The sequence below is a fragment of the Nocardia sp. CY15 genome, from assembly GCF_009829295.1.
In the GTDB taxonomy this organism is placed as follows: domain Bacteria; phylum Actinomycetota; class Actinomycetes; order Mycobacteriales; family Mycobacteriaceae; genus Nocardia; species Nocardia sputi.
Window position 1 is genome coordinate 1 of sequence record NZ_VUOT01000016.1, and the last position, 113479, is coordinate 113479.

The following is a 113479-nucleotide window of genomic DNA, read 5'->3' on the forward strand; positions in this document are numbered from 1 at the left end:
CCGGAGCGTCCAGCACGGTGGGGCAGCCATTCCTTCGCAGCCACAACAACAGCAACCAACCATCAGCTACACCCCACCGCCCTGGGCATCCAGGGCACCAACCCCAGACACCCACAAACTTAGGGAGGCAACCATGAATCGTTCGGTCACCGTCGTCACCCTTGTGGCAGCGGCATCGATGCTGGGTATCGGGATCTGGTGCCGCATCGACCCGGCTGGTTTCGCCGAATGGGCCAACTGGCCGGAGCACGAGCATTTCCTGCACGACGCGGGCGTCTTCCAGATCGGGATCGGGCTGATGATGATCGCGCCTCGTCATCCGCCTGCGGGAACTGCGCACGCGGAATTCAGCCGCCACGGTCTCGAGGTGAAACCGTGAGGATCCTGCTCGCCGGCGCGACCGGCACGATCAGCTCCGCTTTGATCCCTCTGTTGCGGTCGGCCGGCCATACCGTGCTCGGCCTCACCCGAACAGCCGCCGGCGGCCATCGCCTCGCCGAGTCCGGTGTTCGTCCGGTGGTCGCGGACATCCTGGACGCCGCTGCGCTACGCAACGCCGTCGCGGGTCTGCGTGCGGACGCGGTGGTCCACCAGGCCACCGCGCTCACCAGGACACCGACCCGGCATCGGGACCTGTACGCCACCGACGAACTGCGTGACAAGGGCACCCGCAATCTGCTGCGGGCGGCGGAAACCGTCGGCGCCCGGCAATTCGTGACACAGTCGTTCTTCCTCGGCTACGGCTGGTGCAACCACGGCCCGGCTCCGCTCAGCGAGGATCATCCTTTCGCGCCCCTCGGTCACGGCCCATTCGAGACCCATATGCGCTCACTGCGCTCCAACGAGGAACAGGTGCTCGGATACGGCGGTATCGCACTGCGCTACGGCTTGTTCTACGGGCCGGAACCGGCCACCTTCGGGATGATGGACAGCCTCCGCCGCCGCAGGCTGCCGGTGCCGCGCGAACCCGGGACCCTGCACCCGATACACATCGCCGACGCCGCTTCCGCGACCCTCGCGGCCTTGGCACGTGGCCGGCCAGGCGAGGCCTACAACATCGCCGACCGGGAGCCGGTCGATATGGGCGACTACCTCGATGCTCTCGCGGCCGTGGCCGATGCCCCGCCGCCACGCCGCATCCCCGGGTGGCTGCTACGGGCGACACCTTATCTGCACGCCCTGCTGGTGAGCAGTCACATCCGACTGGACACCGCCAAAGCCGAACGCGAACTCGGCTGGTCCCCCGCCTACCCGACGTATCGGGAGGGCCTGCCCCCTCTCGGTGCCGCGCACGCGCCGAACGAACGCTGAATCCAGCATCCCGCGTCACTGCTCGACGATTGCCCGACCGAATCGAACGAGCGATCGATTTGCATTGCTAAGTTAGCATGCTAAGTTATGGAGGTGGAACCGACTCTGAGCTTCGACCTGCACGTGCTCACCGCCCGTCTGGATCGAGCGGCGGACCGCATTCTGCGAGCCGAGCACGGCGTGTCCTACAGCCGCTTTCTGGCATTGACGTTCGTGGGCGAGTTGGGAGCCTCGACGCAGCGGACTCTTGCCGACCGGCTCGGTGTGACGGAACCGTCGGTCAGTCGCATGGCGGCGGTCCTCTCCGCCGACGGGCTGCTCGACGTGCGCCCCGACCCGGGAGGCGGACGAAGCCGCCGGCTCAGTCTCACCGGCAAAGGGCAGGAGCTGGTAGCCGCGGCCCAGCGCGGCCTCGAAGAGCGGTTGGCGGCAGTCGTCGCCGAAAGCGGCGTGCCCTACGACGAATACGCGCGGCACACCGCGCGATTGCTGGCCACCTTCGAGCGCTTGGAGTCCCTCACATGAATGCCGACGTACCGGTCACACCGGCCATGCAGCGCTCGGTCGTCTCGACAGACGGCACACCGATCGGCTACCGAACCATGGGCAGCGGGCCGGGAGTGATCGTGATCGGCGGCTCACTGTTCACCGCGCAGGACTATCTACCGTTGGCATCGGCACTGGCCGAGTCCTGCACTGTGCATCTCCTCGAACGACGCGGGCGCGGCGCGAGCGGCCCACTCGGGGAGGACTACCTCTTGCGAAAGGAAGTGGACGACGTGCTCGCCGTGCAAGCTGAAACCGGCGCGCGGCTGGCGTTCGGACACAGCTATGGCGGACTCGTCGTTCTCGAGACGGAACGGTCGTCACCGGTGTTCGACCGCGTCGTGCTCTACGAGCCGGGGGTACCCGGCGGCCAGGTAGCCACCGGATGGATGGCCCCCTACCGTGAGCGGCTGGCCGCGGGCGACCCCTACGCCGCCTTCGCCTATTTCATCCAGGGATCCGGTGGCGCGCCGGGATTCGTTGCCAGGCTGCCCCACTGGTATCTGCGCACCGCGTTACGCATCGGATTCCGCGGGCGGCGATGGCAGCGAATGCGGCCGCTGCTCGCAGCCAACCTGGCCGAACACGAGCAATTGGCCGCGCAGCACGACCGGCTGCACGAGTTCGCCGACCTCACCACCGCGACCTTGATCCTTCGCGGAACTCGCACGCCGTCGACAACGCGTACAGAACTCGACGTCCTTGCCCGCACACTCCCCCACGCCACCCTCGACACCATCGACGGACTCGACCACTTCGGACCGGAGGGCAAGTCGGGATCAATCGTTGCGGAACGGGCGGCGGGCTTCCTCCTCGAACGTTGAGAGACGTCCGAGCGAATCTGTGAACTCGATTTCGGGCGGTCTCGAGCGCAGAATCGCGGACGCGGTCGCCGCGATCGTCCGGTCGTCGTCGGCAGTCAGCGCTATGAGGGCTTCCCGTGCCGCGGTGCCCGCAAGCTCGGCGAGCGCCTGCGTGATCCGCAGACGTGTCGGGGCGTCGACAGTGTTGTCGAGCCGGTCCCGCATCGCCCGGACGATGTCGTCGGCACAGGCCGCGTCCTGCGCCAACAATCCCAGCATCTCGGCGGCCTCGACATCGGACCGCCCTTCGACGACCATCTCGAGCAGGGCAGGCATCGCCTCGGCGACACGCCGGGAGCCCAGAGCCAGGGCAGCGCGGTCTCGCACCGTCGCGTCGCGGTCGTCCAGAGCCCTCCTCAGCAGCATCGTCGCCTCCGCGGCGGGCACTGCCGCTATCGCGACAGTCGCCCGCCGCCGGACCTCGACCGCCCCCGAATCCAGACCGACGGCCAGGTCCTTCAACCCCTCACCGGCCGCCCTCGCCAACGACCACCGCAGCGCTCCGGCGACATTCGGGTCGTTCTCCGACAGCGCCGCCTCGACCAGGGCTTCGACCGGCAGCGACGTGCGCTCGTTCTGCGACAGCACCGCTTGCTGACGGCGGGCTCCGGACTCCGATTCCAGCGCGTGCAACAACGTGACGATGCCGAGGACGTCCCCCCACTGCGCGGGCGCGGCCGCGTCGACGCGCTCGAGCTTCCTGAGCAGTTCCTCCTCGGACGCGATCCGCGCTCGCGTGTGCCGGATGAGCTCTCCCACCAATTCGGCCGGAGCGAAACCGGGTTCGTCCAGCGCCCGCTTGGCTTCGTTCAGCGACAGCCCGAGAGTCCTGAGGCACTCGACGTGGAAGAGGCGACGGATGTCGTCGGCGGAGTATTCACGGTAACCACCGGATGTGCGGAGCGTCGGTTTCACCAGACCGAACGCGTCGTAGTGGCGCAGCATGCGGGTGCTGACGCCGGAACGCCGCGAAACCTCACCGATCAACATCCATCGTCTCCTTTTATGCGTCCGGACCGGTCGCGGCGACGCGCTTGGCCATTTCCACCGAGAGGGTGAACCCGCTGTCGGGGTCACGACGCAGCCCCTCGGTGGCCTCCGCATGCGCGCGAACGCGTGGATCCGGATTCGCCATCGCGGCAACCAGAACCGGCGCGGCGGCCTCTCCGAGCGCCGCCAGTGCGCGGCTCAGACTGAGCTGCACATGGTGGTCACCCCGTCCGAGCGCGGTCGCCATATCGGCGGCGAGTTCGCCCTCCGCGCCGGGCGGAACGAGCACCACGGCGGCCCGCCACGCGCTTTGCGCGACCTCGTCGTGTTCGTCGTGCAGCAGTGTCGACACCGCGGGCCAGGCACTCCGGTCGCCGATCTTCGACAGCGTGTGCAGCGCCTGACTGCGGGCCTGGGCGATGTCGGACCGGAGTTCGGCGAGCAGCCTCGGTACCGTGATCTCGGGTGGCAACCGGCACAACGCCCAGGTCAGCATGTCCCGGACGAAGAAATCCGGTTCGACGGCACACCGGGCGGCGAGGATCTCCGCGAGACGGGGATCGCCCAGCGTGCCTGCCGATAGCGCCGCCCGCTGCCGAGCCGACGAATCAGTGTCGGCGAGAGCGTCGACAAGGCGAGCATCCGGCTCGCCGTGGTTGGTTGTGTTCACGACAACCACCTCCTTCGTCGACCACTCAAGTCCTTGTCACAGTGTCAGGGTCAAGCCGTGGAGTCACGCCGAGCCGCGCCGATCCGTCGCGCCGCGCCGATCCGGTTCCGAACGGGCGCGCGGCTCGGTGCGCTCGCGCGGGGATGGACGACGTTTCGGATGCGAGAGCATCCCTCGGGGAACTCGGTGTCATGGGGCCACGCCGAGTGCGTCGGGACAATTCGAGCGCGGCCCGGCAGAGCTATCGGCGGGCGTTGAGTCGGGCGGCCTGGCGCGGCAGGTCATCTCGGAGGTCACTCCGTGATGGGCGGCGCGGTCAGGAACGGCCGCGCCTCGAGTCACTCACCATCCAGCCGCCGACGAGGTCCTCGGTCTCGGCGAAAGGGCCGTCGGTGACCGGCGGTCGGCCCTCGCCTTCGCACCGGACTGACATGCCCTCGGGGGCGAGCGTCTGACTGTCGACGTACTCGCGGTCTCCTCGAGCCGGGCCGCGAAGTCGCGCATGTATTGCATGTGAGCCGAGAACTCCTGCGGCGTCCACTGGTCCATGGGCACGTCGTCGACCGGGGCACCCGTAGTGCTCGAGCAGCAAGTACTTCGTCATTGTGGTCGTATTCGTATCGGTCCCCGAGTTCTACACCACCATCCAGATTTCTCGGTTCTCATCGACGAATCGGGCGGAGTCGACTGTGGTGACCGGCTGCGCGATTCATCTTCTGATGGAAGCGTTCGAGAATTCCGTGCTTGCTCGTCTGTCGGCGGCACCGGACACAATGATCACCGCACTGCTCGAGTACTGCGATCGGGCCGTCGACCGAACGACCATTTCGCATGGCGAAGCCGAGCGGGTTCGTGGCCCGCTCGGCCGTGTCGACTATCTTGATTCGGTTCTTCCCGATATCGATCAGAACGGGGTGAAGAAGAAGCCGAACCAGGCACCTACCGCAGCACCGACCGCGCAGCCGATGACGGCGCCGACGACGAAGAACCAGATTCCGATGGCGATGCCGATCGCGCAGCCGATCGCCGCACCCAGCAAGGCGCCACCGAGCAGGGCATCGTGCATCAGGCCCTGCACCTCGGGTGTGACCGCGGCGGGTGACGGTGTGCCACCTGCCGGCGTCATCGTCAGCGTCCTACCCGACGGGTCGAGCGACGGTGTGACGCTGAAGTTCTGGCCGGTCTCCATACGCAGTGTCGTCGGGATCGTTCCGACAATCGCACCGTCGTCCGCGACCACGTTGACCGCGTCCGGCGTTACTTCGAATCTGCCGGAAGCGAGATCGACGACTGCGCTGCGGTGATCAGCCGCCAGAGTTGTCGTGTAGGCGATAGGCCCATCCACCCCGTTCATCGTGAGGTTTGCCAGGGTGCCCTCACCGTGTGCCGTTGCCATGGCAATGCCCGTTGACGCGATGGCCATCAGGGCGGTCGCCACTAATTTCTTGAATATCATCGGGAGTCCAATCATCGGGACCGATATGTGTTGGATTCCCCCCGGGCGGGCGACGTTGACCGTCAGGTATGATATTTACTCCTCAACTTGTTCTATGTCGATAGGTATCCGGTAGGGAGAATTTTTCGTACTTCAGGTCGAATATTCTCTCCACCTTTCCCCCTTCTTCTATAACAAGTCAGAACGCTCCGAAGCATTCTGTTATCCATCCGAAGCAGCATTCTGTTATCTATCCGCAGCGTCCGGGGACCGTCTTCACCGGTCCGTGGTCGCGGCAGTCGCAGCGGCCGTGCGGTCGCAAACCGGCAGCAGGTCGGGGCGTTTGGCGGTACGGCCGTCGCCGGAAGACCGCCCGGTCAGCCGTCGCCCGAGCCAAGGGCCGAGGAAAGTCGCCGCCCAGCGCAGCTCGTTCGCCGCCACGGCCAACACACCGCGCTCGGGCAGCGCCGGTTGCAACGGGCTGGTCCAACGGTCGTCGGCGCCGGGCAGCCGCAGCGCGTGGGCGAGAGCGTCGGCGATGCGTTGATGGCCGATCGGGCTCGCGTGCAGCCGATCGGGGCTCCACAGGCGGGGATCGGTGACGACGGCGTGGGGGTCGTTTCGGCGACGATGACGCCGTGCCGTTGGGCGCATGCGCGGATGCGATGGTTGAGTGCGATGACCCGGCCGCCGATCGGACGCGCCAGCGGGGTGATGCGCGTGACCTCGGGGAAGGTCAGCGTGGCCACCACGGCGCCGTGGGCGGTGAGCGCCGCGAACATGGCATCGAGGTGTCCGGCGACCTCGTCGGCGTCGAATCCCGGGCGCAACAGGTCGTTGAATCCGGTGACCACGGTGACCAGGTCCGGCCGTAATGCGAGGGCGGCGCCGAGCTGTTCGGCGTGCACCTGGCGAGCGAGTTTGCCGCGAAGGGCGAGGTTGGCGTAGCGCAAATCTGGATTGATCGCGGCGAGCAGTTCGGCGAAGCGATCGGCCAGACCACGTAAGCCGCCTTGGTCGCCGCGATCGCCGACGCCTTCGGTCTGGCTGTCGCCCATGGCGACGTATCGCGAGTAGGTCGCGGCAGTGCTCGAGCCGGCGATGTCCGCGCCGATGACCGTCGCGTCGAAGTCGCTCACGCCTGCGCCGCCGGACGCCCGAGCTGCGCGGCGGCCTCGGCCTCGATGCGCTCGAACTGCTCCCCCATCCGCGCGGCCAGGGCGTGCGCGGCCGACAGCGGCCGCACCATGACCATGAAGTCGTCGATCTTCCCGTCCGCGTCGAAGTGCAGAAAGTCGCAGCCGGTCAGCTGCTTGCCGTCCACTCTCGCCTCGAACACGAACGCGTGGTCGCGACCGTTCGCGTCGGCGATCTCACGCACATAACGAAAGTCCTCGAAAACGCGGATCACCGCGCGCAGGATCGCCGCGGTCACGGCCTTGCCCGGATACGGCTTGAACGCCACCGGACTGGTGAACACCACATTGTCGGCCAGCAGCGCCTCGATCGCCGCTTCGTCCCGTGCCTCCACGGCTGCCCGGAAGGGATGCACGCCCACCTCCATAGTAAATTAGTTGAATAGTTACTCCCAACGCTAGTGCGCATCATCAGCGGTGTCCAGGAGTCAGCGCGCAAATATTTGAATAGTCGCATGCGTGGTAATTTGACTGGATGGCGCTACGTAACGCGGTACTGGCCGCCCTGCTGGAGGGCGAAGCGTCCGGCTACGACCTCGCCAAGGGCTTCGACGCTTCGGTGGCCAATTTCTGGATGGCCACGCCTCAGCAGCTCTACAAGGAACTGGAGCGCATGGCTGCCGATGGCCTCATCGAGACCAGGGTCGTGCAGCAGGAGCGCCGCCCCAACAAGCGCCTGCATGCCATCACCGCCGCCGGGCGAGCGGCGCTGCACGAGTTCGTCCGAGCACCCGCCAAGCCCACCGCCATCCGCGACGAGATGATGGTGAAGGTGCAAGGCATGGACGTCGAGGACGCCCCGGCCGTGCGCGCCGCGGTGGCCGACAAGCTGGAGTGGTCGAAGGCGAAACTGGCCCGCTACGAACGCCTTCGCTCGCGGCTGCTGAACGGCCGCAGCGAGCAGGCGTATCTGGTCGAGGCCGAACGCGTCGGCCCCTACCTCACGCTGCTGCGCGGAATCTCGTTCGAGCAGGAGAACATTCGCTGGGCGGAGTTCGCGCTGGCGGTGATCGATCGGCGGATCGCCGCGCACGTATAGCGACTTGTTCCCCGCCCGTTCCACCCTGCCGGTCTCCAGGTCCGCGCAACCGTGGTCCGCGTGTGGCCGATGCGGTGCGTGACCACAGCGACAGTGCGTCGTGAGAACGTCACACATCGGTGCGGTATCTCGTCGAACCAGTGAAGACGGACGCGACCAGAGGAGCCGGTACACCATGACCACCAGATCCGAGCAGGCAGGCGGCTCGGCGGATCCGAGCCTGGGCGCGATCATGGACGAGCGGCGCCGGCTGATCAATCTCGCGTACCGGCTGCTCGGGTCCCTGGCCGAGGCAGAGGATGTCGTTCAGGAGACCTACGCCCGCTGGTACGCCATGCCCCGCCGACGGCAGGACGCCATCGAATCCCCCGGCGCCTGGCTGACGACGGTCGCCGGCCGCATCTGCCTCGACCTGCTCGGCTCGGCACGCGCCCGGCGAGAGCGCTATGTCGGCGAATGGATCCCCGAGCCGCTGCCGGAGCGTACGGAGTGGATCACCGGATGGTCCAGTGGCGGCATGGACGACCCCGCCGACCGAGTCACCCTCGACGAGTCTGTCAACATGGCATTCCTGGTCGTCCTCGAATCGATGACCCCGGCCGAGCGCGTCGCGTTCGTCCTGCATGACGTCTTCGGTTACTCGTTCGCGGAAGTGGCCGAGATCGTCGGCCGCAGCCCGGCTGCCTGTCGCCAGCTGGCTTCCTCGGCGCGTCGGCGCGTTCGCGCGTCGCAGGGCATCGCGGTTCCGCCGCTCCAACGCGCCGACATCGTCCGGGACTTCAAACGGGCGTGGGAAGCCAAGGACATCGACGCCCTTGTCGCCCTGCTCGACCCCGATGCCACGGCGATCGGCGACGGTGGCGGCCTGGTCAGCGCCGAACTCCACCCGATCGACGGAAGCGAGCGGATCGCGCGGGCCGTTGTCGCCATCGCGGCGAAGGCGCCGGATATGGCGATCCTGGAACGTACTGTGAACGGACAGCCCGGACTCGTGATTCAGCAGGCCGGTGCCACCGTGACGGTGATCGCGTTCGATATTTCCGGTGACCGGATCACCCGCCTCTGGGCGATACGCAATCCCGACAAGCTCCGACCCTGGACAAACGGCTGAGGCATACCCCCAACGCAGCGGTGAGCTCACGTCCGCGTCCTGCCGCATCGAGTAAGTCGTCCGTCACGCCACCGCGCCCGAATGACAGCAACTAACCGAACTTACTCGGACACGGTGATCAGGTGTACGCGGCATAGTCTCGTGACGAGGTCGACCCACACGTCAGGATCGGTCGACCACAGGTTGTGGGCCATGCCGGGTAGTTCCTCGAACCTGCCGTGCGGTACCAATGTGGCGAGCTGCCGCAGCGGCCACGACGGACGGATATCGTGCTGCGGGGCGACGAAAGTCATGACCACATCGGAGTCCGCCAGTCGGCGGAGCAGATCCGGTTCGTGGATCCACTCCACGAACGACGCACTCAGTGCGGCGTGGACGCCTGGGTCCCAGTCGATGTCGATGTCGGCTTCCAGATGCCGCGAGGACTCGTACGCCTGCGACCAGGTGCGGTCCTTGTGCAGGCCGTGCCCGGCGACGCCGACAACGGCCCCGACTCGGTCGGGGTGGTCCAGCGCGTAACGCACCGCCAGGTCCGAGCCCCAGGAATGGCCGAGCACTACCCAGCTGTCGACACCTCCGGCTCGCCGCACCGCTTCGATATCGGCGACTGCCTGGCGGAAGTCGTGCGGCCCACCCTGGGAGCGGCCGACGCCCCTGGGCTCCGGGTACCACGCCCGCATCCCGTGTGGCGCGAGCCCGTCATCCTCGAGGTAATGGCCGCCGCCCGGTCCACCGGACAGGACTACGACATCCGGACCGTGTCCCGTGACGCCGACGTGCAGCAAGGCACCGTCGTCGGCGGGCACCATCATCGATCGCACATCGCCCCCTGCCGCCACGAGATCGGAGCACCGATTCGCCGTCTCCACCTTACCTATTGCCCCGCAGGCGACCTCCTGCGCGGACGTCGCTGCGCATCCGTCGCTTCCCCTGCGGCCGGTTCCCCGTCCTCGGCGCCATGGCCGTCAGCAGGCGGACGTTCCCGCCTCTAGTCCGGTGAGGATGATGCGCATCCCGGCTCGGAACTCGGCTTCGGGGGTGCTCGTGACCGCCGCGTGGGCGATTTCGATCAGTTTGGGAAACCGCTCGGATGACAGGGCAGCGACCCGGTCGGTGATCGTGGTGGCATCCTCGCCGCGTGCGAGGGACAAGGGCCCAGCGAGTTCGGCCTGGGCGAATCCGGTGACGAATCCGGACACCGCACGAAATGCCACCAGCAGTTCGGCCCCGGACCTGCCGCTGCGCGCGAGCGCCCGCAGAAGGGCTTCGGCGGGCAGCAGTGCCGCCAGATCGACGCTGCGCCGGGTGAGAATCAGCGGGATGGCGTGCGGGTGGGCGCGCACGGCACGCCACATTCCCTCGGCGACCGCGAGGACCTCCGCACGCCAGTCCTCGGAGGGTGCGTGATCCCAGCGCGTTTCGTTCATCACGGCCTCCGTGACGAGCTGCTCGAGCCCCTCACGGCCGTCGACGTAGTTGTAGATCGTCATCGCGCCGGTGCCCAATGTCGCCGCGAGGCTGCGCATGGTCAAGCCGGCGAGCCCTTGGTCGTCGACGAGGGCGAGCGCGGCGATCTGTAACTGCTCCCGAGTGAATTTCCGGGGGGCGGGCATACTCCTCCTTGTTTACGTACGAAGTACGTGTTTAACTCTGCATGTTCACGTACAACGTACCTAAATCGAGGTGTCATGACCATGATCATCCGCACCACCTTCCCCTCCGGCGACGACCAGTGCGCCGCCTGGCTGACCCTGCCGGAGGGCCCCGGGCCGCATCCGGTCGTCGTGCTCGTCCACGGCGGGGGCGCGACCCACGAGATGACGCTCGGCCAGTACGAGAAGTGGTTCTCCGAAGCGGGCCTTGCCGTGGTGGCCTTCGACTTCCGCCACCTCGGTGAATCGGGTGGCCTGCCCCGCCAGCTGGTCAGCCATCGCCGGTATGCCACCGACGTCGACTCGGCGCTGGCGTTCGTCGGAACCCACCCCGAACTCGATGCCGGCCGAATCGCGCTGTGGGGAACATCGTTCGGCGCGAGCCATGTACTCGCCGCAGCGGCCCGTCACCCCGAACTCGCCGCGGCGGTCGTGCAGTGCCCGGTGTTCAGCGGGCGCGCGGTGGTCGCCAAAGCGGGAGTGCGGCACCTGGCCCGGTTCACTGTGCCGATCATCTCCGACCTGGTGCGCGCCGCGTTGCGGCTCCCCCGGCGATACGTGCCGCTGGTCGGTCTGCCAGGCGAGGCGGCCTTCGTCACCCAGCCCGGCGCTCTGGAAGGGTGGCAGTCAGTTACTCCCCCTGGCTACCGGTTCGACAACCGCATCACAGCCAGTTCCGGGCTGGGTATGTTGTTCTACAACGCCGCGGCTCTCGCCCCACGCGTGCGATGCCCACTGCTGGTGTGCGCTTGCGACCGCGAGAATCTCATCGATCCCGCCATCGCGGCGAAGGTGGCCGCCACAGCACCGCGCGCCGTCGTCGAGCACTACGACGCCGACCATTTCACCGTCTACCACCCACCGATCGTCGAGCGGGTCGTCGCCGATCAGCTCGACTTCCTCACCACACACCTCGAGTCGAAACAGCGCTGAGCAGAACAGCTTTCAACGCGGCCGCGCGAAGGGCTGCCACCACTGCCGAGGCCGCGACGTGGGCCGAGAGCCCAGCGAGTGCGATCGGGATACCCGCCGATCGCGAGGGCGTTGCTGCCAGCGCTTCGTCGCGCCTCTTCCAAATCCACCGCCGGGGCGATCCCGCGCGAAGGGGGATCGCTCCCGAGTCCTTGACCTCGAGCAAAGTTGAGCTTCTAGCGTCGACGGCGACGAGAGGAGTTCGAATGACAACACTGGTCACCGGCGCCACCGGGAACACCGGCCGCCACGTCGTGACAGAGCTGGTTCGCCGCGGCGAGCACGTCCGGGCGCTGACACGCGACCCCGTTGCCGCTGCGAGGCTTTTCGCACCGGAGGTCGAGGTGGTGGCGGGCACGCACACTGCCCCGAATACGCTGGGCGCGGCCCTCGACGGCGTCGACCGGCTGCACATCACCGTGACGGCGGGGCTCGCCGAGACCGGCCCCGAGCTGGTGCGGCGAGCGGTGGACGCGGGCGTGCGACGAATCACCGTGGTGTGGGGCGGCGGGGTCGGGCCGGTCGAGCAGGCAGTGGCGGACTCCGGTGTGGAGTGGACGCGCCTGGAACCGCAGGAGTTCATGTCCAACACGCTGACCTGGATCGACTCCGTGCGGACCGAGGGCGTAGTGCGCGAACCGTACGACTCGCCCAGCGCACTGGTGCACGAAGCCGACATCGGAGCCGTGGCCGCGGTCGCGCTGCTGCACGACGGCCACGCGGGGCGGGCCTACAACCTCACCGGCCCGGAATCGCTGACGCCGCGGCAACGGATCGCGATCCTGGCCGAGGCCCTGGACAGAGAGACCACCTTCGTCCCGATCACGCACGAACAGGCCGTCGACAGATTGATCGCCACCGGCGTGTCCCGAGCGGACGCCGAGTACGTCATCGGCTGGTACGCCGCGGCCGATGCGGCCGCCACCACGGTCGTCGACACCGTCGAACGGGTGACCGGCCGACCGGCACGCACCTTCGCGCACTGGGTGGCCGAACACGCCGACCGATTCCGGAGCCCGCGGTCGCCGGGAGCCTGAGGATCGCCGAAGAACATTCGGCGAGTTAGGGCACCGGGCATCCCGTGACAGCCCGATGCCCACCGAGCGGAGGGTGCGAAGATCCGCTCGGTGGGCATACCGCCACGTGTCGGGGACGTGCGCGCCGGGCCAGGGGCGGGGTTGAGGGATCCTGTCCGGCGGGCGAAACGCGTGGCGGGCGGTGCTTCCGTCGAGCGAGCGCGCGGAGTCAGGGGCACAGGTCACGCCGCTCGACGCAAGCAAGTCATCCGGCGGTCACAGCGAGCCTCCGCCGCCGAGCAACCACGGGTTGAAGGTGCACTCCAGATTCGGATGCCCGGCCGGGTCCAGCGCACGCAACGCGATGGACAGTGCCCGTGGCGAGTACATGATCGTGAGGTGATCGGAGACGTCCTGCTCGCATCCTTCCTGCAGGGTGATGTTGTGCACCGTCACGCCGGGCGCCGCCTTCAAGAAAGTCAGATCGTAGGGATTGGTGATTTCGTCGTAGCGGGTGCCGACGATGGTGTAGTCCACGCCGGGGATGGTGTCGCCGTTCTCGTTGAGCTTGTTGACGAAGTCCGAGCCGATCGTCTGCTGGATGCCGGCGTGCCCGACGAAGATCTCGATGAAGCCCAGGATGTCGATGCCGAAGTTGTTGATCGCCCGGCCCAGCGCGCCGATGCCGATCAGGCTGGTGCCGTGGTGGGTGGCGCCGTAGGTGACCAGATTCTTGACCTTGGCCGCGCCGCCCTCGAACTTGGTGTACCAGTTCGACATCGAACCGCCCTGCGAATGCGCGACGATGTCCACCTCCGAGGCTCCGGTCGCGGCCAGCACCCGGTCGACGAACGTAGCCAGCTGCTCGGCCGAGTCCTGGATGTACCCGGTGCCCATCACGCCGGGCAGCACCGATCCGAGACCGCCGCCCTCGAGCAGGTTGGACCGCCCGTAATTGAAGGTGAATGTGCAGAAGCCCGCGTCCTTGATGGGCTGACCCATGAAGGCGAAGCCGTTGTAGGCGTTCATCCAGGTGCCGTGCACCATGACGACCGGGCGCGGGCGTTCGGCGGCCGGCTTGCAGTTCCAGTCGTTGGACCCGGGTGGCGCGGCGTCGGGATGGGTCAACCCGTAGCCGAACGCGGCCAGCCACGAGGTCATCGGCGGACCGTAACCCACGGTGTCGCTGGCGTAGCCGCCGGAGGACCCGGAGCTGCTGCCCGAACCGCCGTAGCAGTCACCGGACCCGTTGCCCGACCCCGCGCCACTGCCCGAGGTACACGCCGAGCCGGTACCCGCGCTGCCGGAGTCGGCTACCGGCGCCACTTTCCGTCCCGCCGCGATGTAGTCGGCCAGTTGCTGCTCGGTCGGTTGCGCCTCCGGCACCGCGTTCGCGCCGGTCGCACCGGCAGCGAGCACCGATACGCTCAGCAGCACCGCCGCCAGGGACGAGCGTCCGTAGGTACTTCGTTTCATTGGTTGCCTTCCTGCAGAACAACGGTGTTCGACGGCCGGCGCCGTTCTTGCCGATCGACGGCGCCGAAGCTGCGCCAACGCTAGAACCGGGGAACGCGACCGCCTACGCGGAACGGCTGGCTCTGGAGACCTCACGAATGCGTTTGTCGCGACTAGGGATTCGGCACAAAGGAGCGCGGGAAGCGCAATTCCGGGAATTCGACGAGTAGGTCGAGACGCACAAGCGGTCAGCCCGAAAACGGTGAATTATCCAAATCACCAGACGGTTACGGTTCCGAAACGGCCGATGGGCTCATCATGGACGAAGCTTCACACCAGCCATCGGTGGCCATCCGATGGCTAACCGCTTGGAGATCCCATGTCCGTCACCATGGTTCCCACCGCCCGCACCGCGGCTCGCGTCTTGCTGGGCGCGCTCGCGGTCACCGCCGCGCTGACCCACCTCCCGTACGCCTCGGCGGAGGGCTCGGGCTCCTCCGCCGCCCCTTCGGCTCTCGGCCCGCTCGGCCCGTTCGGCACGGCGCCGTCGCCTCCGCCGACAGTGCGCGGGCCCGTGACCGCCATCGTCGTGCTCGGCTACGGACTGCTGCCCGACGGCGGCATGCGCCCGGAGTTGGTCGACCGTCTGCACGCCGGCTACCTGCAGGCCCTGCTGGCGCCCTTCTCGCCGATCATCGTGACCGGCGGCAACGCGCGCAACGGCGTCACCGAGGCACGGGCCATGGCCGACTGGCTGATCGCCCGCGCCATCCCGGCCGCCCGGATCCATCTCGAAGCGGAGGCGGGCACGACCGTGCAGAACGCCGCGCACTCGGCCACGATCATGCGCGCGATCGGCGCACGCGACGCCGTGGTGATCACCTCCGCCGACCACGTCGACCGGGCGGTGGACACCTTCCACGACGCCGGAGTCGACGTCGTCGGCACCGTCACTCCCGAGCAGATGCCTGTCCGGATCTGGCGGTTCGGCCCGCTCGCCTGACGCGGGCAGGCCGTGATCCCCCGTTTCGCAACACAGGAGCAATTATGAACGACACCGCGGTGAACCCGGCCGATCAAGCCAGATCCCTGGTCGACCATCGTTACCGTTCCACCCTGCGCTACGAGGTCGAACGGGAAAAGATTCGCGAATTCGCCCGAGCCGTCCAGGATTCGCACCCCGCGCATCGCAGCGAGGCCGCCGCTGCCGAGCTCGGATTTCCCGGACTCGTCGCGCCCGCGACGTTCAGTTCGATAATTCTCACAAGGGTGCAGCGCGAAATTCTGGACACGCTGATCACCGGCTACGATCCGACCCGGATTCTGCACGCGGACCAGGTTTTCGACTTCGGCAGGCCGCTGGTGGCAGGCGACCGCCTGACCTGTGACATCTATTTCGAATCGTTCCGGCACTTCGGCGACTACGACGTCCTCGCGATCAAGAGCGTGCTCATCGACCAGCACGGCGCCGTCGTGCAGACCGGCTCGAGCGCGCTGCTCGCACGCGTCGGCGCACGTCATCCGGGATTGGCCGACGCCGTGCGCAAAATCGCCATGGGACAGGGAGATCCGGGCACACCGCGACCGGCGCGAGGCAACGCCGTCGTTCCGGCAGCCGCCGACTATCTCTCGCCGACGCCCACGCGCCGGGAACCGCGGTCACGCGTCGATTTCGCAGACCTCTCGGTGGGCTCCGAATTGCCCGTCCGCACCATGCGCCTGTCCCGTGGAGACCTGGTCAACTATGCCGGAGTGACCGGCGAAGCCAATCCCGTGCTGTTCGACGAGCGAATCGCCGTCGCCAGCGGCCTGCCGACCGTGGTCGCGCCGGGCATGCTGAAACTCGGCCTGGCCACCTCGTTCCTGAGTTCCTGGCTCGGCGACCCCGCGGCGATCACCCGTTTCCGCGCGCAGTTCGCGCACAACACGCACTATCTGCGCATACCACCGTTGGGAACCGGGACGATCCACTTCCGCGGCCGGGTCACCTCGATCGATCCGCGCAGGCGACGGGCCACCCTCGCGGTCGACGCGCGCGCCGACGGGCGCAAGCTGTTCGGCTACGCCGCCGCCGAAGTGCTCTTCGCGTGAGCGGTCGCGGTCACGCGCCGATCAGGCAGCGGTGCCGGATCGCGCATCAGCTCGATCGGGGGCGCCCGCCCGACGACGCGACAGGCCGGTGAGCAGCGCCAGGCGGCGATGGGACGCCAGCCGGGCAGCGCGATCGTAAGTACTGGTGTGTACGAGGATTTCGTCGGCGCCGGTCCTGCTCACCAACTGTTCCAGTTGGTCGGCGACCGAGTCTTCGGTGCCGTACAGATGGCCGCGCAGCCCGTCCTCGAAGAGGCAGCGTTCGCGATCGGTCATGGTGCGTGCCTCGATCTCCGAGGGCGGTGTCAGAGGCGGGAACTCACCGCGGGTGCGCGCGTACGCGGCCGACCACGCCTCCGGCAGCAACAACCGACGCGCCTGCGCGGTGGTGTCGGCGATGACGATCGATCCGGAGACCATCACGTACGGTCGCGCGCCCGGTAAGGCGGGGCGGAACTCGGCGCGATAGCGCTCGATGGCCTCGACCATGTGATCTTCGCCGCCGACCGCGGCGATCACCAGCGGCAACCCGAATCGCGCCGCGCGCTCGGCGCCGGACCCGGTCGCCAGCAGGAAGGCCGGGACCCGCAGCCCCTCGGCGGGCCAGGCGTGCACGCCCTGCCTGCCCTCGGTGAAATACGCCAGCAGTTCGGCCAGCCGGGTGTCGAGGTCTTCCGCGTCACCCTTGTCGTGCCCGAGCGCACGCCGCACGCCGTCGGTGAACCCGACCGAGCGGCCCAAGCCCATGTCGATGCGCCCCGGATAGAGCGATTCGAGCACGCCGAACTGTTCGGCGACCACCAGTGGCTGATGGTTGGGCAGCATCACCCCGCCGGTGCCGATCCGGATACGGGAGGTCGCGGCCGCGGTCGCGGCCGCGAGCACGGTCGGCGCCGAACCTGCCACGCCCGGCACGCTGTGGTGCTCGGAGACCCAGAATCGGTGATAACCCCACTCCTCGGCGAGCCGCGCGAACTCGACGGTCTCGCGTAGCGCGTCCGGATGGCTCTGGCCGCGCCGGACGCGCGAGCGATCGAGAACGGAGAACCGGACGGAGGACAGCACCGAGGTCATATCGATGTCAACGCGGGCGCGCCGCGCTGATTCCGCCCCCGGCTCAGGAGGTGCCCGCCACTCCGAGCGCCTGCGCCAGCGCCTGCCACGCCTTCGGCAATTGCGCCTGGAAATCCGGCCAGGTGTGCATGCCCTCGGCGGTGTACTCCACGGTGGCGGGGATGTTCAGCTCGGACAGGCGGGCGGCGAACCGTTCGGTGCACGAACGGGCGCCCGCCTCCAGCGCGGCGCCGCCGCCCGCCGTCCGCAGCGCGTCCGCGATCGTCGGAGAGTTCGCGACCGCCACCAGATCGGCGCCGGTCGGCAGCCCGGTGGCCGCCGAGAGGTAGATGGCGGTGCCGCGCAGCGATTCCGCGTGCAGCAAGCTGTCGTGCGCGGCCCATTCCGGTGAGGTCGGCGGGCCCCAGAGGTTGTCGACGTTGCCGCCGCGCGAAGCGACCGTGATCGTGGTCACCGCGTGACCGAGCGGGTCGGCCGTGGAATAGCACCCGCTCATCCCGGCCACGGCGCGATACCAGCCGGGATGGCGCTGGGCGAGCATCATCGCGGCCTGCGCTCCCATCGACACTCCGGCGATGGCCCGGCGCCCGTCGGAGCGCAGCAGCGACTCCACGATGGGCGGAAGCTCGGTGGTGAGGAACGTCTCCCAGCGGTTGAGTCCCAGCGCGGTGTCGTGCCGGACCCAGTCGCTGTACATGCTGCCGGTGCCGCCGCCGGTCAGCACCACGTCGACCGGTTTGCCCGCGAAGAATTCCGCGGCCTTGCCCTTCGACAGCCAGGCCGACGTGGCGTCGCCGTCGACGCCGTCGAGCAGATACAACACCGGACGCGGTCCCTCGCCACCGCCGCGCAGCACATCGACCGTGATGATCCTGCGCATCGCCGAGGAGGCGATCGACAGCCGTTCCCGCCCAGCGGCGACCTTCTCGATCGAGAGCAACCCGGTGCGAGTCATGCCGGGATCGACCGCGGGCGGCGCAGTGGGCGGCGCCGGATCGGCGAACACGGGCGCAGCGGCGACCGCGGCGATGAGGACCATCGCCGCCGCGGTAATCGGCACGCGCGACTTCATCCTGCCAAGGGAGCCCGTTCCGCTCGTCTGGCCGCCGCGCGTTCGCGCTGCTCCTCGAACCGCCGCGCCCGGATCTCGAAGTCGTCGAGGTAGGCGTGCAGTTCCTCGCGCGCACGTTCGCCGTCGCCGGTCAGATCGGTCCGTTCGAACACGTGCCAGGCACGCAGCACGGGACGGACCAGCACATCCAGATGCCGGCGCAGGTCGTAGATACCGTGCTCGGCCGGCAGCACGGCGTTGCGCCGAAAGTTCGGCTGGGTCAGCCCGGGCATCTGGAAGCGCGTGACCACGTCGGTGATCGCGCGCAGCGCCTCGTTCGGCAACAGGTCGAGGGCCGCGGCGCTGATGTTGCGGTAGAAGATCATATGCAGGTTCTCATCGGCGGCGACACGCTGAAGCATACGCTCGGCGATGGTTCCTCGCACGCCGCGCTGGTGTTCCGGTGGCTGATCCTGGTCGCCGACTCCTGCACGGTGACATAAGCGACCGAACACAGGAACTGTTGTCCTTTCTCGGGTTTCACGACTCCGGCGGTCATGTGCGCCATCCTGGTCTGCTCCAGTAGCACCGGATCGACCGCGCGGGTGACCACCAGATAGTCGCGTCACGATGGCGTGCCGGTTCTCCTCGGCCGTCCACCGTCCCACCCAGGTACCCCAGACGCCGTCCAGGGAGAACGACTCCGAGATCTTCCGGTGATACGAGGGAAGATTGTCCTCGGTGAGCAGATTCGTGATCATCGCGGTCTGCGCCACTTCGGAAAGCCGGGATTCCCCCGGCTTCCAATCGATTCCGCCGAGGGCAGCGAAATTGCGCCCCTCGTCCCATGGCACGTAATCGTGCGGATTCCAGGATTTTGCTTTGCGCAGATGATGGTTGAGCAGGCGTTCGGCGGTGGGCTCGGGTTCCCGCAGAATTTCGCGATCGGACAACGCGGTGGTCACTCGCACTCCTCAGCTCACCCCCGACAGCAGGGCACACTTCGACGATAGCGGCGAAAGTTCAAGCTGTTCGCCCTATCACGCGATCGTTGGGCGAGTCGACGATGGTCATGTGGCCCGGCTGGGGCGGTTCACAACCCGACGGCTCGCCGGCCTCGCCTACCGGGTACAGCCCCGGTGGCCTGCCCGCCGCCCGCAAGCGGTCCAGCAGATCGTGGGCGCGGCCGGCCAGCTCGGGAATGCGCGCGGTGCGCCCGGTGGTCACCGCGGCGGTCAACGGCACCTCGGCGGCCTCGCCGAGGATGGCCAGCACGTCGTCGGTCATGCTGAACGTTCCGGTTCGGGCAGGCACGTCGTCGATCGGCACCAGCACCGTGCCGCCCGCGGCCGACAGCACCGACAATGCGCGTGAGCCGAGCGGATCGGCCAGCGCAGCCTGGACGCGACGGAGTTTGCGCCGGGCCGCGTCCGCGCCGGTGCCCGGTCTTCGCTCGTCCGGGTGCGCCGGAATGCCCAGCGCCACGACCTGGTACGACCGTGCGATCGGAATACCGGTCTCCCTGGCGAGCTCGCCCACCGCGTGTCCGCCCAGCAGCGCCGAAACCAGCGTCTGGGCCGCGGTCTGATGTTCCCGCGCGACCGCGCGGTGCTCGTCCACATAAGCGGTCGAGGCCGCCACGGTCACCATCTCCAATAGGTGGACCGCCAGCCGCGCACCCGCGAGAAAATGATCGGCCTGGTCATCGGCGACCTCGTCGGCGAGGAATTCCAGTCCGTTGCGGATTTCGTCGTGGTACGCGCCGAGCACCGTTTCCAGCGCTATACCCTCCCGCGCCCAGCGCGAGGCGAAACCGGCGATCTCCGGTGGCCGCACCGCCGCCGGCGCCGGAGGCGGAGCCAGCAGTTCGACGGCGGCCGCCAAACAGTTCCGCGCGGTGGTCGTGACATCGCCGGACACGCCGTGGCCAGGGTGCTCGGCCAGGTGTTCGACGAGTTTCGATGTCAACGTCTCGGTACTCGGTCTCGGCTGCCTGCCCATCATGCCTCCCGAAGGTTAGCGACGGATCGTGATGGAATCGAGATGTGTTCGGCCGAATCAGGTAAGTCATCAGCGGCCGTCCTACCCGTTGGGCGGAATCACAAGCGTTTCGAGGCGATTTCGAGACGGAGGCGAGTCCTGCGCGAACAGCACTACCGGGGCACCGTACTATTCGGATCCAGCCCCTGACCGGGGGGAGGGGCGGACTCACCGATTTCCGGAGTATGCGACCCGGAGTAAGTGACGCAGCGCCGTCCGCGCATTTTCCGGCGCTGCGTCGAGATCACCCTAGATCCGTCCGCCCGCCCTGAGAAGGGCTCGCCGACGCCCTCGGGATGGTTCATCGGCGCCCGTGCCCGGGATTGGGACCTCGCACAACCGTGTCGCCGCGGCGGGCCGAACCCACGCCGTGCTATTAACCGTGAGGCGCACGGGCAAACCTGTGAGCTGTCCCATGACATCCTCCGAACGCCTGTGCGGCAGATCGCACCGCCGATAACATCGAGCGCCGCGCTGCCGTACGGCGTCGCGACGAGTTCGAAGGGCTACACCACATATGAGCGGTACGCGAGAAAAGCTGGATGAGCTGCGGGGGATCCTGGAGCTGGCCGAGGAACCCGCCGGCGAGACCGGCATCGCGAAACGCAAGAACAAGGGCATTCCGAGCGCGCGGGAACGAGTGCGCGCACTACTCGATCCCGGGAGTTTCGTGGAGATGGGCGCTCTGGTGCGCCAGCCCGGCACTCCCGGAGCCATGTACGGCGACGGCGTGGTCACCGGACGCGGCCGGATCGACGGCAGGCCTGTGGTGGTGATCGCGCACGATCAGACCGTCTTCGGCGGCTCGGTCGGTGAGATGTTCGGTCGCAAAGTCGCCCAAGCGCTGGACTTCGCCACCGCCAACGCCTGCCCGGTGGTCGCGATCAACGACTCCGGCGGCGCCCGCATCCAGGACGCGGTCACCTCGCTGGCCTGGTACGCGCTGATGAGCCGCCGTCAGGAAAGGCTGTCGGGTTTCGTACCGCAAGTATCGATCATGCTGGGCAAATGCGCGGCGGGGTCGGTCTACGCCCCGGTGAACACCGACATCCTGATCGCGACCGAGAAGTCGTACATGTTCGTCACCGGCCCCGAGGTGATCAAGGAGGTCACCGGCGAGGAGGTGACCATGGAGGAACTCGGCGGCGCGCAGGTGCAGGCGGCCAACGGCACCATCCACCACGTCGCCGCCACCGAGCAGGACGCGTTCGACTGGGCCAGGACCTATCTGAGCTATCTGCCCTCCAGCTGCCTGGAACAGGGACCGATCGTCAACCCGGGCCTGGAGCCGCAGGTCACGCCGCAGGATCTGGAGCTGGACTCGATCATTCCCGATTCCGATCGGGAGGGTTACGACATGCACGAGATCTTGCTGCGGCTGTTCGACGACGGCGACTTCCACGAGATCAGCGCCGCCACCGCGCAGAACCTGATCACCGGCTTCGCCAGGGTGGACGGACGCAGCGTCGGGGTGATCGCGAATCAGCCCTTGGTGCTCGGCGGCGCCATCGACGCCAGATGCTCGGACAAGGCGACGCACTTCATTCGTCTGTGCAATGTCTTCGGGTTGCCGCTGATCTTCGTCGTGGACACTCCCGGCGTGCTGCCCGGCGTGGAAGAGGAGCGCAGCGGGGTGATCAAGCGCGGCGGGCGGTTCTTCCGCGCGGTGATCGAGGCGACCGTACCTATCGTGACCGTCGTGGTCCGCAAAGCCTACGGCGGCGGCTACGCGGTGATGGGCTGCAAGCAGCTCGGCGCAGACATCAGCCTGGCCTGGCCCACCGCGCGCATCGCCGTGATGGGAGCGGAGAGCGCGGTGAGCATCGTCGGCAAGCGCCAGCTGGCCCAAGTAGCCCCGGAGCAACGCGCGGCCGTGCGGGACTACATGATCGACCAGTACAACGCGACGGTCGCCACGCCGTGGATCGCCGCCGAGCGCGGCTACATCGACGCCGTGATCGAGCCCTCGCAAACCCGGCTGGAGATCCGCAGGGCGCTGCGCCTGCTGCGCGAGAAAGAGGCGAGCGCCGAGCCCAACCCGCGCAAGCACAGCCTCTACCCGGTCTGAGACGACCTCGCGCCTCTGGTTATGTTGCCTCACAACGTAACCGGCCATTCGATGGATTCTTCGGTGATCCGCGCCGAATCGGACCACCCGGCACGCCGATGCCTTACTCTCATCAGCAGTGCCGGGTCCCTTCGTTCGCCGCGTCGTGGCTCGGCACGCGACGTGCCCGCTGCGCCTGTTCCCTACCCTCGCCCGGCGGGCACGCCGCACTAATACTGCAGCCGGTGCGCATGGACCCCGCGACTACGACTGGGCGCGGGTGCCGATCCGTATCGGGTGGGAACCCGGGCGCGGGCACTAGCTGGTCGACGTCATCGGCACGGCCCGCGACGGCCAGTGCGCGGTCCGGCCCGCCCAGTGTTTCCACCGGCACAACGGTCAACCGGTGGCCGAAACAGGGCTGCACCCCTCGAAACCCCGTCCAGCCCTGTTCGTGCGCGAAGGGCATCACGAAGCCCCGGCCTATCCGCGCGATGCCCGGCCAACTGCATGGTCATGTCGGTGCTCCTCGGAGCCGACGGCGACGTGGACAACGACGCCACGCTGCGCGCATACACCCGACGCGCGGTGGTACAGGCCGAAACCGGAGCTGCGTCGTGGCCCCTGGTCGAGGCCCGTGACCCGAGGGAAACGGTTCTCGATCCGACGGATGGCACGCCTGCTCGGTGTGTCGGCGTGGGGCTGCTACCAGTATGTGAAGCGCAGGGCGGCAACGGTTTCCACGTGCGTCAGCAGCGGCGTGCCGATCTGACAGTGAAGATCGAGCGCGGGGGAGGGTTCACCGCGGGATTGACAGTGCAAGTCCGCCACCGTCACGGGTTGAAAAGATCAATGGGCGATACCGGAATCTATTGGGACAACAGCCCTGCCGAATCATTCTGGCCGACCTGCAACACGAATCGTACTACCGACACGTCTACGCCACCAAAGCCGAACTCGCTGCCGCCGGTTGACAATTGGAACCGAAGATACAACCATGACCGGCGGCACTCCGTCCTCGGGATGCTCAGCCCCATACGCTACGAGCAATCCCTGACAGACGCAGCCAAGGCCGCTTGGAACCCTCTCCACCATTCGGGGTGAACCTCAGCCGAGGCGTTCGCGCGTCCAGATGGCATGCTCGATCGCATCGAGCGGGGATTCAGCGCACTACGTCTTCTTCCCCAGGTGGGCATACTGCCGATCTACCGATGCGCGCCGTATACCTATCCCACGAGGATTCTCACATCACCCCTGCCGGGGGGTAGAAAGTGTCGAGGTTGGCCATGTTCGATGAATGGCATGAGGAATGCGTCAGGAGCCCGCAGTATCCGGCTCCCGAGCCCGGCCAGGACCTTTGGCTACGGCGAACCTGTCAGATTGCCCGGTGCCTGAATCTGGGTTGGCTGTTCTCGACGTGGAGCCTGTCTAAGCTGCGGGATATGCTTGCCCGCAAGGAGAGAGTCGATATCGGCCGGGAAACTCCGCGGCAGATCCTGAAAACCAGAGGGGTGTCGTGGCACGCTAGCAAGACTGGGGATGCCGGTAACGTCCCAGATTTCGCAGCGAAGATGGCACACGTACTCGATCGCCACAATAATCCACCCACTGACGGGCGAGTGGTGTGTGTCGATGAGTTCGGACCGCTGAACTTGCAGCCGCTTGGCAGCTGGTTTCCGCGGCGCCACCTGAATCGATTGTGCGCCACCCACAATCGCACGCAGGGAGTGCGGCACACGTTCGATGCGGTGGACCCGGCGACCGGCCAGCTCTACTTCCGAATTCGTGACCGGAACCGCTGGATCGAGTTCCTGGCTTTCCCTGAGTTCCCGCGAGCGCGCCGGCCGCAGGAAGATCCCTATCTGATTCTGGACAACGACGCGGCGCACAAGCACCTCGAGGTACGGGAATGGCACCGGCGACGCGGTCGAGTCGGTGTTCGCGCTTATCTGTCCTTTCCGGTCAACCCGGATCGAGTCCGAGTTCGCCGCAATCGGCGACCACATCCGCCGGAGCGACCAGCACGCCGGGCCGATCCGCAACTTCGCCACCGGTTCAAAGGTCCGGCGCCCGGGTTACCTGACCTGTATTTCTCGACGATGTGACCGACCCCAGAATTCACCGACTAATGATGCCGGAATCAGCTGGCGCAACCAAGAAGATCGAAGCCATGGTGTCGATCGGCGATACGGTACAGCAAAATCCAATGCTGTGAGACCAAAAATCGCGCGGCTTCGCCAAGGGAGAATGCGTCGTCACCTGCCCTCTGGCGTTTTCCGATGCCTCCAGTCACCGGGAAGTCGAGGAATTGTTTTTGTAGTAGTTAAAAGCTTGACAATGTCGCTTGACTGCGTATATTCAGTATCGTCCTCGACGATGAACACACGGTCGGCAAGTTCGAGGGCGAATAAGGATCGGAAAGGAACTGATCATGCTCACCATAACCTCCACTAAGACAAGAAAAGTCGTTGCCTCGGTGGCCGTGGCGCTAGCCGCCTTCGGCACCCTTGGGTTCAGCGCGTCTGCAAATTCCACCACTCACCATCAGCCCGTCGGCAACTACTCCGGCGGCCTTTACGCCGGCTGTTGTTGACAATCCGCTGGCCAGCGGCATGTCCGCTGGCCAGCGGACATCCGCTTCTGTCGCGCCACACTCGGCTCTCTACTCGGTTTCCGCATGTTCGGGCCGAACTGCGCGTTGTTCTACAAATCTCGGTCACCGACGGCGACCTGGGCAGGCACGACCTGAAAACCGCGAAAGTCGAGTCCGTCGGTGCATGTCAGAAATCCTCGCCGAGTCACGCAGGGGATCACCGAGCCCGAGCCCATGCCTTTTAGATCGGAGTATCGGCGATGTACTGGTCTGTCGTCGACGCATTGTGGAGTGCCGCAATCCAGCCATTTCGGCTGCTACTCAGCACGAACGTCGATGTCGGTATCTTGTTCTACCCATTTCTACTGGTCGCCATGATATGGACATTCCGGCGTCAACCACGGGAGGAGAGCCTGACCAGCTATGTGACCTTCCAGCGTGCACTGCTCAGCCGGTCAGGAAGACTGGATATCAGATTCTATTTCACCAACATCATCCTGATGACATTGCTGTACACCTACAGCGATCCTTGGTATCGGCAGGTGCCCCATGTGGTGGAATCGGGCTGGGCGTGGCTGCTCCAGGAACCTCGTCTGTACCTGCTCAACGGTGGATTTCTCGCCAGTACGGTGGTGACCGTCCTTGTCTTCATGGCCGCCGATCTCTCCTTTTTTCTTTTCCATATGCTGATGCATCGGGTGTCGTGGTTGTGGGAGTTCCACAAGATCCATCATTCGGCAACCGAGTTGAATCCACTGACGAGCTTTCGCGCCCACCCGGTGCAGCTCTATCTGACCACCACGGCCGGGGTCGTCTTCTCGGGCGTTGTCCTCGGCAGCGCCGGGTACTTCTCCTCGGGCACGGTACAGGTGCTGTCCTGGCTAGGCTCCAATGTCCTGTTCATTGGCAGCGGAGCATTCCTGCTCGCCGCGCTCCGGCACTCCCACGTGTGGATACATTTCGGTCCCCGGCTCAACCGAATCCTCTACAGCCCGGCCCATCATCAGATACACCACAGCGGCGACAGCGCCGACTACAACACGAACTACGGCGGCCTGCTCGCGCTGTGGGACTGGATGGCGGGAACTCTCATCATTCCCGGACGTGAACGCCCGATCTACTACGGGCTGGGCAGTACCGAGCAGAACAACCAGTACACCAGCATCGCAATGCTCTACACGCGGCCGTTCGTCAATCTGTGGCACCGGGTGGTCAGCCGGCGAGACTTCAACAAGAACGAGTCTGGACGACATCGCCCACGTCTTGGCGACCCGCCGCAACGACACCCTGATCACCGGCCTGTTCACCGAGGCCCGCGCTGACGAGCTCGTTGCCGCGCTCGTTGTTCGAGCCATACCCGCAGGTGCAGTTCGCGACCAAGCCACGGCTGGTGATGGCGATGCTGGAACGGGCAGTGTCGGCGAAGGTGCCGTTTCGGTGGTTCACCGCCGACGAAGCCTACGGTCAGGTCAAGTAGGGGAAACAGCGCCAGCGATCAAGACATGATCGCACTCACGCTACCGGAGATCCGACGCCTCACCATCGCCCTGCTCCTCCCCACCATCCGCTGCACCCACTGCGTCTGGGCATGGTCGACCTGGCGCCGCCGACGACAACATCAAGCCCGCCTATCCCACTACCGACGACGAGGACACCCACTCACCTGACTGCCGTTGCAGCACTAAGCCCCCCACCGAGCCCTCGCAGCGAGACTCAGCCGTGGCCCCAGTTGAGGTCGGCAGCCATCCACTCGGATTCCCACTGTTGCAGCCGCCGCCGATCGAGTCCCCGGCGCACCAGCAGGTAGCTGCCCGCGAGCACGATCGAGACCCCGAGCAGCGCACCCGCGGTGAGCATCACCGCTTTGCTCGCGGGCTGGGACGGCGACGGCGGCTCCACGATCGCGCCGCCGTCGTTCAGCCAAATCGACACGGTGGATCCCGGCTCCACCACCGTCGTCGACTGATAGTCGCCGGTATGGATCACGCCTTCGGCGTCCTTCCAGGACACCCGCGCGGGTACCACCGGTGCGTACAGCGGCGCCTTGCCGGTCTCGATCACGGTGGCCTCCACTTGACGCAAGCGCGCCGTCTCGGCTCGCACAGCAGCCGTCTCCACCTTGTACACCCGGCCGCCGACAGTCACGACGAGCACGGGCACGATGATCAGGAACACCAGGGCGAGCAGGACCGCGCACGCGGTCTGCCAGCGGTCCTCCCTGCGACGCAGCGGATTTCGGTCCAGACCGACGCGCCGGCACGTCCGGCGGTACATGTTCACCGATCCGGTAGACATGACGGTGACTCCTCGTGACGGGATTCGGCGGTGAGGGTGACGAGGGTGTCGAAGAACTCTTCGACGAGGCCGGGCAGGCCCATCGGATCCGGGCCCGCCGCCCAACTCTGTAGCGCCGCGAGCAGCATGCCCGCACCGGCGGCGACGGCGACGGCGGGACGTGGATCCGTCAGCGGGTCCACCCCCAGCCGGGCCGCTGTGATCCGGACCGATTCGCGCTGCCCTTCGATACGGATGCGCTGATAACCGGCGAACAGTTCGGGTTCGTCCTCGAAGCGCTGGAACAGAGCCCAGCGGCGTGCCAGCAGGACGGCACGGGCGCCGCCATACTCGGTGGCCAGCCAATCGCGCACGGCGTTGCGATAGGCGAGCAACGGCGGCTCGTCGGGAGGGCGGCGGCACAGCGCCTCGTTGAACAGATGGACGTCCTGATCGACATCGCCGAGAATCGCCTCCTCGATGGAGGCGAAATGTCTGCTGAAAGTACGCCGGGTGACGCCGGCCCGCATCGCGATGTCCTCGACGGCCACCGCGTGCAGGCCCCGCTCGGTGAGCAGGTCGAACGCCGCGCGCGACAGTGCCTCGCGGCTACGCCGAGTGCGCAGCCGACGACCGTCCAGACCGACACCGTCGTCGCCCATGAGCACATGATACCGCTTATTGTCCCAATGGGACAATAATTCGCCCATCCCCGGCATCCGCATCACCTCATCACAGGAGATGCCCTGTTCAAGCCCGATTCATGCACGCCGAATCCGCGAGGAAGCCCATCCGGTCACCCCCTCGAGCGGTCCGCGGGTTCGTCGACGGTCGGCGGGACACCGTCACGCAGGACCTGAAGCAACCGGCGGGTGTGCTCCGGTTGCGGCGCCAGCAGCGAAAGTTGGTTCAGCACCGCGTAGTACACGTCCAGATCAGCGATCTTGTCCAGATACAAGGCGCTGGTGAGCTGCTGGAGGTAGACGATGTCGGGCAGATCGGTCTCGGCGAAGCGCAAGACGGTGAAGGCGCCGTCGGTGAGCGCCGGGCCGCCCACGTGGTCGGCCAAGATCTGGATGGTGATGTTCGGCTGCGCCTCGATGCGCAGCAGATGGTCGAGCTGGGCGCGCCAGACGGTCGAACCGCCGATCCTGCGGCGCAGCGCGGCTTCTTCGACGATCATCCACAGCTGAGGCGGGTGCGGGCCGGTGAGAATGTCCTGCCTGCGCATGCGCAGCGCGACCCGACGTTCGATAGACTCCTCCGGCTCGCCCGGATGCGACAGTGTGAGCAGCGAGCGAGCGTACTCCGGCGTCTGCAGCAGCTCGGGTACCGCCCGCGGTTCATAGCCACGGATCCGGCGCGCCGCCTGCTCCAAACCGAGGTAGGTGTCGAACCATTTCGGCAGCCAATCGTTGTCCCGCGCCCACCATCCCGACGCGTTGGCCTGCCGGGCCAGCTCCAGGTACCGCTCCCGCTCCTCCGGATCGGCCACCTCGTAGAAGTCGAGCAGGTCGACCAGATCGCGTTGCCGGCAGCCGGTGCGGCCGAGTTCCAGCCTGCTGATCTTCGAATGCGACCCGCGAATGGCCTCGCCCGCGGCTTCGCGGGTGATGCCGCGATCCTCGCGTAGGCGACGCAGACGACCGCCGAGAACCATGCGTAGCACCGTCGGCCCGCCGCCGGACACCGGATGGGCGCCGAGTCCGGGCGAATCGGGCGCTTGTCGTTCCTTCGAAGCGCGCATGTCCCGAGTCTGCCACGTTCCCCCGGTCGTCATCTATGGTCGAAAGTCCCTGTACGAGCGGGTATTCCTGGTTCCATCAAGGTCATCCGACCGTTCGGTCGGCAATTCACCGACGGCAGGTCCACGATGTCGGGCTCACGCTCGCGCAACGCCGCGACGAGCTCGCGGGTGTACTCGGGTGGCGCGGCGTGCACCGAAAGCAGATTCGCCACCGAGCGGTAGGCCGCGAGATCGGCGTCCTTGTCCAGATACAGGGCGCCGGTGAGCTGCTGGAGATAGACGATGTCGGGCAGATCCGTCTCGGCGAAGCGCAGCATCGTGAACGCGCCGTCGGCCAGCGCGGGGCCGCCGACATGATCGGCGAGCACCTGCACCGTGATGTTCGGCGCGTCCGCGGCCCGCAGCAGGTGCTCGAGCTGAGCCAGCCACACCCGCGAGCCCCCCATCCTGCGGCGCAGCGCGGCCTCCTCGACGATCAGCCACAGTTGGGGTGGGTCCGGCCTGGTCAGGATTTCCTGGCGGCGCATCCGCAAGGCCACGCGCCGCTCGATCGACTCCTCGTCCTCGTGCGGATGAGCGAGCACGAACAGCGCTCGGGCGTAGTCGGGAGTCTGCAGCAGCTCCGGGACGACCCGCGGCTCGTAGCAGCGGATCAGCTGGGCGGCCTGTTCCAGCCCGAGGTAGGTGTCGAACCACTTCGGCAGCCAGTCGGCGTCGCGATGCCACCACCCCGAGGTGTTCGCCTGCTTGGCCAGCCGTTTGAACTCGGCGCACTCCTCCTCGTCGGTGACGCCGTACAGCGCGAGCAGGTCGACCAGGTCCCGCTCCCGGAAACCGGTACGCCCCAATTCCAGCCGGCTGATCTTGGAGTGGGAGCCGCGGATCGCCTCGCCCGCCTCCTCGAGGGAGATACCGCGCGCTTCCCGCAGCCGCCGCATCCGTGCGCCGAGAATCATCCGTAGGGCGGTCGGACCGCCCTCGGCGATGGGAGCCGTTCCGCGAGTGATGGATTCGTTCCGAGGCCGCACTACCGAAGCACGCATGCACCGAGTCTCGCATGTGCACGGCCCACACTCCAGCACCGCGCTCCTCGAATCGGAGCGTATGCGCAGGTGTAAGCACATCCGCAAGATCACCGACGTGACCGCTCGGCGCTCGCCCGCCCTGCGGCATTCAGGAGACGAGACGATCCACGCCGGCTCACGCACCGGAACGCTCGGGAGCTGTTCAGCGCAGCAGCACGTCCGCCGTCGCGCGACCGAACAGCTTGCGCTCCCCGCAGATCGCGGTCAACGCGATGGTTGCGGAGCGGGTGTCCGGATTCAATCGCATGACGCGGCCACGGAATTCGATCGCGCTCGCCTCGGTCGCCGGAACCGGCGCGAACCCGGCGAACCGCACCCCGTACCGCGTCACCGCGGCCGGGTCACCCAGCCACGATGTCAGATACCCGGCTCCAAGACCCATCGTCAGCAGTCCGTGCGACACCACGTCGGGCAGACCGGCACTGCGCGCGACCACGTCGCTGAAATGGATCGGATTCGAATCACCGGACACACCGGCGTAATTCACCAGATCGCCCCGTGAGAGCAGCACCGTTCGCGGGGCGAGTTCCATGCCCACGGACAGGTCCTCGAAAGCGGGGACCGTCCGCGGCGTCCGAGTCTCGTCGGGGGAATCCGGCTGCACCGCCTCGTCGAAGCTCTCGACCAGGCCGCTGTCCTCGCCGAGCTTCCGCGCGGCCGCCGCGTCCGACCGGTCGGTGGCCGACTGCCCGGTCATGATGACGCCCTCGACCGCCGCGCGCAGATCGGTGGCGAGGTCCACCCCGGTCTGCGCCACCGCTGTGGTGTGCGCGGTCTGCAACACTTCCTTGTGCTGGTTGCTCAGCACGTTCCTGGTGACCATGAAGTCCTTGTCACCGAACTGCCGGAACGACTCGATGTAGGAGTCGCATCGCACCTCGTCGCCCGCGACGATCGGACGGTGCACCTGGATCGACTGCTCGGTCTGCAGCACTTGCCCGAGGTCGTAGCCGGTGAGCACGGACTCGAACATCTTGCGCTGCGTCAACATGAGCAAGATCGAGGAGAAGGTCAGCGGCGCGACGAGCCCGTCGAAGCCCAGCGCCATGGCGGCGTCCTCGTGCCGGTGCGCCGGATGGCCGTCCTGTAGCGCTCGCGCGAATTCCCGGATCTTCTCGCGCCCCACCTCGTACGTATCGGTCAGGCGGTAATGCCGTCCCACCAGTGCCTTGGCTTGCTCGGACGCGGTGGTGGTGATGTCGTTCATGTGCCTCTCTCGGGAATTCGGGCGTAACCCCGCCCGGACCGGCCTACCGTACCCAAGCCGCGATGACGCCGCAGGGCGCCCTCGCCAGAGCTGGGCATGCGATCAGTCGGGTCGACGGGAGCCGGTCGCGATTGCGATCCCGGCGGATCGCGTCACCGGAATTCCGCCCGGCGCCGTCGCACGGTCAGCACTCGTCGGGCGCCCGGACCCCGCGCAACCGTTCGTCCAGCCAGAGCATGGCTTCCGGATAGCCGAGCGCACCCGCGATGATGTGCTCACCGAGCACACTACGGTACACCGCGGGCACCCCGAGGCGGCATTGCTCCAGATAGAGATTGCGCGCACCCTCGGCCGGGATCCAGAATTCCTGCTCTCCGTTGTAGATGAACAGCGGCGTCGCCGATTTCATGCCCGCCATCTTGGTCACCCGATAGATGTCCGCGGCCAGCGCCGAATTCAGCGGATCCGGAAAGTTCGCGGCGATATCGATCGGCAGCATGAGCACGCCGATCGCGCCATAGCTGCTGCCGCACATATCCTTCACCGGCGAGGTCGCCACCCACTGGGCGAGATTGTTCATCCTGGCCAGGATCTCCGGCCGTTCGCGGCCGATGCCGAACACCGCGCCCATGAAGATCGCCGACGCGAGGTTGCCGTTCATGCTGCGGGCCAGGATCTCGAAGTCGGCGGGAACCCCGCCCAGCACGGCGCCGACGATCACCTCCGCCAATTCCGGTGCGTATCCGTCGATCAGCTTCACCGCCCCGTGCGTGGCGATCGCGCCGCCGGAATATCCCGCCAGCCCGAACTCGGCGGCGCCGAACTCCTCCGGGAACAGATTTCGCACGGCCCTGATCGAGTCGAGCACGGCGTGCCCGGCCACGATCGGTTCGGCGTAGGCCATCGACGGCCCCTCGTGGTCCGGGATCAGCACGGCGTAACCGCGCAGCGCCGCCACGTGCGTCGTGGGTGGCAGGAAATCGGTGAAGCTGGTGTCGGGGTTGAGCCCGTGCGCGAGAGTGTATCCCGGCGTGCAGGTTCGGCCGAGGGCGTCGATCGGCAGATTGTTCACCACCACCGGCCGCGGGCCCGGGCCCGGCCAGTGCGCGGCGGGGACGATCAGCGTCGCCGTGGCGTACGACGGCGCACCGTGGGCGTCCGTCGTGCGGTACTTCACCAGGAGCGCGCGCTGGATCGGCAACAGCATCAACGGCGCGGTCGTCGCGCGTACGTCGCGGACTTCGATGACCTGCCCCTCGGCCAGTTCGTCCAGGTTCGCAGGCCGCACGTCGAATATCGGGTCGCCGATGGCGGAGGGTAGCGTGGCCAGGCGCAGCGCCGCCAGCGACGGGGACAGCGTAGTCGCCTCGTGCGTGGGCGAGTTCGGCTCCGGCAGCGGTGCGATCGGTGGTGGCGGGATCACCTGATCGATGAGTTGCTGGATTCCGGGCAGCAGCCCGCCGGGCGGCGGCTGCGCGGCGGCTGGTACGGCCGAGACCGAGCCGACAGCGAGCAAAGCGACAGCAATGGCACGCGATATTCTCATGGCACACGCCTCTGGGTGCGAACGGCAACGTCGTCTGGCACCCGGGCGCAATGGCCTTCGACCCCCGAAAATCCCCTGTCAGACCGGAAGCCAGGACGTCAGGCTACGTCAGCGGCCGTGACTCGACGCAGAAAAGCGTCCGAGTTGTGTTCTCGCGTATCCATATCGCAACAACCGGCCGAGACCCGTTTCCGGAGAACGGGTCCCGGCTCGGCCGTCCAGGTATCGACGCTCAGCAATTGCTCGGCGCAGGTTCCCCCCTGAATCGGGCGTCCAACCAGTTCAGTGCCGCGGGGATGCCGAGCGCCGCCGCGGTCAGGTGGTCCGGCACCGGGATCTCCTCGGATTGCACCTTGGCGCCCGCCGCACACCATCGCTTGTCGGTGTTGACCACCGCGTCGATCGGGATGAGACCGTCGATCGGCGAGTGCCACTCGAAGACCGGGGTCTCGGGCACGCCGTCGTAGAGCTCGAGACTGTTCTCCTCGACCACGGCGCGCGCGGTGTCGTCGTTGATCATCGAGGTCGTCTTGGCGAAGTCCAGCGCACCGCGGCCCGCGCCCGTGGAGAGGATGTCGTTGGTACAGCTGTTGGCGATCTGCGCGCGGGCCGCGAGCCCGCGCTCGTTCAGCTGGTCACTGAGCGGGAAGCGCGTCGGATACTCACGCTCCAGCCCGAACCCGGCGGCGAAAGCCAGCCCGAACACCGGGTGCGGGTTCAATCCCAGTCCTTCGAGCATCTTCACCAGATTCATCGGGACACCGCCCATGGCCGCGCCCGCGAGGTCCAGTTCCGGTGCGTATCTCGGCTGCAGGGCCGCCGCCCAGGCGGTGGCCATCCCGCCGCCGGAGTATCCGACCATCGCCACCGGGCTGCGCTGCACGCCGAGTTCGGTGACCTGCTTGACGGCGCGGATCCCGTCGAGCGTGATCTGCCCGCCGAGTTTCGCCGCGCCGTAGGCGAAGTTGGGGCCGAGGTGGTCGGGCAGCGCCACGCTCCAGCCACGCGCCAGCAGGATGTTCCAGCCCGGCGCTTCCCGCACGATCAGGTTCGGATCACCGGTGTAGAGCACCCGGGAGACCGAGCACTCCGAGCCGAGACCGTTGATGATGTGCTGGAACGACAGCAGCGGCCCGTCCGGGCGATGCGCCTTGGGCGTGAGCACCGTGGTGGTCGCGGCGATCGGCTTTCCCTCCGAACTCGTCGACCGGAACCTGACCACGGTCACCGTCGTCTCCGGGAAGATCGCCAGCGGGGGCATCACCCGGGTCGCGATCACGTCGCCGGGCTTGCGGTCGGCGATGTCCGCGGGTGTGGCGTAGAAGGGATCTGGATCGGGATCGGGGTACAACGGCGCGCTGGTCGCCGCGCCTGCCATGCTCGCGACGAGCACCAGGCCCGCGGCCATCGCTCCGATCGCACGTGCGAGACGTCTTCGCCCCACTCCCCTACCCAGCGAACGTGGGCCCTGACTCATCGACGTGTGCCTCCTGCATCGTTCAACGCTGTGCTCATCCTCGGCAACATCACGCATACAGGACATCACCCGACGCGAACATGTTGACAAATCACAAGTTTGGGGCGGCCATGCTGTGAGCGCGGCGCGCCCCGGCTGGTGACTGTACCCGACCGCGCGAGGTCCGTTCTGTGACATTTCCAGCCGATGATCTGGAACATGTTCTCAGCAGTGGCGGGCACTTACCGTCGATCTCACCGGCGCGGCTGCCGCGCCGGCCGGAAGGAGACGGTGGCATGGACGGCGCTGCGCGCAGACTCGCGGACCGCGACGACACCCAGGATCCGCCGAACCGGCGGATCACCGTCTACTTCGACGGACCCACCCCCGAGGACGCACTGATCCTCGAGTACGCCGCGACGCGGACCGAGGCGGGGGAATTCACTTCGGCCGCCGTGCACGCCGGGCTCACCGTCACCGTGGACGGCCACGTTCGCCCCGGCCTTCGCAGGCTACCGTGCCGATCGCTCTGGCGCTGAGTACGCGGGCTCAGGGCCGATCGAGCACACCACTCAGGAACGTGAGCGCGTCGGGGAACGCTTCCCTGGCCGCCCCCAGGTGGTCGCCGGGATACCAGCCGACCCGCAGATCGGTCCCGGAGGCGTGCAATTCCGCCACCAGCTCGAGCGTCAGCGGCGCGGGCACCTCGAGGTCGGTCACCCCCTGGCCGAGGTACAGCGGCACCGAATAGCCGCTGGTCGGCACCCTCAGCATCGTGCGCACGGCGGCCAGCAGCGCGGGATCGTCCAACGGCCGCGACAACATGGCGCCGATGCCGATGCCGGACACCTGCGCGTCAGCCTCGGTGGCGCACTCCGTTTCCACGATGCGCAGGACGTCTCGGCCCACCGGTGTCAGGTAGCCGTCGATGTCGAGCTCCGGTGCGCTGTCGCGCAAGCCCGCCAGCAGCATGGCGAAGTAGGTGGTCGTCTTTTGCAGCGGCAGCCGCGGCAGCCAGGGCCCGGCCAGGGGGAAAACCCGATCCAGATTCGACGGCGTCCCGGTCGCGGCCGCGCCGCGCAGATCGAGCTCCGGTGCGTCGCCGGGTGCGAGGTGGGCGGTGAACAGCGCCGCCTGCCCACCCTGCGACTGGCCGAACACCGCCCAGCGCGTGCCGAGCGAGGGGGCGATCGCCCGTGCGGCCCGCACGCCGTCGATGATGCTGCGAGCCTCCGAGGGACCGTCCAGATAGGGGTGAACGCCGGGAGTGCCGAGCCCGACGTAGTCGGAGATCACGACCGCGTATCCCGCGCCGAGCAGAGCCGGGAACACCGAAGTCAGGTAGTAGTCCCGCGGGTGCACCGTGAACGCGCACTCGTCGGCGATCCCGGAGGTGCCGTGCGCGTAGGCGATGATCGGCCAACCACCCTGCGGCGGAGAGCCTTCGGGCAGGTACAGCACTCCGGTGCTCTGCATCGGTCCGCGCGGGCCCCGCGACCAATACGTCAGCCGCTCGGCGGTCGTCGCCCCCTGTACACGCAGCCGCCCGGCCAGCTCCACCCGATCCGTCACGGTGCCGGGCGCCTCGCCCACCCGCGCGTCCGCGGGCCCGGCCAACGCGACCGTCACCGACACCACGACGCCTGCCGCCCCTACCATGATCCGTCCACACCGCACCGACCGACTATCCCGGGTCGGAGCCGTACCGGCAAGCCACCACAATCGGTGGCCCTGCAGGAGAATCTCGCCGGGGCCGCTCGGGCTCGCTAGGCTCGGGTGAGCACGCCGGAAAGTGGTGCCGAGGAGGACACAGGAGGTTCGACCGTGGCGCAGCGGTACCCGCATCGCCTCCTCGCCCGGCGTCGGGCCGCCGCGCTGTTCTCGGCGGGCCTGCTGCCGTGGACGGTGGCCTGCGGCGCCGATGAATCCCCGCCGGCACCGGCCACGGCCACAGCCACGACGGCCCCGAGCGCCCCGCCATCGCCGGTGTCGACACCACTCGCCGCCGTACCGTCCGTCGACCCCTATGCGGGACAGCCTCTGGTGGATCACGTCGCCTGGACCGAGACGGTCGACGGGCCGCGGCTGCTCGTCTTCCCCACGCAGGCCGGTCGGCGGACCACCTTTCCCGGCTCGGACGAACGGGCGTGGCAGGAAGTGGTGGCCCGGTCGGCCGACGCCGACGCACCCGGCATGCGCGACCAGTTCGTCTGTCACTGGGCGTGGGCTCGGCTGGTCCAGCCGGACAAGCCGAGCTGGAATCTGGAACCGTGGCGGCCGGCGGTCGGCTACCCGGCCACCGTCGAAGCACGCTGTAATCCCGGCGGTCCCGAGCGCTGAGCGCGGGCGCCGCCCCGACCGGAAGGAGCGATCCATGCGCGTGGTCATCGCAGGCGGACATGGCAAGATCGCGTTGCTGCTGGCCCCCGTGCTCACCACGAACGGCCACGAGGTCGCCGCGCTGATCCGCGATCCAGGGCACGCCGACGACGTCCGCGCGACCGGCGCCGAGCCGGTGCTCTGCGACCTGGAGAACGCGGGCACCGACGAACTGGCCGAAGTCGTGAAAGGCTGCGACGCGGCGATATTCGCCGCTGGAGCGGGGCCTGGCAGTGGGGTCGAACGGAAATACACCGTCGACCTGGGCGGCTCGGTCCGGCTGGCCGAGGCGGCCGAGCGAACCGGGGTGCGCCGCTTTTTGCAGATCTCCACGATGGGAGCCGGTCGACCCCCTTCTCCCGGCACCGATGAGGTGTGGGCGGCGTATATCGACGCCAAGACCCAGGCCGAGAACGATCTGCGAGGTAGAGAGCTCGACTGGACCATTCTGCGACCCGGCCGGCTGGTCGACTCGCCCGGCACCGGGCTGGTGACCCTCGCCCCGCCCCCGGTCGAGCGCGGCGAGGTCCCCCGCGCCGATGTGGCGGCCGTCCTGGCCGGATTACTGCCCGCCGCGCACACCTTCTCGATGACGCTCGAACTCGTTTCGGGCGGTATTCCGAGTAACCAGGCGATTGCGCAACTGGCCGACTGAGCCGTCGTGAACCTCGCTAGTCCTTGCCGATTGACGCCAACGGTCACGATGGGAGAACAACCGTGTTCAGTCGTATCGTCTCGATGAAGATCCGCCCCGGGTCCCGCGCCGAGTTCCTCGCCGCCATATCACGCAGTGCCGAAGCCTCCGTACGGACCGAGCCGGGCTGTCTGCGCTTCGACATCTGCGCAGATCGGGTGGATCCTCACCGGTTTTTCCTCTATCAGCTCTACACCGACGACGAGGCGGCAGAAGCACACCGTTTCACCGAACATTTTCTGGCCTGGCATGCCGCGGCGGAGCAATTCGTCGAGCCGGGTACACAGATCGACTACAGCACGGACGTCCTCTTCGGACAGGAGTGAGAATTCCTCGCCGTGGCACCGTACCGGCAAACTTTTGGACGTGAAATCCGCACTGCGCACGTGCAATCGATCGTGCAGATGTGCTTGCATCTGAAAGGTACGGCGGCATAAACTCGGTCCCGCAACTCTTTACAGGGGACCACCAGGGGAGGCCGCGTGGGCGAGCCGAAGGCCGAAGCCGCCGTGGGTTTGCCGCCGCCACAAAAGCAGGGGCGTTCGAATGGAACAACCACTTACCGGCGGTCGGTTCGGATCAGCCGACACCGCACTGGCCGACCAGCCAGCGAACGGTAGACATATGAACACATCGTCGGCCCGCAGCGGCCACACCAATACCGCATTCTCCCGAGAAACCGCCGTGGCATACGTCATCCATGCCGTCGAATCCACCGGCGCGGCGACTCGGCATGATTTCGATATCGAACGAATCGTCACCACCGCACACGCGATGGCCGACGACTGGGATCTCGAGGCATTGCAACCCGCGACCTTCTGGCGCATTGCCTCCAGCTTCATCAAGCAGTAGCACCGCCCCGCCGTCCGAGACCGGCGGGTAACGAGTCATCCTGTGCCACGAGCACTTTCGTCGCGTCACCCGACGCCGGTGCACTTCCACCACAATGCCACCGACGCCGGGCGCCGACTTCATGAAGATATTTCCGGCGCGCCGTCGCCATTGATCCGAAGAGCGAACGCCAGATGACCACCTCCGCTTCGGAGGTGGTCATCTGGCGTTTACAGGTCTTCCGGCCGCACGGGATGTTGCCGCAGGACCTCAGTGTGCGTCGGCGTACTTCTCCATGATCTCGATCGACTTGTCCGGACGCTCGGCCTGGACGCTGAGCCGGTCCATGACCGACAGATACAGCGCCAGGTCCTGCCGCCGCTCGAGATACAGCGCGCTGGTCAATTGTTCGAGATACACGATGTCCGGAAGTTCGGACTCGGCGAAGCGCAGGATACTGAAGGAACTACCCGCCGCGGCGTGCTCGCCCGCAGTGAACGGCAGTACCTGGATCGTCACGTTCGGCAGCTTCGCAAGCCTGACGAGGTGCAGCATCTGCTCCCGATGGACCTGCGGTCCACCGACGGGCCGGTGCAGCACCGCTTCATCGATCACTGCCCAGACCACCGGCGGGTCCGAGCGGAACAGGATTTCCTGCCTGCGCTGACGCACCGCGACCCGCCGATCCGTGTCGGCGTCCTCGTGCCCGAGCGCCACGACCGCCCTGGCGTATTCGGGCGTTTGCAGCAGGCCGGGAACAAGATGCGACTCATAGGTACGGATCTTGCTCGCGGCCTGTTCCAGACCGAGGTAGGTACCGAACCACTGGGGCAGCAGGTCGCTGTAGCGATGCCACCAGCCGGGCTCGTTGGCCTGCCTGGCCAGCTCGAGGAACGACTCGCGCTCCTCGGGATCGTGGACGCCGTACAGGGTCAGCAGGTCGCGGATGTCGCGTTCCTTGAAGCCGGTACGGCCCAACTCGAGTCGACTGATCTTGGCATGCGAGCCTCGGATCGCATCACCCGCGGCCTCGCGGGTGATGCCCTTCTTGTCCCGAAGCTTGCGCAACTGGCCGCCCAATGCGATGCGTAGCACAGTCGGACCACGTTCCGCGACAACGGATTGCACGTGACCATCGTCATCGGGTTCAGCGATCATCGAGTTCGTCTCCGATACTCCGGGGTTTGCCCACAGTGTGTCACAACCAGCTGACGGGAGACACACCGTACCGACCGCTAATGCTACCGCTCAGCTAGTCAAATAGTCGAACTCTCCGGCCTTCGCGCCACGGACGAACGCATCGATCTCCGGACGCGTGTAAAGGAGGATACCGCCCTCCGGATCCCGCGAGTTGCGCACGGCCACCTGGCCGTTGGCCGCCTCGGCCACCTCGACGCAGTTGCCGCTGGGATTGCTGAAGGAACTCTTGCGCCAAGTTCCGATGATCTCGTTGGTGGATGTATCCGACATCTTCCCCACTCCTCGGTTGCCGCAGTTAGGCGATTCGGTTCGTGCAGATGCACGTTCAAACGTTCTTGCATTTGCACCAACACCGGACGATAGCACGAAGTTCGCGCTCTGTGCGCCCGCAGATTCGGACCATCCGGACGGGATTGTGAAACACGATCACCTCGCCCAGAAACACCGAGATCAGCTCCCCCGTCCGGCCCGCTCGACGAGGGTGAATCTTGTACTGTCGCAGTGCACATCGGATGTACCAGTCATTCGCGACACCTCCACGCGCCCACCCGCACGGCCGTGCCGCGGACAGTTTTTTGCCGAGGAGTCCAACCCCATGCCCGAAGACCACAGCCCCCTCATCCGGACCGACATCCCCCACTCCGCGCGGATCTGGAACTACTGGATGGGCGGCAAGGACTACTACGAGATCGACCGCATCGCAGGCGACGCCGGCATCGAAGTCGATCCGGACATCACCACCATGGCGATGCAGTCGCGCCAATTCCTCATTCGCGCGGTGCGTTACCTCGCCGGCGAGCAGGGCATCCGCCAGTTCCTCGATATCGGCACCGGCCTGCCCACCATGCAGAACACCCACGAAGTCGCCCAGAGCGTCGCGCCCGAGTCCCGGATCGTCTACGTGGACAACGATCCCCTGGTGCTCACGCACGCGCGAGCGCTACTCACCAGCACCACCCCGGAAGGCGTGACCACCTACATCGACGCCGACTACCACGATCCCGAGCTGATCGTCGCCGACGCCAAGCACGTCCTGAACTTCAACGAGCCGGTCGCCGTGATGTTCATGGGCGTGCTCGGCCACGCCAAGACATACGACGATCTGCTCCGGATCGTGCACACCGTGCTGGACGCCGTTCCGTCGGGCAGCTACCTGGTGATGTGGGACGGCACCGACGACAGCAAGGCGTATGTCACGCTGTGCGAGAACTACACCGGCACCGGCGGCACTCCTTATGTCCCCCGCCCACAGGCGCAGATCAAGGCCGTCTTCGATGGTTTGGAGCTCGTAGAGCCCGGTTTCGTGTCGATTACGCAGTGGCGCTCGGGCGCGACCGAGGTCGGGGAGGCCCGGCCGATCTCCGCCTACGGTGGGGTCGCACGCAAGCCGTAAGACCCCTGGACACGAAATTACAAGCGGCACAGTGGCGGTCGCCGGTTCCATACCGGCGACGGCCACCGCTTTTTCTGCGACCGATCGTGCAGATGTACTTGCATCTGTAAGCGACGGAGGCATAGACTCGAAGACGAAATCAGGGAGATACGCAGGGAGTTCGAGCCCGCGTCGCCAGCACGCCGAGCACTCCCTGCCGCACGTTCGGACGCGAGGGGTAGTCGAATGATCGAGCCATTTCGAACTCCCCACCGGGTTGCCGTCATCGATGGCGCCGGTGCCGAAGCCTTGCGCCAATACCCTGCGCCCGATTTCTCCCTGTCCGACTGCGGGGTGGAGCCCCGTGGCCTCACCTACCGGCAGGCGCGCGACATCCTCTATGCCCACGAAGTCCACGGCCCGCAATGCAGGCAGTGGCTGGCCGCCGCCGCCTACTTGTCAGCCGGGCTGGACGACGAGTAGACGAAGACTTCTTCTGACACGCAAAGACATCCACTCCAGCGCGTACCTCGCTCCAGCACGCTGAGCGGCGTGCGGCGTGCCCAGCGTCGGAGTCACGATCGCCGCATCGCGTAATGCGACGAGCAACCAATCGATCTCACAGATCACTCCCGGTGCCCACGGCCCTTTCGTATAGTGATCGATCGACTCGGGCGCGATTTCTCACACGCCTGGCGTGGCACTTGGAGCGAATTCGTAATGACCTACTCCGCGTTGGATCTGTCCGCCGACTCGTCCGACTCGGTACTGGAAATCGGCGGCCGACCGGCTTCGGCGCCCTTGCAGAACACCGACAGCGTGGCCACGCACATGGTCGGATACCTAGAGAACGTCATGGCTCCGTGCCGCAGCTTGCCCGGCGAACATGTACGCGGCGACGTCACGAAACTCACTCGCAGCTGCCTGAACCTCGCCGCCGAGATGTTCGACCGGCGTACCGTGCCGGACGAGCGACAGCTGGGCCCGGTACGCGCGACGGCCGCCCGCTGGGCCCGCGAGGGCGTGCCGCTGAGCACTATCCTGCGCGCTTACCACGAGGGACTGCGCATCGCCTTCGGCCTGGTCACCGCGCGAGCCGAGGCCGACGACGTCGATGAGGTGCTCGTCGCCGCCGATCTGCTGTTGGAGCTGCTGGAGGCGATCACCGCGGCGGTGTCCGACGCCTACGTCGACGAACAGCGCCTGGTGGCAAAGGAACATCAGACGGCGACACAGACGCTCGCCTCGGCGCTGCTCAGCGGTCGTGGCAGTTCGGCTCTGGCGCGCCAGACCGGCATTCCGATCGCGGAGTCCTATCAGGTTGTCGCGCTGTCGATTCCGGAGCATCCGGACGAGCGCGATCCGCGCGTCGACGGCAACGTCGCCGCGCGCCGCAAGCTACGGCGGCTGCAATCCGAGCTGGCCACCGTGTTCGCCTCGCGTGCGCTGGCCCTGCTCAGCGCCAAGGGCGGCACACTGCTCATCCCGTTCGGTGACGAGACCGATACCGTCCTCACGGAGACGACACTCGCGCTGCTGGCCGACGCCGCCGAGGTTGCGCTCACCGCCACCGTCGTCCCGACCGATACCGAGCAGATCCCCGAATCGGCCGATCAGGCGCACGAGCTGCTCAATCTCGTGCGCGTCGGCGCCCGGCCGCCCGGCCTCTATCAGATGTCCGATCTGGCAGTGGAATATCAGCTCACCCGCAGCGGCCCGGCGACGCGGCGGATCGCGACCATCCTCGACCCGCTCGACGCCCATCCCGAACTGTTCGACACCATGCGCGCCTACCTCGGCAACGACATGAACCGGCAGCTCACCGCGCGCCAGCTGTACGTGCATCCCAATACCGTCGACTACCGCCTGCGCCGCATCGCCCAGTTGACCTCGATCGATCTGGCGACCTCGGCGGGCATCTCGCAGGCGGCGATCGCCCTGCTCGCCCGCGACCTGGACCGCAGCGTCGCGCGCCGCCTCTGACGTGAGGCGAACCGTGGCCTGTAATGGATTCGTGCTGGTCACCGGACTACGAACTTGCGATCCTGGTAATGCCGCGACGTCTGGATGGTGAAACATGCGAATTTCGGAGATCCTGCGCAGGAAGGGCAGCGACGTGGCCACGGTCGCACCCGACACGACCGTCCGCAGACTGCTGGCCACCCTGGCCGAACGGAACATCGGTGCGGTCGTCGTCTCTCCCGACGGCGACGCGATCGCGGGGATCGTCTCCGAGCGCGACGTGGTACGCAGTCTGCACGCCCGCGGCGCGGCCCTGCTGGACACGCCGGTCTCGGCGATCATGACCTCCGAAGTACGCACCTGCACACCCGACGACCGGGTCGACGGCCTGCGCCGCACCATGACCGAACACCGCATCCGGCACCTGCCCGTGGTGCACGAGGGCAGGCTGGTCGGCATCGTCAGCATCGGCGACGTGGTGAAGAGCGCGATCTCCGAATTGGCGACCGAACGCGAACACCTCGTCGAGTACCTGCAGGGCAGGTACTAGAACTCGCTCGGGTTCCCCAGGTCGGCCGAGAGCCAGCGCTCCGGCCGCAGGAAGACCGCGACCTGCTCGCCGTAGGCCTCGGCCGCCTTCAGATAGGCGTCGACCGATTCGGCGGGCAGGTACCGCGCCGCCATCTCGCGGTGCTGCTCGTCGGTCATCGGGGTGATCCGGGTGACCGGGCCCTCCACACTCACATACCGCACCGTGGGTTCGACCTGCTGAACCATCAGACCGAACCGGCCGGCCTCCCGGATGTAGCGCATCTTCCGTGACTCCGGGCCGGTCAGGATCCACGCCTCGCCACCGGGGCTGTAGTGATACCAGATCGGGAGGGTGAGCGGGGCACGACCGGAACCCGCGGCCACCGAGAACGCGGCCACATGCGGCTGAGCCAGGAACTCTTGACGCTGTTCGGGGGTCAGAGGCATGTCGTCCAGGCTAGTCGTGAAAGCCCTTGTCCGCGAGAAAACTTCGAAGTCCGTACCAAAAATGCGTATCGTGGGTGACGTCCTGGTTACCGGTGAAGGGAGCGTCGCGTTGCGGTCCCCTGCCCCGAGATCGCCGGTGACGCGGGCCGAAGCGGCCACCCGGTTACCGGAGACGCCGCCGTTCGCGCCTACCACGGTCCGGTCGATGTTCCCGGCGCTCACCGCGGCCTCCGAGGTCTACCTCGACAGCGCAGCCACCACCCAGAAGCCGCTGCCGGTGATCGAGGTGATGAACCGCTATCACAGCAACGGCACGGCCAACGTCGGCCGCGGCACCTATCCCTGGGCAACCGGCCTGACCGCCCGGATCGCCCGGGTCCGGGAGCGGACCGCCGCTTTCATCGGCGCGGAACACCTGGACGAGGTGGTCTTCACCGGCGGCGCCACCGCCGCGCTCAACGCTGTCGCGCTGTCCTGGGGCCTGACCGCACTCGCCGACGGCGACCAGATCCTCTACAACGCCAGCGACCACGCGTCGAACGTGTACCCCTGGCAGCACCTGCGCGGGCTGCTCGCCCGGTTCGGACGCCGCATCGACCTGATCCCCTACCGGGTGACCGGCGCCGGTGAGGCGGACACCGACGACATCCTGGCCAAGATCACGCCGCGCACCAGGCTGATCACGGCCGGGCATCTGCACCACGTCTTCGGCGGTCTCAGCACCCTGGAGGAAGTGCGGGGGCGCATCGATCCGGCCATCCTGCTGTGTTTCGACTGCTCGCAGAGCGGCGGGCACCTACCGGTCGACGTGACAGCGCTCGGCGCGGACTTCGCGATCTTCGCCGCGCACAAGATGTTCGGCGCACCGGGCACCGGAATCCTGTACTGCCGCCGACGCGTGCACGACCAGTTGGTGCCGTTCCTGCCCGGCGGCAATTCCGGTGCCCGGCCCGGCCCGGCCGGGCTGGACTCGGGACCGATGCCCGCGCTGTTGGAAGGCGGTACCCCCAACATTGCCGGCATCCTCGCCCTCGGCAGCGCGCTCGAGGTGCTGGAATCACTCGGCATGGGCGTGATCGCCGCGCACAACCGAGCCCTGACCCTGCGCCTGATCGACGGCCTGCGCCCGGTTCCCGGGTTGGAGTTCCTGCCCGGCCCGGCACACGCCGCGTGTGAAGTCGGCTACGGCATCGTCTCCTTCACCCTGGACGGAATCTCGGCCGCCGACGCGGGCTTCGTGTTGAGCGAGCTGGGTTTTCTGGTGCGTACCGGCGCGCACTGCGTCCCCGCCGTGACCGATGGCGCGGACTCGGTGCGAGTCAGCACGCACATCTACAACACTCCCGACGAGATCGACCGATTCGTCGCGTGTGTGCGAACCATTGCCGAGGAGGTCACGTGAGTATCGACATCCCCCGCTACGACCGGCGGTCCGCGTCCAGGGTGCTTGCCGAGTTGGCGCAACCGGGGTTGTTCACCGCACCGGCTCCCGTGCCCCCGCCACGCCGGTTCGAATTCACCTGTACCGCACTACGTCCCGAGACGGACAGTCATCTCACCTATTCGCAGCGGCTGTATCTGGAGCGGTTCATGCGGCCGTGCCGCGCGGATCAGGTGACCAGCGCGACGCACCGGATCGCGTGGACCGACAGCGACGGCATCCCGAATACCGGCCACTTCCGCGCCGACGGTCTCGGCCCCTCGGTACCGATCGCGATGCGTGAGACCGTCCTGGCGCTGTGGCGCCACCTGGACACCGACCCCGGTTTCGCCGCGCGGGTCGCGGCGATCGGACCGGGCGAACACGCCGTGCTGGCGGGCACGACCACCGACCACGATCCGCGCGACATCTTCCGGGTCGGCATCGAGGCGGCGGGGCGCGTGCTGGCACAGCACGCGCTGCTGGCCGCCCAGACCCCGTACCGGGATGCCGCCGAATTCGCCGCGGGGATTCGCGATTCCGGGATCTTCACCGCGGTGGCCACTCGATGGTTCTGGGAGTTGCAGGCTTCGACCTATCGGCGCGGCATGATCCCGGTGACGCTCGTCGCACAACCCGACGGAACCGTCCGCTACACCGCGGAGACCGTGGCGACCCTGCGCGCGATGAAGGACGCCACCATCGCCGACGCGCACGCCGTGATGGAGCGCGCCACCACCGTCGAAGGCCGCACGGTCGCGGAGGCCATCGCCAAGTATCACGACGACCTGGACCTGATCTCCCGGCAATACGCCCTGCTGCCCACCGGAAGCCACCCTTCCTGCCTGGCGGCCACCCCACAGCAGCTCGACAGCGGGCACGTCAGCATCCTCCCGCAGCTGGCCGGCCGGTTCGTCGCGACGTTCACCGAGATCATCGGCCGCTGCGAGATGGTCGAAGTGCGCGCCGAACTGGACGAGACGACCGCCGACCGCGCCGCCACCGCCGAGGACCAGGTGTTCTACGTGCCGGATATGACCTGCAAGCACTGCGTTCGCACGATCGGCGGAGTGCTGGAATCGATGGACATCCGCGTGGTCGAGATCGACCTGGACAGCAAACGGGTTGTGGCCGAGTTCCGGAGCCCGCGCAATCGGGCACGCGCGTTCGAGGCGATCCGGGACGGCGGCTACAATCCGGCCGCGCAGCGTCCCGACGGCGCGGCACGGACTTCGGCCACCGAGCCGTCGGAAGCCGCCGTATGACGCCGTGGCCGCCGGCGCTGCCCGCGAAACTGCATCCGACGGTCCGCGCTTTTCTCGACACGCCGGGCGTCGCGGCGCAGGCGCTGACACGATTCGGGTCGCCTGCGCATCTGCTGTTCCCGCAGATCTACTCGGAGAATCTGCTCCGTCTGCGCACAGTCCTGGAGCGGCACCTTCCCGGATACCGGATCTGCTACGCGCACAAAGTGAACCAGTCCCGGGCGTTCGTCCGCACCGCCGAACGCGAGGGCATCGCCATCGACGTCGCGTCACCGCACGAACTGTCCAGTGCCCTCGGGGCGGGATTCGCGGCGGCGCGCATCGAGGTCACCGGCCCGAAAGGCGAAAGCTTCCTCCACGACCTCGTCGGCCGCGGGGTGACGGTCAACGTGGACAACTCGTGGGAACTGGGCCGCATCGCGGAACTGGCTCCCGGACATCCGAGAATTCCCGTGCTGCTGCGGGTTTCCGGCTTCGGCCCGGGCCAGGTGAGCCGGTTCGGGATGCCGCTCGCGCACGTCGGACAGGCCCTCGATCTGCTCGCTGCGCAGCGCGCGCGGATCGCCTTCCTCGGCTTCGCTTTCCACCTCGACTCGGGCGAGCTCGGCGAGCGGGTGCGGGCGATCGAGGCCTGCCTGCGCTTGATCGAGCAAGCCTACGATCGCGGTCTCGCCCCGTCGGTGCTCGACATCGGCGGCGGGTTCCGTCAAGTGTTCACCGCCGATGCCGAGCGGTTCGACGCCTACGTGCTCGCCCTGCGGGAATCGCTGCTGGGCCGGGGTGAGTCGATGACGTGGGGCAGCAACACCTTCGGCTATCACGTCGCGGGCGGCGCCGTGCACGGCACACCGGTTTTCCACAAGTACGCCAACACCGTCGCGGCCGACACCATGCTCGCGGAGCTTCTCGCCGCGCCGCTGGAGCGGCACGGCGGGCGCACGGTGGCACAGGTGACGGGCGACAATCTGCTGGAGATGTGGCTGGAGCCGGGCAAGGCGCTGGTCGATCACGCGGGCGTCACGGTCGCCACGGTCGAGTTCGTCAAGGAGGTCGCCGACGGCAGCGTGCTGGTGCACGTCGACCTCAGCCGCGACTCCGTGACGCCCGCCGACCAAGAGGTCATGGTCGACCCCATCCTGCTGCCCCGTGCGGGCGACGGGCTCACACCCACCCACGCCACCGCTGAAAGCGGTGGCGGCACAGGCCCGATCGGCGTCTATTTCGCCGGACGTCTGTGCCTGGAGCGAGACCTCATCACCAATCACAAGGTGTGGTTGCCCACCACGCCCCGGCCGGGCGACGCGGTGGTGTTCCCCAATACCGCCGCCTACCACATGGACCTGTCGGCCGCGCGGGCATCGATGCACCCGCTGCCCGTGAAACTCGCCGTCACCCACGGGCCCGACGGATTCCGGATCGTCCGCGACGCCGAGTACGAACCGGATTTCCCCGTCGAGTCGCCGCGATCACGCCATATCTCGCCGCATACCGCCCACCTTGCGACCAGCCCGGTCCGATCCGTCGAGGCTCCCTGATGCGATACGAGCACATCACCGAACTCATCGGCAACACGCCACTGCTGCGGCTCGACCCCGCGGTGCACGGGCTGGCGAACGTAGAGCTCTACGCGAAGTTGGAGTCGCACAACCCGTTCGGCTCGGTCAAGGACCGGGTGGCCTGGGGGATGCTGCGCGACGACCTGGCGGAGATCCGGGCCGGCGCTCGGACGCTCATCGAGGCATCCAGCGGGAACACGGCCAAGGCGCTGCGCGTCCTCGGCTCGATGTACAGCATCGACCTGCGCGCGGTGACCAACCGGATCAAGGTGGCCGAGGTCCGTGACCTGCTGCAGCTGCTCGGGACGGAGATCGTGGAACTGCCCGGGCTGTCGGAGTGCCCGGACCCGACCACGCCGAACGACGTCTACTCGGTGATCGAGGCGACCATGGCGCAGCACCCCGGCGCGTATCGGCATCTGTCGCAGTACACCAACGAGAAGAACATCGAGGCCCACCACCACGGCACCGGACGGGAGATCCATGAGGACCTGGCGGCCGATGGCATCACCAGGATCGATTATCTGATCGGCGGGCTCGGTACCACCGGGTCCACCCGAGGAACCGCCACCTATCTGCGTAAGTACAACCCCGAATTACGCACTGTCGCCGTGGTTTCCGAACGGTCCGACTTCATTCCCGGCATTCGGTCGGAGACCGAGATGTGGGATGTCGGGCTGTTCCAGCCTGATTTCTACGACCGGATCGTCACCGTGTCGGCGGGCGACGCCGTGGACGCGACGCTGCGCCTGGCGACCGGCTACGGCGTCCTGGCCGGGCCGACCAGCGGCGCGGGGTACGCCGCCGCGCTGGAAACGCTCGGCGCGCTCGATCTCTCGGCGACCGATCCGCAAGACCCGATCGTCGCGGTGTTCATCGTGTGCGACCGGCTCGAGCCCTACCTGTCCTACATCAAGAAGCGAAGGCCGGAACTGTTCGGCCGCGCCGGACGCTCAGCCGAGCCGACCGCGGCCGAGCTGGCCGCGGTACCGCGCCTGTCGCCCGAGCAGCTCGCCGAACTGGACCGGACCGCGCGTCCGACCATCGTGGACAGCCGGGGCGCCATGGCCTACCGCATCGGGCACGTGCCGGGCGCGGTGAACATTCGCGACGACCAACTCGACGAGATGTTCGGTCACGGCATCCCGTTCCCGCGATCGCGTCCTGTCGTCTTCGTCTGCCCGGTCGGCGAGCTGTCGGTGCGCTTCGCCGCACGCGCCCGGCAGGCCGGATACGACGCCGCCGGCTTGGCCGGTGGCGTGGTCGCCTGGCGCGATGCGGGCCTGCCTCTGGAACGAGGCTGACCCTCCGGGGATTCGAGGCGGCCGTCACCGCTGCCCGGCGGGGAAGCCGGACAGCAACGGGGCGATCGGTCCGCGGTAGCCGGTGGCGAGCAGTTCGACGGTAGCGGTGACCAGTTCGACGAAGGCGACCGCCGTGTCCTGCGCGAACAATGTGGTGACGTCGGCGCTGTCGGAGAACGCGCCGACCGCCACCGCGAAAGCGGTCTGCAACACCATGAACAGACTGGCCCGGGCGGCGCACGCCCGATCGAGCAGCGCGCGGTGCACGCCGGCGCCGAACGCTACCGGCACGACCGCCCCGGCGCCTGCCGCCCCGGCGCGGCGGACCGGACGTGGACGAGCACAGGGGAATTCGAGCACCGCGGGCCGACCGGCCAGTGTGTTCGCCCAGTAACGCAACTGCTGGGTGGCGCGGCTCCATTCGTCGGAGTAGTCGCCGAGCTGGGCGTGTTTCCCCAAGGTGTAGTCGGCGTAGTCGATCGGCAGGGGCGCCCAGTCCGGCGCGGCCCCGGCCTGCCTGGCGAGGTATGCCGTGCCGAGATCGCGCAGCAGCGGCCCCACCGAGCGTCCGTCGATCGAGATGTGGTGGACCACCAGCACCACTACGAGGTCGTGCGGACCGAGGGCGAACAGCCGGGCGCGCAACGGCAGGTCGGTCGCCAGATCGAACTCGCCCGCGGCGAAATCCGCGATGCGCTGCCGCAATTCGGTTCCGGTGGCCGCGACGACCTCGGCCTTCGGCCTGGCCTCGTGCACCGGAACGATCACCTGGGCAGGGCCCGAGGCGGTCTTCGGATAGCAGGTGCGCAGCGGTTCGTGTCCGGCGACGACATCGCCGATCGCGGCGACGAGCGCCTCCGGCGACAGCGGGGGCCCGGACAGGCGGACCGCTCGAGCCACATTCCAGTCACTCGAGTTTCCGGCCCGCGCGGCGTGCCACATCCGTTCCTGCGCCGGGGCGAGGGGGATGTGCGCCGGACGTGGCCCGCGTGCGAGCGGCAGCGGGCGCCACGGCGGCGGGAGGTGCCGAACCGCTGGTCTCGCCCCGTGCACCGCCGTACGCCCGCGTCCGTCGCCGAGCGCATCGGACATGATCACCGCAGCGGAGTTGTTCACGCGCCATTACCCTCCACTACCGAACCACCGAGAGACCCAGGGTCGGTAACCAGACCGAGTAAACCGACAGTTACCACTCTGTGACGGCACGGGATCCGTTTCGGCAAGACGCCGCAGGCCGTGGCGGGTGAGCGCGGCGTCGAGGTACGCCGCCAGGCATTATCGTTGGGCCGTGCAGACAGGTCAGGAATCAGACGACGACGGGAGCCCGCGGATCTGGGGTGGGACGACGCTTACCGAGCGCAGGGAGACGCGACGGACGGCGCTGCTGGAGGCGGCGCTCGATCTGATCGGCGAGTCGGGTGCGAGTGGCGTCACCATGCGTGCGGTGTGCCGCAAGGCCAACCTCACCGACCGCTACTTCTACGAGAGCTTCGCCGGCCGCGACGAGTTGCTGGACGTGCTCTACCGTCAGGTCGCCGACGAGTTCCTGGAGCCGATGACGGCCTTCGCCGCCACCGACGACCCGTCCCGCGATCGCGCCCTATCGGAGATCCTGGTCGACAAGGTGCTCGCCGACCCGCGCAAATCACGGCTGTTCCTGGTCGAGCCGTATTCCAGCACCGGGCTCGGGCAGACCACCTTCGCGGTGATGCCGGTCTTCACCCGGATCATGCAGGACCATCTGTTCGGTCACATCGAGGACCCGGTCAAGCGCAGGCTGGCGGCCGTGACCATGGCCAGCGGGAACGCGGGCATGTTCTCGGCGTGGCTGAACGGCTCGCTGCGCGCCACCCGCGAGCAGATCATCGAGCACTGCGTGGCGACCCTCACCGTGTACCGCTCGCTCTACCGTTCCTGACCGCACGGCCGAGGCCACCGTCAGTCCACGTACTGGCCCCGCCAGTACGCCAGGGTGTTCCTGGTCCGGATGGTGTGGGCGTGATTGGGGCCCAGAGCGCGCAACTCCGCGACCAGCAGGACCTCCAGCTCCGCGATGGCGCGGGCGAGGTCGCCGTGACGAGCGCGGCAGCACACGAGATCGTGGCGGGTGTCGAAGGTGTCCGGGTGATCGGATCCGAGTACGCGCAACCGGTCGGCGAGCAGTTTCTCCAAGTCGGTGATCGCGCCCGCGAGATCGCCGCTGTCGGCGCGGTAGGTGGCCAGCCGACCGCGGGTGAGCAGAGTGTCGGGATGGTCCGGGCCGAGTACCCGCAAGCGATCGTCGAGTAAGCGGGTGAATTCAGTGCCCGCCCCGGCCAGGTCACCGCTACGAGCGCGAAACGCCGCGAGGTTGTTGCGCGCGCCGAGTGTGTCGGGATCGTCGGCGCCGAAGACGCGGAGATAGTCGGCCACCAGTTGTTCGAACTCGGCGCGGGCGCCGAGCAGATCGCCGCTGTCTGCACGCCAGTACGCCAGGCTGTTGCGGGTGCGCAAAGTATCCGGGTGGTCGGCCCCCTGCACGCGGGCGCGATCGGCACGCAGCCGTTCGAATCGGGCGATGGCCCCGGCGAAATCGCCGATGTCGCCGCGATTGGACGCCAGATTATTCCTGGTCCGCAGGGTTTCGGGATGGTCGGGACCGAGCAGTCGCAACTGGTCGGTGAGTAGTCGCTCGAACTCCTCGCCCGCGCCCGAGTGATCACCGCAGCGGGCGCGGTAACTGGCCAACCGGTCGCGGGTGTCCAAGGTGTCGGGATCGTCGGGACCGAAGACCCGCAACCGGTCTTCGAGCAGCAGCTCGAAATCGGCGACGGCGCCGACCAGGTCGCCGCTCTCGGCGAGGTGATAGGCGCGCCGCTCGCGCGTGGTGAAGGTATCGGGGTGGTCGGGCCCCAGTGTCCCGACGAAATCGGGCACCCACGCGGCCCACAGATCGCGATCGTCGGCCGACCTGCCGGTCTCCAGCTTCACCAGGAAGTCGACGGCCAAGGCGGAGGCGCCGTAGGCCAGGCAGTGGCGCACGGCCGAGCCGCGGGCGTAGTCCGCGGCCCGGTCGGTGTCGTCGGCCTGGATCGCCGCGACGAGGGCACGGTGCGCGTCCACGAGGCGCACCCCGAGACGATCGCATTCCGCGCCCAGCGCGGGCAGGAACGCGCTATGGCTCACACCGAGCGACTCGCGGACGGTGCCTGGATGGCTGCGGGTGACCAACGCGCCGAGATTCACGGCGACGTCGCGGATCCGGGCCGCACTGAGGTCGACGCCGAGCGACGACAACGCCGCGTCCAGCAACTCCAGCGGCAGCACGGGGCCGACCCCCGCCGCCACCAGCACTCCGAGCAGAGCCGCCGTCGCACTCGCGGTCTCGGGATCGACCCCGCGCAGCGCCGTCTCGACCCGCAGTGCGATGACCCGGTCCAAACCGATTCCGGAGGCGACCGCCCCGTCGGTCAACCTCGACGCGACCTCCAGCAGGATGCGCGCCACCAGCCAGCCGCCGGAGACCACCCGCGAACCGCTCGCGTCGGTCGGCGTCTCGGCCAGCAGCCGCTGGATCCAGCCGATCCAGTCGACGGGGCCGAGCGGGGCCGTCCCGCGCGCGGAGTCCACCACGGCGGCGATGTCGTCGGCAGCCGGTTCGGCGATTTCGATCCGGTACATGTGCGCCAGCTTCGGATCGTCCTCGACACCGGTCCCTGGCCGGATGCCGACGATCACCCGCACGTGCCGCAGATCCTCGCGCTCGGTCAGATCGACGATCGCGGCCACCAGCAGCCGCCTGGTCCCCTCCTGCGGTTGGTTCAGGCCGTCGAACACCAAGGTGACCCTGCGGCCCGCGGTGGACAGGCGGGCCAGCGGGCGGCGGACCAGGATGTCGAAGATGTCGGACTCGTCTCGGGGCCGATGCGCCCGTGCCGCTCGCGCCGCCTCCCGGAAGCCGGGCAGGCGGGCGTCGAGTTGCACGGCCAGTTCGGCGGCGACCGATTCCACGGAGCTGTTGACCGTCAGGAAAACCGCGGCGGTGATGTAGTCGGGGGTGACGGCGAGTCCGTCGACCAGGCTGGGACGGATCAGCATCGCCAGCAGCGTGGACTTGCCGACACCCGCGGGCCCCAGCACGGCCCGCAGCCGGTGGCTGCCCGCGTCGACGATCGCGTCGAGCCGCTCGCGCACATCGGGCGTCAGCAGCAGACGCCGGGTCAGCTGGTCGACGAACCCGGCCGCAGAACGTCCGCTCACCGCGTCGCGATGACGCGCGGTGTTCGGCACCAGCCACAGTCCCGGGTCGACGCCCTGTGTCGTGGATACCGCGCCGGAACTGAAGGAAAGATGTTGCGGCTGTTGATACGTGCACTGCACGGCGATCGGATCGACCAGGTCCGAGGGCAGCAGATTCTCCCCGCGCAGCGGCAGGCCGAGGCCGAAGGTGGCGAGCATGGTGCGGGTGAAGCACCCGGAATACGCCGGCCCGTCGCCTGAGGCGACCAGCAGCTCCATCCGGCCGCCCGACTGCGCCAGGAGATCGGTCCACCGGCGGGCGGCGCCCTGCACACCCTGACCCGCCTCGCAGGCGTCGACGAGCATCACCAGCCCGTCGAGGGCGGCGCGGTCGAGCCGCTCCCTGATCGCCTGGGTCAGGTGGAAAGCGTTGTGCGAGTTCGGATCGCCGGGGGAATCGTGGCCGAGCAAGTAGAAGTCCTCGGCGGTCGTGGCCACTCCGTGCCCGATGAAGCCGAGCAGCAGCGTGGCCTGCTGCTCCGATGCCGCCGCGAAGGCCGTGTCGACCGCGGCGAACATCTGCGCCGCGGTCGGATTCAGGACCGGGCCGTCGAGTTCGATCGCCGATCGCCAGCCGCCGGTCTCGGTCAGGCTCCCGTACAGGCCGTTGGCGAGTTCTTCGGTGAAACCCAATTCTCCCAGCGCCGCGCATTCCGACCCCACCACCAGCGCTAGCCGTCCTCCCATGCAAGAAACATACCTGCGCCACCGCCTCCATTCCGCCCCACCGTCGGACCCGTCGATATCGAAAGGCGCTGTGCGAGACGTAGGGTGGCGATCCGAGAGGCGAAAAAGGAGATCGTGGGATGACCGACCCGGTGGTGGGTTTGACGGGTAGGCTCACATCGCCGATCCGGGGCGCCGGGATGCTGGGCGAGGTCCTGGTGGCGATTCGAGGGGGCACCGAGCTGTACATCGCGCAGGCCACCGAACCGATCTCGGCCGGCGCGGCCGTGCTGGTCATCGCGGTCCATCCGGGGCGCGTCGTCGACGTCGTCCCGTGGATTCCGCTCGACCCGGATCGGCCGCAGCAGACTTGAATTAGCAAGGGAGAAAAGACGTGCTGGGTTACCACGTGCCGGACCCGGACGAGGCGATGCTGGTCAGTGGCGCCAAGAGCCGCGACAACGCGCCGTTCGAAGTGATCATCGGGCGTGGCGCCTGGGTGATCCCGCTGTTTCGCAAGGTGCGCTATCTGTCACTGGCGATGTTCGAGTCCGAGATCAAGGAGCGCTGCGTCACCAAGCAGGCGATCCAGCTCGACGTTCGCGCGGTGATCGCGTTCAAGGTGGCCAACGACACCCAGTCCATCGTGAACGCCGCGCAGCGGTTCCTCTCCGAGCAGGAGCGGGAGATGTCGGTGCTGACCGGGCGGATCTTCTCCGGGCACCTGCGTTCGATCGTGGGCTCGATGACGGTCGAGGAGATCATCCGGGAGCGTCAGAGACTGGCCGACGAGGTGCTGGTCGCCTCGAAAGTCGAGATGAGCAATATCGGTCTGTGGGTCGATTCGTTCCAGATCCAGTCCATCGACGACGGCAACCTCGGCTACATCGCCGCGCTCGCCGCGCCGCACAATGCCGCCGTGCAGCGCGACGCGCAGATCGCGCAATCGCATGCCGCGCAGGCCGCGGCCCAGGCCGAGCAGGAATCCCAGCGCAGGCAGGCGGAATATCAGCGCGAGACGGCGATCCTGCGCGCGCAATACCAGCGCGATATCGACAAGGCCAACGCGGAGGCGGCGCAGGCGGGTCCGCTCGCCGAGGCGCTGGCGTTGCAGGAGGTGCTCACCGCACAGGCCGAGCAGGCGCGCAAGGAGGCCGAGTTGCGCGAGCAGCAGTTGCAGGCCGAGGTCGTGAAACCTGCTCTGGCCGAAGCGGATAGGGTGCGCATCCTGGCCGAGGCCGAAGCCGACCGCACCCGCATCCAGGCCGCTGCCGCCGCGTCGAACAACCGGATCGCGCTGGACCAGATGTTGATCGAACAACTTCCGGAAATCGTGAAGCAGGCGTCGAACGGGTTGGCGAACGCGCATCTCACCGTCCTCAACGGACCGGAAGGGGTGGGCGAACTGGTGAACGGAATGGTCGGTCAGGGACTGACCGTTTTCCATTCGTTGCAAAAGGCGCTTTCCTCCGACGACGGCGAAAAGGCGGGTTAAAGTTGCCCAGTAGCGACGGCGACGAGGAGCGGGTGTTGGTGTCCATCGGGAAATTGGTGTCGTTCGACAGCTCTCGGGGATTCGGATTCATTCGGCCGGAGGACGGTGGACCCGACGTGTTCGTCCACGTCAACGACATCGGTCTGGACGAAGACGAGTTGCGGCAGGGGCGGGTGTTCGAATTCGAGGTGACCGAGGGCGACCGCGGACCCAAGGCGGTCAACCTCAACGTGGTCGGCGCAGCCCCGGCGCCACCTGTCCGGCACAAGGGTAAGGATCGGCCGACTTCGGGACAGCTCACTGTCGCCGAGCACAAACGCCTGATCACCGAGCTGCTCCTGGACGCGAGCCCCGCGCTCACCGCGGGCGAGATCCTCACCATCCGCGACCGGCTCACCGCCTTCGCCGACCAGCACGGCTGGCTGGAGAGCTGACCGGCGAAGTCCACGTTCGGTGTCGGGGTGGCCGCCTACGATCGAGCCGAGGCCGCGACCACAGACCGATGAGTTCGCTCGGCGCGCGCCGTCGGTATGGGTGAGGATCGAACCCGAGGAGGATCGCGTGGACCTACCGGTGATGCCACCAGTACGGCCGATGCTGGCCAAATCCGCGCCCGTGGTGCCGCGCGAGCCGGGCCTGAGTTACGAGCCCAAATGGGACGGCTTCCGCTGCGTCGTGTTCCGCGACGGCGCCGAGGTGGAACTCGGCTCCCGCAACGACCGGCCGCTGACCAGGTACTTTCCCGAGGTCGCCGAGCTGCTGAAGCAGGCGTTGCCACAGCGCTGCGTGGTGGACGGCGAGATCGTGGTGGTCACCGAGCAGGGTCTGGATTTCGACACTTTGCAGAACCGCCTGCACCCGGCCGCGTCCCGGGTCGCCAAGCTGGCCGCGGAGACACCGGCCAGTTTCGTGGCCTTCGACCTGCTCGCGCTCGGCGACGAGGATCTGACCGGCAAGCCGTTCACCGAACGCAGGCGCCTGCTGGAGACGATCCTGGACACCGCGCTCGCTCGCGTCCACCTCACCCCGATCACCCATGACCCCGACGTGGCCCAGGACTGGTTCACCCGTTTCGAGGGCGCCGGATTCGACGGCGTGATGGTCAAGTCCGATGACCTGGCCTATCTCCAGGACAAGCGGGTCATGCTGAAGATCAAGCACGAGCGCACGGCCGACTGCGTGGTGGCGGGCTTCCGCTGGCACAAGGACGGCGTCGGCGTCGGTTCGCTGCTGCTCGGGCTCTTCGACGACGAGGGCCACCTGCACCACGTCGGCGTGGCCAGCAGCTTCACCGCCGCTCGGCGCAAGGAACTGGTCGAGGAGCTCGCGCCGCTGCGGAAGAACGCGCTCGAGGACCACCCGTGGCGGCAGTGGGCCGATGCCGCGGCACAGGCGGCGACGGAGGGCAAGATGCCCGGCGGCGTGAGCCGCTGGACTGGAGGCAAGGATCTGTCCTGGGAGGCGCTGCGGCCGGAACTGGTCGCCGAGGTCCGCTACGAGCACGTGCAGTCGGGCAGGCTGCGCCACGGCGGCAGGCTGGTGCGCTTCCGCACCGACCGGACCCCGCGATCGTGTACCTACGCGCAGCTCGACGAAGTCGCGCCCGCGGAACTGAGCACGCTGTTCGGCGAAGGCGCGGCGCGATGACCGAATCCGTCGACATCGAGACCGACGGCCGGACCGTCACGATCAGCCATCCGGACAAGGTCTATTTCACCAAGCGCGGCGAGACGAAACTCGATCTGGTGCGTTACTACCAGGCGATCGCCGAACCGTTCCTGAGTGTGGTCGGTGGGCGGCCGCTGCTGCTGGAGCGGTATCCGGACGGCGCGTCGGGCAAATCCTGGTTCCAGAAGCGGGTGCCGAAATCCGCGCCGGAGTGGCTGCGCACCGTCGAGGTGTCGACGCCGAACGGCACCACCAGTGACGCCCTCGTCGCACACGATCTCGCCCATATCCTGTGGGCGGTGAACCAGGGATGCCTGGGGTTCCACGTCTGGCCCAACCGCGCCGACAATCTGGACATCGCCGACGAGTTGCGCATCGACCTCGATCCCTCCCCCGGCATCACCTTCGCCGATCTCGTACAGGCCGCTTTCCGCACGAGGGACCTGCTCGCCGAACTCGGCATCGAATCATGGATCAAGACCTCCGGGTCACGCGGCTTACACCTCTACTCCGCGCTGGAACCGAAGTGGGACGGTTATCAGGTGCGGGCCGCCGCGGTAGCGCTTGCCCGCGAATTGGAACGCCGCTATCCGGACGACATCACCGCGCAGTGGTGGAAAGAAGAACGCGGAAACCGGGTATTCATCGATTTCAATCAGAACGCGCCGCACAAAACGGTTTTCGGCGCCTGGTGTGTGCGTCCGAAGGTCGGCGCGCAGGTCTCGACGCCGATCAGCTGGTCGGATCTGGATACGGTGGTGCCCGACGAGTTGACCATCGCGACCGTGCCCGCGCGCTACGCCGAAACAGGCGATCCGTGGGCCGACCGCGCGCCCCAGTCCATCGCCCCGTTATTGGAGATGTCCGACCGGGACATGGCGGCCGGGCTCATGGACGCGCCGTGGCCGCCACAGTACCCGAAGATGCCCAACGAGCCACCCCGGGTGCAGCCCAGCCGCGCGAAAAAGCACGAATAACGGCGCCCGCTATTCGGTCCACAGCACCCACGCGCCGCCGCGGCCACTGACCTCGCACACCAAGGCTCGGCCGTCGGCGGTGCGGCCGGTCTTGGCGCCCGCGGCGTCGCATTTGGATCCGGCCTGCTGCACCGCGGTCGCCACGGTGTGCGGGCCCGACCACTGATAGCCCCCCGCGGTGGTGAGACAGATGAGGGTGCCGCCGTTGGTGGCGCTGCCGATCTTTCCGAGCTGGGCCTCGGTGCAGGGCGCGCCCTTCGTGACCGGTTCCTGACTTTCCGGCGGCGTGGTCGTCACGGCGGGGCTCGGTGCGGCGGTCGTGGTGGTCACCACCCGAGGTTCGACGGTCGTGGGTACCGAGGCAAGAGGTGTCGGCTCGATCGCGGCTGTGCGGTTGGTCAGGTCGGGCAGCCAGTTGTTCGTCAGCAGGACGAATCCGGCCACCGCGGTGATCTCGGCTACGCCGAGCAGCAGGGCGAACATCGCCATGACCCGGCCACGCGGGTGGCTGAAGGCGATGAATCCGAACACGATGGCCACGGGGAACAGCCCGAGCAGGGCCGCCACCAGCGCGACGATCGCGTACGGGTTGACGATCGGCGGAATCTCCACGCGTAGTCGTCCGGTCCTGCGGCGGCTCGGCGGCTGCTCGGGCCAGCGTTCGTCCTCGTCGTCGGGCCAGGGGCCGTCGGGCTCCGGCTCCGACCAGCGGTCTTCCGATGCCTGCGGCCAGCGATCCGTTTCACGCCGTTCTGCCCGTGTCATCCAGGTCCTTTCACCAACACACCGCGCAGGAACCTCGGATTCGTCCGGACCCGCCCCGATATACCGACCCAGAATAGGACGCGCGAGGCGAGAAGTTGATCCGAAGTATCCGATATTCGTGATCGGGCCGTGATAACGAACTCTCCGCGACTTCGGCGAGCCCGTCAGCCGTGGTGCGTGCCGGTCCGTAAGCGCCCGGCCCGACCGCGACGCATCGGAGGTGGATCCGTTTCCGGCCAAGTGACGTCCGGCGGCCGAAACACCGGCAGTAGGCAGCAAGAGCGGGCAATTCGCTCGAGGACGCCGCACCTTGCCCCGGCACCCCGCGGGCATCACTGCCTGCGATCGACCTTCGGCAGCGACTCGGTGACCAGCGTCAGCAACATGTCGCACAGCAACTCGTGCACCTGCTCACGGGTGAGCGTGCCACGGGTGATCCATTCCCGGCCCGCCACCTTGACCAACCCGCCGTAGGCGCGCACCATCGCGCGCAGTTCGGCATCGTGTGCCGACTGGGCCAGCCCCACCATCAGCAGCAGACGCTCGGCCGCCGCGTCGTCGGCCGCGTCCAGGATCTGCTGCACCTCCGGATCGTCACCGACCCCCTCGTGACTGGTCACCTTCACCCAGGTGCTGCCGTGCTCGGCGATGGTGTCCAGCAGCCAGCGCACACTCGCCTCGACGCGCTCGCGCCAGGTTCCGGTGGGCACGATCATGTCGTCGAGCTTGGGCAGCGTCACCATCCGCCGTACCACCGCGAGGTAGAGATCGCGCTTGTTGCCGAAATAGTGGTTGATCAGGCCGCGGGCCACACCGGCCCGCTGCGCCAGTTCGGCAGTGGAGACGGCCGCGTACGGACGTTCGCCGAACATGTCGATCGCACAGGCGAGGATCTGCGCGCGCCGCTCGTCGGGTTCGAGCCTGCGGCGGCGCGGTAACGCCGGATCGGCGCCACCGCCTGCGGTCGCGCTCGTGGTGTCAGAGAGACCGGGCAATGAGATCCTTCATCACCTCGTTGCTGCCCGCGAGGATGCGTAGCACGCGAGCGCCGGTGTAGAGCTGGGAAATGGGATACTCCGTCATGTAGCCGTAGCCGCCGAACAGTTGCAGGCAGCGGTCCACCACGATACCGAGCTGATCGGTCAGCCAGTACTTCGACATGGCAGCGCTGGGAATATCGAGTTCGCCGCGCAGGTGCTTGTCGATGCAGTCGTCGAGGAAGGTGCGGGAGACCTTGGTGATGGTCGCGCACTCGGCGAGTTCGAACTTCGTGTTCTGCATGGCGAACAGCGGTTTGCCGAACGCCTCGCGGCCCTTGGTGTAGTCCACGGTGAGCTGCACGGCCTTCTCCATCATGGCGACCGCTATGATCGCGGTGACCAGGCGCTCCTGCGCGAGCATCCGCATCATCTGGTAGAAGCCCTGCCCCTCGGCGCCGCCGAGCAGGTTGGAGGCGGGCACGCGCAGGCCGTCGAAGAAAAGCTCGGCGGTGTCCTGGGCCTTGCCGCCGATCTTGTTCAGGATGCGCCCGCGCTCGAAGCCGGGGGTGTCGTCGCCGACTTCGGCGAAGATCAGCGAGACGCCGGCCGCGCCTTTGGTCGGGTCGGTCTTGGCGGCGATGATGATGCCGTCGCAGAGCCAGCCGTTGGTGATGAAGATCTTCGAGCCGGTGATGACGTACTCGTCGCCCTCCCGCACCGCGCGGGTCTTGATGTTCTGCAGGTCCGACCCGGTTCCCGGCTCTGTCATGCCGATGGACAGCACGATCTCGCCGCTCGCGGCCTTGGGCAGTACACGCCGCTTGAGTTCTTCGGAGCCGAATTCGTACAGGTAGGGCGCGATGATCGAGCTGTGCACGGGAATGCCCATCGATCCGTCGCCCGCGCGCGCCTGCTCCTCGATGATCGCGGCCTCGTGGGCGAAGTTCCCGCCGCCACCTCCGTATTCGGCGGGGATCGCCGGGCACAGCAGGCCGAGTTCGCCCGCCCGGTTGTACAGCGCGCGATCGGGATGCCCTTGGGCGACGAATTTCTCCTCATGGGGCACAACCTCCTTCTCGAAGAAGGTCTTCGCCAGGTCTCGTACCGCCTCGACCTCGTCGTCACTCCACGCCGCGCGTGCCATCGCTGGATCCTTTGCTCGCTCCCGGTCCGGCCTCGTCGCCGGTTACGCCCAGATTCCCGAACTATTGGCGAGATGTCAACAAAAGCAGGAGCCATCCGGAGACGGTCCGGACAGTCGATGCCGGCCCAGGGATATCGGCAACCTTTCGAAAGAGAGACCCGGGGACCTCGGCGATGTCGACGGTGCGCCAACGATGCCGCGCGACCGCGGGTGAGCTGCGCCATATTCGGGCGTTTCACCCCTGCCTCGAGCGGTCAATACTTCGTACTGTCCGTATGGGAATTACTGACATCTGGCACGACGGCGACGTGCCTTCGGATCGGTAGCCGGCAGCGAACGAGGTAAGGACATGACCGAACTGCTCGACACCACCGAAACGCCCCGCCCCGACCGCACCTGGACGGTCGACCGGGACGGCGCCGATCTCGCTGTCTTCGAATGGGGCGACGTTGCCGCGGACCCCTTGGTTCTGGTGCACGGCCTCACCGATACCCATCACGTGTGGGCCACGGTCGCGGCCCTGCTGGCCGACGGATTCCGGGTGATCACCTACGACGTGCGCGGACACGGGCGGTCGGTCGCCTCCGAAGAGCTGTCGGAGTATCGCCTCGGTCGACTGGCGGAGGACTTCTTCGCGGTGATCGAGGCCGCCAGCCCGAACCGTGCGGTGCACGCGTGCGGCCACGGCTGGGGTGCGGTGCAGCTGTGGGAGGCGGTCTACGACGAGCGCGCCAACACCCGCGTCGCCTCGTTCACCGCGATCGCCGGACCGAACCTCGACCATCTGGGCCTGTGGCTGCGCGCCCTGGCGCCGCGCGCCGGCCGTGAAATCGGCGACCTGGGCTGGTGGCTGCGCGGGGCGCGCTGGGCACTCACCCCCGGCGCGATCGCCCGCAGGCTCTATCCGCCGCGCGTGCGCGGTCTCCTCGTGCGACAGCTCGGCGGTGTCGCGCCGTTGCCCGCGCGGGTGGCACGCACGTGGCGCACCGACCTCGTCGCGGGTGCGCGCATCGCGCACGCCAATCTGCTGCACCACCTGGGCAAGCCGCGGGTGCGGCGTACGGCCGTTCCGGTCCAGTTGCTGGTCGACGCCACCGACCCGTTCATCCCCGCCGCCGTATACGACGCCTCCGCCCGGTGGGTCGACAAGCTGTGGCGCCGCGCCGTTCCGGCGGACCACTGGCTGCCGATCACCGAACCTTTGCTGGTCGCCGAGGCGATCGCCAATTTCGTCGACGACCTGCGCGCCGACCGCGCCGCGATCACCCCGCGCAGCAACTGAGCGATGGTGGTCCGGCGCGTTCACCGGCGACCGGGCGGCTACCCCGCGGGCGGGTTTGCGACAATGGGCCGGTCGATTGCCCAGCTCGCCGAAGGATGTCCATAGCCGCGATGGCAGAAAGCATGATCGATCCCGAAGACCTCGCGACCTGCCTTCGGGTCCTGGAGCACGCCGGAACGCTGGAAAAGGATCATCCCGACTCGATGGCCGTGCAGCGGGCGGTCGGGCACATGTTCAAGAAGCTCAAGCAACGGCGCCGCTCGCAAGCGCGCGAGGCGGTCTCGGCCGCCGACCGCGCGGTGATCGCCGCAACCGCGACCGGCTCACCCAACCGGATCGACGACGAGACCGCGGGCATCCCGATCAGCTCGGCCACGACCGGGGCCAGCGCGGGGACGCTGACGCGCCCGCGGCCCTGCTACATCTGCAAGCAGCGCTACACCCGGGTCGACGCCTTCTACCACCAGCTGTGCCCGGACTGTGCGGCGAGCAGCCACGCGAAACGAGATGCCCGTGCCGATCTGAGCGGCCGACGAGCACTGCTCACGGGCGGCCGCGCCAAGATCGGCATGTACATCGCGCTGCGGCTGCTGCGCGACGGCGCGCACACCACCATCACCACGCGCTTCCCCAACGACGCCATTCGGCGTTTCGCCGCTATGGACGACAGCGCGGACTGGCTGCACCGGTTGCGGATCGTCGGAATCGACCTGCGCGACCCCGCCCAAGTGGTCGCCCTGGCCGACGACGTCGCCGCCCAGGGCCCGCTGGACATCCTGATCAACAACGCCGCGCAGACCGTGCGCCGCTCCCCCGGCGCCTACAGCGCGCTGGTCGAGGCCGAGTCAGGACCGCTGCCTGCCGGCGCGTTGCCGGAAGTGGTGAGCTTCGGCAAGACCATGCAGGCGCACCCCACCGCGCTGACCGCCTCGCTCACCCCGGCCCTGACCGCCGCCGACGTCGCCGAGCTGGCCTTGGTCGCGGGATCGGCGACGCCGGAACGCATTTCGCGCGGCGTGGCGATCGACGCCGGCGGCCTGGTACCCGACCTCGCACACACCAACAGCTGGGTGCAGACCGTCGCGGAGGTCGATCCCACCGAACTGCTCGAAGTGCAGCTGTGCAACTCGGTGGCGCCGTTCATCCTGGTCTCGCGTCTGCGCCCGGCCATGGCCGCCGCGCGGGCGCGCCGCAAGTACGTCGTGAACGTCTCGGCTATGGAGGGGCAGTTCTCCCGTGCCTACAAGGGCCCCGGGCACCCGCACACCAATATGGCCAAAGCCGCGCTGAACATGTTGACCCGCACCAGCGCGCGGGAAATGTTCGAGCAGGACGGCATTCTGATGACCGCGGTCGACACCGGGTGGATCACCGACGAACGCCCCCACTACACCAAGATGCGCCTGGCCGAGGAGGGGTTCCACGCGCCGCTGGACCTCGTCGACGGCGCGGCGCGGGTCTACGACCCGATCGTGCAGGGTGAGAACGGCACCGATCTGTTCGGCTGCTTCCTCAAGGACTATCAGCCTTCCCCGTGGTAGCCGCCGCTCCAGCGTCCGCCGCGCGGCGAAAGGCTACCCTGGAGAGGTGCTCTATCGGCTGTTGGCCGACGCCGTCGCCGTCACGCATTTCCTGTTCGTGGCCTACGTGGTGATCGGCGGGTTACTCGCGTGGCGCTTTCCGCGCACGATCTGGCTGCACCTGATCGCCGCCGGATGGGGGTTCAGCACGATCGTGGCCGGATTCGACTGCCCCCTGACGCATCTGGAGAACTGGGCGCGCGAGCGCGCCGGCCAGTCGCGGTTGCCGTCGAGCGGGTTCATCGACCACTACATCACCGGTGTGATCTACCCCGAAGACGCGCTCGGATTGGTACGGGCATCGGCGGCCGCGCTGGTGGCGGCGTCCTGGATCGGTTACATGTGGATGATGCGCAGGCGGCCCGCCCCGGCCGTGCGGTAGCACCCGTCCAGCCGATCGAACCGTGCTCCCGCTGTCAGGGGCGGAGGTGGCGTTCGATGAAGTCCGCGACCTGCGCACCGTGCTCGTCCAGGTAGAAGTGCCCGCCGGGGAAGGTCGCCCGGTCGAATTCTCCGCCGGTGTGCGCCCGCCATTCGTCGGCCTGCTCGGGCCGCATCGTCGGATCCTCGGTGCTGACCAGCGCCGCGATGTCTGCGCGCAACGGCTCCCCAGGCTGATAGCGATAGGTCTCGACCGCGCGGTAATCGGCACGCACGGCGGGCAGCACCAGTTCGGCGATGCTCGGCTCGGCGCGCAGCATCTCGAGTGGCGCGGGGTCGAAGGCCAGCCGCACCAGGTCGTCGATGAGGTCGTCGTCGGAGGCCAGGTGCAGCCGCTGCGTCTCCTCGAATGTCGGCGCGGGACGGCCGGACACGAACAGCGTGGCCACCGGCTGCCCGGCACGCTCGAGCCTGCGTGCGGTCTCGAACGCCACGGTCGCGCCCATGCTGTGCCCGAACAACGACAGCCGCGCGACCGGTCCCTGCGCGAGCACCTGCTGGGCGATCCGGTCCGCGAGGACGACGAGGTCGGCGATCAAGTCCTCACCCAACCGGTCCTGCCGCCCGGGATACTGCACCGCGAGCACCGCGACACCCGCCCCGAAGCGCTGCGCGAGGTCCCGGTATGCCGTGGCCGATCCGCCACCCGGCGGGAAACACAGCAGGTGTTGCCGCACGACCGCCTCGGATCGCAGGGTCCGCAACCATTCCGAGTCGGTGATGGCGCCAGCCACGTTCGGTCTCCCTTCTTCGTCGTCGGCCCCGGCGCGAGCCGGACCAGACCACGGTAGCGGCCCGGCCACAGGGGGAGGACGATCAGGGCGTGATGGTCTGTAGCTGATCCACGGTGACGAAGGCGCTCCACGGGCTCGCCGCGACCACGGCGGCCCGAAAGATCTACTGCGCCGATGCGGCATCCCGTCCCGGGCGGCGCGCACCGCACCGGGGTCACGGGAGCGGGGCGGACAGTTCAGAAACCGCCGGGACGATGCTGTGCCAGCCGCTGTTCGAGCTCGGCGATCCGCCGCCGATAACCGTCCAACTCGCTGAGACGCGAATGCATTTCGTCGGTGAGCTGGGCGATGCGGCCGAGGTAGCGATGGGCGGGCCGATCGGCCCAGTAGGCGCCGTCGCGGCCGTACTCCACCGCACGATCGACGTCGGCGGAGTCGACTCCCGCGGCGAACGCGTCCGCCGTCGCCGCCGCGAGCGCGACCTCGAGTTGCCGCGCGCGCAACCGCGTGGCCTGGTCGTGACCGGCGGTGCCGAGCGCGGCGCGCTCGGCCGCGAGATCCTGGATCTCCCGCAGGTATCCGGCGTTCTGTGCGTCCTGCACGGCCAGCAGTTCGTAGTCGTGGCTGATCGGTGCGCAGCGAACCCGGTCCGGGATCAAGGCGGTGCGCGTCTGCATGTCGTTACCGAAGACCGGAATGCTTTCCCGCATCGGGAAGCTCTTGGTCCTGGTCGTCGGCACCGCATATTCCGCACTTCCGGCACGGACGTTCGTCATCGTCGCTCGACCTCACATATCTGAGCCGCGCGCTATCCCAGTGCGGCCGGTCATGCTCTGCCTCGATGTCCGCACGCGGCGGACAGGTCATCGGATCAGCGCGGCGTCCCGCGCCGGTTGCTGCGGCGCAGCATTCGAATATCCTGGCCAATTCGGCGGATTGACGCGCGGGTCGCTATCCTCACTGGCGAGAAGCCCGCTCCGGCAGCTTCTTTCAGCCCTGTGGAGTCCTAGTGGCTCTGACCGGAAACCATCAGATACGAGAAGCCGAAGTCCACTGGATGACACCGCCGACGAGCCGGGGCCCAGCACCTCATCCGCTATCTCGGCGACGCACTCGTGCGATCGGACGGCCCGCGCGGCAGCGCCCTCGGCGAAACCACCCGCGCGAGCGCGCTATCGGATCCGTGCACACCCCGCCGTATCGACCCACAGCGCACCGGCACGGGAGCCGTCCTCATGCGCGAGCCGGAACGCCCCAGGTCGCGTCTCGCAACGGCGGTGCGGCCCCGATATCGCGGTCTTCGCCTGCCGCGGCCGCGACGACCACCGCGGGCGGCGTCTCATAGGGAGCATCTAGGCTGAAGCGAGTGAACACGCACGCACGGCTCGTCCGCGACTACGAGGCCGGTATCGGTGTCACCGCCTCGCCCATCTCCCCCGCGCCCGATCCGGGTAGCAATCTCGCCGCGACACTACCGGTCTGGGCGCTGGCCGCCGGTTCGATCGCGGCGCTGACGGCGGCCGCGAACCGGATGCGGACCGCGCGCGGTCTCGACCCGGTGGCACACCGCATCGATCCGGCCCGCATCACCGCGGCCTTCTCCAGTGAGCGTCTGCTGCGCATCGGGGGCCGGGCGCCGACGTCGTTCGCCGACCTCTCCGGCTTCTTCCCCACCTTCGACGGGTGGGTTCGCACCCACGCCAACTATCCGCATCACCGGGCGCGGCTGCTGGCCGCGCTCGGGCTGCCCGAGTCCGCGCCGGTCGATCTCGCCGTCGCCCAGATGGCCATGCTCCGCGCCTCGGACCTGGAGGATCAGGCCGCCGCGCACGGCGCCATCGCGGTCCGCGTGCGCACCGAGGAGGAATGGACCGCCAGCCCGGAAGGACAGGCCGCCGCCGCGGGTCCGCTGGTGGCGATCGCACCGCGCGGCGACCGCGGCGAGACCGGCCTGCCCGCGGGCGCCGCGCCTTTGCGGCCCCTGCGGGGACTGCGCGTGCTGGACCTGACCAGGGTGATCGCGGGCCCGGTCGCCACACGGGCGTTGGCGTTGCTCGGCGCCGAGGTGTTGCGCGTCGATCCGCCGCGGCTGCCCGAGATTCCCTGGCAATTCACCGACACCTGCCAGGGCAAACGGTCCACATTGGTCGACCTGCGTACCCGCGGCATCGACGACTTGGTCGCCGCCGCCGACGTGCTGGTCACCGGATACCGGCCGGGCGCGCTCGAGCGCGCGGGCGTGCGGGCCGCCGCCCGTCCCGGCCTGGTGCACGGCCGGGTGTCCGCGTGGGGTGAGGCCGGCCCGTGGGGCGGACGGCGCGGCTTCGACAGCATCGTGCAGGCCGCGTCCGGCATCTCGATTCTCGAGGGCGCGCCCGCCGTGCCCGGCGCGCTGCCCGCCCAGGCACTCGACCACGCGTCGGGCTACCTGCTCGCCGCCGGCGTGATCGACGCTTTGGTGGCGCGCCGTGACGACGGCCGAGGACGGGACGTGCGCGTGGCTTTGGCCCGCACCGCGTCCTGGCTGCTCGACGCGCCGGAGCGCACGCCGCGCCACGCCACGGCGGCAGCGCCGAGCGCGGCGGAAGTGGTCCGGCACGGTCAGGTCGTCACCGCGCCGCCCGCGCTCGCCGAATACCCGGATTATTCCTGGCCCGCGCCCGCCTACGGCGCGGATAGTCCCGCCTGGCCACTGCCCGCGCACTGACCCCTCGCGCCGGGGCGCCGCGGAAAATCCTTTGCGCCACCGGTGCGGGCGATGAAATGGTGCTTCTCGCGTCGTCTGAACCGGCATGACGCTCATCGACACCGTTTCGGAAGGAACCCGCGCCGTGGACACCACGCGCGACCGCGTCGCCGAACCGCTGGCAGGCAAGCGCGAGTGGATCGGCCTCGGTGTGCTGGCGCTGGCCTGCCTGGTCTACGCGATGGACATGACGGTGCTGCACCTGGCCGTGCCGATGATCAGCGCCGAACTGCGTCCGACCAGCTCGCAACTGCTGTGGATCATCGACGTCTACGGGTTCATGGTGGCCGGGTTGCTGGTCACCATGGGCACCCTCGGTGACCGCGTCGGCCGCCGCAAACTGCTCATGGCCGGCGCGGCGGCGTTCGCGGTGGTCTCGGTGGTCGCGGCGTTCGCGCCCAGCGCGGAACTGCTCATCACCTGCCGCGCGCTGCAAGGGGTCGCGGGCGCCACGCTTGCGCCGTCCACACTGTCGCTGCTGTTCAGCATGTTCCGAGACACCAGGCAGCGCTCGGTCGCGGTCGGGGTGTGGGTCGGCGCGTTCTCCGCGGGCGGCGCGGTCGGACCGTTGTTCGGCGGCGTGCTGCTGGAGCGGTTCTGGTGGGGCTCGGTGTTCCTGCTCGCCGTGCCGGTCATGGCGTTGCTGCTGGTCCTGGGGCCGAAAGTGCTGCCGGAGTATCGCGACCCGGATGCCGCGCGACTCGACCCGCTCAGTGCCGCGCTGTGCGTCGCGGCGATGATCGCGCTGGTGTTCGGCATGAAGAAGATCGCCCAGGACGGGCTCGGCGGCGGTGCGGCGCTCGCGATCGCCGGTGGTCTCGCGGTCGGCGTCGTGTTCGTGCGCAGGCAACTCGGCAGCCGGGACCCGATGCTGGATCTGCGGCTGTTCCGGTTGCGCACGTTCCGGATCGCGCTGCTGATCAACGTGGTCGGCGTCTTCGTCGCCTTCGGCTACTTCCTGTTCGTGGCCCAGTACTTCCAGCTCGTGCTCGGCCTGTCCCCGCTGGCCGCGGGCCTGGCGATGGCGCCGTCCGGTCTCGGCTTCATCGTCGGTTCCCAGCTGGCCCCCCGCATCGTCCGGGTGGTGCGCCCGGCGTACCTGATCGGCTCGGGCTTGGCGGCCTCGGCTGTCGGGCTGCTGCTGATGACGCGGATCGCCGTGACCGGCGGTGTGCTGCTCGCGCTCATCGCCTCGGTGATCATCGCGCTGGGTCTGGCCCCGGTGTTCGGCATCACCACCGAACTGATCGTCGGCTCAGCGCCCCAGGAGCAGGCGGGCGCCGCCGCGGGCGTCTCCGAGACGGGTGCGGAACTCGGTGGCGCGCTCGGTATTTCGATCCTCGGCAGCATCAGCGTCGCGCTCTATCGCGGCGATCTCGCCGACTCGCTGCCCGCCGGTCTGCCCGGCGAGGCCGGGCGCTCGGTGCGCGACACCCTCGGCGGCGCCGTGCACACGGTCGCCGGCTTGCCCGCGGAGCTGGGCGAGGCGGTTCTGCGTGCCGCGCGGGAAGCGTTCTTGCACGGGGTTCATGTGACGGCCTACATCGCTGCCGTGGCGGCCCTCGCGCTTTCGGTGGTCGCCGTGCTTCGTTTGCGCCACATTCCCGCCGGGGAGCTGTCGAGCGAGCACTAACCCTCGATTCCGGCGAGCACGGCGACCGCCTGTGCCAGGCGGTCGCCGTCCGGCAGGTTCGATTCCGGAACGAGGGTCTGCAGCACCCCGAGCCCCTGAACGAGCACGAAGTACAGCTGCGCGAGCGCTCCGGCCTGGTCTTCGCTCAGCTGGGGGTGCGCATGCCGCAGCGCTTCCGCGATGTCCCGATAGGCTCCGGGCAGGCTCTGGGCGAAGTACTTCTGCGACTCCGGCGACCGGGCGACGCGCACCAGGTTCTCCATGCTCGCCAGCATGCTGTCACGATTCTCGATGAACACCGCGGGCATCTCGTTCCACAACGCGGCGAACGCCGCCAGCGGCGCCGTACCGCTGCCCTGGCGAATCTTCGCCTCCATGCTGTCGCCGATAGCGGTGCCCAGCGTGTCGGTCAGCGCCTCGGTGATCAATTGCTCCTTCGAGCCGAAGTGGTATCCGATCGCGGCCAGGCTCACACCGGCCGCCGAGGCGATGTCGCGGGCCGTCGCCTTGGCGACGCCTCGCTCGACGATGACTTTCCGTGCTCCCGCCAGCAGATCCTCGCGATTTCCCATGACCACAGGCTACCGCGTCTCAGACAAACGTACTAGACACATGTACTATCTGGCGCGACCACCTGGTTACCGTGACCTCCGCGCCGCGCCGGGGTCTCGGCTCGCTAGTCTCGTGCCGTGCGGCAGAAGATCATCCTGGACGTCGATACCGGCATCGACGACTCCCTCGCGCTGCTGTACCTGCTCGGTTCCCCCGAGGCCGAGATCGCCGGGATCGCCGCCACGGCCGGCAACGTCGGGGCGGCGCAGGTGGCGGCGAACAATCTGGCTTGGCTCGACCTCTGCGACGCGCCCGAGATCGAAGTGGCGCTGGGCGCCGCCGATCCCTTGGCGATCCCGCTGCGCACCACCGAGGACACGCACGGACCGCAGGGCATCGGCTACGCCGAGCTACCCGTGTCGGCTCGCCGCCTGTCTCCGCGATCGGCCGCGTCGATGTGGGCGGAACTGGCGCGCGCGCATCCCGGCGAGATCGTCGGCCTGTGCACCGGACCGTTGACCAACCTCGCCCTCGCCCTCCGGATCGAACCGGACCTGCCGCTGCTGCTGAACCGTCTGGTGATCATGGCCGGCGCGTTCAACCATCCGGGAAACACGACCCCGACCAACGAGTGGAACGTGCACGTCGACCCGGAGGCCGCCAAAGAGGTCTTCGACGCGTTCGCCGCCGCGCCCGCCGAGCGCAGGCCGATCGTCTGCGCGCTCGACATCACCGAGACCATCGAGATGCGTCCCGAGCACCTGGTCCGCCTCGCCGAACGCGCGAAGAGCTTCCCGGTGGAGATCGTCTCACCGGCCGATCCGCCCTGGAACCGCTCGGCCACGAGCAACCCGATCGTCCGGCACGTCACCGATGCCGTGCGGTTCTACTTCGATTTCCATCACGGCTACGACCTCGGATATCTGGCTCATATGCACGATCCGTTCGCGGCCGCGGTGGCACTGGACCCGGCGCTGGCCCGCACCCGCCCCGCGACAGTGGACGTGGAGTTGGCGGGCGCGATCACCCGCGCCACCACGGTCGCCGACTGGACGGGCATGTGGGGCCGGGAACCCAACGCCGAGATCGTGATCGGCACCGACCCGGAGCTGTTCTTCGACCGCCTGATCGCCCGCGTGGGCGACTTCGCGCGAACGGTGCACCCGCCCGCCGCTCAGGAGGTCCGATGACCGGCGCCGATGACACGGCCTACCTGTCCGCTTTCCGCGCCGGGCTGGGACTGCCCGGCATCATCGACGTTCACACCCATTTCATGCCCGACCGGGTGATGCGGAAAGTGTGGGCGTACTTCGACGCGGCCGGTCCGCTGACCGGCCGCAGCTGGCCGATCACCTACCGCGCCGACGCCCAGGTCCGGTTGAAAACCCTGCGCGACTTCGGTGTTCGCGCGTTCACCGCGCTGGTGTACCCACACAAGCCGGACATGGCGGCGTGGCTCAACGAGTGGACCGCCGACTTCGCCGCACGCACCCCGGATTGCCTGCACACCGCCACGTTCTTTCCCGAGCCGCAGGCGGCGAACTATGTCGGGGAGGCGGTCGAAGGCGGAGCCCGCGTGTTCAAAGCGCACGTCCAAGTCGGCGGCTATCATCCGGGCGACCCGCAGCTGGACCCGGTGTGGGGTCTGCTCGAGGACGCGCGCGTTCCGATCGTCATCCATTGTGGTTCCGGCCCCGCCCCCGGAACGCATACCGGGCCGGAGCCCATCGCCGGCGTGCTGCGGCGGTTTCCGCGCTTGCGGCTGATCGTCGCGCACATGGGCACACCCGAGTACTCCGAGTTCCTCGACCTGGCCGAGAACTACCCGGAGGTGCGGCTGGACACCACGATGGTGTGGACCGATTTCTCCGAGGCCGACGCGCCCTTCCCGAGCCACGAACACGGCAGGCTGCGCGACTTCGCCGATCGCATTCTGTTCGGCAGCGATTTCCCCAATATTCCGCATTCCTATAGTCATTCGATCGAGGCGCTGGAACGTCTCGATCTCGGTGACGACTGGTTGCGCCGGGTCTGCCACCACAACGCGGCGGCATTGTTCGGCATCGAATGACCGGCCGATCGGTTCAGGCAGCCGCCGACTCCTCGGCGACACAGTCCGATCGCGACCCGCGCACCACGGCCTCCCGGGCACGAACCGCCGGAACGCTCCGAACCATCGGTGTGTTCGAGTGTGGGTGTGAGATCGAAGGCCGTTCGAGTCGGTGTCGACCTGCTCGCGTGGATTGCCGCACTGACCGGGGCCGCGGGGGTCGCTTTGCACTTCAACGGGTCGTCATCCCGCGTTCTGGCCCTCGCGGCTTCGGGAGCGCCGTATCTGATGAGCTCCACGCTCGTGGGAGCGGCGGCGTTCCTGGCCAGGCGGCACTGGATCGGAGCGGGAGTCGCGATCCTCGTCGGCGCCACCGCGCTGTGGACACAAGCTCCGCTGTACGCCGGTAGCCCCGGCCACGAGGACGGTCACCCGGTCACGGTGATGCAGGCCAATCTCCTCTTCGACGGAGCTGATCCCAGGGCGCTGGTCGACGAGGTGCGCGCGCGGGACGTCGCCGTGCTCACCGTCAACGAGCTCACCCCCGCGGCGATCGAGGATCTCGGCCGCGCGGGCCTCGACCAGTTGTTGCCCTACCGGTATGTCTCCCCGGCCAGAACCGCGGCCGGGACTGGAATCTGGAGCAGCTACCCCTTGTCGGAGACCGTCGAATACGACGGCTACGTGCTCAACCAGCTCTCGGCGACGGCGCGGATCCCCGGCCTCGGACCGGTCACGGTGTACGCCTTCCATCCGGTGCCGCCGGTGTACGGCACGCGGGTCTGGGCCGACGAGTTGTCCCGGCTGCGCGCGATCCTGGAACGATCGCCCGCGGATCGACCGGCGATCGTCGGTGGCGATTTCAACGCGACCTACGACCACCGGCAGTTCCGCGCGTTGCTGTCCGGCCGCTTCGGCGACGCGGCCGAACAGGCGGGAGCCGGACATCTGGTCACCTATCCGACCGACAAGCGCTGGCCGCCGCTGGTCGGCATCGACCACATCCTGATCGCCGGTGGTCGCGCGGGCGCCGTCGACACGGTGGAACTTCCGGGTGCCGACCACCGCGCTGTGGTGGCGCGGGTCTACTTCAACGGCACGCGGCAGTAACCGACACCCGTGCCGCGGGCTTACCGGATCAGCGGCCGTCGAAGGCGCGAAGCAGTTCCTCGGCGGCGAGCGCGGCGGTGAGCGTGCCGTCGCGGACCTGCTTTTCCACCTGCGCCCGAATGGCTTTCACCTCCGGGTTGTCGGCGAGCCTGCGCAGCAACTGGTCGTGCACCATGGTCCAGGTCCAGTCGACCTGCTGGCGGCGGCGCTGCGCATCGAACTCCCCGGCGTCGGTGAGCACCCGGCGGTGTTCGAGCACCGTGTTCCAGAAGCGATCCAGACCGACGCCTTCCAACCCGCTCATGGTCAGCACCGGTGGACGCCACAGCGCGTCGTGCGGGTGGATCAGGCGCAGCGCACCCGCGAGCTCCCGCGCCGCGGCCTTGGCCTCGACCTCGTGTTTGCCGTCGGCCTTGTTCACCGCGACGACGTCGGCGAGTTCGAGCACGCCCTTCTTGATGCCTTGCAGCTGGTCGCCGGTCCGGGCCAGGGTGAGGAAGCAGAACACGTCGACCATGTTCGCGACGGTGACCTCCGACTGACCTACGCCGACGGTCTCCACCAGGATCACGTCGTAACCCGCCGCTTCCAGCAGTGCGATGGTCTCGCGCGTGGCCTTCGCGACGCCGCCGAGCGTGCCCGCGGTGGGCGAAGGCCGGATGTAGGCGTCACGTTCCACCGACAGCCGCGCCATCCTGGTCTTGTCGCCGAGGATGGAGCCGCCGGTCCTGGTCGAGGACGGGTCGACCGCGAGCACGGCGACCCGGTGCCCCTGCCCGATCAGGTACATGCCGAGCGCGTCGATGAAGGTCGATTTGCCGACCCCGGGAACGCCCGTGATGCCGACCCGGTTGGAGGGCGCGGCCGCGGAGCCCGCCTCCGGCGTGAGCTTCAGCAGCAGTTGCTGCGCCAGCGCCCGATGATCGGCCCTGGTGGACTCCACCAACGTGATCGCCCGCGCCAGGGCGGCCCGCTCGTTGGCGCGGACCGCCGCGGCGAGGGCGTCGACGTCGATCGTCCGGCGCGCGGCCACCCTCGGGGTGTCCCGCGCCGCGGAACCGGCTTCGCTCATTCGGTCGCGGCGGAATCCGCGGCGCCGCTGCCGAGTTCGTGACCGAGTTCGGCGCCGAGCTTCTTCAGCAGGTCGATCGCCGCGTCGGCGATCACCGTGCCGGGCGGGAAGATCGCCGCCGCGCCGGCCTGGTAGAGCTCGTCGAAGTCACCCGGCGGGATGACGCCGCCGACGATGACCATGATGTCGGGGCGCCCGGCATCGGCCAGCGCCTGCCGCAGGGCGGGCACCAGCGTGAGGTGGCCTGCCGCCAGCGACGACACGCCGACGACGTGCACGTCGTTGTCGGCTGCCTGCCGCGCCACCTCTTCCGGGGTCTGGAACAGCGGGCCCACGTCGACGTCGAAGCCCAGGTCGGCGAAGGCCGTGGCGATCACCTTCTGTCCCCGGTCGTGGCCGTCCTGCCCCATCTTCGCGACGAGGATGCGCGGCCTGCGACCCTCCGCTTCGGCGAATTCCTCGACCAGCTCACTCGCCTTCGTGATGTTGCTGACCTTTCCTGCCTCGTCGCGGTACACACCGGAGAGCGTACGGATCTCGGCCTGGTGGCGGCCGAACACCTGCTCGAGCGCGTCGGAGATCTCACCGACGGTGGCCTTGGCCCGCGCCGCGTCGATCGCCAGCGCGAGCAGGTTGTTCGCCATGCCGCCCTCGGAAGAGGCCGCTGCGCGGGTCAATTCGGCCAGCGCCCGCCGCACGGCGTCGGGGTCGCGCTCGGCGCGCAGCCGCCGCAGTTTCTCGAGCTGCTCGGCGCGCACCCGCGAGTTCTCGACCTTGAGGACCTCGACCTGCTGGTCTTCCTCGACCTGGTACTTGTTGACGCCGATCACCGGTTGCTGTCCGGTGTCGATACGCGCCTGGGTGCGGGCAGCGGCTTCCTCGATGCGCAGCTTCGGGATTCCCTCGCCGATCGCCTGGGCCATGCCGCCGTGCGCCTCGACCTCGGCGATGTGCGCGCGGGCGCGGTTGGCCAGCTGGTGGGTGAGCCACTCGACGTAATACGAGCCGCCCCACGGGTCGATCGGACGGGTGGTGTTGGACTCCTGCTGGATCAACAGCTGGGTGTTGCGGGCGATGCGGGCGGAGAAGTCCGTCGGCAGCGCCAGCGCCTCGTCGAGCGCGTTGGTGTGCAGCGACTGGGTGTGGCCCTGGGTGGCGGCCATCGCCTCGATGCAGGTGCGGGCGACGTTGTTGTAAGCGTCCTGCGCGGTGAGCGACCAGCCGGAAGTCTGCGAATGGGTGCGCAGCGACAGCGATTTCGCGCTCTTCGGGTTGAACCCCGCGACCAGCTCGCTCCACAGCAGGCGCCCGGCGCGCAGCTTGGCCACCTCCATGAAGAAGTTCATGCCGATGGCCCAGAAGAACGACAGCCGCGGCGCGAACTTGTCGACCTCCATGCCCGCGTCGATGCCGGCGCGAATGTACTCGACGCCGTCGGCGAGGGTGTAGGCCAGCTCCAGGTCGGCGGTCGCGCCCGCCTCCTGGATGTGATAGCCCGAGATGGAGATCGAGTTGAACTTCGGCATCTTCGCGCTGGTAAAGGCGAAGATGTCGGAGATGATCCGCATCGAGGGCTTCGGCGGGTAGATGTAGGTGTTGCGGACCATGAACTCCTTCAGAATGTCGTTCTGAATGGTTCCGGCCAGCTGCTCGGGAGCGACGCCCTGCTCCTCGGCGGCGACGACGTACAGCGCCAGGATCGGCAGTACCGCGCCGTTCATCGTCATCGAGACGCTGACCTGGTCCAGCGGGATGTGGTCGAACAGCTGCCGCATGTCCAGGATCGAGTCGATGGCGACGCCCGCCATGCCGACGTCGCCCTGTACCCGCGGATGATCGGAGTCGTAGCCGCGGTGGGTGGCCAGGTCGAACGCGACCGACAGACCCTTCTGGCCCGCCTGCAGATTGCGCCGGTAGAAGGCGTTCGAGTCCGCGGCGGTGGAGAAGCCCGCGTACTGGCGGATGGTCCACGGCTGGTTGACGTACATCGTGGGGTACGGCCCGCGCACGAACGGCGCGACGCCGGGCACGCTGTCGAGCGGATACCCTTCGGCCGCGATGGCATCCCGGTCGGCCTTGGTGAACACCGGCGGCACATCGATGCCTTCGGGCGTCGACCACACCAGCTGTTGCGGGGCGTACTGGTTGGCCGCCGCGGCGGCGCGCACGTACTTCGTCACCTGGGCCGCGTCGACCGCGGCGGGCTCCGGTGCGCGCTCGGTCAGCGGGACATCGGCGAAACTGCCGATCACGTGCTTGATCTCACGAGTAGTCATCAGGCTCCCACCTTCTCCAGCAGGCCGGACAGCGCGGCGACGGCGTCGATGCGGGCGGCGAGGAATCCGTCCGGCCGCTGCGCGTCCTCGAGTTCGGCGAGGGCTTTCGCCGAGCCGGCCAGCAGCACGGTGGGCACGCCCGCGGCGCGCAGTTGTTCCACCGCCGCACCGGCTTCGGACCCGTAGCGCGTGTCCGATCCGCACAGCACCGCGATCGGCGCCCCGGCTTCGGTTGCCGCGGAGGCGATTGCGCTCACCTCGAGCGGACCGGGGTTGATCGACTCGATGCCGCCCGAGGCCAGCAGGTTCGCGGTGAAAGTGACCCGTACGTTGTGCTCGGCCACCGAACCGAGCGGCACCAGCAGCGCCTTCGGCCGCGCACCGTGTGCGGCGAGGTAGGCGTCGGAGCGGTTGCGCAATTGCTCGAACGCGGCGCCGTAGCGGGCTACCCGTCCGGTCTGCCGCGCCGCCTCCGACAGCGGCTGCTCGGACAGGTTCGGGAATTCGTTCACGCCGGTGACGGCGGTCTTGCGGTGGGCGACATCGCTGTCGCGGGCGGCCTTGGTCGCGGCGACGCGCTCGGCGAGCAGACCGGACTCCAGCGCGGCGAGGTAGCCGCCTGCCGCCTCGATCTCCTGGAGGAACTCCCACGCTTTCGCCGCCAGCGCGGCGGTGAGGTCTTCGATGTACCACGAGCCCGCACCCGGATCCAGCACATGGCCCAGATGCGATTCCTCGAGCAGCAGCAGCTGGGTGTTGCGGGCCATGCGGTCGGCGAACGCCTTCGAGACGCCGAGTTCGCCGGGCGGCAGGGCCGAGTCGAACGGCAGCACGGTCACGGTGTCGGCGCCGCCGATGCCCGCGCCGAACGCGGCGAGCGTGGTGCGCAGCATGTTCACCCAGGGGTCGCGCTGGCTCATCATGGCGGCCGAGGTGACCGCGTGCTGCGGCGCACCGCCGAAATCCGGTGCGCCGCACACCTGCGCGACCCGCCCCCACAGCTGCCTGGCGGCACGGAACTTGGCGATGGTGGCGAACTGGTCGTCGGTGGCCGCGAACCGGAACTCCAGTTGCCCCAGTGCGTCCGCGATGTCCAGGCTCTCGGTCAGCGACCGGAGGTAGGCCAGGCCCGCGGCGACGGCCGCGCCCAGTTCCTGTGCGTCGGAGGCGCCCGCGTCGTGGAACACGGTGCCGTCCACGGTGATCGCGCGGACCGTCTCCGGCCGCCCTGCCGCCTGCCCGGCGAGCGCGACGGCCTCGGCGAGGCCGATATCGGCGAGGTCGGCGAAGCGGCTGGTCAACGGTGCGGCGCCGAGGGCGATCCGGATGTCTTCGCGCTCGGGTGCCGCGTACTCATCGAGCACGGCGAACACCCGCGCCGCCGCGGCGGCGGCCTCGCCGCCCGCGTCCAGCGTGAGCGGGGCCAATTCGAACAGCAGGCCCGCCAGGGCGGTCGGCAGATCCGCCACCGGCACGCCGCGCTCCCCCGCGCCGAGCCAGATCGCGCTGATCCCGTTCTCCAGTCCGGCGAGGATCTCGCGATTGGCCGCCGCGGCGTCGTGTCGGACGACCCGCGCGCCGACGAACCAGCCCCGGTGCGGGTCGCGGGTGGCGTCCCGGCCGCGGACGAAGGGGAAGGTCCCGGGCAGCGGCTGCTCCGGCAGCTCGTCGCGCCGGGTGTAGAGCGGGGCGACGGTCAGCCCGTCGTAGGTGGTTTCGTCGAGCAGCCGCTCGGGCTCCTCGGGAAGGTCGGTGACATCGACGCGGCGAGCCTTCGCCAGCACCCCGGCTACACCCTTGCGCCATGCGGCGTATTCGGGCACCTGATCCGCACCCGGATCTGAAGCAATCGGCATAGCTTGCTGTTCCTCTTCCTCAACGCGGACGCACCGGCAGTGTGCGCCCGATTCCCTCACATTCGCCCAGCTCAGCGACTACTTCGGTTAACGAGCATTCGTCCCGCTTCCACTGATGCTAGCGGGCGGATTCGCGGCCGGTTGATCCTGCCCGCCACTACCAACCGGTAACCTGTCGCGGGTGACCGAGCGTGGCGAGGGAACAATCGAATACAGCGCCGATGGGCACGACGCCGATGAACACGACACAGCCGAACGCCGGCGAGGCGGAGTCGTGACGAGGCTGATCCGTGACCCGCGTATCGTCGCGCTGATCGTCGGGGCGGTCGCGTTGTTCGGCGCGGCGCTGCTGGTTCCGCTGCCGTCGCCGCGGCAGGTGCACGAGTGGGCGACGTCCGTCGGCCCGGTCTTCCCGCTGCTGTTCTTCGTGGTGCACGCCCTGGTGACGGTCGCGCCGATCCCACGCACCGTGTTCACCGTGAGCGCCGGGCTGCTGTTCGGCCCGCTGCTGGGCATCACGCTGGCGGTGGGTGCCACGACTGTCAGCGCGGTGCTGGCGATCCTGCTCGTCCGGGCCCTCGATCGAGATCGAGTCGCCGCACGCCTCACCCATCCCGCGGTCCGCGCCATCGACGACCGTCTCGCGCGCCGAGGCTGGCTGGCGGTGGGCTCGCTGCGGCTGATCGCGGCGGTGCCGTTCTCGGTGATCAACTATTGCTGCGGATTGTCCTCGATCCGGTTCTGGCCGTATCTGGTCGCCACGGTGCTCGGCGTGCTACCCGGCACGATCGGCACCGTCATCCTCGGCGATGCGCTCACCGGGACGACTCATCCGGCGATGCTGGCGCTGTCGGGCGTCTGCCTCGCGGTCGGCATGGCCGGATTGGTCCTCGACGCGCGATGGAGAACGGCGCCACCCGCGCCGATGGCCGCCGCCGAGCCCGTCGCCGCGAAGTAGGCCGCGCTCAGTCCGCGGCCAGTTCCACCGGGACCGCGATCACGTCCACCATGGCCCCGTTGCGCAGCACGGTCACGGGCAACTGCACACCGATCGCCTCGGCGAACAATTGACGCTGGATGCCTTGCGCGTCATGCACTTGCGCACGCGCCACGCTCAGCACGAGATCGCCGCGGCGCAGCCCGGCGTGCTCGGCGGGGCCGCCGCGGACCACCTCGACGATGCGCACCCCGGCGCCCTGCCCGGTGCGCGCGGCGACCGGCTCCGGCAGCGGCGCCGGCACACCGACCAAGCCGAGGTACGCGCGCCGGACGCGTCCCTCGGTGTGCAGCGTGCCGATGATCCGGCGCGTCGTCGCGTTGATCGGGATGGCCAGGCCGAGACCGATGCCGGCGACCGCGGTGTTGATGCCGACCACCCGGCCGGCCGAATCCGACAACGCTCCACCGGAATTACCGGGGTTGAGCGCGGCGTCGGTCTGGATCACGTCCTCGATCACCCGCCCGGCGCGGCGGGAGGCGACCGGAACCGCGCGCCCGAGCGCGCTCACCACGCCCGCGGTGACCGAACCGGCCAGGCCGAGCGGGTTGCCGACCGCCACCACCAACTGACCGACCACCAATCGGTCGGCGTCGCCGAGGGTGACCGCGTCCGGGGCGCCGTCGCGTGCGCGCAGCACCGCCAGATCCGACAGCGGATCCACTCCGATCACGTCGAAACGCGACTCCACCCCGTCGGCGAAGACCACCTCGCCCCCGCGCGCCACGCCGATGACGTGCGCGTTGGTCAGCAGATACCCGTCGTCGGTGAAGATCACCGCCGATCCGCTCCCCCGCCTGGTCCGCACACTGGCCACATGCGGCGTCACCGACGCCGCCACCGCGATCACCGTGCGCGAATAGGCATCCATCGCGGCGTTGTCCACGCCGACCACCACCCTGCTTGCCGGATTGCACTCCTGGGGTCCAGGATGCCTTCAGGGCGCGGGCGACGCACCGTGTTCGCCATAGGCGCAACGGGACCGCTGGGCGCCGGGCGTGTCGTGGTGGCCTGCGCCTGGTGCGCGACCGGCCACCGCCATCTCCGCAGCGGCTTCGCGTTCGGAAGCGACACCGACGCGACTCGGCCCGACCGCGATTCCCGCAGTTCACCACGGACGGATTCGCGCATTCTCCGCTGTCGCTCCCGCACGTGTCGAGCCGAGCCGACGCCCGTCGAGGGGCAGACCCGTCAGGCCGAGGGCAGCCGGTCGAGAAAACCGTGCACATTCGTGATCCGCCCGTCGGCACCCAGGGTGATCACGTCCGACCCCGCGACCGGGGCGCTGCCGTCGGCCGCCGACACCAACTCCCAAGAGAAACGGGCGATGTCGTGGTGGCCGTCGACCTCGCCGAGGCGACGGAACTCGAAGCCGGGGAACTGCGCCTGCGCGCCTGCGATCGCCGCCGCCAACTCGGCGTGCCCGCTCACCTCGGCGAGCGGATCGGTGTACCCGCCGTCCTCGGCCCAGGCAGCCGCGACCGCCGCGGCCCTGGTCTGCTCGTCGGTGGCATTCCACGCGGCGAAGTACCGATCGACCGCTTCCTCGTAGCGCGACATGATGAATCCTCCTGTGCCGTAATGGTTTTCGTCCGCCGACCCGCTCTTCCGTTCGGCTGTCTCCAACCTTGCCGTGCCGCGGGCCGCGCGTCGATTACGCGCGAGGTAATGATCGCCGGAAACGAGTGGCGGCCACGCGGCCCCGACTCAGCGCAGTCGGCCCTTCTTCTCGAGGTAGGCCCACGGGATCGCGGCGGCCAGCAGCGTCATCAGGGTCACCGCCAGAATCTCGTACGGCCAGGACAATGCGGCGACGAGGGCGAAATAGATTCCGGAGCAGGTGACGATCAGCGTGGGCGGCAGGAGGACCGCGGTGATGAAGGTCCAGACCCCGAGGGCCCGGCCACGTTGCGCGTCCAACCGGATCTTCACGGCTTGCTGCAGGTAGCGGGCCTTCTCGTGCGCGAAGCCCGCTTGCTGCGCCACCCCTTCGATGTCGGCGGCGAGAATACGGATCGAACCGTTCAGCTCGTGGCCGGGCACCGTGTCGGCCGTCAAGTGGCGCGCGGCACGGGCCAGTTGCAGCTGGGCCTGCCGGGTGCGCGAGACGACCTGTTCGGTCGCGTTCATCCGCGATATGGTGCCGTGCAGGTCGGGAATCCCGATCGCACGCCCGCGCCGATCGTCGCCGTCCGCCGCCGTCTGGATCTCGTCGCTCATCGCCTCCAGCGCGTCGACGGCGTGGTGGATCACCCGCTCCGACTCCTCGTTCAGCGCCCACAGCAGCGCGTACATCACGCCCTGCGCGGAACCGGCGAGGGCGGGATCGCGGCGCATCTTCGTGACCGCTTTGTCGAACGGGAGGAAATGTTCCGACGGCTGCAACGTCACCAGGAACTCACCGCCCAGTGCGAAGACGATCGTCTCGCGTTCGATGGTCTCGCCGCGCCGGTAGGTGGCGGCCACCGGGAAATAGCGGAAGTTGTCGCTCTCCCACACCTGGGTGCGCGCGGCGGTGAAATCGATGCCGAGCCGTTCCCGGAGCACGGCCGCGGTGTCGGCGTCGTCGGCGGCGAGCGGAATCCAATGCTGCTGAAGCACTTCGGTGTCGAAGTGGTCGGCGGTCACGGCATTGAGAAAGGTCGTCATCGGCTACTGCTGCCCCGAGAACCTGTGTGACGAGGAGCAGGAGCCGACCGGCTGCCGCGGATGGCCACCGTGCACGGTCGGCACGCCCGGGCCGGTGGAGAGGGGGCGATCGGTGGTGGACCGGATCGCCTGATGCTCCAGATAGACTGGGTGAGGCGATATTTCGGCATTTCCGAGCAATGTGGCCATAGCGGGGGCTCCAATACTTACTATCGTTCGGGCTGGCGCGCGCCTCCCCCGGAGAGAGGACGGGCGCGCGGGGACGGGCAGCGTCGAGCCCCGACGAGACCAGACACGGTGACGCCGCGGGCAAAGGACTGCGCATCGGTGGAAATCGGATGCGCCGCCCTTACGCGTCGAAGAACTGAAAGGCGGATTCCGTGCCGCGTCGGGCGATCGGGGCGCCGTTGCCCGGCCGACGGTTACGCACGCAGATCAACAACGCGCCGGCGCAACCCGTTTCACGAGGGCGACCCGGCTGTGGACGTCGATACTGTCATCCGGCATCTGCCGCTCACCTCGCTTCGTTGGTCGACCGGCGCACGAATTGCGCCATCCATCATTAGAAACCCGTCGATCGGGGTACGTCAATCAGTTGCGCAAGTGTTCGACGGCGCGCCACTCGGTGGAAATCTAGCGGCACGCTCCGCCCGGACGACCCGGCACGCCAACCGCTTTCGCCGACGCACCGGACAGGCCGGTCGGCGGCCAGCGGTTGCGCCGGCGAACAGGGTCGTGCCACCCTACCGACAGCTTTGGAGGCGGATGTGACCCAGCACGGCGAGCCGCCGGATCTCATCCCGGCGGACCGACTACAGGACGCCGCGGCGGTTTCGGCATGCTCGCGGCCACCGCCCGCTTGCAGATACTCTGGCTGCTCGCCCAAGGCGAGCACGATGTCGGCGCCCTCGCCGCCGCTGTCGGCCAGTCCCTGCCCGCCGTGAGCCAGCACCTGGCCAAGCTCGAACTCGCCGGACTGGTCCGCGCCCATCGCGACGGCAAGCGCAACATCTACGCGATCGCCGACCCCGACATCGCCGACCTCGTCCGGTTGGCATTCCGCCACCACCGCCGGCGTCCCGACTGACCCACCGTCACCCGCCGGACTCGGGCTCGTGTCTCAACGCCTTCGGTAGTACTCGGCCAGAGCGGTGAACGCGGCTTTGGGCTCCCACGGGAGGTCGGGGTAGGTTTCGCCGTGGCGGTCTTCGAAGACTTTGACCACGCCGTAGCTCGCCAGGTCCAAGTCGTCGCGGGGGCTGCCGCTTGGGCGGTGCACGTGGTCGTAGAGCGCGAGAACGAACACGAACGCGCTGTCGACGCCCTCGGCATCGAAGGTTTCCAGCAGTTCGCGTACGTACCGCGCCTGCCCGGGCTCGTCGCGGGCGTATTCGCCGTTCAATCGAACCGGTCCGTGGGTGTCGTCGTATTCGACGATCTCCAGGCCCCTCGCGCCCAGATCGCCCGCGCCCTGGAAGGTCGCCGCGCGGGCCGGCACCAACAAGAACGCCATCTACCGGCGCTGGCCCAACCGCTTGGCGCTCGGCGTCGCCGCCTATCGCCTGCTGGCCACGATGGCGCAGCCGCCCGATACCGGAGACCTGCGCGAAGACGCACTCGAACTACTGCGCCAGGTCAACCGCCATTGGAGTTCGCCACTCGGCGCGATCCTGCGCGAACTCATCGCAGCCGCAGGTGGCGCGGCGGAACTGCTGGTCCAGCTGCCGGACCAATCCGGCGATGCCGCCACCGCGCCATGGCTCACCGTCCTCGGCCGCGCGGTGGCGCGAGGAGAAGCCGCTCCCGAATCGCTGCATCCGCGGGTCGCCACCGTCGCCCTTGTCCTGCTCCGCAACGAATTCGTCGTGCGCGGCGCGCCGAGCGCGCCCGACGACGTCCTGGTCGAGATCGTGGACGAGGTCTACTTGCCGCTGATCCGCCGGCGCGCTCCGGCGTCGAGCTGAAACCGCCCAGCCACCCCTCGGTGGCCTATGGGCGCCCACCCACCCCAAGCGTCTCGGCTCTTTCTCGGCAACCCTGCCGCTGTCGGCGCCAGGAAGGTGGCACGCGCGCTGAACAGTGCACTCTTGCGCGCCCCTGGCGCTGAGTCGCGCCGCTCTGCCCGGCACGTGAACACGAGATCAGCACCGAACCCGCCAGTAGGGTTGACCACGGCGTTGCCGGACCTGAATGCTCTGTGTTGACCGCAGCTCGAACGGGGGTATGCGAACGATTTCCATCTTCGTATCGCCGAGCTGACGGCGACGACACCGGCGCACTCCTGCTCCGGCGTCCGGACTCGAGGGAGATTCGCGTGACCTACCGCCTGGACGACATCGACTCCGTGAGCGCACGGGGGCATGCGGCGCTAGGGGGGACTCTGGCCATACAGATCGTCTGGCGGTACGACCGTCCGGTGGACATGGCCGCCCTGGAGAGATTCCACGAGGCGTTGCGGCACGGCAGGATGGGGCAGGTGGTCGCGCCCGCGATGCTCTCCGCCGCCGGGGACCGATGGACCACCCGAGCCGAGTTCAGCCCCATCGAGGTCGCGGACGCGCCGATACCCCGTGGCGAACTCGAGGCCTGGATCGCCGAGCAGGGGCGCGCGCGGTTGCGCACCTTCGGCGGGCCGGCGTGGCGGTTGGCCGTGACCGACCTCGACAACGGGGAGAGCGCCGTGTCGCTGCTGGTATCCCACACCATCGCGGACGCCCAAGCATTCTGCGCGGCGATCGCGGAGGCGGTCGCGGGCGAGCGGCTCGATCCGCATTACCGGACCGACGAGTTCGGCAGGCTACGGTTGCTGACCAGCGATCTCCGCGCTGCCACGCGGCGTGCCCGTTTGCTGCCCTCGGCTCTCGGTTTGGCGCTGCGGCTGGCCGTCGCCAGGCGCGGCGCCGAGGCCCGGGATCTCGACGAGCAGGCTCAGGACTTCCGCCTGCCGACGGTCACCGCGACGGTCCCGGCACAGCTCTGGCACGCGGCGGCACGCAACCGAGGTGGAACCGGCACCACGTTGGCGGTGGCGATGATGGCGGCCATCGCCGCCGAGATCGGTCGCACCGACGAGCAAGGCCGGGTCCGCATGATGATGCCGGTCAGCACCCGCACCGCCGGTGATCAGCGCGCGAACGCACTGACCTCGATCGACTTCGAGGTCGACCTCCGTGACGGCGAACCGGCCGACCTCGCCCCGCTGCGCGCGGTGATGAAGGAAAAGCTCGTCGCGGCCGCTGCCGCGGGTCGCAACATCCCACCGCTGATCCCGGTCGCGGTGGCGCTGCCGCGCGGCCTCTACGCGAAACTGGCGCGGCAAGCCGCCACCGACGCGGTCTCCACGGTGTGCTCCAGCGTCGGAAAGCTCGACCCCGACGTCCTTCGCATCGATGGCCGCCCGGCCTCGGCGATAACGCTCGGCTTGGTCAATCAGAGCCTGAACGACCGGACCGTGCTGACCGAACGCGGCGGCAACCTCTACGTCGCGCTGGTCGAAACCGCCGACGCGATCACGCTGCGCTTCAACGGTTTCCACCCGCCGAAACTCCTCGACGCCGAGCAGCTCACCGAGCTGGTGCGGCGGGCGCTCGCACAGTACGAACTCACGCCGACCTTCTGGTAGCGGTCCGGGCGGCAGGTCGGCTCAGCGGTTGCCGAGTTTCCGCAGCGCCTGCTCGGACGCCGAACCCGGCTCGGCGGCGAACAGGTCCAGCCCGCAACACAACGGCTCGTCGGGCAGCGCGACGAGTTCGCCGTGCAGGACCAGCTCGCCCACCACCGGGTGGTGCAGCGCGTAGGCCCGAGACCGGACCTGCGCGACCGAGCGCTCGTCCCACAGTCGGGCGAAATCGGCGCTCTCCTCCCGCAGGTGATCTATGTGTGCGGTGAGTGCGGCATCCCCTCGATATCGTCCGAGCAGAACGCGCAGATGCGCCACGTGATCGTGCGCCGCCCGCTCCCAACCGGTGCGGTACAGCGCACGTGACCGGGGTTCGCCGAACAGCAGATGCGAGAAGGTGCGGCGGTTCTCCGGCAGCGTGGGAAAGTCACCGAACACCGCCACGGCGAGCTGATTCCAGCCGACGATCTGGGTGTGTCGACCGACCAGCAGGGCGGGGGTCATCACGAACGACTCCAGCAGGCGGAGCAAGCCAGAGGTCACCTCCGGCGCGGCTCGCGTACATGGCCGGGGCCGCCGAGCGAGCCGGTGGAGGTAGGCGAGTTCGTCCCGGTCCAGGCGCAGTGCCGCGCCGACGGCATCCAGGACCTCGTCCGAGACGCGGTCACCGCTGCCCTGTTCCAAACGTGTGTAGTGGGCGACGCTCACGCCCGCCAGCCGAGCCAGCTCCTCCCGTCTCAGGCCCGCGACCCGGCGTACCGTGCCGTAGTCTCGCAGCCCGACGTCCCGCGGGCGCACGCGGGCACGGCGTGATTTCAAGAACTCGCTCAGCTCGGTCCGGTCGTCCACTCCATAACCCTATGTACGCCGGGACGTCCGAGGGTGCTCACACCGTGAGTACCCAGAACGCGGGGCTGGTCCGGCAGCCGGAACGGCTCGATGCTGTCGGACGAGTCACCGTCGCGAACCGGGCATGGCTTTCCGCGCTCGCTCGCCGCCGGTCTCACGATGTCCCCACGAACGAACGGAGCGAACGCGTGCCCCGAACCCTCGGACTCATCGGCAGCGGAATGATCGGTTCCACCATTGCCCGCCTGGCCCTCGCGGCCGGACTCGAGGTCATCCTCAGTAATTCGCGTGACCCTCGGACACTCGCCGCGCTGGTCGCCGAGCTGGGCGAAGGCGCCCGAGCGGCCACACCAGCGCAAGCGGCACGCGCGGCCGATCTGGTGGTGGCGGCCGTCCCGCTGAAAGCCCACGAACATCTCCCCGCCGAGGCGCTGGCCGGCAAGACCGTGCTGGACACCGCGAACTACTACCCCGAACGAGACGGTCACCTGTCCGAACTGGACGACGGCTCCCTGACCTCGAGCGCACTGCTGCAACGCCACCTCGCGGGCTCTCGAGTGGTCAAGGCATGCAACAACGTCACCCCGCACCAGCTGTTGTGCCTGGCCCGTCCCGCGAGCGCGCCGGATCGCAGCGCGCTGCCCATCGCCGGCGACGACGCGGAGGCGAAGGCGGAGACCACCCGGCTGTTGGACCTCCTCGGCTATGACGCGGTGGACATCGGCACACTCGCCACCAGCTGGCGCAGTGAACCGAACACACCGGTCTACGTCCAGCCCTATCTCGGCGAAGTACCCGCGATGAGCGTCGAGGCATTCCTTCGCTGGACTCTCGGGGCACCCGGGATCGTGGTTCCCGCGGCACGGGTGGCCGAGCTCGCCGAGATCGCGGTTCGCCGACCCGCCGGCGAGGCCAGGTTGCCGAGCGACTGACGCCGAACCGGGGAGGAAGGCACTCGAATCTCACCCGGCCGCCTTGGCGTGATGCCGGGTGGCCGCATCTGGACATTTGCCCGACTCGTCCCCCGGATGTGGCACGATCTGGTAGGTGACCAGCAGACCCGCCGCAGCGCAGCATTTGCACGACCTCGCGCGACTACGCCGCGTACGCGACCGTATCGACCGGGAGTATGCGCAGCCGCTGGACGTCGAGGCGCTCGCCCGGGACGCGCACATGTCGGCCGGACATCTCAGCCGCCAGTTCCGGCTCGCCTACGGCGAGTCGCCGTACTCCTATCTGATGACGCGGCGCATCGAACGCGCGATGGCGCTGCTGCGTCGCGGGGACCTCAGCGTCACCGAGGTCTGTTTCGCGGTCGGCTGCTCGTCGCTGGGCACCTTCAGCACTCGCTTCACCGAGTTGGTCGGCGTGCCGCCGAGCGTCTATCGCAGGCAGGAGGCGGACGCGGCGGCGGGGATGCCCGCGTGCGTGGCCAAACAGGTCACCAGACCGATCAGGAATCGAGAAGCGCCGGTTACCGAGCCGCAATTAGCCTGACTGCCATGGACATCACCATTCACTCGAGCTTCCTGCCGCACAACGACGCGGAGGCGGCTCTCGCCTTCTACCGTGACACCCTCGGCTTCGAGGTGCGCAAAGACGTCGGATACGAAGGGCTGCGCTGGCTCACCGTCGGCCCCGTCGACCAGCCCGAAACGTCCATCGTCCTGCATCCGCCGGGCGTCGACCCCGGCATCACCGACGACGAGCGCCGCACCATCACCGAGATGATGGCCAAGGGAACCTACGGCGGCATTCTCTTGGCAACCAAAGATCTCGATGGCGCCTTCGAGCGGCTGGCGGCCCACGACGCCGAGATCGTCCAGGAGCCGACCGATCAGCCGTACGGAGTTCGCGACTGCGCCGTCCGCGATCCCGCGGGCAACCTGATCCGCATCCAAGAACTGCGCTGAGGCGCAGCGCCCCAGCCACGACACCGGGCGATCACCGTCGCATCCGGCACCGGCACGTCGACGCAGACCAGCCGGCCCGCCCCGACCGAACAGATGGAGACACGATGAGCACGGCCACGAGGACGGACCCGCAGTCGACTGCGCCGCACGCTGCCGACAGCCACGATCTGATTCGCGTGCACGGAGCGCGCGAGAACAATCTGAAGGACGTCAGCATCGAGATCCCGAAACGCCGTTTGACGGTGTTCACCGGTGTCTCCGGCTCGGGCAAGAGCTCCTTGGTGTTCAGCACGATCGCCGCGGAGTCGCAGCGGCTGATCAACGAAACCTACAGCGCGTTCGTGCAGGGCTTCATGCCGACGCTGGCACGTCCGGAGGTCGACGTGCTGGAGGGGCTGACGACCGCGATCATCGTGGACCAGCAGCGGATGGGCGCCGATCCCCGCTCCACGGTCGGCACCGCCACCGACGCCAACGCCATGCTGCGCATCCTCTTCAGCCGGCTCGGGAAGCCGCACATCGGCTCCCCACAAGCGTTCTCGTTCAACGTCGCCTCGATCAGCGGAGCGGGCGCGGTGACGGTTGAACGTGCCGGGAAGTCCGTGAAGGAACGTCGCAGCTTCAGCATCACCGGTGGCATGTGCCCGCGCTGCGAGGGCCGGGGATCGGTGTCCGACATCGACCTCACCCAGCTCTACGACGACTCCAAGTCGCTCTCCGACGGCGCGTTCACCATCCCCGGCTGGAAGTCCGACAGTTTCTGGACGGTGCGGGTCTACGCCGAGTCGGGTTTCGTGGACCCGAACAAGCCGATCCGCGAGTTCACCAAACGGGAGATGCAGGACTTCCTCTACAAAGAGCCGACGAAGGTGAAGGTCGAGGGCGTCAACCTCACCTACGAGGGGCTGATTCCCAAGATCCAGAAGTCGTTCCTGTCCAAGGACCGGGAGGCGATGCAGCCGCATATCCGGGCGTTCGTGGACCGGGCGGTCACCTTCGCCGTCTGCCCGGAGTGCGACGGCACCCGGCTCAGCGCGGCGGCTCGATCATCCAAGATCGAAGGGATCAGCATCGCCGACGCTTGTGCGATGCAGATCAGTGACCTGGCCGAATGGGTCGGAGGCCTCGACGAGCCGTCGGTGGCGCCGCTGCTGGCCGCGCTCCGGCACACTCTCGACTCGTTCGTGGAGATCGGGCTGGGCTATCTCTCGCTCGACCGGCCCGCCGGAACGCTGTCGGGCGGTGAGGCGCAGCGCACCAAGATGATCCGCCACCTCGGTTCCTCGCTCACCGACGTCACCTACGTCTTCGACGAGCCGACCATCGGCCTGCACCCCCACGACATCCAGCGGATGAACAACCTGCTGCTGCGGCTGCGGGACAAGGGCAACACAGTGCTCGTCGTGGAGCACAAGCCGGAGACGATCGTGATCGCCGACCATGTCGTCGACCTCGGCCCCGGAGCCGGTACGGCGGGCGGCACCATCTGCTTCGAGGGTACCGTCGAGGGCCTGCGGTCCAGCGGCACCGTCACCGGGCGCCATTTCGACGACCGGGCCACTCTGAAGGAGACGGTGCGCAAGCCCAAAGGCACGCTGGAGATCCGCGGCGCCAAGGCGAACAACTTGCGCGACGTCGACGTCGACATTCCGCTCGGGGTGCTCGTCGCCGTCACCGGTGTGGCCGGGTCCGGCAAGAGCTCGCTCGTGCACGGGTCGATCCCCGCGAGCGAGGGTGTGGTGGCGGTGGACCAGACCCCCATTCGCGGCTCGCGGCGCAGCAACCCGGCGACCTACACCGGGCTGCTCGAACCGATTCGTAAGGCTTTCGCGAAGGCCAACGGCGTGAAACCGGCGCTGTTCAGCGCCAATTCCGAAGGCGCGTGCCCCACCTGCAACGGCGCGGGCGTCATCTACACCGACCTGGCGATGATGGCCGGTGTCGCCAGCACCTGCGAGGAGTGCGAGGGCAAGCGATACCAGGCGTCGGTGCTGGAGTACCACCTCGGCGGCCGCGACATCAGCGAGGTGCTCGCGATGTCGGTGCTCGAGGCCGGGGAGTTCTTCGGAGCGGGTGCGGCGCGCACGCCCGCCGCGCACGCCATCCTCGAGCGCCTCGCCGACGTAGGGCTCGGCTACCTCAGCCTCGGCCAGCCGCTCACCACGCTGTCCGGCGGCGAGCGGCAGCGGCTCAAGCTGGCCACCCACATGGCCGACAAGGGCGGCGTCTACGTCCTCGACGAGCCGACCACCGGCCTGCACCTAGCCGACGTCGAGCAACTGCTCGGCCTGCTCGACCGGCTCGTCGACTCCGGCAAGTCGGTCATCGTCATCGAGCACCACCAAGCGGTCATGGCGCACGCCGACTGGATCATCGATCTCGGTCCCGGCGCGGGCCACGACGGCGGCCTGGTCGTCTTCGAAGGCACACCCGCCGATCTGGTCGCCGCTCGTTCCACCCTCACCGGGGAGCACCTCGCGGCATACGTCGGCGCCTGACCGCGCACACGACAGCACCTCCACCGGTAACGCTTTCCCGTATGACCTTCATGCGTTCACTGCTGGTCCTGCTCGCGCTGGATGGCCTCGGCGATCCGCTTGATACGCCGGAGCCTGGCGTCCCACGCCGCGCCCACCGAGGACAGCTGCGCGACCGCGCGGGCCAGTTGCTCCTCGTCCACCCGATACCTCCGCTCCCGGCCTGCGGGCGTGGCATGCACCAAACCGACGCGGTCGAGCACGCCGAGATGTTTGGCGACCGCCTGCCGGGTCACCGGCAGCCGCTCACTGAGACCGGTGGCCGTGCCGCCACCATCGGCCAGCAACAGGTCGAGCATCCGCCGACGGGTCGGGTCCCCGACCGCGGACCACAGGTCGTCGTCGACGGCGGCGGTCACGGGGTCGATACCAGCCGAGCCAGGTACTCCCCGAGCCGGGGAACGAAGGTGTCCCACCCCGTGCTGTGTTCGCGGTATTGCTCCGCAAGCTTCGCGGCCTCCCAGCCCATCTCCCGGAACCCGGTCTCGACGAGCCGGATCCTGGTGCCCGTGCCCGACGGGGTGAGCTCGAACGTCACCAGCAGCGCGTTGGCGGAGTCGTCGACCTTGCCCTCCGGATAGCACCAGCGGAACGAGAACAATCGAGGCGGCTCGGCGTTCACCACGGTCATCGGGACCACTTCCGCCCGGTCACCCCAGACGAGCTCACCGACCGCGCCGGGAGTCACGTCGAACGAGGCGTCGTCGGTCCACCATTCCGAGATGTGCTCGGGGCTGCTGACCACCTCGAAGACCACCTCGGGCGAGGCGTCGACGAATATCTCCCGTTCGATGCTGCCGTACTCCATATCGATCACCCTTCTCCATGTGCAACTTTCGGTTGCACATGAAGCTAGTCCACCGCGCGCCATCACGCAACCATTGGTTGCCCTTTTTCGGTGCACCCCGTGTGATCCGACGGCCGCACCCCTACACGCCGCTGTGTCGGAAGCCCCATCACCACTCGGTTAGCCGCCGGGGTTGGCGACCTGGTCCGGAATCGCCGGGTTCGGTCGAACCGACCACCTTCGTATAGGACGTCGCTTTCGCCGTCGCGGTGCCGAGATAGCCGTCGTGGCTGAAGAACATCACATGCCAGGGTGAACTCGCGGTCCCGCGGGGTGTCGCCACCAGGACCCACAGCAGTGCGGGGCAGGACCCGGCGGGTGCGTCGGTGGCGCTGTCGACGACGTACGACGCGCCGCCCGGCGCGGGCCCGAGCGAGTTCACCGCTTCGGCGACCGCGCTCGAGTCCGGATCGACGCAGCGCCCCTTGCCGCTGGTAACAGGAACTTTCGGGGCGGGCGCCTCGGATGTGTCGCCTCCCTGTGCGGGCGTCGATCGAGTCGCCTCGATGGTGGACCGGCCGGGCTGGTTCGTTCCGGTCGCCGACGTATCCGATTCGCCCTGACATCCCCCCGCAGCGATGCTCACCGCGATCGCCGCCACGACCGCACCGATGATCGTCTTCATTCGCCTCCCTTTCGAATTCCCGACACCTGGGAGTCGGCTCGGGAAGAACGCTGTTACACCCCGGTTTTCGGGGCTTGCGTCCGTAGGACCGGATATGAAGGCGATCACCGCGCCTACCCGGCCGCACAGTTGGCGTCGAAATGTTTCGCGTCACGGTGTTTCGCGACGTTCGCGCGGTGATCGGTAGTGTCGACCGGGTGAGTAGCAGGGTGCGCCGGAAGTTCCACGGCATCGGACGAATCGATCGAGCGATCGGCGGCGTGGTCGCCGAACTGCCTGCCTCGGCGGTCGACCACGGTCTGTTGCGGATTACCGGCAGCGCGAATTTCAGCGGACTGTGGCTGGTCATCGCGGCGCTACTCGCCACCCGCCAGGGCGCGCCGCGGCGGGCGGCGTTCCGCGGTGTCGTCTCCGTCGCCGGCGCGAGTCTCGTCGTCAACGCGGGCCTGAAGCCGCTCGTCGCACGGCGCAGGCCTGCCGCCGAACTGCTGCCCGCGCACCGGCGGCTCACCCCTGCCCCGACGTCCTCCTCGTTCCCTTCGGGACACAGCGCCTGCGCCGCGGCCTTCGCCACGGCCGTGGCTCTGGAAAGTCCGCGCACCGCATTGGTTGTCGCCCCGCTGGCCGCCACCGTCGCGTACTCCCGGGTACACACCGGCGTGCATTGGAGTTCCGACGTGCTCGTCGGAGCGGCCGTCGGTTCCGGTGTCGCCCTGGCCACCCGCCGCTGGTGGCCGGTGCGCGAGTCGGACGAAGCGCAGGCCCGCCCGGTCCGCGAGGTACCCGCGCTGGTCGAGGGCAAAGGCCTTGTGGTCATGGTGAATCCGATCTCCGGCGACCCGAACTACGATCCCACCGACGACGTCGTCGCGGCGTTGCCCGCGGCCACCGTACTGCGCACGCGACCGGACCTGGACTGTGCCGAACAACTCGAGCAGGCCATCGCCGAACACGGCGAACCGGTCTCGGCGGTCGGCGTCGCGGGCGGTGACGGCACGGTGGCCGCCGTGGCCGCGGTCGCGCTGCGCCACGAGTTGCCGTTGGTCGTCATCCCGACCGGCACACTGAATCATTTCGCCCGCGACCTCGGCGTCTACGACCTGCGCGAGGTCATCGACGCCACCGGTGTCGGCGAGGCGGTCGCGGTCGATATCGCCAGCGTCGAGTGCGAGGATGAAACCGGTTCGCGCACCAGGTACCTGATCAACACCGCCAGCCTCGGCGCCTATCCGGATCTCGTGCAGCTGCGTGAGAAGTGGCAGTCGCGCTGGGGGAAATGGCCCGCATTCGCCGCCGCGCTCGTGGTCACGCTGCGCCGGGCCGAACCGATCGAGATCTGCTTGGACGGGCGCTGGCAGCGGGTGTGGTTCCTGTTCATCGGCAACGGCCCCTACCATCCGCACGGCGCCGTGCCCGCGTTCCGCGACCGGCTCGACGCCGGGCTGCTCGACGTACGCTGGCTGCGCGCCGATCTGCGCTGGTCGCGCACCCGTGCGGTGCTGGCGCTGCTGCTGGCGGCGATCGGCCACAGCAAGGTCTACGGCGAGCGCCAGTTACCCGAACTCTTCGTACAGCTACCCACACCGGAGGCGCTGGCCACCGACGGTGAGGTGGTCGGCAAAGCCACCCGCCTGCACTTCGCCATCGCGGGCCAGCTACCGGTCTACCGTCGCGACGAATCGAACCCGCTGTGGGCCGATCGCAGCCGCCCCCATCACCGCAGAGCCCCTTGGTTGCGGGACGTATTCCGGGCCCGCCCGTATCAGCGCCGAGCGGGCGAAGACTGAGCCGGCATTACTGGGCGCGCTATTCGTGGTGATCGCCATGGCACTTCCGGGCTGCACTGCGACCGCCGTTAAGCTCCTGCACCTATGGCACTCAGCGCGACACTGCACAACTTCGCCGTCCAACTGGCCGACGTCGATCGGGGCGTCTACCAGGAGTTGGAGTTGCGGGTAGCGCGTCACCCGTCCGAAACCGCGGAGTTCATGCTGACGCGAGTGCTGGCCTATTGCCTCGAGTACGAGGAGGGAATCGCCTTCAGCGACGGCGGGGTATCCTCCACCGACGAGCCCGCGGTGCTGGTGCGCGACCTCACCGGACGCCTCACCGCGTGGATCGAAGTCGGCGCGCCCGACGCCGACCGGCTGCATCGCGGGAGCAAACTCGCCGAACGCGTCGCGGTCTACACCCATCGTGACCCCGCGAAGGTGCTGGCGCAATACACCGGCAAGCGCATCCACCGCGCCGAAACGATTCCGCTATACAGCTTCGATCGCGACGTCATCGATGCCGCCGTCGCCGCGATCGAACGCCGTAACACGGTCATCCTCTCCGTCACCGAACGCCTGCTGTACTTGGACATCAACGGCACGGGGCTGAGTACATCGATCCATGAGCATCGGCTCGAGTGATCCTTCGCTCGGCGCCTCGGCGATTGTGTGAGCCTGGTAGGCGTGCTTTTACCCGCACTCCGCGTCGCTCACAGGGTGCACGGCTAGGTGCGCCCATTCGACGTTCGACGCACGTCTGTTTGTTGTGCCTCCCGTATCGCATCCGCGAGCTGCGACGGCTCGTCCACATACAGGCATATCGTGGTGACAGGCCCTGAGCTGCGCCATTTCTCGATGAAAGCGGGCGTGGCGTCAGTTCGCTGCCGGAGCGAAAGCTCGATGTTGGTGCCTTCATGATTCGGGAGGTGCAGACTGCCGCCCTCGATCACGGGTGCCGTACGCGAATACCGCCGCATGGTCACGACACGCGTTATGTGGTTGACCGGAACCTCGGCGACGACTTTCCCGGTCCGCCGAAGAACGAGCACGCCTCCCGACAAATAGTGCGGATGTACGACATCGTCGGCGATGAACGCGGCCAGCAGTACGAGGGACGACAGAGAGACCACTGCGAGAACGATCTTCAGCCAGACCCACGGAAGAACCAGATGCAGGACCACGACCTCGATCAGTGTGGCGGCCGCGAAGGCGACAGGCATCGTGAGCACGCCCGCTGACGCCGTGAATACCAGCCCGTTCCCTGGATCGGTCTTCCCTCGGATCCACATCCACACCGACCGATATGCCCTGAGCCGCGAACGAGCGAAGCGAAAGATCGGCGACATCATGAAGTCACCGGCTCAGGGTGCGTCGACAAGATCTCGAGAGCACGCAGTACGACCTGGCGCTGAGCATCGTCAGGAATGCATTCGTCGAGCCGGAGACCGCCGATTGTGTCGTCGTCGGGCACAGCGAAGACCGTCTCCGCAGGGAGCGAGCTGCTCAGATGACCGGCGAGCTCATTCGCAGCGAGTTCGATCTGTTCGGCGGCATCCCCGACCCGCCTCCCCTCGAGCTTTCCCCATGCCTGAAGGAGCTGCCGATAGACGACACGCGTGTCAGCGCAGCTCAACATCTGCGCGAACCACGTCAAGACCTGATCCGGCAGAGCGCTCGAAATCGCAAGGACCTCCAGTAGGTCCTTTTCGCGCTCGAGCGTTCGAATCTCTGCCTCGCAGCTTGCTTCCGATCGCACCGTATGGAACGCCGCAACCAGATCCGCTGGAAGAGCGGTCAGCTCCTCTCCTTGGACCGCGGATTGCAGCAGTCGCGTCAATCGCTGTCGCTTCAGTTCCAGCGTAGTGATCTCGCGCTCGCAGCTCGAGATGAGTGCGTGCAGATCGTCACGGAGATCGTCGGCGCCGGTGGTCGATCGTTTCTCGGCCAGGACCGTCGCCACGGAACCAAGCGGTAGACCGTTCTCGGCAAGCCAGCGGATACGCATCAGTCGCGCAAGGTCTTTGAGCGAGTAATCGCGATAGCCGTTTGCGCTGCGCGTGGGTTCTGCGAGTAGACCGAGCCGGTGGTAGTGGCGCACTGCACGAGGTGTCGTGCCCGCGGCCCTCGCGAGTTCGCTGGTTCTCATGCGACCCAGTCTCAACTATGACCTTGCGTCATGGTCAACGCTCCGAGAGTGGCTCGATTACAGGAAGCCTGTTGGCGTCCGCAGCGGTCCCGAGGCGTCAGACACCGAGTTCGTCGCATAGATCGAGGTAGCGGTGGAGGTAGTCGGGCGACGATCTGTGCGCCGACAATCCGACCGTGTCGAACTCGTCCAATCCCGCTGCCGCGGTGACACCCAGAGTCCGCAGCGCCGCATTGATCGTGCTCACGGAGAGCAACGGCCCACCCGCAACGGATACCGTGGCCCACTGCTCTCCGGCACCGGCGAAGTAGTCCGTGAACACCACTGCGAAGGTCGGATCGGGCCTGGCGGACAAGTCGGCGGCGAGTATGCGGAGAACGCCTTCGCGGGGGAACAGCCCAGACGCCTCCGATGGCAACTCGACATAGTCGGCAACCTTCCGCGTCGCTTGCCAAAAGGCCGTGTAGTAGTGCGTGAGATGAAAAAGCGTCAGGCCACCGTGCAGAGGCACCGGCACCAGGTCCCACCGGTCTGCCGCCGCAGTGTCGTGGGTCCCGGGAAGTATGAGCGCGGTAATGGCATGCGGCACAGTGGAATTCTATCGACGGCACGTCCCGGCCGGACCGGCTCGAAGCGTTGTCACGCCGACGTAGCGCGTCTCATCGGATTCGGCGTTCGCACTCTTCGAACGCCGCTCCCGTCTCGAAGCAGTCGTAACGGCCGCTCTGCATGTCACCACTGGTAGGAGGCTCACCACAGAGCAGCCCGCAGCGCTGATAGTTCGGGACGCCGGTGCCGTCGGGCCAGCGACAAGCATCCCTGTCGCAGGTGTAACCACGCGTGTTGGGATCGCGAGGGATCGGATCGCGGCTGTAGGACCACACGAACGCGTCGGCACCCCGCACCTGTGTGCAGTAGGCGGTGCGACCGTCGGCAAGTCGGCCGACCGCCCCGCGCTCCGGGCAGTAGTCGTTCAAGGTGACAGTAGGACCCGATGATTGCGATCCGGACCCACTCCCGGACGGCGGCGCTGCCGCGGAAGTCGCGAACATCGCAGTCAGAAGCACCACCACTCCAACGCCCCCCACGGCCAGCCGACGCCTCACCCCTCGCCCCTTCCTGTTTCGGCCACGAGTGGCACACCTGCGAGAGCCCTACTCACAACTCGCCCAGCCGTGTGCCACTCCTGGACCTCGAATCGTGTCAGGCGGTGCACAACTCCCAGCTACCCGCCGGACAGGTCTCGCGATCGCGATTCATCGAAAGCTGTACGCCGAATGGCCGAAGCAATGTCATGGTAGCGCCGCAGATCACCGGCGTGCTCCATGTACAGGTCGGCCTCTGGCGTCTGTCCCGAAGTCGAGAATCCCGAACGCGCCGTGCAGAACACCTCCGTCTCCTGGCCCAGCAGCGCTCCGCCGACATGCGCTCCGACCTGCGCTCGGTCGAATGGCCGACGACCTGGACGGGTGGCGCACCCGTCCAGCCGCTCCCGCTCGCCGAAACACATCTCGCGATGCAGTTGCACCGCGAGCACGGCTGCGCCCGCGAGCGCGCCGCGTTCGCGGCGTTGGTCGCGGCCGGGCGCATCACGCCCGATTCGACCCGAGCACACCGATTTCGGGAGGACCTGATGACTGACAGCGAACGCCACCTGCCGGAAACGGAATGCCTGAGCCTGCGACTCCACCAGCTCACCGCGCGAGCCGGACGAGCGGGCTACCGCCTGCTGCGCGGCGGCTCGGTGCCCTACATCTGGGAACTCGTCGACGCCGACGACGGCGCACCCATCACCGCCGCGATCGACCTCGACCAGATCGAGCAGTGGCTCGACTCGTGAGCGCGATTCAGAAGAGGAAATATCGCTGCGCCATGGGCAGTTCGGTGGCGGGTTGTTCGCGCCAGACCTCGCCGTCGATGCGCACGGTGAAGGTGTCCGGCTCGACCTCGATGCGCGGCATGGCGTCGTTGTGCGGCATGTCGGTCTTCCGCACGCCACGGACGTTGCGGACCGGCGCCAGTTTGCGCTGGACCCGCAACCGGTCGGCGAGGCCATCCTCGATCGCCTGCTCGGAGACGAAATGCAGCGAAGTGGCGGCGGCGGTCGCCGGGGCGGCGCCGAACATGGGGCGCGGCAGCACCGGCTGCGGCGTGGGAATGGAGGCGTTGGCGTCGCCCATCGCGGCCCAGGCGATCGCACCGCCCTTGAGCACGGCGTGCGGGCGGACGCCGAAGAACGCGGGCTCCCACAGCACCAGGTCGGCGAGCTTGCCGACCTCCACGGAACCGATCTCGTGGTCGAGGCCGTGCGCGACGGCCGGGCAGATGGTGTATTTCGCGACGTAGCGCCGCACGCGGGCGTTGTCGGCGGGGCCGTCGCCCGGCAGCGGGCCGCGACGGCGCTTCATCACGTGCGCGGTCTGCCAGGTACGCAGCACGACCTCGCCGATGCGGCCCATGGCCTGCGAGTCGCTGCCGATCATCGAGATGGCGCCGAGGTCGTGCAGCAGATCCTCCGCCGCGATGGTGGACGGACGGATGCGGCTCTCCGCGAAGGCCAGATCCTCCGGGATCGAGGCACTCAGGTGGTGGCACACCATGAGCATGTCCAGGTGCTCGTCGAGGGTGTTGATCGTGTGCGGGCGCGTCGGATTGGTCGAGCTGGGCAGCACATTGGGATGGGCGGCGACGGTGATGATGTCGGGCGCGTGCCCGCCGCCCGCGCCCTCGGTGTGGTAGGCGTGGATGCCGCGGCCCGCGATGGCGGCGAGGGTGTCCTCGACGAATCCGGCCTCGTTCAACGTGTCCGAGTGCAGCGCCACCTGCACTCCGGCGGCGTCGGCCACGGTGAGACAGGCATCGATCGCGGCGGGCGTGGAGCCCCAGTCCTCGTGCAGCTTGAAACCCGATGCGCCAGCGCGTAATTGTTCCCACATTGCCTCGGCGCTGACGGTGTTGCCCTTGCCGAGCAGCACGATGTTCACCGGCCAGCCGTCGGTGGCCTCGAGCATCCGCGCCAGATGCCACGCGCCGGGCGTCACGGTGGTCGCCTTGCTGCCCTCGGCCGGGCCGGTGCCCCCGCCGATGAGGGTGGTGATGCCGCCGCCGAGCGCCTCCTCCAGCAGCTGCGGGCAGATGAAGTGCACGTGACAGTCGATGGCGCCCGCGGTGAGGATGCGGCCGTTGCCCGCGATGATCTCGGTGGAGGGGCCGACGACGAGGTCCGGGTGCACCCCGGTCATGGTGTCGGGATTGCCCGCCTTCCCGATGGCGCTGATCCGTCCGTCGCGAATCCCGACGTCGGCCTTGACGATCCCCCAGTGATCGATGATCACCACGCCCGTGATCACGGTGTCGGGAGCGCCGTCGGCGCGGGTCGCGCGGGACTGGCCCATCGACTCGCGCAGTACCTTGCCACCGCCGAACACGGCCTCGTCGCCCGCGCGGCCCGGTCCCCCGCTGCGGTCCTCGGTGATCTCGATCAGCAGGTCGGTGTCCGCCAGGCGGATCCGGTCGCCCGTCGTCGGCCCGAACAGTTCGGCGTACCGCGCCCGGCTCAGCTCACTCATCGCGTCCTATCTCCTGAGCCCTCGTACGGCTGACACTCCTCGTCGCCTGCGCCTAGTCATCGAGGCGGCCCGGCGGGGTCAGGGTGATCCCGTGGACCTCACGGGCGCCGCCCAACGGCACGAGCCGAACCCGTTGCGCCAGACCGGGCTCGAAGCGCACCGCCGTCCCGGCCGGGATGTCGAGACGGCGGCCGTGGGCGGCGTCTCGGTCGAAGTCCAGGGCCGCGTTCGCCTGCGGGAAGTGCACATGGCTGCCGACTTGCACGGGGCGATCACCGGTATTGAGCACGTCGAGTTCGATGCCCTCCGCGCCGGAATTCAGCTCGATGACGCCCTCGGCGCAGAAATACTCGCCGGGAATCATGCCCGGCCTCGGCGCGATCCGCAGGCGGCCTCGCTCTGATACCGCATGACGTCCGCCTAGCCGATCGGGTGGTGCACGGTGACGAGTTTGGTGCCGTCCGGGAAGGTCGCCTCCACCTGGACGTCGGGAATCATCTCCGGCACGCCTTCCATCACGTCGGCGCGGGTGAGCACCGTGCGTCCCGAGGACATCAGCTCGGCGACGGTGCGGCCGTCCCGCGCGCCTTCCAGCACGTGGTCGGTGATCAACGCGACCGCCTCCGGATGGTTCAGTTTGAGCCCGCGCGCCTGCCTGCGCCGGGCCAGCTCGGCGGCGTAGCTGAGCAGCAGGCGCTCCTGCTCATGCGGCGACAGTCGCATCCTGGCTCCTCACCGGTTCGCAGTGGCGGGTGACGGACATTCTGGCACGCTCGTTCAGCTGTCGCCGGACGAGCGCTCAGGAAGGCCGCGGCAGATTCTGCAACCGCACCTGACCGCGCGCCACGGTGCGTCCCTGCTCGTCGGTGATCACGACCTGCCACAGCTGTTGCAGCCTGCCGCGATGCAGGGGCGTCGCTTCACCCGACAGCGTGCCCTCGCGCACCGCGCGCAAGAAATCGGTGTTGTTGTTCACGCCGACGACCGTGCCCTGGTCGCCGAACCAGATGCCGCCGGCGATGCTGGCGAGCGTCTCGATGACGGTGCAGTACACGCCGCCGTTCTGGATACCCGCGGGCTGGTAGAGATGCGGTTTCACGACCCATTCGCCGCGCACGCGGTCGGGGGTCAGCTCGGTGTAGCGCAGGCCGATCAGGTCGGCGAAGGTGCCTTCGCTGTAGGCGTTCATCTGCTCCGGTGTGACGCCCGACAGCGAGCCGAACCGCTGCGTCTCCTGCTGTGTCATGCATTCACTGTCGCACAGCTCGCACGGCCCGCCGTCGCGGCCTCACCCGCCGGCAAGCGTGATCGGACGCCCGTTCAACGGCTGAGTCGGCCGATTGCTGTGCGCGAACAGCGTCCGGTACCGCTCCGCGTCGGCGGGGTCCACCGCGACCGGACTGCCGAGCACCGTCCACGAGACGCCCTCGCTGCACGGAGGGGTGGTGAGTGAACCCTCGTACCGGTACTGGTCGACGACGGCCGGCAACAGCGAGCGCAGGTCTATCGGGCCCGGCACGATGGGTCCGACGTCCACCGCTCGCGGCGCGACCGAGAGGATCGGCGCGTAGGCCGAGGGTCCCGGTGTGGCTTGCAGCAGCACGCCCAGCACGGCCAGCTTGCCCGTGGCGCTCTTGTGCACGAAGTGCGCTTCCATCGTGGTGCCCACGCCGTCCACGGTGTGCTCACTGGGCAGATGGAAATGGAACTGCGCGAGTTCGAACGGCACGCCGTCGACCATGACGCGGTTTCCGTTGCCCGGTCGCAGATTCGCCTGCACGGTGTGCCCGTTGTTCCGCAGCGTCACCGCGGGCACCGAGTGATAGTCGATGACGATGTGCTCGGACGACTCGAGCAGGGCGTGACTGGGCAGGTCGACGGGTGACTGCTGATGGCCGCTCTTGCAGGTCAGATAGTCCCGGTCCAGCTCAGCCCAATGGTCGGGCCCCTCGGCGTCGTAGTCCCAGTGCGGCGCGGCGTGCGGAGTCGGCTGGGCTGGACCGGTCCCCTCCCGCTCGCCGGCACCACAGGCGGGCAGGACGAGTACCGCGACAGCGGCCAGCGCGGCCGCGATCGAACGGGGACGGGACGGTCTGATGGTGAGCAAGTCGGTACAACCCCTCGAACTACCGTTGAGCCGCCGCGAACGCCGGTGACTCCGGCGGCGTCATCGGGACTCGGAGATAGGGCGCGCGACGATGCGCGCCGATGGTCGTGACACGGCACCGAGCGCAGCCGCGGCGTGGCGGTGACCTGCCGACGGCGGCCCGGACATCCAATGCTCTTGATGTGCAGGGTGTTCGGCGTTCGTGTCGGCGTCAGCGTAGATCCGAGACATGACGGCACGCCAGAGCCGAGCGGCGCGACATAGTTCACAGCGGGATACAGAGCGGCGGGCCCCACAAGGAGTGGAGCCCGCCGCGGCAAGGGATCGGGGGTCACCGCAGCCCTCGGGACTCTCACGCGATCCGTACGCCGAGAACGAGTATAGGTCAGGCTTACCTAACTAAGCAAGACCCCGACCGGCGCACCGGCAGCCCCCGCTCGGCCATCGCCGCCAGCAGTCCCTGACCGCGCCGCGCACCGGCGGCGGAATCGGTCCGCGCCAGATCCGGCACGTAAGTCGATGCGCCCGCGACGGATTCACCCACCAGCGACCAGAACCGCCGGGCGCTCAGCCCCGAGCAGCGCGCCATGTTCTGCTGGACGACGGTCAGCGCGGACTCGCAGCGATGCGCCAGCCAGATGTACATCGCCTCCACGCAAGGCAGCGTGACCACACTCGGCCCGCCCGCCAGCGGATCGCCATCGACCACGCGAATCGTGGTGTCCGACAGGCCTGCCCAGTCGATTCCGCCGTCGTTGTCGGTATGGATCCAGAGATTCTCCAACCCCGGGTCCCACGCCCGCTCCTCCGCGACGAGCAGCGCGACCACCCGTCCCACGATCGCGTGGATGAGTGCTGTGGCAACCACTTCCGCTGCGATGTCGGCGCTGATCATCTCCGCCGCGTGCCGCCGGTACATGAGTTCGACCCGCCCCTCGCGCACTCCGTCCGCCAGCTGCCACCAGCGTCGTTTCCCCTGCTCGGCCATCGCCGCGACCGCGTATACCCGAGGATGTTCCGGTTGCAGCGTGCGAAGCCGGGCGCAGGCGCGTCCGAACGCCGTCATCGATCGATGTTCTGGCGTGGTGATGAGCTCGGTCATCGAACCTCCTCCGGGATCGGCTCCGTCGCAGGGCGCGGCGGACACTCGGCCATGCCCGTGTAGCGAAAGATAGGTTAGGCTTACCAGACCCAGCAACCGTACCCGCTGATTCCAGGAGCAGTTCGACGCCGTGACCCCTCTTGCCACCGTGAGGCGGCGACGTCTTTCCGGACTCCTCGTCTCGACCGTCCTGCTCCTGCTCGCCGTACTCGCCGGTGTCGCGGTCGGCGCGCGCTCCCTCGCGCCGGCAACCGTGTACGACGCCGTGCACCACGCGCTCACCTGCCCCGGCGGACCCTTCACCTGCGCGGCGGGGTCCACCGAAGAGCAGATCGTGCGCGGACTGCGCCTCCCTCGCACCGCGCTGGCGCTCGTCTGCGGGGCCGCCCTCGGCATCGCGGGCGCGCTGATCCAGGGTTACACCCGCAACCCGCTCGCCGACGCCGGATTGCTCGGACTCAACGCGGGCGCGGCGTTTCTCGCGGCGCTGAGCGTGTACCTGTTCGCCTTCACCGCGCCGGAGCAATACATCTGGTTCGCGTTCGCCGGAGCGCTGATCGCCGGGCTGGTGGTGTTCGGGACCTCGTCCGTCGGCGGCGGTAAGGCGAACCCGCTGAGCCTGGTGCTCGCGGGCGCAGCCGTCACCGCGTTCCTCCAGGCGATGACGAACGCGGTAGTGCTGTTCGACGCGTCGGCGCTGGACACCTACCGGTTCTGGGTGATCGGCACGGTCGCAGGCCGCGACGCGGCGGTGTTCTGGCAGGTACTTCCGTTCCTGGCGGCCGGCATGCTGCTGGCTGTGGCGGCAGCGCCGGGACTGAATCTGCTCGGCCTCGGCGACGACGTCGCTCGCGGGCTCGGCGTGCATGTGGGCCGGAGCCGGGCGCTCGGCCTCGCGGCCGTCGTGCTGCTGGCGGGCGCGGCGACGGCGGCGGTCGGGCCGATCGCGTTCCTGGGCTTGGTCGTCCCGCATCTCGCGCGGGTCGTCACCGGACCGGACTATCGCTGGCTGGTCCCCTACTCCGGCATTCTCGGCGCGTTGCTGTTGTTGCTCGCCGACGTGGCCGGTCGGTTGGTGACCCGACCCGGGGAGCTGGAGGTCGGGGTGATGCTGGCCTTGCTCGGCGTGCCGTTGTTCCTCGCGTTCGTGCGGCGGCGAAAGTTGGTGGATCTGTGACGATTTCGCTGCGAAACACGAGCGCGCGGCCCGCACTGCGCGTCGGACCGGTGTCGGCGGTGCTGCGGCCGCGGATGGTGCTGATCGTCGCGGCACTGATCGTGCTGGCGTTCGGACTGTTCTGCCTGGACATCGCGGTGGGCGAGTCCCCTCTGCCGCTCGGGCGCGTGCTGGACGTGCTGACCGGCGGCGGCACCCGGGCACAGCGGTTCATCGTGCTGGAATCCCGGCTGCCGCGCGCGCTGACCGCGCTGGTGGTGGGGCTGGCGCTCGGACTCGCGGGCGCGATCACCCAATCCATCCTGCACAACCCGCTGGCCGCCCCGGACATGCTCGGCATCACCACGGGAGCGAGCCTGGGCGCGGTCGTGGTGCTGGTCGGCACCGGCGGTGCGACCACCGGACTGGCCGCCTCCCTCGGCGCTCCGCTGGCCGCGATGACGGGCGGCCTGCTCACCGCGGTGGCCGTCTACCTGCTCGCCTGGGGACGCACGTCCACCGGCGCGTACGGCGCCACCGGGCTGCGGCTGGTGCTGATCGGCGTCGGCGTCAACGCGCTGCTGATGGCGGGCATCAGCTGGCTGCTCACCCGCGCCAACCTGATCGACGCGCAGCGCGTGCAACTGTGGTTGAACGGATCGCTCAACGCGGCCGACTCCGCGCACCTGGCGCCCGTCGCGATCGCCGCGGGCGCCGCCGCGCTCGTCGCACTGGGCTCCGCCCGCACACTGGCCGCGTTGCGCCTCGGCTCGGACACCACCCGAGCGCTCGGGGTGCGGATCCAGACCCAGCAGGCCGTCCTGATCGGCGCGGCCGTCGTGGCGGCTTCGGTCGCCACCGCCTCCGTCGGACCGGTCGGGTTCGTCGCCCTCGCCGCGCCGCAGATCGCGCGACGCGTTCTGAGCACTCCGGGCGAACCGCTCGTCGGCTCCGCCGTGGTCGGGGCCATCCTGGTGGTCGGCTCGGATGTCGCCTCCCGGACGCTGTTTCCGGTCGACCTGCCCGTCGGCGTCGTGACCGCGGCATTCGGCGGCCCGTTCCTGCTGTACCTGCTCGTGCGTATGAACCGGAAGGCGACGCTGACATGACGATCGCGGACATCACCACCTCCGAAGCCGAGGCACCGGCGAGCGCGACGGGCCACCGGCTCGGCGCCGAGGGGGTCACCCTCGGTTACGGCGACCGGGTGATCGTCGACGGACTGAGCTTGGCAATCGCCCCGGGCGTGGTCACGACCGTGATCGGGCCCAACGGTTGCGGAAAGTCCACCCTGCTGCGTTCGCTCGGCCGTCTGCTGCGCCCGCGCCACGGCCGGGTCCTGTTGGACGGCAAGGCCATTTCGACGATGAAGACCAAGGACGTCGCCCGCATCGTCGGCATGCTGCCGCAGTCGCCGGTCGCCCCGGAAGGACTCACCGTCGCCGATCTGGTCGCGCGCGGACGCCATCCCCACCAGTCCTGGTTCCGGCAATGGTCGGACACCGACGAATCCGAGGTGACGACGGCACTGGAACAGACCGGGATCGCCGACCTGGCCGACCGCGCGCTCGACGAGCTGTCCGGCGGACAGCGCCAGCGCGCGTGGATCTCGATGGCGCTGGCCCAGGGCACCGACATCCTGCTGCTCGACGAGCCGACCACCTACCTGGATCTGGCGCACTCCATCGAGGTACTCGACCTCGTCGACCGGTTGCACGCCGATCTGGGGCGCACCGTCGTCATGGTGCTGCACGATCTGAATCTCGCGATCCGCTACAGCGACCAGCTCGTCGTCATGCACGACGGACGCGTCGTGGCCACGGGGGCCCCGGGCGAGGTGGTGTCGGTCGAGCTGCTGCGCGAGGTGTTCGAGCTGGACGCCACGGTGCTCGAGGACCCGGTGTCGGGGCGGCCGATGATCGTGCCGATCGGCGCCAGGCACGTGCGCGGGAAGGTCGGTGGACCGGCTGCCGCGACCCCGGAATCCGCGCCCTATGAGAAATGACACACCAGCTATTTCATGGTTACGACACCCTGTAGTACGCATCGGCGTCGTTGAGTACCTAAAATTGTGGGATGGCAGGTCTTGGTGAACTCGAGAAAGCGGTCATGGACCAGTTGTGGTCGGCCGACGAACCACAAACGGTCCGGCAGGTGCACGAGGCGCTCGCCGCACGCCGTGAGCTCGCGTACACCACGGTGATGACCGTGCTGCAACGACTCGCGAAGAAGAACCTCGTGGTCCAGCGGCGCGACGACCGGGCGCACCGCTACGCACCCGTGCACACTCGCGACGAGCTCGTGGCCAGTCTGATGGTCGACGCGCTGCAACAGGCCGACGCGGCGGGCAGCCGCGCCGCCGCGCTGGTGCACTTCGTGGAACAGGTAGGCAAGGACGAGGCTGCCGCTCTCCGCGAAGCACTCGCTAAGCTCGAAGCAACCGAGGACGAGGACTCGGCGCCACCGCCGCAGTAGACGTAGACTCCTCGGGCGCCCTGGCCCCACAACGCAGTGAGCTGAGTCGATGAACGCAACCGCGCCGGTCTTCGCCGGACTGGCATTGCTTCTCGCGGGGCCTGCCCCGGCCTTGCTCAGCCGGGCGAGGTGGACCTATCGGACGCCCCGCGCAGCGCTGGTGCTCTGGCAGGCCATCGCGCTCGCCGCCGTGCTCAGCGCGTTCGGCTCGGGGCTGGCCATCGCCGCCGAACTGCTCGTACCCGGCCCCGACGGCCGCCCGACCACCGCGCCGACCAGGGAGATCGACGCGCTCGGCCTGCCGCTGTGGCTGGCGTACGTGTTCGTCTTCGCGCTCACGCTGCTGATCGGCGCCCGGCTGATCTACGCGATCATCCGGGTCGGCGTGCACACCCGCAGGCGGCGGGCGCGTCACCGCATGCTCGTCGACCTGCTCGACCAGAGCGGTCCGCACCGGCGGGCGGCCGACATCCGGGTCTTGGCCGCCACCGAGCCCATCGCCTACTGCCTGCCCGGCCTGCGCCAGCGCGTGGTGCTCAGCGAAGGCACCCTGACCAACCTCGCCGACGCCGAGATCACCGCCATCGTCAGCCATGAGCGTTCGCACCTGCGCGCCAGGCACGATCTCGTACTGGAAGCGTTCACGGCGGTGCACGAGGCCTTCCCCAGGGTGGTGCGCAGCAAGGCCGCGCTCGGCTCGGTCAAACTGCTCATCGAGTTGCTCGCCGACGACTCGGCCGTCAAGGTCACCGGCCCGAAACCGCTGGCCCGCGCCCTCGTCGCGTGCGCGAAATCCACCGCCCCGCAAGGCGCGCTCGCCGCGGGCGGCCCCACCACGCTGATCCGCATCCAGCGGCTCAGCGAGCGGATCGGCGACATCCGCATCGCCGCGGCCGCCTACCTCGGCTCGGCGGCCATTCTGGTGGTGCCGACGCTGGCCGTGGCCGTACCCTGGCTGGTGGAACTGAGTCGGCTGTTCCACGGCTGATTCGCGGACACGTATCCTGGACGTTCGGCTGACCTTCGGCCGGCCACACCTCTCGCTCCACCCGGCGCGCGTCATCGCCCGCGCCGCAGCGCGGTGAACCGCATCGTGCACCGCTCTCCATCCCACCGAACAGCACGTTCGTGTCGAACGCGCTGTGCGACGAAAGGCACACCCACCTCGTGACCTCCTCGACCACCGTCGCCGCGGAGCCCACCGCGACCTTCGCGGATCTGGGCCTGCCCGCCGTGCTCATACAGGCACTGCGACGCGACGGCATCGAGACGCCGTTCCCGATCCAGGCCGCCACGGCGCCGGATGTCCTGGCAGCCAAGGACGTCCTCGGCCGCGGACCCACCGGTTCCGGGAAGACCCTGGCCTTCGGCCTCCCGATGCTCACCCGTCTGTCGGGCGGCGCGGCCAAGCCGGGCCGCCCGCGCGGACTCGTGCTGGTGCCGACCCGCGAACTGGCCGCGCAGATCGAGCGGGCGCTCGACGAACCGGCGCTCGCGCTCGGCCTGCGCGTCGCCGCGGTGGTCGGCGGCGCTCCGATCAAGCGCCAAGCCGACCGCCTTGCCCGCGGTGTCGACCTGCTCATCGCCACGCCCGGACGACTCGCCGACCTGATCGCGCAGGGGTCGGCCGACCTGTCCGACGTGATGATCACCGCCCTGGACGAGGCCGACCACATGGCCGATATGGGCTTCCTCCCGCAAGTGACCAAGCTGCTGGACCGCACCCCGCGCGACGGCCAGCGCCTGCTGTTCTCGGCCACCCTGGACGGGGAGGTCGACAAGCTGGTCAAGCGCTACCTGCGCTCGCCCGTGACGCATTCCACCGCGCCGCCCTCGGCGTCGGTCACCACGATGTCGCATCATCTGCTGTACGTCGGCGACAAAGTGGCCAAACGGAACGTCGCCACCGAGATCGCCGCACGCGACGGGCTGACCATCATGTTCGTCCGCACCAAGCACGGCGCCGACCGGCTCGCCAAACAACTGCGCGGCGCGGGCATCGCCGCGGGCGCGCTGCACGGCGGCAAGGCGCAGAACAACCGCACCCGCACCCTCGCGGCGTTCGCCGACGGCTCGGTGCCGGTGCTGGTCACCACCGATGTCGCGGCGCGCGGCATCCACGTCGACGGGATCTCTCTCGTCGTACACGTCGATCCGCCGCCGGAGCCGAAGGCCTACCTGCACCGGGCCGGGCGCACCGCCCGCGCGGGCGAGGACGGCGTGGTCGTCACGCTGGTGATGGACGAAGAGCGCCGCGAGGTCGAGACGATGGCACGCAAGGCGGGCGTCGAAATCGACGGAGTCGCGGTGCGTCCCGGCGACAGCACACTGATCGCCATCACCGGCGCGCGCCGCCCGTCCGGCGTTCCGGTCGAGGCGGCGGCCGCGCCCGTACCCGTTGCTGCCACGGATCCGGCGAAAACCGCGCGGCGCAAGCCGGGTAGGCGCGCAGAGCACGCGCCGTCCGGTGGCCGCGGCGGGAAACAGTCCCGGGGCCGGTCGGGCGAGACGGGCCGCGCCGAGCCGGTCACCGCGCCCGCGCGCCGCCGTGGCAACGCGAAAGCCGCCACGGGCGGCACCGTGGTCCGCGGTGTGGGCTCGGGCAAGAGCACGCCCGCACGCGGATCGGGCACGACTAGCGGGTTCTCCAGCCGCGCCGCAAGTCCCGCCTCCGGCGACACGCCGGGGCGGACACGGCGACGCGCCGTACGAACCCAGCAGTCCCCGACCCGAGGCAATCGAACAGCAAACTAATCGGGTGTCGAGTCATCCGGCGGCCGCCGTCGTCTGCGCACTGCTCGCGGCGCTGCTGTTCGCGGTCGCCGCGGTCGCGCAACAACGCGCGGCGGCCGCGGTGCCCGAGGGCGAGTCGCTGGTTCGCGCGCTGCTGCGCAACCCGCGCTGGTGGGCAGGCGTCGGCGGCGACACGGGCGGATACGCCATGCAGGTCGCCGCGCTCGCCCTGGGCGCGGTCCTGCTGGTGCAGCCGATCCTGGTGAGCGCACTGGTCTTCGCGCTGCCGCTGTCCGCCCGGCTCAATCGCCGCCGCGTGACGCCGGGCACCTGGGCGACGGCGCTGGCGCTCACCGCCGCGCTGGCCTGCTTCCTGCTCGTCGGCAATCCGACGGCGGGCAATGCCGATGCGCCGCTGCGGGATTGGCTCCTACCGCTGGGCATTCTGCTCGGCCTGATCGCCGCCGCCACCGCGGCGGGCGTCACCGCGCACGACGCGGGATGGCGCGCGCTGCTGCTGGGCGCCGCCGCAGGCGCGCTGTACGGGCTCGCCGCCGCCCTCACCTCCTACGTCACCGACCTGTTCGAACACGGTCTCGGCCACGTGCTCGGCGGCTGGCAGACGTGGGCGCTGATCGCGGCCGGCGGCACCGGCGTGTACCTGCAGCAGCGCGCCTACCAAGCCGGGCCGCTGACCGCGTCGCTGCCCGCCCTCACCATCGCCGAGCCGCTGGCCGCGGCGTTCGTCGGTTTCGCGGTGCTGGACGAGCGGTTGCGCGCCGATGCGGCCGGGCTCGTCGTCGCGGCGGGCGCGGTGATCGTCATGTGCGCCGCCACCGTCTCGCTGTCCCGCTCCCAAGCGGCCGCCTGAGGCGGCTCGCGCGGAAGAGCCCGCGTCGATCGGCTCGGCGGATATGATCGGTCGAGTGCGCTTTCTCCCCGGTCATCAGCCGCCGTACGACCTGACCTACGACGACCTCTTCCTCGTCCCGAACCGGACGGACGTGGCGTCGCGCTTCGATGTCGATCTCTCGACCAGCGACGGGTCCGGCACCACCATCCCGATCGTCGTGGCCAACATGACCGCCGTCGCCGGGCGCAGAATGGCCGAGACCGTCGCCCGCCGCGGCGGCATCGTCGTCCTCCCCCAGGACCTGCCGATCACCGCGGCCGCCGACACCATCGCGTTCGTCAAGAGCCGCTCGCTCACCGCCGACACCCCCGTCACCCTCGACCCCGACCGCTCGGTCTCCGAGGCGGTGGCACTCATGCACAAGCGCGCGCACGGCGCGGTCGTGGTGGTCGACGCCGGCCGCCCGGTGGGTGTGGTCACCGAGGCCTCCTGCGCCGACGTCGACCGCTTCGCCCGGCTCCGGGAAGTCGCGGTGACCGATTTCGTGCGAGCCCCCGCGAGCACCACCCCGCGTGACCTGTTCGACCTGTTGCACGCAGAGCACGCCGACTTCGCCGTGCTCACCGCCGAGGACGGCACCCTCGCCGGGATGCTGACCCGCACCGGCGCCCTGCGCGCGGGCATCTACCAGCCCGCCGTCGACGCCGCGGGCAAGCTGCGCGTCGCGGCGGCGGTCGGCATCAACGGCGACGTGGCCGCCAAGGCCAAGTCACTGGTGGATTCGGGCGCCGACCTGCTCGTCATCGACACCGCGCACGGTCACCAGGCGAAAATGCTCGAAACCCTCGCGGCGGTGCGCGATCTCGGGCTCGGCGTTCCGTTGGTCGCGGGCAACGTCGTCTCCGCCGAAGGCACCAGGGATCTCGCGGAGGCGGGCGCGGACATCGTCAAGGTCGGTGTCGGGCCGGGCGCCATGTGCACCACCCGGATGATGACCGGCGTCGGCCGCCCGCAGTTCTCCGCGGTGGCCGAATGCGCCGCCGCCGCCGAGGAACTGGGCGTGCACATCTGGGCCGACGGCGGTGTGCGCCATCCCCGCGACGTGGCGCTCGCGCTGGCCGCGGGCGCGTCCAACGTGATGATCGGCTCCTGGTTCGCCGGTACCTACGAGTCCCCCGGCGATCTGCGCGTCGATCGCGACGGCAACGCGTACAAGGAGAGCTTCGGCATGGCCTCCAAGCGGGCCGTCGCCGCCCGCACCGCCTCCGACAGCGAATTCGACCGCGCGCGCAAGGGGCTGTTCGAGGAGGGAATCTCCAGTTCCCGGATGCGGCTGGACCCCGAGCGTCCCGGCGTCGAGGACCTGCTCGACCACATCTGCTCCGGCGTGCGCAGCGCCTGTACCTACGCGGGCGCCCGGACGCTGGCCGAATTCCACGACAAGGCGGTGCTCGGCGTGCAGTCCGCGGCAGGATTCGCCGAAGGACGCCCGCTGCCCAGCGGTTGGTGAGCGCCGACACGCGCATCGCACCGGTACCGGCCCACGCCGCTCGGCACGTGGGCCGGTAGCATGGTGGTTGCCGGACACCGGCACCACGACTCGTTTGCGAAAGGATCCAGTTGTCACCCGCGTCCGAGGGCGCCGTACAGGAGGGCTCCTCTAGCGAGCCGGGTGACGAACCCGGCGTCCCCCTCCCCGCAGTAGTCCTATTCCGCACAGGCCCCGTCCCAGCACCGTTCGGGTGGTGCTGAGGATGTCGATCGTGCTCACCGCGCTCAGCCTGATCGGGTTCATCGCACTCACCGTCGGCACGGCCCTGTTCGTCGCCGCCGAGTTCTCCCTCACCGCGCTGGAACGCAGCACCGTCGAGGCGCACGCCCGCAGCGGCGACGTTCGCGCCCGGATGGTCCGCAAGGCGCATCGCACCCTGTCGTTCCAGCTGTCGGGCGCCCAGCTCGGTATCACCATCACCACGCTGATCACCGGTTACATCGCCGAGCCGGTGCTGGCCAGGCTGCTGAATCCGGTGTTCACCGGCATTGGGCTGAGTGAATCCGCGGCACACGGCATCGCCCTCGCGCTCGCCCTCATCCTGGCCACCTCGCTGTCGATGATCTACGGCGAGCTGGTGCCCAAGAACATCGCCATCGCCAAGCCGCTGGCGACCGCCCGCGTCACCGCCGGACCGATGATCGCCTTCTCGGTGGGGTTCAAGTGGATGATCCACTTCCTCAACGGCACCGCCAACTGGGTGGTCCGCAGGCTCGGCGTCGAGCCCGCCGAAGAGTTGCGCTCGGCCCGCTCCCCGCAGGAACTCGGCTCCCTGGTGCGCACCTCCGCCTTGCGCGGGGCGCTGGACCAGCCCACCGCCCAGGTGATGGACCGCTCACTGCAGTTCGGCGAGCGCAGCGCCGAGGAACTGATGACGCCACGGGTGAAGATCGAATCGCTCGACAAGGACGACACCATCGCCGATCTCATCGACGCGGCGGGCCGCACCGGCTACTCCCGCTTCCCGGTGATCGACGGCGACCTCGACAACACTCTCGGCTTCGTGCACGTCAAGCAGGCGTTCACCCGGCCGGTGCACGCGCGCAGGACCATTCCCCTGCACCGGCTCGCCCAGCCCGTCCCGATCGTGCCCGCCAGCTTGGACGGCGACGAGGTGCTCGAACGCGTCCGCTCCGACGGCATGCAGGTCGCCCTTGTCGTGGACGAGTACGGCGGTACCGCGGGCCTGGTCACCATGGAGGACATCATCGAGGAGATCCTCGGCGACGTCCGGGACGAGCACGA

The 113479-nt window shown here is 68.5% G+C and carries 111 protein-coding genes and 3 pseudogenes (1 of these 114 cut by a window edge); 61 read left to right on the plus strand and 53 right to left on the minus strand.

What is annotated here, in order from left to right:
* The first annotated feature begins 133 nt into the window (after positions 1-133).
* From GVY39_RS18740 to GVY39_RS18755, 4 genes are all read left to right on the plus strand, one after another.
* Positions 134-379: a hypothetical protein gene (locus tag GVY39_RS18740; protein ID WP_159926530.1), complete on the plus strand. Its 246-nt coding sequence runs from the start codon at positions 134-136 to the stop codon at positions 377-379.
* Positions 376-1311: an NAD(P)-dependent oxidoreductase gene (locus GVY39_RS18745; RefSeq protein ID WP_159926528.1), complete on the plus strand. Its 936-nt coding sequence runs from the start codon at positions 376-378 to the stop codon at positions 1309-1311. The genes GVY39_RS18740 and GVY39_RS18745 overlap by 4 nt, the downstream gene beginning before the upstream one ends.
* A gap of 87 nt (positions 1312-1398) precedes the next feature.
* Positions 1399-1836, plus strand: coding sequence for a MarR family winged helix-turn-helix transcriptional regulator (locus tag GVY39_RS18750; RefSeq protein WP_159926526.1), 438 nt, complete (start codon positions 1399-1401; stop codon positions 1834-1836).
* Positions 1833-2681 (plus strand): alpha/beta fold hydrolase, encoded by an 849-nt coding sequence (locus GVY39_RS18755; protein WP_159926524.1) that lies wholly within the window; start codon positions 1833-1835, stop codon positions 2679-2681. Before GVY39_RS18750 ends, GVY39_RS18755 begins: the two co-directional genes overlap by 4 nt.
* Here the strand turns inward: GVY39_RS18755 and GVY39_RS18760 are convergent.
* The 6 genes and pseudogenes from GVY39_RS18760 to GVY39_RS18785 all read right to left on the minus strand — a co-directional run bounded on the left by GVY39_RS18760 (position 2637) and on the right by GVY39_RS18785 (position 7367).
* Entirely contained in the window at positions 2637-3710 is a 1074-nt protein-coding gene (locus GVY39_RS18760) for a MerR family transcriptional regulator (RefSeq protein WP_159926522.1), read from the minus strand. The genes GVY39_RS18755 and GVY39_RS18760 overlap by 45 nt on opposite strands.
* Before the next feature lie 13 nt (positions 3711-3723).
* On the minus strand, positions 3724-4389 hold the full coding sequence (locus GVY39_RS18765) for a HEAT repeat domain-containing protein (protein WP_201295272.1): 666 nt from the start codon (positions 4387-4389) through the stop codon (positions 3724-3726).
* 328 nt (positions 4390-4717) lie between these two features.
* Positions 4718-4984, minus strand: a pseudogene (locus GVY39_RS18770) (YciI family protein); the annotation flags it as partial.
* 300 nt (positions 4985-5284) lie between these two features.
* Positions 5285-5776: a hypothetical protein gene (locus tag GVY39_RS18775; protein ID WP_223516195.1), complete on the minus strand. Its 492-nt coding sequence runs from the start codon at positions 5774-5776 to the stop codon at positions 5285-5287.
* Positions 5777-6192: 416 nt separating this feature from the next.
* The gene (locus GVY39_RS18780; RefSeq protein ID WP_369412163.1) at positions 6193-6954 is read right to left on the minus strand and encodes an SGNH/GDSL hydrolase family protein; all 762 of its coding nucleotides are present in this window, start codon (positions 6952-6954) and stop codon (positions 6193-6195) included.
* Positions 6951-7367 carry a nuclear transport factor 2 family protein gene (locus GVY39_RS18785; protein ID WP_159926580.1) on the minus strand — a complete coding sequence of 139 codons (417 nt, stop codon included), beginning with the start codon at positions 7365-7367 and terminating at the stop codon, positions 6951-6953. The genes GVY39_RS18780 and GVY39_RS18785 overlap by 4 nt, the downstream gene beginning before the upstream one ends.
* A gap of 119 nt (positions 7368-7486) precedes the next feature.
* Here GVY39_RS18785 and GVY39_RS18790 point away from each other — a divergent pair, with 119 nt between their 5' ends.
* Positions 7487-8050: a PadR family transcriptional regulator gene (locus tag GVY39_RS18790; protein WP_159926518.1), complete on the plus strand. Its 564-nt coding sequence runs from the start codon at positions 7487-7489 to the stop codon at positions 8048-8050.
* 175 nt (positions 8051-8225) lie between these two features.
* Positions 8226-9161: an RNA polymerase sigma factor SigJ gene (gene sigJ / locus GVY39_RS18795; RefSeq protein WP_159926516.1), complete on the plus strand. Its 936-nt coding sequence runs from the start codon at positions 8226-8228 to the stop codon at positions 9159-9161.
* 101 nt (positions 9162-9262) lie between these two features.
* On the opposite strand, the gene GVY39_RS18800 is transcribed toward sigJ, so the two are convergent.
* Both GVY39_RS18800 and GVY39_RS18805 read right to left on the minus strand, forming a co-directional pair.
* Positions 9263-9973 (minus strand): alpha/beta fold hydrolase, encoded by a 711-nt coding sequence (locus tag GVY39_RS18800; protein WP_236565542.1) that lies wholly within the window; start codon positions 9971-9973, stop codon positions 9263-9265.
* 153 nt (positions 9974-10126) lie between these two features.
* Positions 10127-10774: a TetR/AcrR family transcriptional regulator gene (locus tag GVY39_RS18805; RefSeq protein WP_159926514.1), complete on the minus strand. Its 648-nt coding sequence runs from the start codon at positions 10772-10774 to the stop codon at positions 10127-10129.
* Between the two features lie 75 nt (positions 10775-10849).
* Here GVY39_RS18805 and GVY39_RS18810 point away from each other — a divergent pair, with 75 nt between their 5' ends.
* Positions 10850-11746 (plus strand): alpha/beta hydrolase, encoded by an 897-nt coding sequence (locus tag GVY39_RS18810; protein ID WP_201295271.1) that lies wholly within the window; start codon positions 10850-10852, stop codon positions 11744-11746.
* Positions 11747-11991: 245 nt separating this feature from the next.
* Positions 11992-12822 carry an NmrA family NAD(P)-binding protein gene (locus GVY39_RS18815; protein ID WP_159926512.1) on the plus strand — a complete coding sequence of 277 codons (831 nt, stop codon included), beginning with the start codon at positions 11992-11994 and terminating at the stop codon, positions 12820-12822.
* A gap of 255 nt (positions 12823-13077) precedes the next feature.
* Here the strand turns inward: GVY39_RS18815 and GVY39_RS18820 are convergent, their stop codons facing one another.
* Positions 13078-14277: a triacylglycerol lipase gene (locus GVY39_RS18820; RefSeq protein WP_159926510.1), complete on the minus strand. Its 1200-nt coding sequence runs from the start codon at positions 14275-14277 to the stop codon at positions 13078-13080.
* A 358-nt stretch (positions 14278-14635) separates the two neighbouring features.
* Between GVY39_RS18820 and GVY39_RS18825 the strand changes: the two genes are divergently transcribed.
* Positions 14636-15259 carry a YdcF family protein gene (locus GVY39_RS18825; RefSeq protein WP_159926508.1) on the plus strand — a complete coding sequence of 208 codons (624 nt, stop codon included), beginning with the start codon at positions 14636-14638 and terminating at the stop codon, positions 15257-15259.
* A 44-nt stretch (positions 15260-15303) separates the two neighbouring features.
* Entirely contained in the window at positions 15304-16347 is a 1044-nt protein-coding gene (locus GVY39_RS18830; RefSeq protein WP_159926506.1) for a fused (3R)-hydroxyacyl-ACP dehydratase subunits HadA/HadB, read from the plus strand.
* Between the two features lie 21 nt (positions 16348-16368).
* Here GVY39_RS18830 and GVY39_RS18835 read toward each other — a convergent pair whose 3' ends face one another.
* The 4 genes and pseudogenes from GVY39_RS18835 to GVY39_RS18850 form a co-directional block, all read right to left on the minus strand.
* Entirely contained in the window at positions 16369-17421 is a 1053-nt protein-coding gene (locus GVY39_RS18835; RefSeq protein ID WP_159926504.1) for an LLM class flavin-dependent oxidoreductase, read from the minus strand.
* A 43-nt stretch (positions 17422-17464) separates the two neighbouring features.
* The gene (locus GVY39_RS18840) at positions 17465-18481 is read right to left on the minus strand and encodes an alpha/beta hydrolase (RefSeq protein ID WP_369412162.1); all 1017 of its coding nucleotides are present in this window, start codon (positions 18479-18481) and stop codon (positions 17465-17467) included.
* An 8-nt stretch (positions 18482-18489) separates the two neighbouring features.
* A pseudogene (locus GVY39_RS18845) lies at positions 18490-19437 on the minus strand (acyl-ACP desaturase).
* A 58-nt stretch (positions 19438-19495) separates the two neighbouring features.
* On the minus strand, positions 19496-20476 hold the full coding sequence (locus GVY39_RS18850) for a transcriptional regulator (protein ID WP_223516210.1): 981 nt from the start codon (positions 20474-20476) through the stop codon (positions 19496-19498).
* 553 nt (positions 20477-21029) lie between these two features.
* On the opposite strand from GVY39_RS18850, the gene GVY39_RS18855 reads away from it, so the two are divergent.
* Together GVY39_RS18855 and GVY39_RS18860 are read left to right on the plus strand one after the other, a co-directional pair.
* Positions 21030-22580 carry an acyl-CoA carboxylase subunit beta gene (locus GVY39_RS18855; RefSeq protein WP_159926500.1) on the plus strand — a complete coding sequence of 517 codons (1551 nt, stop codon included), beginning with the start codon at positions 21030-21032 and terminating at the stop codon, positions 22578-22580.
* A 495-nt stretch (positions 22581-23075) separates the two neighbouring features.
* Entirely contained in the window at positions 23076-23663 is a 588-nt protein-coding gene (locus tag GVY39_RS18860) for an integrase core domain-containing protein (protein ID WP_159926498.1), read from the plus strand.
* 257 nt (positions 23664-23920) lie between these two features.
* Here GVY39_RS18860 and GVY39_RS18865 read toward each other — a convergent pair whose 3' ends face one another.
* Positions 23921-24610, minus strand: coding sequence for a hypothetical protein (locus GVY39_RS18865; RefSeq protein ID WP_159926496.1), 690 nt, complete (start codon positions 24608-24610; stop codon positions 23921-23923).
* Between the two features lie 802 nt (positions 24611-25412).
* On the opposite strand from GVY39_RS18865, the gene GVY39_RS18870 reads away from it, so the two are divergent.
* Positions 25413-26474, plus strand: a complete 1062-nt coding sequence (locus tag GVY39_RS18870) for a sterol desaturase family protein (RefSeq protein WP_159926494.1) — start codon at positions 25413-25415, stop codon at positions 26472-26474.
* 38 nt (positions 26475-26512) lie between these two features.
* A pseudogene (locus GVY39_RS18875) lies at positions 26513-26626 on the plus strand (IS701 family transposase); the annotation flags it as partial.
* Positions 26627-26865: 239 nt separating this feature from the next.
* Here GVY39_RS18875 and GVY39_RS18880 read toward each other — a convergent pair.
* The 7 genes from GVY39_RS18880 to GVY39_RS18910 form a co-directional block, all read right to left on the minus strand.
* Positions 26866-27447 carry a hypothetical protein gene (locus tag GVY39_RS18880; protein ID WP_159926492.1) on the minus strand — a complete coding sequence of 194 codons (582 nt, stop codon included), beginning with the start codon at positions 27445-27447 and terminating at the stop codon, positions 26866-26868.
* On the minus strand, positions 27429-28088 hold the full coding sequence (locus tag GVY39_RS18885; RefSeq protein WP_159926490.1) for a TetR/AcrR family transcriptional regulator: 660 nt from the start codon (positions 28086-28088) through the stop codon (positions 27429-27431). Before GVY39_RS18885 ends, GVY39_RS18880 begins: the two co-directional genes overlap by 19 nt.
* A 134-nt stretch (positions 28089-28222) precedes the next feature.
* Complete coding sequence (locus tag GVY39_RS18890) at positions 28223-29173, minus strand: helix-turn-helix transcriptional regulator (protein WP_236565541.1); 951 nt, start codon at positions 29171-29173, stop codon at positions 28223-28225.
* A gap of 29 nt (positions 29174-29202) precedes the next feature.
* On the minus strand, positions 29203-30216 hold the full coding sequence (locus GVY39_RS18895; protein WP_236565540.1) for a helix-turn-helix transcriptional regulator: 1014 nt from the start codon (positions 30214-30216) through the stop codon (positions 29203-29205).
* A 184-nt stretch (positions 30217-30400) separates the two neighbouring features.
* The gene (locus GVY39_RS18900) at positions 30401-31465 is read right to left on the minus strand and encodes a fused (3R)-hydroxyacyl-ACP dehydratase subunits HadA/HadB (protein ID WP_159926488.1); all 1065 of its coding nucleotides are present in this window, start codon (positions 31463-31465) and stop codon (positions 30401-30403) included.
* Between the two features lie 184 nt (positions 31466-31649).
* A complete protein-coding gene (locus tag GVY39_RS18905) occupies positions 31650-33011 on the minus strand; it encodes a lipase family protein (RefSeq protein ID WP_159926486.1) in 1362 nt (453 codons plus the stop codon).
* Between the two features lie 232 nt (positions 33012-33243).
* Positions 33244-34419, minus strand: coding sequence for a lipase family protein (locus GVY39_RS18910; protein WP_159926484.1), 1176 nt, complete (start codon positions 34417-34419; stop codon positions 33244-33246).
* 344 nt (positions 34420-34763) lie between these two features.
* Here GVY39_RS18910 and GVY39_RS18915 point away from each other — a divergent pair, with 344 nt between their 5' ends.
* Positions 34764-35006 carry a hypothetical protein gene (locus GVY39_RS18915; protein ID WP_159926482.1) on the plus strand — a complete coding sequence of 81 codons (243 nt, stop codon included), beginning with the start codon at positions 34764-34766 and terminating at the stop codon, positions 35004-35006.
* A 10-nt stretch (positions 35007-35016) separates the two neighbouring features.
* Here the strand turns inward: GVY39_RS18915 and GVY39_RS18920 are convergent, their stop codons facing one another.
* The gene (locus GVY39_RS18920; protein ID WP_159926480.1) at positions 35017-36126 is read right to left on the minus strand and encodes a lipase family protein; all 1110 of its coding nucleotides are present in this window, start codon (positions 36124-36126) and stop codon (positions 35017-35019) included.
* A gap of 165 nt (positions 36127-36291) precedes the next feature.
* On the opposite strand from GVY39_RS18920, the gene GVY39_RS18925 reads away from it, so the two are divergent.
* The 4 genes from GVY39_RS18925 (at position 36292) to GVY39_RS18940 (ending at position 38392) form a co-directional block, all read left to right on the plus strand.
* Positions 36292-36807 carry a DUF2599 domain-containing protein gene (locus tag GVY39_RS18925; RefSeq protein ID WP_236565539.1) on the plus strand — a complete coding sequence of 172 codons (516 nt, stop codon included), beginning with the start codon at positions 36292-36294 and terminating at the stop codon, positions 36805-36807.
* 34 nt (positions 36808-36841) lie between these two features.
* Positions 36842-37501 carry an SDR family oxidoreductase gene (locus GVY39_RS18930; RefSeq protein ID WP_159926478.1) on the plus strand — a complete coding sequence of 220 codons (660 nt, stop codon included), beginning with the start codon at positions 36842-36844 and terminating at the stop codon, positions 37499-37501.
* Between the two features lie 83 nt (positions 37502-37584).
* Positions 37585-37866 (plus strand): putative quinol monooxygenase, encoded by a 282-nt coding sequence (locus GVY39_RS18935; RefSeq protein WP_223516231.1) that lies wholly within the window; start codon positions 37585-37587, stop codon positions 37864-37866.
* A gap of 298 nt (positions 37867-38164) precedes the next feature.
* Complete coding sequence (locus GVY39_RS18940; protein ID WP_195071461.1) at positions 38165-38392, plus strand: hypothetical protein; 228 nt, start codon at positions 38165-38167, stop codon at positions 38390-38392.
* Between the two features lie 249 nt (positions 38393-38641).
* Here GVY39_RS18940 and GVY39_RS18945 read toward each other — a convergent pair whose 3' ends face one another.
* On the minus strand, positions 38642-39529 hold the full coding sequence (locus GVY39_RS18945; protein WP_159926474.1) for a helix-turn-helix transcriptional regulator: 888 nt from the start codon (positions 39527-39529) through the stop codon (positions 38642-38644).
* A gap of 90 nt (positions 39530-39619) precedes the next feature.
* A complete protein-coding gene (locus tag GVY39_RS18950; protein ID WP_159926472.1) occupies positions 39620-39841 on the minus strand; it encodes a DUF397 domain-containing protein in 222 nt (73 codons plus the stop codon).
* 325 nt (positions 39842-40166) lie between these two features.
* On the opposite strand from GVY39_RS18950, the gene GVY39_RS18955 reads away from it, so the two are divergent.
* The 4 genes from GVY39_RS18955 (at position 40167) to GVY39_RS18970 (ending at position 43455) form a co-directional block, all read left to right on the plus strand.
* Positions 40167-40964, plus strand: a complete 798-nt coding sequence (locus tag GVY39_RS18955; RefSeq protein WP_159926470.1) for an SAM-dependent methyltransferase — start codon at positions 40167-40169, stop codon at positions 40962-40964.
* Positions 40965-41189: 225 nt separating this feature from the next.
* A complete protein-coding gene (locus GVY39_RS18960; RefSeq protein ID WP_159926468.1) occupies positions 41190-41426 on the plus strand; it encodes a hypothetical protein in 237 nt (78 codons plus the stop codon).
* Between the two features lie 237 nt (positions 41427-41663).
* Positions 41664-42926, plus strand: coding sequence for a CdaR family transcriptional regulator (locus GVY39_RS18965; RefSeq protein ID WP_159926466.1), 1263 nt, complete (start codon positions 41664-41666; stop codon positions 42924-42926).
* Between the two features lie 94 nt (positions 42927-43020).
* Positions 43021-43455 (plus strand): CBS domain-containing protein, encoded by a 435-nt coding sequence (locus GVY39_RS18970; RefSeq protein ID WP_159926464.1) that lies wholly within the window; start codon positions 43021-43023, stop codon positions 43453-43455.
* Here the strand turns inward: GVY39_RS18970 and GVY39_RS18975 are convergent.
* On the minus strand, positions 43452-43883 hold the full coding sequence (locus GVY39_RS18975) for a pyridoxamine 5'-phosphate oxidase family protein (protein WP_159926462.1): 432 nt from the start codon (positions 43881-43883) through the stop codon (positions 43452-43454). The genes GVY39_RS18970 and GVY39_RS18975 overlap by 4 nt on opposite strands.
* A gap of 70 nt (positions 43884-43953) precedes the next feature.
* On the opposite strand from GVY39_RS18975, the gene GVY39_RS18980 reads away from it, so the two are divergent.
* From GVY39_RS18980 to GVY39_RS18995, 4 genes are read left to right on the plus strand one after another with little or no spacing between them, the layout of a single operon-like run.
* A complete protein-coding gene (locus GVY39_RS18980; RefSeq protein ID WP_236565538.1) occupies positions 43954-45285 on the plus strand; it encodes an aminotransferase class V-fold PLP-dependent enzyme in 1332 nt (443 codons plus the stop codon).
* Entirely contained in the window at positions 45282-46568 is a 1287-nt protein-coding gene (locus GVY39_RS18985; RefSeq protein ID WP_159926460.1) for a heavy-metal-associated domain-containing protein, read from the plus strand. Before GVY39_RS18980 ends, GVY39_RS18985 begins: the two co-directional genes overlap by 4 nt.
* Complete coding sequence (locus GVY39_RS18990; protein ID WP_159926458.1) at positions 46565-48103, plus strand: decarboxylase; 1539 nt, start codon at positions 46565-46567, stop codon at positions 48101-48103. Before GVY39_RS18985 ends, GVY39_RS18990 begins: the two co-directional genes overlap by 4 nt.
* Entirely contained in the window at positions 48103-49428 is a 1326-nt protein-coding gene (locus GVY39_RS18995) for a pyridoxal-phosphate dependent enzyme (protein ID WP_159926456.1), read from the plus strand. Before GVY39_RS18990 ends, GVY39_RS18995 begins: the two co-directional genes overlap by 1 nt.
* 24 nt (positions 49429-49452) lie before the next feature.
* Here GVY39_RS18995 and GVY39_RS19000 read toward each other — a convergent pair whose 3' ends face one another.
* Positions 49453-50544: a condensation domain-containing protein gene (locus GVY39_RS19000; RefSeq protein WP_236565537.1), complete on the minus strand. Its 1092-nt coding sequence runs from the start codon at positions 50542-50544 to the stop codon at positions 49453-49455.
* Positions 50545-50716: 172 nt separating this feature from the next.
* Here GVY39_RS19000 and GVY39_RS19005 point away from each other — a divergent pair, with 172 nt between their 5' ends.
* Complete coding sequence (locus GVY39_RS19005; RefSeq protein WP_159926454.1) at positions 50717-51346, plus strand: TetR/AcrR family transcriptional regulator; 630 nt, start codon at positions 50717-50719, stop codon at positions 51344-51346.
* A gap of 20 nt (positions 51347-51366) precedes the next feature.
* Here the strand turns inward: GVY39_RS19005 and GVY39_RS19010 are convergent, their stop codons facing one another.
* Positions 51367-54393, minus strand: a complete 3027-nt coding sequence (locus GVY39_RS19010; RefSeq protein ID WP_159926452.1) for a tetratricopeptide repeat protein — start codon at positions 54391-54393, stop codon at positions 51367-51369.
* A gap of 119 nt (positions 54394-54512) precedes the next feature.
* Between GVY39_RS19010 and GVY39_RS19015 the strand changes: the two genes are divergently transcribed.
* The 5 genes from GVY39_RS19015 (at position 54513) to ligD (ending at position 58512) form a co-directional block, all read left to right on the plus strand.
* A complete protein-coding gene (locus tag GVY39_RS19015) occupies positions 54513-54746 on the plus strand; it encodes a hypothetical protein (RefSeq protein ID WP_159926450.1) in 234 nt (77 codons plus the stop codon).
* A gap of 20 nt (positions 54747-54766) precedes the next feature.
* Complete coding sequence (locus tag GVY39_RS19020; protein WP_159926448.1) at positions 54767-55867, plus strand: flotillin family protein; 1101 nt, start codon at positions 54767-54769, stop codon at positions 55865-55867.
* Between the two features lie 2 nt (positions 55868-55869).
* Positions 55870-56301: a cold shock domain-containing protein gene (locus tag GVY39_RS19025; protein WP_321209937.1), complete on the plus strand. Its 432-nt coding sequence runs from the start codon at positions 55870-55872 to the stop codon at positions 56299-56301.
* A gap of 127 nt (positions 56302-56428) precedes the next feature.
* Complete coding sequence (locus tag GVY39_RS19030; RefSeq protein WP_195071457.1) at positions 56429-57514, plus strand: ATP-dependent DNA ligase; 1086 nt, start codon at positions 56429-56431, stop codon at positions 57512-57514.
* On the plus strand, positions 57511-58512 hold the full coding sequence (gene ligD / locus GVY39_RS19035) for a non-homologous end-joining DNA ligase (protein WP_159926446.1): 1002 nt from the start codon (positions 57511-57513) through the stop codon (positions 58510-58512). Before GVY39_RS19030 ends, ligD begins: the two co-directional genes overlap by 4 nt.
* A gap of 9 nt (positions 58513-58521) precedes the next feature.
* Here the strand turns inward: ligD and GVY39_RS19040 are convergent, their stop codons facing one another.
* From GVY39_RS19040 to GVY39_RS19050, 3 genes are all read right to left on the minus strand, one after another.
* The gene (locus GVY39_RS19040) at positions 58522-59277 is read right to left on the minus strand and encodes a DUF4190 domain-containing protein (RefSeq protein WP_159926444.1); all 756 of its coding nucleotides are present in this window, start codon (positions 59275-59277) and stop codon (positions 58522-58524) included.
* 332 nt (positions 59278-59609) lie between these two features.
* On the minus strand, positions 59610-60272 hold the full coding sequence (locus tag GVY39_RS19045; RefSeq protein ID WP_159926442.1) for a TetR/AcrR family transcriptional regulator: 663 nt from the start codon (positions 60270-60272) through the stop codon (positions 59610-59612).
* On the minus strand, positions 60256-61401 hold the full coding sequence (locus tag GVY39_RS19050; protein ID WP_159926440.1) for an acyl-CoA dehydrogenase family protein: 1146 nt from the start codon (positions 61399-61401) through the stop codon (positions 60256-60258). Before GVY39_RS19050 ends, GVY39_RS19045 begins: the two co-directional genes overlap by 17 nt.
* 349 nt (positions 61402-61750) lie before the next feature.
* On the opposite strand from GVY39_RS19050, the gene GVY39_RS19055 reads away from it, so the two are divergent.
* From GVY39_RS19055 to GVY39_RS19065, 3 genes are all read left to right on the plus strand, one after another.
* Entirely contained in the window at positions 61751-62683 is a 933-nt protein-coding gene (locus GVY39_RS19055) for an alpha/beta fold hydrolase (protein ID WP_159926438.1), read from the plus strand.
* Between the two features lie 110 nt (positions 62684-62793).
* On the plus strand, positions 62794-64224 hold the full coding sequence (locus GVY39_RS19060; RefSeq protein ID WP_159926436.1) for an SDR family NAD(P)-dependent oxidoreductase: 1431 nt from the start codon (positions 62794-62796) through the stop codon (positions 64222-64224).
* A gap of 46 nt (positions 64225-64270) precedes the next feature.
* Entirely contained in the window at positions 64271-64645 is a 375-nt protein-coding gene (locus tag GVY39_RS19065) for a DUF2784 domain-containing protein (protein WP_159926434.1), read from the plus strand.
* 34 nt (positions 64646-64679) lie between these two features.
* Here the strand turns inward: GVY39_RS19065 and GVY39_RS19070 are convergent, their stop codons facing one another.
* Positions 64680-65438 carry a thioesterase II family protein gene (locus GVY39_RS19070; RefSeq protein WP_236565536.1) on the minus strand — a complete coding sequence of 253 codons (759 nt, stop codon included), beginning with the start codon at positions 65436-65438 and terminating at the stop codon, positions 64680-64682.
* 236 nt (positions 65439-65674) lie between these two features.
* Positions 65675-66214, minus strand: coding sequence for a hypothetical protein (locus tag GVY39_RS19075; protein ID WP_159926432.1), 540 nt, complete (start codon positions 66212-66214; stop codon positions 65675-65677).
* Positions 66215-66804: 590 nt separating this feature from the next.
* Between GVY39_RS19075 and GVY39_RS19080 the strand changes: the two genes are divergently transcribed.
* Together GVY39_RS19080 and GVY39_RS19085 are read left to right on the plus strand one after the other, a co-directional pair.
* On the plus strand, positions 66805-68145 hold the full coding sequence (locus GVY39_RS19080) for a CoA transferase (RefSeq protein ID WP_159926430.1): 1341 nt from the start codon (positions 66805-66807) through the stop codon (positions 68143-68145).
* Positions 68146-68230: 85 nt separating this feature from the next.
* On the plus strand, positions 68231-69817 hold the full coding sequence (locus tag GVY39_RS19085) for an MFS transporter (protein WP_159926428.1): 1587 nt from the start codon (positions 68231-68233) through the stop codon (positions 69815-69817).
* Here the strand turns inward: GVY39_RS19085 and GVY39_RS19090 are convergent.
* Positions 69814-70389, minus strand: a complete 576-nt coding sequence (locus GVY39_RS19090; RefSeq protein WP_159926426.1) for a TetR/AcrR family transcriptional regulator — start codon at positions 70387-70389, stop codon at positions 69814-69816. The genes GVY39_RS19085 and GVY39_RS19090 overlap by 4 nt on opposite strands.
* Positions 70390-70506: 117 nt before the next feature.
* Between GVY39_RS19090 and GVY39_RS19095 the strand changes: the two genes are divergently transcribed.
* From GVY39_RS19095 to GVY39_RS19105, 3 genes are all read left to right on the plus strand, one after another.
* Positions 70507-71559, plus strand: coding sequence for a nucleoside hydrolase (locus GVY39_RS19095; RefSeq protein ID WP_159926424.1), 1053 nt, complete (start codon positions 70507-70509; stop codon positions 71557-71559).
* Entirely contained in the window at positions 71556-72440 is an 885-nt protein-coding gene (locus tag GVY39_RS19100) for an amidohydrolase family protein (RefSeq protein ID WP_159926422.1), read from the plus strand. The genes GVY39_RS19095 and GVY39_RS19100 overlap by 4 nt, the downstream gene beginning before the upstream one ends.
* A 126-nt stretch (positions 72441-72566) precedes the next feature.
* Complete coding sequence (locus GVY39_RS19105) at positions 72567-73529, plus strand: endonuclease/exonuclease/phosphatase family protein (protein ID WP_195140030.1); 963 nt, start codon at positions 72567-72569, stop codon at positions 73527-73529.
* Between the two features lie 28 nt (positions 73530-73557).
* Here GVY39_RS19105 and meaB read toward each other — a convergent pair whose 3' ends face one another.
* From meaB to GVY39_RS19120, 3 genes are read right to left on the minus strand one after another with little or no spacing between them, the layout of a single operon-like run.
* A complete protein-coding gene (gene meaB / locus GVY39_RS19110; protein ID WP_159926418.1) occupies positions 73558-74601 on the minus strand; it encodes a methylmalonyl Co-A mutase-associated GTPase MeaB in 1044 nt (347 codons plus the stop codon).
* Complete coding sequence (gene scpA / locus GVY39_RS19115) at positions 74598-76877, minus strand: methylmalonyl-CoA mutase (RefSeq protein ID WP_159926416.1); 2280 nt, start codon at positions 76875-76877, stop codon at positions 74598-74600. The genes meaB and scpA overlap by 4 nt, the downstream gene beginning before the upstream one ends.
* Positions 76877-78733, minus strand: coding sequence for a methylmalonyl-CoA mutase family protein (locus GVY39_RS19120; RefSeq protein ID WP_159926414.1), 1857 nt, complete (start codon positions 78731-78733; stop codon positions 76877-76879). The genes scpA and GVY39_RS19120 overlap by 1 nt, the downstream gene beginning before the upstream one ends.
* A 274-nt stretch (positions 78734-79007) precedes the next feature.
* Here GVY39_RS19120 and GVY39_RS19125 point away from each other — a divergent pair, with 274 nt between their 5' ends.
* Positions 79008-79691 (plus strand): TVP38/TMEM64 family protein, encoded by a 684-nt coding sequence (locus GVY39_RS19125; protein WP_201295270.1) that lies wholly within the window; start codon positions 79008-79010, stop codon positions 79689-79691.
* Positions 79692-79698: 7 nt separating this feature from the next.
* Here GVY39_RS19125 and GVY39_RS19130 read toward each other — a convergent pair whose 3' ends face one another.
* From GVY39_RS19130 to GVY39_RS19140, 3 genes are all read right to left on the minus strand, one after another.
* Complete coding sequence (locus tag GVY39_RS19130) at positions 79699-80601, minus strand: S1C family serine protease (protein ID WP_195140054.1); 903 nt, start codon at positions 80599-80601, stop codon at positions 79699-79701.
* 320 nt (positions 80602-80921) lie between these two features.
* On the minus strand, positions 80922-81290 hold the full coding sequence (locus GVY39_RS19135; protein WP_159926410.1) for a nuclear transport factor 2 family protein: 369 nt from the start codon (positions 81288-81290) through the stop codon (positions 80922-80924).
* A 147-nt stretch (positions 81291-81437) separates the two neighbouring features.
* On the minus strand, positions 81438-82379 hold the full coding sequence (locus GVY39_RS19140) for a CorA family divalent cation transporter (RefSeq protein WP_159926408.1): 942 nt from the start codon (positions 82377-82379) through the stop codon (positions 81438-81440).
* A gap of 838 nt (positions 82380-83217) precedes the next feature.
* Here GVY39_RS19140 and GVY39_RS19145 point away from each other — a divergent pair.
* Positions 83218-83466 carry a metalloregulator ArsR/SmtB family transcription factor gene (locus GVY39_RS19145; RefSeq protein ID WP_159926406.1) on the plus strand — a complete coding sequence of 83 codons (249 nt, stop codon included), beginning with the start codon at positions 83218-83220 and terminating at the stop codon, positions 83464-83466.
* A 33-nt stretch (positions 83467-83499) separates the two neighbouring features.
* Here GVY39_RS19145 and GVY39_RS19150 read toward each other — a convergent pair whose 3' ends face one another.
* The gene (locus GVY39_RS19150; RefSeq protein ID WP_201295273.1) at positions 83500-83892 is read right to left on the minus strand and encodes a hypothetical protein; all 393 of its coding nucleotides are present in this window, start codon (positions 83890-83892) and stop codon (positions 83500-83502) included.
* Positions 83893-83914: 22 nt separating this feature from the next.
* Here GVY39_RS19150 and GVY39_RS19155 point away from each other — a divergent pair, with 22 nt between their 5' ends.
* On the plus strand, positions 83915-84343 hold the full coding sequence (locus tag GVY39_RS19155) for a TetR-like C-terminal domain-containing protein (protein WP_236565534.1): 429 nt from the start codon (positions 83915-83917) through the stop codon (positions 84341-84343).
* A gap of 350 nt (positions 84344-84693) precedes the next feature.
* The gene (locus tag GVY39_RS19160) at positions 84694-86001 is read left to right on the plus strand and encodes a hypothetical protein (RefSeq protein WP_159926402.1); all 1308 of its coding nucleotides are present in this window, start codon (positions 84694-84696) and stop codon (positions 85999-86001) included.
* A gap of 21 nt (positions 86002-86022) precedes the next feature.
* Here GVY39_RS19160 and GVY39_RS19165 read toward each other — a convergent pair whose 3' ends face one another.
* Positions 86023-86847, minus strand: a complete 825-nt coding sequence (locus GVY39_RS19165; RefSeq protein WP_159926400.1) for a helix-turn-helix domain-containing protein — start codon at positions 86845-86847, stop codon at positions 86023-86025.
* A 188-nt stretch (positions 86848-87035) separates the two neighbouring features.
* Here GVY39_RS19165 and GVY39_RS19170 point away from each other — a divergent pair, with 188 nt between their 5' ends.
* From GVY39_RS19170 to GVY39_RS19185, 4 genes are all read left to right on the plus strand, one after another.
* Complete coding sequence (locus GVY39_RS19170; RefSeq protein ID WP_159926398.1) at positions 87036-87779, plus strand: NADPH-dependent F420 reductase; 744 nt, start codon at positions 87036-87038, stop codon at positions 87777-87779.
* A 115-nt stretch (positions 87780-87894) separates the two neighbouring features.
* On the plus strand, positions 87895-88344 hold the full coding sequence (locus GVY39_RS19175; RefSeq protein ID WP_159926396.1) for a helix-turn-helix transcriptional regulator: 450 nt from the start codon (positions 87895-87897) through the stop codon (positions 88342-88344).
* Positions 88345-88349: 5 nt separating this feature from the next.
* Positions 88350-88760: a VOC family protein gene (locus GVY39_RS19180; protein ID WP_159926394.1), complete on the plus strand. Its 411-nt coding sequence runs from the start codon at positions 88350-88352 to the stop codon at positions 88758-88760.
* A 104-nt stretch (positions 88761-88864) separates the two neighbouring features.
* A complete protein-coding gene (locus GVY39_RS19185) occupies positions 88865-91258 on the plus strand; it encodes an excinuclease ABC subunit UvrA (RefSeq protein ID WP_159926392.1) in 2394 nt (797 codons plus the stop codon).
* Between the two features lie 56 nt (positions 91259-91314).
* Here GVY39_RS19185 and GVY39_RS19190 read toward each other — a convergent pair whose 3' ends face one another.
* The 3 genes from GVY39_RS19190 to GVY39_RS19200 form a co-directional block, all read right to left on the minus strand.
* Positions 91315-91656, minus strand: coding sequence for a metalloregulator ArsR/SmtB family transcription factor (locus GVY39_RS19190; RefSeq protein ID WP_159926390.1), 342 nt, complete (start codon positions 91654-91656; stop codon positions 91315-91317).
* Positions 91653-92105 carry an SRPBCC family protein gene (locus tag GVY39_RS19195; RefSeq protein WP_159926552.1) on the minus strand — a complete coding sequence of 151 codons (453 nt, stop codon included), beginning with the start codon at positions 92103-92105 and terminating at the stop codon, positions 91653-91655. The genes GVY39_RS19190 and GVY39_RS19195 overlap by 4 nt, the downstream gene beginning before the upstream one ends.
* Positions 92106-92253: 148 nt before the next feature.
* Positions 92254-92769 carry an LppP/LprE family lipoprotein gene (locus tag GVY39_RS19200; RefSeq protein WP_159926388.1) on the minus strand — a complete coding sequence of 172 codons (516 nt, stop codon included), beginning with the start codon at positions 92767-92769 and terminating at the stop codon, positions 92254-92256.
* Between the two features lie 197 nt (positions 92770-92966).
* Here GVY39_RS19200 and GVY39_RS19205 point away from each other — a divergent pair, with 197 nt between their 5' ends.
* Positions 92967-94556 (plus strand): bifunctional phosphatase PAP2/diacylglycerol kinase family protein, encoded by a 1590-nt coding sequence (locus GVY39_RS19205; protein WP_236565533.1) that lies wholly within the window; start codon positions 92967-92969, stop codon positions 94554-94556.
* Positions 94557-94640: 84 nt separating this feature from the next.
* Complete coding sequence (locus GVY39_RS19210; protein ID WP_159926386.1) at positions 94641-95183, plus strand: YaeQ family protein; 543 nt, start codon at positions 94641-94643, stop codon at positions 95181-95183.
* Positions 95184-95266: 83 nt separating this feature from the next.
* Here the strand turns inward: GVY39_RS19210 and GVY39_RS19215 are convergent, their stop codons facing one another.
* The 3 genes from GVY39_RS19215 to GVY39_RS19225 form a co-directional block, all read right to left on the minus strand.
* On the minus strand, positions 95267-95890 hold the full coding sequence (locus GVY39_RS19215; RefSeq protein WP_159926384.1) for a hypothetical protein: 624 nt from the start codon (positions 95888-95890) through the stop codon (positions 95267-95269).
* Positions 95887-96687: a MerR family transcriptional regulator gene (locus GVY39_RS19220; protein ID WP_159926382.1), complete on the minus strand. Its 801-nt coding sequence runs from the start codon at positions 96685-96687 to the stop codon at positions 95887-95889. The genes GVY39_RS19215 and GVY39_RS19220 overlap by 4 nt, the downstream gene beginning before the upstream one ends.
* Positions 96688-96784: 97 nt before the next feature.
* Positions 96785-97276 carry a hypothetical protein gene (locus GVY39_RS19225; RefSeq protein WP_159926380.1) on the minus strand — a complete coding sequence of 164 codons (492 nt, stop codon included), beginning with the start codon at positions 97274-97276 and terminating at the stop codon, positions 96785-96787.
* 834 nt (positions 97277-98110) lie between these two features.
* Here GVY39_RS19225 and GVY39_RS19230 point away from each other — a divergent pair.
* The gene (locus tag GVY39_RS19230) at positions 98111-98527 is read left to right on the plus strand and encodes a hypothetical protein (RefSeq protein ID WP_159926378.1); all 417 of its coding nucleotides are present in this window, start codon (positions 98111-98113) and stop codon (positions 98525-98527) included.
* Positions 98528-98534: 7 nt separating this feature from the next.
* On the opposite strand, the gene GVY39_RS19235 is transcribed toward GVY39_RS19230, so the two are convergent.
* The 6 genes from GVY39_RS19235 to GVY39_RS19260 form a co-directional block, all read right to left on the minus strand.
* A complete protein-coding gene (locus GVY39_RS19235) occupies positions 98535-100256 on the minus strand; it encodes an urease subunit alpha (protein WP_159926376.1) in 1722 nt (573 codons plus the stop codon).
* Between the two features lie 52 nt (positions 100257-100308).
* Positions 100309-100620: an urease subunit beta gene (locus GVY39_RS19240; RefSeq protein WP_159926374.1), complete on the minus strand. Its 312-nt coding sequence runs from the start codon at positions 100618-100620 to the stop codon at positions 100309-100311.
* Positions 100621-100676: 56 nt separating this feature from the next.
* Entirely contained in the window at positions 100677-100979 is a 303-nt protein-coding gene (locus GVY39_RS19245; RefSeq protein WP_040778027.1) for an urease subunit gamma, read from the minus strand.
* Between the two features lie 76 nt (positions 100980-101055).
* Complete coding sequence (locus GVY39_RS19250; protein ID WP_159926363.1) at positions 101056-101502, minus strand: PaaI family thioesterase; 447 nt, start codon at positions 101500-101502, stop codon at positions 101056-101058.
* 42 nt (positions 101503-101544) lie between these two features.
* The gene (locus tag GVY39_RS19255; protein ID WP_236565532.1) at positions 101545-102363 is read right to left on the minus strand and encodes a carbonic anhydrase; all 819 of its coding nucleotides are present in this window, start codon (positions 102361-102363) and stop codon (positions 101545-101547) included.
* A gap of 391 nt (positions 102364-102754) precedes the next feature.
* A complete protein-coding gene (locus GVY39_RS19260; RefSeq protein WP_159926361.1) occupies positions 102755-103465 on the minus strand; it encodes a hypothetical protein in 711 nt (236 codons plus the stop codon).
* A 130-nt stretch (positions 103466-103595) separates the two neighbouring features.
* Between GVY39_RS19260 and GVY39_RS19265 the strand changes: the two genes are divergently transcribed.
* The 9 genes from GVY39_RS19265 to GVY39_RS19305 form a co-directional block, all read left to right on the plus strand.
* Positions 103596-104642 (plus strand): iron ABC transporter permease, encoded by a 1047-nt coding sequence (locus GVY39_RS19265; RefSeq protein ID WP_159926359.1) that lies wholly within the window; start codon positions 103596-103598, stop codon positions 104640-104642.
* Entirely contained in the window at positions 104639-105730 is a 1092-nt protein-coding gene (locus GVY39_RS19270) for an iron chelate uptake ABC transporter family permease subunit (protein ID WP_236565531.1), read from the plus strand. The genes GVY39_RS19265 and GVY39_RS19270 overlap by 4 nt, the downstream gene beginning before the upstream one ends.
* Entirely contained in the window at positions 105727-106626 is a 900-nt protein-coding gene (locus tag GVY39_RS19275) for an ABC transporter ATP-binding protein (RefSeq protein ID WP_159926357.1), read from the plus strand. Before GVY39_RS19270 ends, GVY39_RS19275 begins: the two co-directional genes overlap by 4 nt.
* A gap of 71 nt (positions 106627-106697) precedes the next feature.
* Positions 106698-107096 carry a BlaI/MecI/CopY family transcriptional regulator gene (locus GVY39_RS19280; protein WP_040866505.1) on the plus strand — a complete coding sequence of 133 codons (399 nt, stop codon included), beginning with the start codon at positions 106698-106700 and terminating at the stop codon, positions 107094-107096.
* Between the two features lie 49 nt (positions 107097-107145).
* Positions 107146-108084: a M56 family metallopeptidase gene (locus GVY39_RS19285; RefSeq protein ID WP_159926355.1), complete on the plus strand. Its 939-nt coding sequence runs from the start codon at positions 107146-107148 to the stop codon at positions 108082-108084.
* 179 nt (positions 108085-108263) lie between these two features.
* Positions 108264-109850, plus strand: a complete 1587-nt coding sequence (locus tag GVY39_RS19290; RefSeq protein ID WP_159926353.1) for a DEAD/DEAH box helicase — start codon at positions 108264-108266, stop codon at positions 109848-109850.
* A 4-nt stretch (positions 109851-109854) separates the two neighbouring features.
* The gene (locus GVY39_RS19295; protein ID WP_159926351.1) at positions 109855-110700 is read left to right on the plus strand and encodes a DMT family transporter; all 846 of its coding nucleotides are present in this window, start codon (positions 109855-109857) and stop codon (positions 110698-110700) included.
* Between the two features lie 55 nt (positions 110701-110755).
* Positions 110756-112192: a GuaB1 family IMP dehydrogenase-related protein gene (locus GVY39_RS19300; RefSeq protein ID WP_159926349.1), complete on the plus strand. Its 1437-nt coding sequence runs from the start codon at positions 110756-110758 to the stop codon at positions 112190-112192.
* A gap of 244 nt (positions 112193-112436) precedes the next feature.
* Positions 112437-113479 carry the 5' portion of a hemolysin family protein gene (locus GVY39_RS19305; protein WP_159926347.1) on the plus strand. 340 nt of this gene lie beyond the right edge of the window, so the window shows 1043 of its 1383 coding nt (coding positions 1-1043); the start codon lies at positions 112437-112439; the stop codon falls past the right edge of the window.

Bases quoted from the DNA above. Each gene is read 5' to 3' on its own strand.
- GVY39_RS18930 (WP_159926478.1), top strand. From the start codon at position 36,842: ATGCGCGTGGTCATCGCAGGCGGACATGGCAAGATCGCGTTGCTGCTG.
- GVY39_RS18970 (WP_159926464.1), top strand. From the start codon at position 43,021: ATGCGAATTTCGGAGATCCTGCGCAGGAAGGGCAGCGACGTGGCCACG.
- meaB (WP_159926418.1), bottom strand. From the start codon at position 74,601: ATGAGCGAAGCCGGTTCCGCGGCGCGGGACACCCCGAGGGTGGCCGCG.
- GVY39_RS19055 (WP_159926438.1), top strand. From the start codon at position 61,751: ATGACCGAACTGCTCGACACCACCGAAACGCCCCGCCCCGACCGCACC.
- GVY39_RS19275 (WP_159926357.1), top strand. From the start codon at position 105,727: ATGACGATCGCGGACATCACCACCTCCGAAGCCGAGGCACCGGCGAGC.
- GVY39_RS18805 (WP_159926514.1), bottom strand. From the start codon at position 10,774: ATGCCCGCCCCCCGGAAATTCACTCGGGAGCAGTTACAGATCGCCGCG.
- GVY39_RS18885 (WP_159926490.1), bottom strand. From the start codon at position 28,088: ATGGGCGACGACGGTGTCGGTCTGGACGGTCGTCGGCTGCGCACTCGG.
- GVY39_RS19015 (WP_159926450.1), top strand. From the start codon at position 54,513: ATGACCGACCCGGTGGTGGGTTTGACGGGTAGGCTCACATCGCCGATC.
- GVY39_RS19260 (WP_159926361.1), bottom strand. From the start codon at position 103,465: ATGACCGAGCTCATCACCACGCCAGAACATCGATCGATGACGGCGTTC.
- GVY39_RS18860 (WP_159926498.1), top strand. From the start codon at position 23,076: ATGTCGGTGCTCCTCGGAGCCGACGGCGACGTGGACAACGACGCCACG.
- ligD (WP_159926446.1), top strand. From the start codon at position 57,511: ATGACCGAATCCGTCGACATCGAGACCGACGGCCGGACCGTCACGATC.
- GVY39_RS19075 (WP_159926432.1), bottom strand. From the start codon at position 66,214: ATGACGAACGTCCGTGCCGGAAGTGCGGAATATGCGGTGCCGACGACC.
- GVY39_RS18945 (WP_159926474.1), bottom strand. From the start codon at position 39,529: ATGATCGCTGAACCCGATGACGATGGTCACGTGCAATCCGTTGTCGCG.
- GVY39_RS18820 (WP_159926510.1), bottom strand. From the start codon at position 14,277: ATGAAACGAAGTACCTACGGACGCTCGTCCCTGGCGGCGGTGCTGCTG.
- GVY39_RS18740 (WP_159926530.1), top strand. From the start codon at position 134: ATGAATCGTTCGGTCACCGTCGTCACCCTTGTGGCAGCGGCATCGATG.
- GVY39_RS18810 (WP_201295271.1), top strand. From the start codon at position 10,850: ATGACCATGATCATCCGCACCACCTTCCCCTCCGGCGACGACCAGTGC.
- GVY39_RS18990 (WP_159926458.1), top strand. From the start codon at position 46,565: ATGACGCCGTGGCCGCCGGCGCTGCCCGCGAAACTGCATCCGACGGTC.
- GVY39_RS18950 (WP_159926472.1), bottom strand. From the start codon at position 39,841: ATGTCGGATACATCCACCAACGAGATCATCGGAACTTGGCGCAAGAGT.
- GVY39_RS19215 (WP_159926384.1), bottom strand. From the start codon at position 95,890: ATGATGTCGCCGATCTTTCGCTTCGCTCGTTCGCGGCTCAGGGCATAT.
- scpA (WP_159926416.1), bottom strand. From the start codon at position 76,877: ATGACTACTCGTGAGATCAAGCACGTGATCGGCAGTTTCGCCGATGTC.
- GVY39_RS18775 (WP_223516195.1), bottom strand. From the start codon at position 5,776: ATGGCAACGGCACACGGTGAGGGCACCCTGGCAAACCTCACGATGAAC.
- GVY39_RS19040 (WP_159926444.1), bottom strand. From the start codon at position 59,277: ATGACACGGGCAGAACGGCGTGAAACGGATCGCTGGCCGCAGGCATCG.
- GVY39_RS18870 (WP_159926494.1), top strand. From the start codon at position 25,413: ATGTACTGGTCTGTCGTCGACGCATTGTGGAGTGCCGCAATCCAGCCA.
- GVY39_RS18880 (WP_159926492.1), bottom strand. From the start codon at position 27,447: ATGTCTACCGGATCGGTGAACATGTACCGCCGGACGTGCCGGCGCGTC.
- GVY39_RS19150 (WP_201295273.1), bottom strand. From the start codon at position 83,892: ATGGCGTTCTTGTTGGTGCCGGCCCGCGCGGCGACCTTCCAGGGCGCG.
- GVY39_RS19135 (WP_159926410.1), bottom strand. From the start codon at position 81,290: ATGTCGCGCTACGAGGAAGCGGTCGATCGGTACTTCGCCGCGTGGAAT.
- GVY39_RS18750 (WP_159926526.1), top strand. From the start codon at position 1,399: ATGGAGGTGGAACCGACTCTGAGCTTCGACCTGCACGTGCTCACCGCC.
- GVY39_RS19235 (WP_159926376.1), bottom strand. From the start codon at position 100,256: ATGAGTGAGCTGAGCCGGGCGCGGTACGCCGAACTGTTCGGGCCGACG.
- GVY39_RS19130 (WP_195140054.1), bottom strand. From the start codon at position 80,601: ATGGATGCCTATTCGCGCACGGTGATCGCGGTGGCGGCGTCGGTGACG.
- GVY39_RS18850 (WP_223516210.1), bottom strand. From the start codon at position 20,476: ATGATGGGCAGGCAGCCGAGACCGAGTACCGAGACGTTGACATCGAAA.
- GVY39_RS19185 (WP_159926392.1), top strand. From the start codon at position 88,865: ATGAGCACGGCCACGAGGACGGACCCGCAGTCGACTGCGCCGCACGCT.
- GVY39_RS18965 (WP_159926466.1), top strand. From the start codon at position 41,664: ATGACCTACTCCGCGTTGGATCTGTCCGCCGACTCGTCCGACTCGGTA.
- GVY39_RS18760 (WP_159926522.1), bottom strand. From the start codon at position 3,710: ATGTTGATCGGTGAGGTTTCGCGGCGTTCCGGCGTCAGCACCCGCATG.
- GVY39_RS18975 (WP_159926462.1), bottom strand. From the start codon at position 43,883: ATGCCTCTGACCCCCGAACAGCGTCAAGAGTTCCTGGCTCAGCCGCAT.
- GVY39_RS18940 (WP_195071461.1), top strand. From the start codon at position 38,165: ATGAACACATCGTCGGCCCGCAGCGGCCACACCAATACCGCATTCTCC.
- GVY39_RS19090 (WP_159926426.1), bottom strand. From the start codon at position 70,389: ATGGGAAATCGCGAGGATCTGCTGGCGGGAGCACGGAAAGTCATCGTC.
- GVY39_RS19245 (WP_040778027.1), bottom strand. From the start codon at position 100,979: ATGCGACTGTCGCCGCATGAGCAGGAGCGCCTGCTGCTCAGCTACGCC.
- GVY39_RS19220 (WP_159926382.1), bottom strand. From the start codon at position 96,687: ATGAGAACCAGCGAACTCGCGAGGGCCGCGGGCACGACACCTCGTGCA.
- GVY39_RS19060 (WP_159926436.1), top strand. From the start codon at position 62,794: ATGGCAGAAAGCATGATCGATCCCGAAGACCTCGCGACCTGCCTTCGG.
- GVY39_RS18790 (WP_159926518.1), top strand. From the start codon at position 7,487: ATGGCGCTACGTAACGCGGTACTGGCCGCCCTGCTGGAGGGCGAAGCG.
- GVY39_RS18825 (WP_159926508.1), top strand. From the start codon at position 14,636: ATGTCCGTCACCATGGTTCCCACCGCCCGCACCGCGGCTCGCGTCTTG.
- GVY39_RS19200 (WP_159926388.1), bottom strand. From the start codon at position 92,769: ATGAAGACGATCATCGGTGCGGTCGTGGCGGCGATCGCGGTGAGCATC.
- GVY39_RS18755 (WP_159926524.1), top strand. From the start codon at position 1,833: ATGAATGCCGACGTACCGGTCACACCGGCCATGCAGCGCTCGGTCGTC.
- GVY39_RS19050 (WP_159926440.1), bottom strand. From the start codon at position 61,401: ATGGCACGCGCGGCGTGGAGTGACGACGAGGTCGAGGCGGTACGAGAC.
- GVY39_RS19285 (WP_159926355.1), top strand. From the start codon at position 107,146: ATGAACGCAACCGCGCCGGTCTTCGCCGGACTGGCATTGCTTCTCGCG.
- GVY39_RS18830 (WP_159926506.1), top strand. From the start codon at position 15,304: ATGAACGACACCGCGGTGAACCCGGCCGATCAAGCCAGATCCCTGGTC.
- GVY39_RS18955 (WP_159926470.1), top strand. From the start codon at position 40,167: ATGCCCGAAGACCACAGCCCCCTCATCCGGACCGACATCCCCCACTCC.
- GVY39_RS19010 (WP_159926452.1), bottom strand. From the start codon at position 54,393: ATGGGAGGACGGCTAGCGCTGGTGGTGGGGTCGGAATGCGCGGCGCTG.
- GVY39_RS18960 (WP_159926468.1), top strand. From the start codon at position 41,190: ATGATCGAGCCATTTCGAACTCCCCACCGGGTTGCCGTCATCGATGGC.
- GVY39_RS18920 (WP_159926480.1), bottom strand. From the start codon at position 36,126: ATGGTAGGGGCGGCAGGCGTCGTGGTGTCGGTGACGGTCGCGTTGGCC.
- GVY39_RS19180 (WP_159926394.1), top strand. From the start codon at position 88,350: ATGGACATCACCATTCACTCGAGCTTCCTGCCGCACAACGACGCGGAG.
- GVY39_RS18835 (WP_159926504.1), bottom strand. From the start codon at position 17,421: ATGACCTCGGTGCTGTCCTCCGTCCGGTTCTCCGTTCTCGATCGCTCG.
- GVY39_RS19085 (WP_159926428.1), top strand. From the start codon at position 68,231: ATGACGCTCATCGACACCGTTTCGGAAGGAACCCGCGCCGTGGACACC.
- sigJ (WP_159926516.1), top strand. From the start codon at position 8,226: ATGACCACCAGATCCGAGCAGGCAGGCGGCTCGGCGGATCCGAGCCTG.
- GVY39_RS18895 (WP_236565540.1), bottom strand. From the start codon at position 30,216: ATGCGTGCTTCGGTAGTGCGGCCTCGGAACGAATCCATCACTCGCGGA.
- GVY39_RS19230 (WP_159926378.1), top strand. From the start codon at position 98,111: ATGCGCTCCGACCTGCGCTCGGTCGAATGGCCGACGACCTGGACGGGT.
- GVY39_RS18915 (WP_159926482.1), top strand. From the start codon at position 34,764: ATGGACGGCGCTGCGCGCAGACTCGCGGACCGCGACGACACCCAGGAT.
- GVY39_RS19140 (WP_159926408.1), bottom strand. From the start codon at position 82,379: ATGACGACCTTTCTCAATGCCGTGACCGCCGACCACTTCGACACCGAA.
- GVY39_RS19250 (WP_159926363.1), bottom strand. From the start codon at position 101,502: ATGACACAGCAGGAGACGCAGCGGTTCGGCTCGCTGTCGGGCGTCACA.
- GVY39_RS18815 (WP_159926512.1), top strand. From the start codon at position 11,992: ATGACAACACTGGTCACCGGCGCCACCGGGAACACCGGCCGCCACGTC.
- GVY39_RS19280 (WP_040866505.1), top strand. From the start codon at position 106,698: ATGGCAGGTCTTGGTGAACTCGAGAAAGCGGTCATGGACCAGTTGTGG.
- GVY39_RS18900 (WP_159926488.1), bottom strand. From the start codon at position 31,465: ATGAACGACATCACCACCACCGCGTCCGAGCAAGCCAAGGCACTGGTG.
- GVY39_RS19240 (WP_159926374.1), bottom strand. From the start codon at position 100,620: ATGATTCCCGGCGAGTATTTCTGCGCCGAGGGCGTCATCGAGCTGAAT.
- GVY39_RS19145 (WP_159926406.1), top strand. From the start codon at position 83,218: ATGCTCGCGGCCACCGCCCGCTTGCAGATACTCTGGCTGCTCGCCCAA.
- GVY39_RS18910 (WP_159926484.1), bottom strand. From the start codon at position 34,419: ATGGCCGCGGGCCTGGTGCTCGTCGCGAGCATGGCAGGCGCGGCGACC.
- GVY39_RS18890 (WP_236565541.1), bottom strand. From the start codon at position 29,173: ATGCGCGCTTCGAAGGAACGACAAGCGCCCGATTCGCCCGGACTCGGC.
- GVY39_RS19120 (WP_159926414.1), bottom strand. From the start codon at position 78,733: ATGCCGATTGCTTCAGATCCGGGTGCGGATCAGGTGCCCGAATACGCC.
- GVY39_RS19100 (WP_159926422.1), top strand. From the start codon at position 71,556: ATGACCGGCGCCGATGACACGGCCTACCTGTCCGCTTTCCGCGCCGGG.
- GVY39_RS18905 (WP_159926486.1), bottom strand. From the start codon at position 33,011: ATGAGAATATCGCGTGCCATTGCTGTCGCTTTGCTCGCTGTCGGCTCG.
- GVY39_RS18800 (WP_236565542.1), bottom strand. From the start codon at position 9,973: ATGATGGTGCCCGCCGACGACGGTGCCTTGCTGCACGTCGGCGTCACG.
- GVY39_RS18935 (WP_223516231.1), top strand. From the start codon at position 37,585: ATGAAGATCCGCCCCGGGTCCCGCGCCGAGTTCCTCGCCGCCATATCA.
- GVY39_RS18995 (WP_159926456.1), top strand. From the start codon at position 48,103: ATGCGATACGAGCACATCACCGAACTCATCGGCAACACGCCACTGCTG.
- GVY39_RS18855 (WP_159926500.1), top strand. From the start codon at position 21,030: ATGAGCGGTACGCGAGAAAAGCTGGATGAGCTGCGGGGGATCCTGGAG.
- GVY39_RS19195 (WP_159926552.1), bottom strand. From the start codon at position 92,105: ATGGAGTACGGCAGCATCGAACGGGAGATATTCGTCGACGCCTCGCCC.
- GVY39_RS19210 (WP_159926386.1), top strand. From the start codon at position 94,641: ATGGCACTCAGCGCGACACTGCACAACTTCGCCGTCCAACTGGCCGAC.